General features: G+C 67.9%; 105 protein-coding genes (1 of these 105 only partly in view). 40 read left to right on the plus strand and 65 right to left on the minus strand.

Annotated features, from left to right (window positions below; all coding sequences use genetic code 11):
- Window positions 1–180 precede the first annotated feature (180 nt).
- Complete coding sequence (locus ABB22_RS02630; RefSeq protein WP_082443605.1) at window positions 181–1,797, minus strand: TIGR04141 family sporadically distributed protein; 1,617 nt, start codon at window positions 1,795–1,797, stop codon at window positions 181–183.
- A 1,112-nt stretch (window positions 1,798–2,909) separates the two neighbouring features.
- On the opposite strand from ABB22_RS02630, the gene ABB22_RS02635 reads away from it, so the two are divergent.
- The gene (locus ABB22_RS02635) at window positions 2,910–3,731 is read left to right on the plus strand and encodes a TIR domain-containing protein (RefSeq protein ID WP_152984006.1); all 822 of its coding nucleotides are present in this window, start codon (window positions 2,910–2,912) and stop codon (window positions 3,729–3,731) included.
- A 244-nt stretch (window positions 3,732–3,975) separates the two neighbouring features.
- On the opposite strand, the gene ABB22_RS02640 is transcribed toward ABB22_RS02635, so the two are convergent.
- The gene (locus ABB22_RS02640) at window positions 3,976–5,196 is read right to left on the minus strand and encodes an HNH endonuclease (RefSeq protein WP_055769273.1); all 1,221 of its coding nucleotides are present in this window, start codon (window positions 5,194–5,196) and stop codon (window positions 3,976–3,978) included.
- Between the two features lie 419 nt (window positions 5,197–5,615).
- Between ABB22_RS02640 and ABB22_RS02645 the strand changes: the two genes are divergently transcribed.
- From ABB22_RS02645 to ABB22_RS02675, 7 genes are all read left to right on the plus strand, one after another.
- Window positions 5,616–6,260, plus strand: coding sequence for a trimeric intracellular cation channel family protein (locus tag ABB22_RS02645; protein ID WP_055769275.1), 645 nt, complete (start codon window positions 5,616–5,618; stop codon window positions 6,258–6,260).
- A gap of 61 nt (window positions 6,261–6,321) precedes the next feature.
- Window positions 6,322–6,639, plus strand: a complete 318-nt coding sequence (locus ABB22_RS02650; RefSeq protein ID WP_055769277.1) for a BON domain-containing protein — start codon at window positions 6,322–6,324, stop codon at window positions 6,637–6,639.
- A gap of 50 nt (window positions 6,640–6,689) precedes the next feature.
- Window positions 6,690–8,561 carry an ABC transporter ATP-binding protein gene (locus ABB22_RS02655; RefSeq protein WP_055769279.1) on the plus strand — a complete coding sequence of 624 codons (1,872 nt, stop codon included), beginning with the start codon at window positions 6,690–6,692 and terminating at the stop codon, window positions 8,559–8,561.
- 179 nt (window positions 8,562–8,740) lie between these two features.
- A complete protein-coding gene (locus ABB22_RS02660; RefSeq protein WP_055769280.1) occupies window positions 8,741–9,523 on the plus strand; it encodes a ferredoxin--NADP reductase in 783 nt (260 codons plus the stop codon).
- A gap of 111 nt (window positions 9,524–9,634) precedes the next feature.
- On the plus strand, window positions 9,635–12,046 hold the full coding sequence (locus tag ABB22_RS02665; RefSeq protein WP_055769282.1) for an AAA family ATPase: 2,412 nt from the start codon (window positions 9,635–9,637) through the stop codon (window positions 12,044–12,046).
- Between the two features lie 295 nt (window positions 12,047–12,341).
- On the plus strand, window positions 12,342–12,443 hold the full coding sequence (locus tag ABB22_RS18695; protein WP_235504296.1) for a type II toxin-antitoxin system RelE/ParE family toxin: 102 nt from the start codon (window positions 12,342–12,344) through the stop codon (window positions 12,441–12,443).
- Window positions 12,443–12,733, plus strand: coding sequence for a HigA family addiction module antitoxin (locus ABB22_RS02675; protein ID WP_055769284.1), 291 nt, complete (start codon window positions 12,443–12,445; stop codon window positions 12,731–12,733). The genes ABB22_RS18695 and ABB22_RS02675 overlap by 1 nt, the downstream gene beginning before the upstream one ends.
- Before the next feature lies 1 nt (window position 12,734).
- On the opposite strand, the gene ABB22_RS02680 is transcribed toward ABB22_RS02675, so the two are convergent.
- Window positions 12,735–13,217, minus strand: a complete 483-nt coding sequence (locus ABB22_RS02680; protein ID WP_055769287.1) for a glutathione peroxidase — start codon at window positions 13,215–13,217, stop codon at window positions 12,735–12,737.
- Between the two features lie 154 nt (window positions 13,218–13,371).
- Here ABB22_RS02680 and ABB22_RS02685 point away from each other — a divergent pair, with 154 nt between their 5' ends.
- Window positions 13,372–15,540, plus strand: coding sequence for a M3 family metallopeptidase (locus tag ABB22_RS02685; RefSeq protein WP_055769289.1), 2,169 nt, complete (start codon window positions 13,372–13,374; stop codon window positions 15,538–15,540).
- A gap of 138 nt (window positions 15,541–15,678) precedes the next feature.
- Here ABB22_RS02685 and cfa read toward each other — a convergent pair whose 3' ends face one another.
- From cfa to ABB22_RS02700, 3 genes are read right to left on the minus strand one after another with little or no spacing between them, the layout of a single operon-like run.
- Window positions 15,679–16,794, minus strand: coding sequence for a cyclopropane fatty acyl phospholipid synthase (gene cfa / locus ABB22_RS02690; RefSeq protein ID WP_055769291.1), 1,116 nt, complete (start codon window positions 16,792–16,794; stop codon window positions 15,679–15,681).
- A gap of 16 nt (window positions 16,795–16,810) precedes the next feature.
- A complete protein-coding gene (locus ABB22_RS02695; protein ID WP_055769292.1) occupies window positions 16,811–17,644 on the minus strand; it encodes a DUF3298 and DUF4163 domain-containing protein in 834 nt (277 codons plus the stop codon).
- Window positions 17,645–17,701: 57 nt separating this feature from the next.
- Window positions 17,702–17,995 (minus strand): GNAT family N-acetyltransferase, encoded by a 294-nt coding sequence (locus ABB22_RS02700; protein WP_055769294.1) that lies wholly within the window; start codon window positions 17,993–17,995, stop codon window positions 17,702–17,704.
- 203 nt (window positions 17,996–18,198) lie between these two features.
- On the opposite strand from ABB22_RS02700, the gene ABB22_RS18530 reads away from it, so the two are divergent.
- The gene (locus tag ABB22_RS18530; protein ID WP_162838906.1) at window positions 18,199–18,366 is read left to right on the plus strand and encodes a hypothetical protein; all 168 of its coding nucleotides are present in this window, start codon (window positions 18,199–18,201) and stop codon (window positions 18,364–18,366) included.
- 19 nt (window positions 18,367–18,385) lie between these two features.
- Here ABB22_RS18530 and ABB22_RS02705 read toward each other — a convergent pair whose 3' ends face one another.
- Together ABB22_RS02705 and ABB22_RS02710 are read right to left on the minus strand one after the other, a co-directional pair.
- Entirely contained in the window at window positions 18,386–19,006 is a 621-nt protein-coding gene (locus ABB22_RS02705) for a rhomboid family intramembrane serine protease (RefSeq protein ID WP_055769296.1), read from the minus strand.
- A 2-nt stretch (window positions 19,007–19,008) separates the two neighbouring features.
- Complete coding sequence (locus ABB22_RS02710; RefSeq protein WP_055769298.1) at window positions 19,009–20,604, minus strand: POT-type proton-dependent oligopeptide transporter; 1,596 nt, start codon at window positions 20,602–20,604, stop codon at window positions 19,009–19,011.
- Window positions 20,605–20,752: 148 nt separating this feature from the next.
- On the opposite strand from ABB22_RS02710, the gene ABB22_RS02715 reads away from it, so the two are divergent.
- Window positions 20,753–21,562: an endonuclease/exonuclease/phosphatase family protein gene (locus tag ABB22_RS02715; protein WP_055769299.1), complete on the plus strand. Its 810-nt coding sequence runs from the start codon at window positions 20,753–20,755 to the stop codon at window positions 21,560–21,562.
- A 91-nt stretch (window positions 21,563–21,653) separates the two neighbouring features.
- Here the strand turns inward: ABB22_RS02715 and ABB22_RS02720 are convergent, their stop codons facing one another.
- On the minus strand, window positions 21,654–22,265 hold the full coding sequence (locus ABB22_RS02720; RefSeq protein ID WP_055769301.1) for a superoxide dismutase: 612 nt from the start codon (window positions 22,263–22,265) through the stop codon (window positions 21,654–21,656).
- A 247-nt stretch (window positions 22,266–22,512) separates the two neighbouring features.
- Between ABB22_RS02720 and ABB22_RS02725 the strand changes: the two genes are divergently transcribed.
- Together ABB22_RS02725 and ABB22_RS02730 are read left to right on the plus strand one after the other, a co-directional pair.
- Window positions 22,513–22,971: a guanyl-specific ribonuclease gene (locus ABB22_RS02725; protein WP_055769303.1), complete on the plus strand. Its 459-nt coding sequence runs from the start codon at window positions 22,513–22,515 to the stop codon at window positions 22,969–22,971.
- Window positions 22,968–23,414, plus strand: coding sequence for a barstar family protein (locus ABB22_RS02730; protein WP_055769305.1), 447 nt, complete (start codon window positions 22,968–22,970; stop codon window positions 23,412–23,414). The genes ABB22_RS02725 and ABB22_RS02730 overlap by 4 nt, the downstream gene beginning before the upstream one ends.
- 7 nt (window positions 23,415–23,421) lie before the next feature.
- Here the strand turns inward: ABB22_RS02730 and ABB22_RS02735 are convergent, their stop codons facing one another.
- From ABB22_RS02735 to ABB22_RS02745, 3 genes are all read right to left on the minus strand, one after another.
- The gene (locus ABB22_RS02735) at window positions 23,422–23,847 is read right to left on the minus strand and encodes a VOC family protein (protein WP_235504297.1); all 426 of its coding nucleotides are present in this window, start codon (window positions 23,845–23,847) and stop codon (window positions 23,422–23,424) included.
- Window positions 23,848–24,023: 176 nt separating this feature from the next.
- The gene (locus tag ABB22_RS02740; protein WP_055769310.1) at window positions 24,024–25,919 is read right to left on the minus strand and encodes an ATP-binding cassette domain-containing protein; all 1,896 of its coding nucleotides are present in this window, start codon (window positions 25,917–25,919) and stop codon (window positions 24,024–24,026) included.
- A 24-nt stretch (window positions 25,920–25,943) separates the two neighbouring features.
- Window positions 25,944–26,849, minus strand: coding sequence for a LysR family transcriptional regulator (locus ABB22_RS02745; RefSeq protein WP_055769312.1), 906 nt, complete (start codon window positions 26,847–26,849; stop codon window positions 25,944–25,946).
- Between the two features lie 109 nt (window positions 26,850–26,958).
- On the opposite strand from ABB22_RS02745, the gene ABB22_RS02750 reads away from it, so the two are divergent.
- Window positions 26,959–28,005, plus strand: a complete 1,047-nt coding sequence (locus ABB22_RS02750) for a YeiH family protein (protein WP_055770307.1) — start codon at window positions 26,959–26,961, stop codon at window positions 28,003–28,005.
- A gap of 94 nt (window positions 28,006–28,099) precedes the next feature.
- Window positions 28,100–29,476, plus strand: a complete 1,377-nt coding sequence (gene dbpA / locus ABB22_RS02755; RefSeq protein WP_055769314.1) for an ATP-dependent RNA helicase DbpA — start codon at window positions 28,100–28,102, stop codon at window positions 29,474–29,476.
- 144 nt (window positions 29,477–29,620) lie between these two features.
- Here dbpA and ABB22_RS02760 read toward each other — a convergent pair whose 3' ends face one another.
- The 3 genes from ABB22_RS02760 to ABB22_RS02770 all read right to left on the minus strand — a co-directional run bounded on the left by ABB22_RS02760 (window position 29,621) and on the right by ABB22_RS02770 (window position 32,210).
- Window positions 29,621–30,151, minus strand: a complete 531-nt coding sequence (locus ABB22_RS02760; protein ID WP_055769315.1) for an adenine phosphoribosyltransferase — start codon at window positions 30,149–30,151, stop codon at window positions 29,621–29,623.
- Between the two features lie 23 nt (window positions 30,152–30,174).
- On the minus strand, window positions 30,175–31,734 hold the full coding sequence (locus ABB22_RS02765) for a protein adenylyltransferase SelO (RefSeq protein ID WP_055769317.1): 1,560 nt from the start codon (window positions 31,732–31,734) through the stop codon (window positions 30,175–30,177).
- 266 nt (window positions 31,735–32,000) lie between these two features.
- Window positions 32,001–32,210, minus strand: a complete 210-nt coding sequence (locus tag ABB22_RS02770) for a cold-shock protein (RefSeq protein WP_055769319.1) — start codon at window positions 32,208–32,210, stop codon at window positions 32,001–32,003.
- Between the two features lie 317 nt (window positions 32,211–32,527).
- Here ABB22_RS02770 and ABB22_RS02775 point away from each other — a divergent pair, with 317 nt between their 5' ends.
- The 4 genes from ABB22_RS02775 (at window position 32,528) to ABB22_RS02790 (ending at window position 36,986) form a co-directional block, all read left to right on the plus strand.
- Complete coding sequence (locus ABB22_RS02775; RefSeq protein WP_055769321.1) at window positions 32,528–33,001, plus strand: YaiI/YqxD family protein; 474 nt, start codon at window positions 32,528–32,530, stop codon at window positions 32,999–33,001.
- Between the two features lie 60 nt (window positions 33,002–33,061).
- Window positions 33,062–33,610: a YaeQ family protein gene (locus tag ABB22_RS02780; RefSeq protein ID WP_055769322.1), complete on the plus strand. Its 549-nt coding sequence runs from the start codon at window positions 33,062–33,064 to the stop codon at window positions 33,608–33,610.
- Window positions 33,611–33,623: 13 nt separating this feature from the next.
- Window positions 33,624–34,820 carry a BaiN/RdsA family NAD(P)/FAD-dependent oxidoreductase gene (locus ABB22_RS02785; protein ID WP_055770310.1) on the plus strand — a complete coding sequence of 399 codons (1,197 nt, stop codon included), beginning with the start codon at window positions 33,624–33,626 and terminating at the stop codon, window positions 34,818–34,820.
- A 93-nt stretch (window positions 34,821–34,913) separates the two neighbouring features.
- Window positions 34,914–36,986, plus strand: coding sequence for a GGDEF/EAL domain-containing response regulator (locus ABB22_RS02790; protein WP_055769324.1), 2,073 nt, complete (start codon window positions 34,914–34,916; stop codon window positions 36,984–36,986).
- A gap of 262 nt (window positions 36,987–37,248) precedes the next feature.
- Here ABB22_RS02790 and fabV read toward each other — a convergent pair whose 3' ends face one another.
- From fabV to ABB22_RS02825, 7 genes are all read right to left on the minus strand, one after another.
- A complete protein-coding gene (fabV, locus tag ABB22_RS02795) occupies window positions 37,249–38,511 on the minus strand; it encodes an enoyl-ACP reductase FabV (protein ID WP_055769326.1) in 1,263 nt (420 codons plus the stop codon).
- A gap of 330 nt (window positions 38,512–38,841) precedes the next feature.
- Window positions 38,842–39,810 carry a protein translocase subunit SecF gene (secF, locus tag ABB22_RS02800; RefSeq protein WP_055769329.1) on the minus strand — a complete coding sequence of 323 codons (969 nt, stop codon included), beginning with the start codon at window positions 39,808–39,810 and terminating at the stop codon, window positions 38,842–38,844.
- A gap of 60 nt (window positions 39,811–39,870) precedes the next feature.
- Complete coding sequence (gene secD / locus ABB22_RS02805; protein WP_055769331.1) at window positions 39,871–41,712, minus strand: protein translocase subunit SecD; 1,842 nt, start codon at window positions 41,710–41,712, stop codon at window positions 39,871–39,873.
- Between the two features lie 60 nt (window positions 41,713–41,772).
- Window positions 41,773–42,102: a preprotein translocase subunit YajC gene (yajC, locus tag ABB22_RS02810; protein ID WP_054665275.1), complete on the minus strand. Its 330-nt coding sequence runs from the start codon at window positions 42,100–42,102 to the stop codon at window positions 41,773–41,775.
- A gap of 337 nt (window positions 42,103–42,439) precedes the next feature.
- Entirely contained in the window at window positions 42,440–43,570 is a 1,131-nt protein-coding gene (gene tgt, locus ABB22_RS02815) for a tRNA guanosine(34) transglycosylase Tgt (protein WP_055769333.1), read from the minus strand.
- Window positions 43,571–43,638: 68 nt separating this feature from the next.
- Complete coding sequence (gene queA, locus ABB22_RS02820; RefSeq protein WP_055769335.1) at window positions 43,639–44,673, minus strand: tRNA preQ1(34) S-adenosylmethionine ribosyltransferase-isomerase QueA; 1,035 nt, start codon at window positions 44,671–44,673, stop codon at window positions 43,639–43,641.
- Between the two features lie 111 nt (window positions 44,674–44,784).
- Window positions 44,785–45,216, minus strand: coding sequence for an Lrp/AsnC family transcriptional regulator (locus ABB22_RS02825; RefSeq protein ID WP_055770313.1), 432 nt, complete (start codon window positions 45,214–45,216; stop codon window positions 44,785–44,787).
- 115 nt (window positions 45,217–45,331) lie between these two features.
- Between ABB22_RS02825 and ABB22_RS02830 the strand changes: the two genes are divergently transcribed.
- Window positions 45,332–46,828, plus strand: coding sequence for an aminotransferase class III-fold pyridoxal phosphate-dependent enzyme (locus tag ABB22_RS02830; protein ID WP_055770316.1), 1,497 nt, complete (start codon window positions 45,332–45,334; stop codon window positions 46,826–46,828).
- Window positions 46,829–47,151: 323 nt separating this feature from the next.
- Here ABB22_RS02830 and ABB22_RS02835 read toward each other — a convergent pair whose 3' ends face one another.
- From ABB22_RS02835 to ABB22_RS18050, 5 genes are all read right to left on the minus strand, one after another.
- Window positions 47,152–48,582 (minus strand): efflux transporter outer membrane subunit, encoded by a 1,431-nt coding sequence (locus tag ABB22_RS02835; RefSeq protein WP_055769337.1) that lies wholly within the window; start codon window positions 48,580–48,582, stop codon window positions 47,152–47,154.
- The gene (locus tag ABB22_RS02840; protein WP_055769339.1) at window positions 48,576–49,310 is read right to left on the minus strand and encodes an SDR family oxidoreductase; all 735 of its coding nucleotides are present in this window, start codon (window positions 49,308–49,310) and stop codon (window positions 48,576–48,578) included. Before ABB22_RS02840 ends, ABB22_RS02835 begins: the two co-directional genes overlap by 7 nt.
- 64 nt (window positions 49,311–49,374) lie before the next feature.
- On the minus strand, window positions 49,375–52,545 hold the full coding sequence (locus ABB22_RS02845; RefSeq protein WP_055769341.1) for an efflux RND transporter permease subunit: 3,171 nt from the start codon (window positions 52,543–52,545) through the stop codon (window positions 49,375–49,377).
- Window positions 52,546–52,654: 109 nt separating this feature from the next.
- Window positions 52,655–53,815 (minus strand): efflux RND transporter periplasmic adaptor subunit, encoded by a 1,161-nt coding sequence (locus ABB22_RS02850; protein ID WP_425477779.1) that lies wholly within the window; start codon window positions 53,813–53,815, stop codon window positions 52,655–52,657.
- Window positions 53,816–54,082: 267 nt separating this feature from the next.
- Complete coding sequence (locus ABB22_RS18050) at window positions 54,083–54,310, minus strand: hypothetical protein (protein WP_152984008.1); 228 nt, start codon at window positions 54,308–54,310, stop codon at window positions 54,083–54,085.
- Between the two features lie 125 nt (window positions 54,311–54,435).
- Between ABB22_RS18050 and ABB22_RS02855 the strand changes: the two genes are divergently transcribed.
- Window positions 54,436–55,458, plus strand: coding sequence for a LysR family transcriptional regulator (locus tag ABB22_RS02855; RefSeq protein ID WP_055769344.1), 1,023 nt, complete (start codon window positions 54,436–54,438; stop codon window positions 55,456–55,458).
- A gap of 69 nt (window positions 55,459–55,527) precedes the next feature.
- On the opposite strand, the gene ABB22_RS02860 is transcribed toward ABB22_RS02855, so the two are convergent.
- Window positions 55,528–56,013: a hypothetical protein gene (locus ABB22_RS02860; RefSeq protein ID WP_055769346.1), complete on the minus strand. Its 486-nt coding sequence runs from the start codon at window positions 56,011–56,013 to the stop codon at window positions 55,528–55,530.
- 231 nt (window positions 56,014–56,244) lie between these two features.
- A complete protein-coding gene (locus ABB22_RS02865) occupies window positions 56,245–56,472 on the minus strand; it encodes a hypothetical protein (RefSeq protein WP_055769349.1) in 228 nt (75 codons plus the stop codon).
- Window positions 56,473–56,841: 369 nt separating this feature from the next.
- Between ABB22_RS02865 and upp the strand changes: the two genes are divergently transcribed.
- Together upp and ABB22_RS02875 are read left to right on the plus strand one after the other, a co-directional pair.
- Window positions 56,842–57,474, plus strand: coding sequence for a uracil phosphoribosyltransferase (upp, locus tag ABB22_RS02870; RefSeq protein ID WP_055769351.1), 633 nt, complete (start codon window positions 56,842–56,844; stop codon window positions 57,472–57,474).
- 82 nt (window positions 57,475–57,556) lie between these two features.
- Window positions 57,557–57,859, plus strand: coding sequence for a PsiF family protein (locus ABB22_RS02875; RefSeq protein ID WP_055769353.1), 303 nt, complete (start codon window positions 57,557–57,559; stop codon window positions 57,857–57,859).
- Window positions 57,860–57,919: 60 nt separating this feature from the next.
- Here the strand turns inward: ABB22_RS02875 and ABB22_RS02880 are convergent, their stop codons facing one another.
- From ABB22_RS02880 to ABB22_RS02900, 5 genes are all read right to left on the minus strand, one after another.
- Entirely contained in the window at window positions 57,920–58,828 is a 909-nt protein-coding gene (locus ABB22_RS02880; RefSeq protein ID WP_152984009.1) for an alpha/beta hydrolase family protein, read from the minus strand.
- Between the two features lie 97 nt (window positions 58,829–58,925).
- Window positions 58,926–59,816, minus strand: coding sequence for an MBL fold metallo-hydrolase (locus ABB22_RS02885; protein WP_055769356.1), 891 nt, complete (start codon window positions 59,814–59,816; stop codon window positions 58,926–58,928).
- 96 nt (window positions 59,817–59,912) lie between these two features.
- Window positions 59,913–61,178 carry a serine hydroxymethyltransferase gene (gene glyA / locus ABB22_RS02890; RefSeq protein WP_055769358.1) on the minus strand — a complete coding sequence of 422 codons (1,266 nt, stop codon included), beginning with the start codon at window positions 61,176–61,178 and terminating at the stop codon, window positions 59,913–59,915.
- 72 nt (window positions 61,179–61,250) lie between these two features.
- Window positions 61,251–62,063, minus strand: coding sequence for a YggS family pyridoxal phosphate-dependent enzyme (locus ABB22_RS02895; protein ID WP_057505044.1), 813 nt, complete (start codon window positions 62,061–62,063; stop codon window positions 61,251–61,253).
- A complete protein-coding gene (locus tag ABB22_RS02900) occupies window positions 62,060–63,298 on the minus strand; it encodes a benzoate/H(+) symporter BenE family transporter (RefSeq protein ID WP_055769360.1) in 1,239 nt (412 codons plus the stop codon). Before ABB22_RS02900 ends, ABB22_RS02895 begins: the two co-directional genes overlap by 4 nt.
- A 110-nt stretch (window positions 63,299–63,408) precedes the next feature.
- Between ABB22_RS02900 and pdxR the strand changes: the two genes are divergently transcribed.
- Window positions 63,409–64,890 carry a MocR-like pyridoxine biosynthesis transcription factor PdxR gene (gene pdxR / locus ABB22_RS02905; RefSeq protein ID WP_055769363.1) on the plus strand — a complete coding sequence of 494 codons (1,482 nt, stop codon included), beginning with the start codon at window positions 63,409–63,411 and terminating at the stop codon, window positions 64,888–64,890.
- Between the two features lie 78 nt (window positions 64,891–64,968).
- On the opposite strand, the gene ggt is transcribed toward pdxR, so the two are convergent.
- The 5 genes from ggt to rsmD form a co-directional block, all read right to left on the minus strand.
- The gene (ggt, locus tag ABB22_RS02910; RefSeq protein ID WP_055769365.1) at window positions 64,969–66,714 is read right to left on the minus strand and encodes a gamma-glutamyltransferase; all 1,746 of its coding nucleotides are present in this window, start codon (window positions 66,712–66,714) and stop codon (window positions 64,969–64,971) included.
- A complete protein-coding gene (locus tag ABB22_RS02915; RefSeq protein ID WP_055769366.1) occupies window positions 66,711–66,995 on the minus strand; it encodes a YfhL family 4Fe-4S dicluster ferredoxin in 285 nt (94 codons plus the stop codon). Before ABB22_RS02915 ends, ggt begins: the two co-directional genes overlap by 4 nt.
- Before the next feature lie 126 nt (window positions 66,996–67,121).
- Window positions 67,122–67,613, minus strand: coding sequence for a hypothetical protein (locus tag ABB22_RS02920; protein WP_055769368.1), 492 nt, complete (start codon window positions 67,611–67,613; stop codon window positions 67,122–67,124).
- A 44-nt stretch (window positions 67,614–67,657) separates the two neighbouring features.
- On the minus strand, window positions 67,658–68,164 hold the full coding sequence (coaD, locus tag ABB22_RS02925; RefSeq protein WP_055769370.1) for a pantetheine-phosphate adenylyltransferase: 507 nt from the start codon (window positions 68,162–68,164) through the stop codon (window positions 67,658–67,660).
- Window positions 68,161–68,805 (minus strand): 16S rRNA (guanine(966)-N(2))-methyltransferase RsmD, encoded by a 645-nt coding sequence (rsmD, locus tag ABB22_RS02930; protein ID WP_055769372.1) that lies wholly within the window; start codon window positions 68,803–68,805, stop codon window positions 68,161–68,163. Before rsmD ends, coaD begins: the two co-directional genes overlap by 4 nt.
- A gap of 180 nt (window positions 68,806–68,985) precedes the next feature.
- Between rsmD and htpG the strand changes: the two genes are divergently transcribed.
- Window positions 68,986–70,884: a molecular chaperone HtpG gene (gene htpG / locus ABB22_RS02935; RefSeq protein WP_057505045.1), complete on the plus strand. Its 1,899-nt coding sequence runs from the start codon at window positions 68,986–68,988 to the stop codon at window positions 70,882–70,884.
- Window positions 70,885–71,053: 169 nt separating this feature from the next.
- On the opposite strand, the gene ABB22_RS02940 is transcribed toward htpG, so the two are convergent.
- Window positions 71,054–71,353, minus strand: a complete 300-nt coding sequence (locus ABB22_RS02940) for a hypothetical protein (protein WP_055769375.1) — start codon at window positions 71,351–71,353, stop codon at window positions 71,054–71,056.
- Window positions 71,354–71,463: 110 nt separating this feature from the next.
- Between ABB22_RS02940 and ftsY the strand changes: the two genes are divergently transcribed.
- The 3 genes from ftsY (at window position 71,464) to ABB22_RS02955 (ending at window position 74,150) form a co-directional block, all read left to right on the plus strand.
- Window positions 71,464–72,678, plus strand: coding sequence for a signal recognition particle-docking protein FtsY (ftsY, locus tag ABB22_RS02945; RefSeq protein ID WP_055769377.1), 1,215 nt, complete (start codon window positions 71,464–71,466; stop codon window positions 72,676–72,678).
- A 106-nt stretch (window positions 72,679–72,784) separates the two neighbouring features.
- Entirely contained in the window at window positions 72,785–73,843 is a 1,059-nt protein-coding gene (gene mutY, locus ABB22_RS02950) for an A/G-specific adenine glycosylase (protein WP_152984010.1), read from the plus strand.
- Window positions 73,844–73,874: 31 nt separating this feature from the next.
- Entirely contained in the window at window positions 73,875–74,150 is a 276-nt protein-coding gene (locus ABB22_RS02955) for an oxidative damage protection protein (protein WP_055769381.1), read from the plus strand.
- Between the two features lie 62 nt (window positions 74,151–74,212).
- Here ABB22_RS02955 and ABB22_RS02960 read toward each other — a convergent pair whose 3' ends face one another.
- From ABB22_RS02960 to ABB22_RS17675, 10 genes are all read right to left on the minus strand, one after another.
- Window positions 74,213–74,677 carry a DUF6491 family protein gene (locus tag ABB22_RS02960; RefSeq protein ID WP_055769383.1) on the minus strand — a complete coding sequence of 155 codons (465 nt, stop codon included), beginning with the start codon at window positions 74,675–74,677 and terminating at the stop codon, window positions 74,213–74,215.
- Between the two features lie 131 nt (window positions 74,678–74,808).
- On the minus strand, window positions 74,809–75,690 hold the full coding sequence (locus ABB22_RS02965) for an ATP-binding cassette domain-containing protein (RefSeq protein ID WP_055769385.1): 882 nt from the start codon (window positions 75,688–75,690) through the stop codon (window positions 74,809–74,811).
- On the minus strand, window positions 75,683–76,924 hold the full coding sequence (locus ABB22_RS02970; RefSeq protein WP_055769387.1) for a lipoprotein-releasing ABC transporter permease subunit: 1,242 nt from the start codon (window positions 76,922–76,924) through the stop codon (window positions 75,683–75,685). Before ABB22_RS02970 ends, ABB22_RS02965 begins: the two co-directional genes overlap by 8 nt.
- A 44-nt stretch (window positions 76,925–76,968) precedes the next feature.
- The gene (locus ABB22_RS02975) at window positions 76,969–77,397 is read right to left on the minus strand and encodes a hypothetical protein (protein WP_055769389.1); all 429 of its coding nucleotides are present in this window, start codon (window positions 77,395–77,397) and stop codon (window positions 76,969–76,971) included.
- Entirely contained in the window at window positions 77,348–77,602 is a 255-nt protein-coding gene (locus tag ABB22_RS02980; RefSeq protein WP_055769391.1) for an FAD assembly factor SdhE, read from the minus strand. The genes ABB22_RS02975 and ABB22_RS02980 overlap by 50 nt, the downstream gene beginning before the upstream one ends.
- A gap of 112 nt (window positions 77,603–77,714) precedes the next feature.
- A complete protein-coding gene (locus tag ABB22_RS02985) occupies window positions 77,715–78,500 on the minus strand; it encodes a succinate dehydrogenase iron-sulfur subunit (RefSeq protein ID WP_055769393.1) in 786 nt (261 codons plus the stop codon).
- Between the two features lie 18 nt (window positions 78,501–78,518).
- Complete coding sequence (gene sdhA / locus ABB22_RS02990; RefSeq protein ID WP_055769396.1) at window positions 78,519–80,309, minus strand: succinate dehydrogenase flavoprotein subunit; 1,791 nt, start codon at window positions 80,307–80,309, stop codon at window positions 78,519–78,521.
- 3 nt (window positions 80,310–80,312) lie between these two features.
- The gene (gene sdhD, locus ABB22_RS02995) at window positions 80,313–80,696 is read right to left on the minus strand and encodes a succinate dehydrogenase, hydrophobic membrane anchor protein (protein ID WP_055769397.1); all 384 of its coding nucleotides are present in this window, start codon (window positions 80,694–80,696) and stop codon (window positions 80,313–80,315) included.
- Window positions 80,693–81,088 (minus strand): succinate dehydrogenase, cytochrome b556 subunit, encoded by a 396-nt coding sequence (gene sdhC, locus ABB22_RS03000; RefSeq protein ID WP_055769400.1) that lies wholly within the window; start codon window positions 81,086–81,088, stop codon window positions 80,693–80,695. Before sdhC ends, sdhD begins: the two co-directional genes overlap by 4 nt.
- A gap of 53 nt (window positions 81,089–81,141) precedes the next feature.
- Complete coding sequence (locus ABB22_RS17675; RefSeq protein ID WP_082443607.1) at window positions 81,142–81,315, minus strand: DUF1674 domain-containing protein; 174 nt, start codon at window positions 81,313–81,315, stop codon at window positions 81,142–81,144.
- 39 nt (window positions 81,316–81,354) lie between these two features.
- Here ABB22_RS17675 and ygfZ point away from each other — a divergent pair, with 39 nt between their 5' ends.
- The gene (ygfZ, locus tag ABB22_RS03005) at window positions 81,355–82,215 is read left to right on the plus strand and encodes a CAF17-like 4Fe-4S cluster assembly/insertion protein YgfZ (protein WP_055769401.1); all 861 of its coding nucleotides are present in this window, start codon (window positions 81,355–81,357) and stop codon (window positions 82,213–82,215) included.
- A 64-nt stretch (window positions 82,216–82,279) separates the two neighbouring features.
- On the opposite strand, the gene ABB22_RS03010 is transcribed toward ygfZ, so the two are convergent.
- Window positions 82,280–83,374, minus strand: a complete 1,095-nt coding sequence (locus ABB22_RS03010) for an ABC transporter ATP-binding protein (RefSeq protein WP_055770322.1) — start codon at window positions 83,372–83,374, stop codon at window positions 82,280–82,282.
- Between the two features lie 347 nt (window positions 83,375–83,721).
- Here ABB22_RS03010 and zwf point away from each other — a divergent pair, with 347 nt between their 5' ends.
- From zwf to eda, 5 genes are all read left to right on the plus strand, one after another.
- Window positions 83,722–85,161 (plus strand): glucose-6-phosphate dehydrogenase, encoded by a 1,440-nt coding sequence (gene zwf, locus ABB22_RS03015; RefSeq protein ID WP_055769403.1) that lies wholly within the window; start codon window positions 83,722–83,724, stop codon window positions 85,159–85,161.
- Complete coding sequence (gene glk / locus ABB22_RS03020; RefSeq protein ID WP_055769406.1) at window positions 85,158–86,165, plus strand: glucokinase; 1,008 nt, start codon at window positions 85,158–85,160, stop codon at window positions 86,163–86,165. Before zwf ends, glk begins: the two co-directional genes overlap by 4 nt.
- On the plus strand, window positions 86,162–86,878 hold the full coding sequence (gene pgl / locus ABB22_RS03025; protein WP_055769408.1) for a 6-phosphogluconolactonase: 717 nt from the start codon (window positions 86,162–86,164) through the stop codon (window positions 86,876–86,878). Before glk ends, pgl begins: the two co-directional genes overlap by 4 nt.
- Window positions 86,879–86,972: 94 nt before the next feature.
- The gene (gene edd, locus ABB22_RS03030; RefSeq protein ID WP_055769410.1) at window positions 86,973–88,889 is read left to right on the plus strand and encodes a phosphogluconate dehydratase; all 1,917 of its coding nucleotides are present in this window, start codon (window positions 86,973–86,975) and stop codon (window positions 88,887–88,889) included.
- Between the two features lie 43 nt (window positions 88,890–88,932).
- Window positions 88,933–89,592, plus strand: coding sequence for a bifunctional 4-hydroxy-2-oxoglutarate aldolase/2-dehydro-3-deoxy-phosphogluconate aldolase (gene eda, locus ABB22_RS03035; RefSeq protein WP_055769412.1), 660 nt, complete (start codon window positions 88,933–88,935; stop codon window positions 89,590–89,592).
- Between the two features lie 85 nt (window positions 89,593–89,677).
- On the opposite strand, the gene ABB22_RS03040 is transcribed toward eda, so the two are convergent.
- The 3 genes from ABB22_RS03040 to ABB22_RS03050 form a co-directional block, all read right to left on the minus strand.
- The gene (locus tag ABB22_RS03040) at window positions 89,678–90,160 is read right to left on the minus strand and encodes a GNAT family N-acetyltransferase (protein WP_244481327.1); all 483 of its coding nucleotides are present in this window, start codon (window positions 90,158–90,160) and stop codon (window positions 89,678–89,680) included.
- Between the two features lie 11 nt (window positions 90,161–90,171).
- Window positions 90,172–90,438, minus strand: coding sequence for a type II toxin-antitoxin system TacA family antitoxin (locus ABB22_RS03045; protein WP_055769418.1), 267 nt, complete (start codon window positions 90,436–90,438; stop codon window positions 90,172–90,174).
- 104 nt (window positions 90,439–90,542) lie between these two features.
- Window positions 90,543–91,358, minus strand: coding sequence for a DUF2306 domain-containing protein (locus ABB22_RS03050; RefSeq protein ID WP_161809340.1), 816 nt, complete (start codon window positions 91,356–91,358; stop codon window positions 90,543–90,545).
- Window positions 91,359–91,590: 232 nt separating this feature from the next.
- On the opposite strand from ABB22_RS03050, the gene ABB22_RS03055 reads away from it, so the two are divergent.
- Window positions 91,591–93,603, plus strand: a complete 2,013-nt coding sequence (locus tag ABB22_RS03055) for a winged helix-turn-helix domain-containing protein (RefSeq protein WP_055769422.1) — start codon at window positions 91,591–91,593, stop codon at window positions 93,601–93,603.
- A gap of 198 nt (window positions 93,604–93,801) precedes the next feature.
- On the opposite strand, the gene ABB22_RS03060 is transcribed toward ABB22_RS03055, so the two are convergent.
- The 9 genes from ABB22_RS03060 to ABB22_RS03100 form a co-directional block, all read right to left on the minus strand.
- Window positions 93,802–96,969 (minus strand): discoidin domain-containing protein, encoded by a 3,168-nt coding sequence (locus ABB22_RS03060; RefSeq protein WP_152984012.1) that lies wholly within the window; start codon window positions 96,967–96,969, stop codon window positions 93,802–93,804.
- A 127-nt stretch (window positions 96,970–97,096) separates the two neighbouring features.
- Window positions 97,097–97,933, minus strand: a complete 837-nt coding sequence (locus tag ABB22_RS03065) for a carbohydrate ABC transporter permease (protein WP_055769423.1) — start codon at window positions 97,931–97,933, stop codon at window positions 97,097–97,099.
- Complete coding sequence (locus ABB22_RS03070; protein WP_055769426.1) at window positions 97,930–98,811, minus strand: carbohydrate ABC transporter permease; 882 nt, start codon at window positions 98,809–98,811, stop codon at window positions 97,930–97,932. Before ABB22_RS03070 ends, ABB22_RS03065 begins: the two co-directional genes overlap by 4 nt.
- A complete protein-coding gene (locus ABB22_RS03075; RefSeq protein WP_055769427.1) occupies window positions 98,808–100,079 on the minus strand; it encodes a sugar ABC transporter substrate-binding protein in 1,272 nt (423 codons plus the stop codon). The genes ABB22_RS03070 and ABB22_RS03075 overlap by 4 nt, the downstream gene beginning before the upstream one ends.
- 9 nt (window positions 100,080–100,088) lie before the next feature.
- Entirely contained in the window at window positions 100,089–101,705 is a 1,617-nt protein-coding gene (locus ABB22_RS03080) for a glucoamylase family protein (protein ID WP_425477772.1), read from the minus strand.
- 90 nt (window positions 101,706–101,795) lie between these two features.
- Complete coding sequence (locus ABB22_RS03085; RefSeq protein WP_055770328.1) at window positions 101,796–104,765, minus strand: TonB-dependent receptor domain-containing protein; 2,970 nt, start codon at window positions 104,763–104,765, stop codon at window positions 101,796–101,798.
- Between the two features lie 85 nt (window positions 104,766–104,850).
- Complete coding sequence (locus ABB22_RS03090) at window positions 104,851–105,873, minus strand: LacI family DNA-binding transcriptional regulator (protein WP_055769430.1); 1,023 nt, start codon at window positions 105,871–105,873, stop codon at window positions 104,851–104,853.
- Window positions 105,874–106,043: 170 nt separating this feature from the next.
- On the minus strand, window positions 106,044–106,316 hold the full coding sequence (locus tag ABB22_RS03095; protein WP_055769431.1) for a BolA family protein: 273 nt from the start codon (window positions 106,314–106,316) through the stop codon (window positions 106,044–106,046).
- Complete coding sequence (locus ABB22_RS03100) at window positions 106,313–106,612, minus strand: YciI family protein (RefSeq protein ID WP_055769433.1); 300 nt, start codon at window positions 106,610–106,612, stop codon at window positions 106,313–106,315. Before ABB22_RS03100 ends, ABB22_RS03095 begins: the two co-directional genes overlap by 4 nt.
- Window positions 106,613–106,959: 347 nt before the next feature.
- On the opposite strand from ABB22_RS03100, the gene ABB22_RS03105 reads away from it, so the two are divergent.
- The 5 genes from ABB22_RS03105 (at window position 106,960) to ABB22_RS03125 (ending at window position 111,568) form a co-directional block, all read left to right on the plus strand.
- A complete protein-coding gene (locus ABB22_RS03105) occupies window positions 106,960–107,907 on the plus strand; it encodes a segregation and condensation protein A (protein ID WP_055769435.1) in 948 nt (315 codons plus the stop codon).
- 16 nt (window positions 107,908–107,923) lie between these two features.
- Window positions 107,924–108,772: an SMC-Scp complex subunit ScpB gene (scpB, locus tag ABB22_RS03110; protein ID WP_055769437.1), complete on the plus strand. Its 849-nt coding sequence runs from the start codon at window positions 107,924–107,926 to the stop codon at window positions 108,770–108,772.
- A complete protein-coding gene (locus ABB22_RS03115; RefSeq protein WP_055769440.1) occupies window positions 108,769–110,409 on the plus strand; it encodes a pseudouridine synthase in 1,641 nt (546 codons plus the stop codon). Before scpB ends, ABB22_RS03115 begins: the two co-directional genes overlap by 4 nt.
- 175 nt (window positions 110,410–110,584) lie before the next feature.
- Window positions 110,585–110,926, plus strand: a complete 342-nt coding sequence (locus ABB22_RS03120; protein WP_055769442.1) for a type II toxin-antitoxin system prevent-host-death family antitoxin — start codon at window positions 110,585–110,587, stop codon at window positions 110,924–110,926.
- Window positions 110,927–110,929: 3 nt separating this feature from the next.
- A complete protein-coding gene (locus ABB22_RS03125; RefSeq protein WP_055769445.1) occupies window positions 110,930–111,568 on the plus strand; it encodes an ATPase in 639 nt (212 codons plus the stop codon).
- 41 nt (window positions 111,569–111,609) lie between these two features.
- On the opposite strand, the gene ABB22_RS03130 is transcribed toward ABB22_RS03125, so the two are convergent.
- Window positions 111,610–112,041 carry a hypothetical protein gene (locus tag ABB22_RS03130; protein ID WP_055769447.1) on the minus strand — a complete coding sequence of 144 codons (432 nt, stop codon included), beginning with the start codon at window positions 112,039–112,041 and terminating at the stop codon, window positions 111,610–111,612.
- Window positions 112,042–112,149: 108 nt separating this feature from the next.
- On the minus strand, window positions 112,150–112,633 hold the 3' portion of the coding sequence (locus tag ABB22_RS03135) for an amidohydrolase (protein WP_057505052.1). It continues 314 nt past the right edge of the window; 484 of the gene's 798 nt are visible here — the last part of the coding sequence; its start codon lies off the right edge, out of view; the stop codon is at window positions 112,150–112,152.

Consider the following 112,633-nt stretch of genomic DNA (forward strand, 5'->3'; position numbering starts at 1 on the left):
GGGACGTCGCTCCTGAATAGAGAAGTTTCAAGTACAGAGCAACAGCTTAAAACAAGAGCCTAGAAGCAAGAGCCTAGACGGTAACAGTACACATCGATACGTCAGCCCCAGAGTCCGAGGTCATCGCCTTGGGCTTTTTGCTTTCCAGCACCTAGCAATCGAATGAAGGGCTGCTCCTGGTCAAACAACCAAGCGCGGCGTAGTAGCAACACCAGCTACCGAAATCCGGAACCCACGTTGACTGAGGTTCTCAAACGTCTTCGACAAGTTCACCTTGCTGAAGAATGGCAGGTTCTGCTTCAGCGTTGCACTGTCTTCGCCGAGAATCAAAAACACAATTTCATAGTCCGCGCTCTTGATGTTACCCAAGGGTACAAGGTCACCAGCAGCAGCATCTACTCTGCGCAACACGGTCCGCGCCTTCTTCCGAAACTCTTTGTCGCCAAGCATGATCTCGGCAGCGACGCCTCCCTGAGCAAAGAGGTGGCTAAGTCCGGCTGAGCCGCCCTTGCGATGCTTCACATGGACCAGCTGTTTGGCTGGTGTCAGAAGATCGCAAAGCTCAATAGCTGAAGTGGTGCGGTTTGTCTTAACAAGCTGTTTGTCCATCAGGAAATAGCCATGCGCCTCGGCTGCACGACTGTTGTAGTCACCCTCCGACTCAATTTTTTCCTTCCCACCCTCTTCCCAAACCTCCACTGCTGGAAATGGAAGAGCCGACACCGGAATCGACTTCAAAGTCTCGGTGATTCGCCCGATAAATGAACCGTCGACCTCATACCATTTCCCATCAAAGACGATTTTTGTTTTATCGCCATCGATGATCTCGAAGTAGATGCAACGATACACCGAGTGCTCGGTGATCTCGCCATCAACGTCATGAACAAACAGCTTGTCCCGCTTGAGTCCATCGACAGTTAGAGCGCCGAGATCATGGATGTTGTCGATGTAGTCTGCGGCATCGATGACGGGACGTACACTACCCTTGCCACGCGTAAAGCTAAATCCCAAGATCTCGTCCCACGCACCAATCTCCGGCAGTGTGATCATAAAGCCAGGATCATGCCTGGTGACAGCTTCGACCAACTCCAAGTTCAGCTGATCAATCAACGCTTCGTCCTTGATCTTGCGAACATTGTCTACCCAAGAAAATGATTTTTTGTAATCTTCATTGGCATAGTAGCCTTTGATTCGACGCGCCAACCCAGGAAGATCTGCAACCTCCATTTCGATACCGAACGAGAACGCGGCGTCACCTCCAGATATATGTTCGAGGTCAATACCCTGCTTGGGGACGCCCGTCACAGCACGGAGCACGTCACGCAGGATGTCAATGCCAAAAACGCTCACCTCCGAGTCACGAGCGGCCTGCGACTTCTTCTGAACCGGCTGATCCTCGAGGGTATGCAAGTCAACGCTACGCAGTGACTTTTCGTCGAGCGTATTCAGTGCAGTGCGCAGCCCAAAGTCCTGCACGAATAGCGATTGCTCCAGCAGGTACCGGCCGTATCCAAAGGTGAAAGCGAAGACATCACCATCAACTCGAACCAAGAGCACCGCCGAACTAGAACGGTTCGCCAAGCCAGGCACATCGAGTCCCGCCGCCTCATCGAGAACTCCGCCCCAAGTTGGCCTCTTCTCCGTACTTCGCTTCACGTACAGCGCGCCATCGATACCTACAACGGGTACTGTTGGATACATATCCACTGGGACGTTAGCGAGTAAATTCGCAAATGTCTGTCCATCGATCAACGGCTTAGCCATAAAAACGTTCAGCCGGCGGTATCCCTTCGCCATTCTACATTCCCCTGTTCCAGACCCTATCGACAGCCCAGTGATGCAGGCTGCCACACGGGCGGAGCATATCAAACAAGGAACGCACCGGCACCCCGACAGAAACGCAGTTTATCTTCGAAGGAAACTAGCACACCAACAGCAATGACTCTTACGATCGCCACGCAATCACCAGCCACGGCAAAGCTCTTGGCATCTCAGCTTTTTACAGTCTTACCATGAAGTGATTTCGTCATGATGCGTTACACATACGTCGCCACTGCATGCGTCGATGACACTCTGGATCTAAACCAACGTACCCGTAATGAAGTCGAGCCCAACACCATGCGCGACCAGTGCAATCGACTCGATCCGTCGTTGCATGCTGCATGCAGCTTTGCTCGCGAGCACAGCGCTTTACTTCAGATATCACATGAAAGCACTGCAAACACGAAATCGATGACACAACCCGCATCGGATCCAAACATGAGCCCGCTCCCGCAGCGCCAACTACTCATGCAAAACGCAAGTCAAACGCATGCGCGAACGGCGTAATGTGCGGCATGCAGGCGGCGGTGGCTTGGTAGATTCCTGCAACGGTGCGGATCTGTCGCCATGTATGAAGTGCTGGCGTAGGTTTGGCTTTGCACCTATGGCGAAAATTTTCGTGCGGCCGTTCCGTCTCATCCAGTGCGACAACTTCCACAGAAGATCAGGGTATCAACCAAAAGGAGCAAGACGATGGACCGTTGGACTTGGATGGCAGTACGGATGTACGCACCGGCTTTGGGGCTATTGGCCGCATCGATGCTGGCAACTTTCGCCATCGAAGGCATGCGACAGTCCGTATTGCTTGCAGGCGCGCACCAAACGGCTCAATGGTTACCGATGATTGGCTTCGGCGTGGGAGCACTGTGGATGTTGATCACGACCTACAGGCTATGGCGCTGGAACCGAGGCGAAAGCACCGACGCTTGCGAGTGCGGCGGACTGCTAGGTCGAGAGCGCGGAGGTCGATATGGCGCATATCGAAAGTGCCTGGCTTGCGCTCGAAACATCAACGAACGCTATTGGCGGTGACAATGTTGAAAAGGCTAGCATGCGTTTAGACTCGGGAAAAATCGCTGGAGGTCAGCTTGACAACCTGTTTTGTGATTCAGCCCTTCGACGGGGGCAAATTCGACAAGCGATTCAATGACTGTCTCAAGCCAGCTATTGAGGACGCAGGACTCATTCCATATAGGGTGGATGGTGATCCATCTGCGGAGGTACTGATTTCCTCGATTGAGGATGGGATAAAAAATGCCGCCATATGCCTTGCGGAGATTACGGCAGACAATGCTAACGTATGGTACGAGCTTGGATTCGCTTTTGCGCTCGGCAAGCCTATAGTGATGGTCTGTGCCAGTGACAGACAGAAGTTCCCGTTCGACATTCAACATCGAAGCGTGATTGTGTATCGCACGGAGTCAACGAGCGATTTCAATGAACTTCGCAATCGCATCACAGACACATTGAAGGCGCGGCTGTCAAAGACCGAGATGCTCAAGCAAGCGGCGGAAAATGAGCTGATCTCTGAGGTAAACGGCGTGTCGCATCCCGAGATGGTCCTTATCGCCGCAGTCGCCTCAGAAGCAAGCAAGCCGACGGACGCCACTAACCTATGGTCGGTTAAACAGTCAGTGGAGCGCCAAGGCATCACTCCTTTGGGTTGCCAGTTGGCGCTGCGAAGACTTCTCAATCGAGAATTTGCCGAGATCAGCGCAATCGACGGCGAGTACGAACAATACGACGGGATCCGATTGACCAACCGGGCATGGCAATGGATCGATGCAAATGACGGCTTGTTTGTAACGAGCAAGCCAAAGAACAAGCCTGATGCATCGACTGGTTCGCGGGTGGCCAATCGTCCTGCATCCATTCCAGATGACTTTATGGACGACGACATTCCGTTCTAGGCTGCCCGCATCCCTGCCATCACTTGCCTGCCGGCTTACAGGCCATTTATAGCCCCTGAAAACTGGCCAACTCTTTATTCCACAAGGTGATCTCCAGCCCATCGCTCGCATGACTGATGCGACGCTCTGAGGTTCAAGCGATCAACGAGGCCAGTCCATGCAAATGAGGCTGGTCCTCCTCCCCGACCGCCCTACGCAAAGCGCCCGCATCTTGGTGCGGCATAGATGATGCGTCCCCCGGCTGTCACCAGGCACACATCGCACGGTGTCGCCCAAGCTCAATAGAACTGGGGCGTTGATGTGGGAGCTTGGTATCAATCAGTCTGCGACCTGTAAGAGCCTCGTACTCAGTTCCCTTCAGTGCCGGTGACGTTTCGACGGTCATTGTGTCCGGATTGACTGCGATCAGCTTCAGGTCGAAGAGGGTGTGGATGTCGGCTCTGAGCAGCAGCCCGTTAGAGCACACATTGGTCTGATCGCCCTTGTAGCCAAAAATATGTGCAGCTTCCAGGATGGCCTCAACCTGACATTCCGTGATCGCGCATGTCTTGTTGTATGCATCCAGCAAGGCGTTCCGGAACTTCCGCTGCCCGCGTCGACGGACGATGGTTGCCATAACGCGGTCACGCTCATCCTGCTGGTCAGTGGAATCGAATGCGCCACTATCCTCGGCTTCAGTCTGCGCGGCATCTATTGCATCCGCTATCGGGTCCGACTTCAATCGAACCGAGAGCTGCGTTCTGCTGACCTCTACTGGGGCAAGGTAGATCTCCCACGTGCCGTGTACTGCCTGGTCGTAAAGCTCGTAAGTGGCGCTTGAGCCTTTGCCAACCTTGAACAGTCGATCACAGTCGTGATCGCTATCGGTTGTCCTCGGTGTTTTGTTGTAGCTGTGAGACGTCCGGGATGGGCTGTTGACCGAGAGTAGGTCCAGGTCAGTTCCGGCATTGCTGGGGTTGTAGTCCGGCTTGTGCTTGAGGATGAAGTCACGGACTTCGGATGCGGTTGCGCGCCCATCAAGTCCTGCAACCGCATCCAAGGCGAGTTGGCGCGTCGTTGTGGACTTTGCGGCGGTAGCTCGGACGAGTTGAAACGTAGTAGGGCCGCCACCGGAGTGGCTGACGTACTCGAAGGGGCCTTGATAGACGAAGCCTGCGCCGGGGTACTGGTACTTACGCATCCTGTGGAAAAGGATCAGTTCGTTGCCGTGAGCCTGGTGGTGCAGGATGTAGTGGTCAGTCCGGCCCATCGTCTGTCCCTGCATGGTCAGGGTGTCGCCATCCAGATGGTCGTGGTATTGCGTCCTGTCGGCGGTCTTGTCCTCGGTCACAAAGAGCCAGACCGACTGGTACCCCTTGTGCGGAAAGATGCCGTTGTTGAGCGTGGCGTCAGTGATTCCGAACAGCGCGCGGAGCTGATCACGGGTGTAGACCTTGCCAATTTCAAGCTTTTGAGATGATTTCATGGATCCATCCGCTGATTAATTCCAAAGAGCCTGCTGGCACTCAAGTGCCAGCAGCATGTCGCGCGATGATAATTAATTGATCGGGTAGGGGTTTCGTAGCCTGAGTGGCCAGCTTGCGAACGCGATGCCCTGTTTCCTAGCTGTAAGCCCGGCTTATAGGCCACTTCCCGCCCATGCGACTCGGACCTAACTGATTGTTCCGCAAGGCAGATACGGCCCCTCCTGCTCGCATGAAGTATGCGCACCGCCGAATGCCGTCCCTCTGCCCCTCCGAGCAAGAACCACACCGCTGCAAACGAGGACAATCCACATCCTCGATATCTCAGGGCTATCGACTACCATCAACCCGGTTTAGGTGGCACTTACCCCGCCCCGTCGCAAGACCGGGCCAAGCAGCCGATCAGGCACAATCCCCGCCCATGAACACGCTCGTCCTGATCCTCGACCTCATCGGCACCTTCGTCTTCGCCCTGTCCGGCGCGACGATGGGGGTGCGCCGGCGGCTGGACATCTTCGGCGTGCTGGTGCTGTCTTTTGCCGCCGCACTGGCCGGCGGCATTACCCGCGACCTGCTGATCGGCGCCACGCCGGTGGCCGCGATCAGCGACTGGCGCTATCCGGCCATCACCCTGCTGGCCGGCGTGGTCACCTTCTTCTGGGCGCCGCTGATCGAACGGCTGCAGTACCCGGTGCGCATGTTCGATGCGATGGGCCTGGCGCTGTTCGCCGTGGCCGGCACGCAGAAGGCGCTGGCCTTCGGCATCGCCCCGCCGATGGCCGCCGCGCTGGGCATGCTCACCGGCATCGGCGGCGGCATCGCCCGAGACGTGCTGCTGGCGCAGGTGCCGCTGGTGCTGCAGGCCGAGCTGTATGCGGTGGCCGCGCTGGCCGGCGCGGCGGTGGTGGCCCTGGGCTACTGGCTCCGGCTGCCGGCCCTGCCCTGCGCGCTGGCCGGTGCGGGGCTGTGCTTCGGGCTGCGGATGATGGCCATGCACTACGGCTGGCACCTGCCGGTGGCGCTGCAGTCCTCCGATCCGCCGCCGCCGGAAGGTCCGCGCCGCTGAGGTGACGGGACGCTCACGACGCCTGCGCCATGGTTGGGCTCCTTTCCTGCAGGAGAACGCCATGGCCGCGGAACGTTCCGACACCCTGATCGGCGACGATGTGGTGCGCATGCTCGGTGCGCAGGGCCAGACCTCGCAGGTACTGGCGCAGGTCAAGGACGGCCATGTCACCCTGTCCGGCGACGTGCCGGATGCAGCGGCGAAACAGCAGGTGGAAGCGCAGGTGGCCGCCATCGAGGGCGTGCGCGGCGTGCGCAGCCACCTCAACATCGACAGCGGCCGGCGCTCCTTCGGCCCGCGTGGCCGGGCCGTGCGCGACAACCCGGACGGCACCGACGACGCACGCATGGGCGACATCGACCTGGACGAAAACGGCTGAACCCGGCGGGCAGCAGGTAACCTGATCCGGCCCTGCCGCCCGAGTCCCGCATGCCGCACGCGCCATCGCCCCCCGTTTCCGCCACCGGCAAGCGCCCCAGCTTCCGCGAGCGCATGAACGCCATGCGCAACCTGCCGCCGTTCCTGCGGCAGATATGGCAGACCAGCCCCGCCCTGACCCTGGCCAGCCTGTGCCTGCGCCTGGTGCGTGCGCTGCTGCCGGTGGCGATGCTGTACGTCGGCAAGCTGATCATCGACGAGGCCGTGCGCCTGGCCGGGGCCGGCGCCATGCCGCCGCTGGGCGAGGCATGGGCGAGCGGCCACCTCGATCTGCTGCTGGAGCTGCTGGCGCTGGAACTGGGCATCGCCATCGGCTCGGACCTGCTGGGGCGGGTGGTCAACTACGCCGACACGCTGTTGTCCGAGCTGTTCACCAACGCCACCAGCGTGCGCTTGATGGAGCACGCCGCCGAACTGGACCTGGAGGACTTCGAGGATCCGGAGCTGCAGGACAAGCTCGACCGCGCCCGGCGCCAGACCATGGGCCGCATGAACCTGATGAGCCAGCTGCTCGGACAGGCGCAGGATGCGGTCACCGTGATCAGCTTCGCCGCCGGCCTGGTCGCCTATGCGCCCTGGCTGATCGCCCTGCTGGCGGTGGCGCTGGTGCCGGCCTTCCTCGGCGAGTCGCACTTCAACACGCTGGGCTATTCGCTCAACTACAGCTGGACTCCGGAACGGCGCCAGCTCGACTACCTGCGCCAGGTCGGCGCCAGCGTGGAAACCGCCAAGGAGGTGAAGATCTTCAACCTCCACCGGTTCCTGATCGACCGCTACAAGCTGCTGGCCGAACGGTTCTACCGCGCCAACCGCACGCTGGCGCGCAGGCGTGCGTTCTGGGGCACGCTGCTCGCGGCGCTGGGCACGCTGGGTTATTACACCGCCTATGCCTACATCGCCTGGCGCACGATCCGCGGCGATTTCAGCATCGGCGACCTGACCTTCCTGTCCGGCAGCTTCCTGCGCCTGCGCCAGCTGCTGGAAGGCCTGCTGACCGGCTTCTCGCAGGTCGCCGGGCAGGCCTTGTACCTGGACGACCTGTTCTCCTTCTTCGCCATCGAACCGGAAATCCGTTCGCGCCCGGACGCGCTGCCGGTGCCGCGGCCGATCCGCACCGGCTTCGTGTTCGAGGACGTCGGCTTCCGCTACCCCGACGCCGAGCGCTGGGCCGTGCGCCATCTCGATTTCCAGCTGCGCGCCGGCGAGGTGATCGCCCTGGTCGGCGAGAACGGCGCCGGCAAGACCACCCTGGTCAAACTGCTGGCGCGGCTCTACGACCCGGACGAGGGCCGCATCCTGCTCGACGGCCGCGACCTGCGCGATTACGACCTGGACGACCTGCGCGCCAACATGGGCGTGATCTTCCAGGATTTCGTGCGCTACCACCTGTCGGCCGGCGAGAACATCGGCGTCGGCCAGGTCGAGGCGATGGACGATGCATCGCGCATCCGCGGCGCCGCGCGCCGCGCGCTGGCCGACGAGGTGATCGACGCCCTTCCCGAGGGCTACGCACAGTTGATCGGGCGCCGTTTCAAGAGCGGCGTGGACCTGTCCGGCGGCCAGTGGCAGAAGATCGCCATCGCCCGCGCCTACATGCGCGACGCGCAGGTGATGATCCTCGACGAGCCCACCGCCGCGCTGGACGCACGCGCCGAGTTCGAGGTGTTCCAGCGTTTCAAGGAGCTTTCCGAGCAGCGCACCGCGGTGCTGATCTCGCACCGCTTCTCGTCGGTGCGCATGGCCGACCGCATCCTGGTGCTGGCCGACGGCCGCATCGAGGCCAGCGGCACCCACGAACAGTTGATGGCCGAAGGCGGCCGCTACGCCGAACTTTTCGAGTTGCAGGCGGCCGGCTATCGCTGACCATCCCTGTGCTCGTGGATGAGGGCCTGCCCCGCGTGCGGGCATTCCAGCGAAACGCCATGCGGGCAGGCCCCGCACCTGCAGGAGGAGGTCGCGATGCGCGACAAATCGTCGCATCCCGGCCGGAACGGGCCGGTTTGCTAGAATGCGGGGGTTTATCACACCCCACGAATCCCGGCATGTCTTCCGCTTACGGCACCGAGACGGTGCTTGAAGTCCGTCACTGGACGGACGCCTACTTCAGCTTCTCCACCACCCGCGACAACGGCTTCCGCTTCGAGAACGGCCAGTTCGTGATGATCGGCCTGGAAAACGAGGGCGCCCGCCCGTTGATGCGCGCCTATTCCATCGCCAGCGCCAACTGGGAAGAGCAGCTGCACTTCTTCAGCATCAAGGTGCAGGACGGCCCGCTGACCTCGCGCCTGCAGCACCTGAAGGTGGGCGACACCATTCTGGTCGGCAGGAAGCCCACCGGCACCCTGCTGATCTCCGACCTGCATCCGGGCAGGCACCTGTACCTGCTGGGCACCGGCACCGGCCTGGCGCCGTGGCTGAGCATCGTCAAGGACCCGGAGACCTACGAGCGCTTCGACAAGGTCATCGTCTGCCACGGCGTGCGCTTCGAGCGCGACCTGGCCTACCGCGACTACTTCGAGAAGGAGCTGTTCGAGGACGAGATACTAGGCGACATCGTCCGCGACAAATTGCTGTACTACCCGGCGGTCACCCGCGAACCGTTCCGCAACCAGGGCCGCCTGACCACGCTGATCGAAAGCGGGGAAATGCCCAGGACGCTCGGGCTGCCGGCGTTCGATCCGGCCAACGACCGCTTCATGATCTGCGGCAGCCCGCAGATGCTGGCCGACCTGCGCAGCGTGCTGGACGCGCGCGGTTTCGAGGTCTCGCCGCGCATCGGCTCGCCCGGGCATTACGTGTTCGAGCGCGCATTCGTCGAAAAGTAGAGCCGTAGGGGATTCACCTACAGACGGGCGCCTTTGAAGCGCCATGTCGATCGTTTAACGTACCGGCCGGATCACGAAGATCCGGCCGTTTTCTTTCCAGGAAAAACATTCATGGGTCCAAGTGCTTCACGCAGCAGCTTCATCGACAACCAGCGCACCGTGCTGCTTGAAGAACTGGCCCAGTGCCGGCAACGCCTCGACAGCGCCAAACAGGCGCTTGCCACGGCCTATCCCAATGCCTGCCAGGCGGCGCAGGCCATGCGCCCGGCGTTCGAGCAGGGGCTGGAACAGGCACGCCGCGATGCGATGCAGGCCGCCCGCAAGGGCACGCTGGGAGCGGCGTTGAGCCTGAAGGCGACGCTGGGCACCGGTGGCTTGCGCCTGTTCGCCTGGGCAGCGTTGCTGGGCAGCCTGCTGATGTATGACCGGGTCGGCGGCCTGATCTACCACTTCCGCTACATGCTGCCGTTCCCGCTCGACCTCCTGCTGCTGCCGCTCGCGCTCATACCGCCGGCACTGGTCCTGTATGCCTTCCTGGTCTGGCTGGGCCGGCGCCGGCTGGCGCGGCGCAATGCCGCGCCCATCCTCGCGTCGATCGACGAACTGGGCAGGCGCCAGCTGCAGTTGAACGCCTTCGGCAAGAAGCACGAGGACGGCCGCTCCCATCCCTACCCGGTGGTGCGCGCGCCGGCACCGTCGGCGGATAAGCTCGGCACCAGCTGGCAGCTGTCCGACAAGCGCGACCATTCCAATGCGGCGATGGTCGGCCTGACCACCGACATCCCCGCCGACAAGGACTCGGACATCTTCATCCGCCTGCCCCTCAACGGCCATCCGGGCGGTTTCGTGCGGGTCCGCGCCGAGGTCGACGCGCACCGCGCCACGTGGGAACCGCTGGCCGCCGCGCTGGCGCCGCAGCTGGCGCCGTTCGCCCAGCCCATCATCGAACTGCAGCAACTCAGCGCCCCGTACGAACGCGAACAGCAGATACAGCAGTCGCTGCTCACCCGCCTGGCCTCGCTGGACAAGCTGGAGGCCAACTGGCAGGACGTGGCCATTCCCGAAACAACGCTGGAGCAGGTCATCAAGCTGGTCGACCGCTTCGCCGCCGGCCAGCCGCCGCTGCCCAAGGGCATGCTGCTGTGGGGGCCGCCCGGCACCGGCAAGACCCTGATCGCCCGCAAGCTGGCCCAGCACGTGGACTGCAACTTCGTGGCGGTGACCATCGCCGACCTGAAGGGCGAGCACATCGGCCATACCGGGCCCAAGGTCAAGAAGCTGTGGGAACAGGCGCGCGGCCAGGGCCCGACGATCCTGTTCGTGGACGAATGCGAGAGCGCCTTCGCCCGCCGCGGCAGCCGCGACACCGACAACTTCGGCAACGAGCTGGTGCAGACCTTCATCGCCGAGTGGGACGGCTTCAACCAGGGCGGCGGCAACGTGCTGGTGATCGGCGCGACCAACCGCCGCGAACTGATCGACGATGCGGTGCTGTCGCGCTTCACGGTTTCCATCGAACTGCCGGCGCCGGATGCCGGCGCCCGCGAACGCATCCTTTCGGCCGAGTTCGGCAAGGCCCAGCTGGCGCTGCCCGTGACCGAAGCGCTGGTGCGCGAAACCAGCGGCATGTCCGGGCGCGACCTGTCCACGCTGGTGACCAGCGTGGTCGCCACCCACCCGGCCGGGCGCCCGTCGCTGGAGGACTTCAGCGCCGCCATCGCCCGCCTGCGCGGCAAGAACTCGACCTCGGTGCAGGCGCTGGGCTGGGACGATGTGATCCTGCCGGCATCCACCCGCGCCGAGTTCGAGAGCCTGGGCAAGGAACTGCTGCACGCCGAGGAACTGGCGCGGATGAACATCCCGGTGCCGCGCGGCATCCTGCTCTACGGCCCGCCGGGCACCGGCAAGACCCAGATCGCGCGCGTGCTGGCGAGCCAGTCCGGGCTGTCGTTCATCGCCGCCTCCTCCACCGACGTGAAGGGGCAGTTCATCGGCGACGGCGGCGCACGGGTCAAGCAGCTGTTCGAAAAGGCGCGCGCGCAGGCGCCGTGCATCGTGTTCCTTGATGAGATCGACACCATCGCCCCGCCGCGCGGCAGCGGCAATTCGGACAAACTCAACGCCGAGATCGTCGCCCAGCTGCTGCAGGAGCTGGACGGCATCAGTACCCGCCAGGGGCAGGTCTTCCTGCTGGCCGCCAGCAATCACCCCGACGCCATCGATAGCGCCCTGCTCTCGCGCCTGGAACGCAAGATCCGGATCGGCCTGCCCGACGCCGACGCCCGCGCCGCCATCCTGCGCCTGCAGCTGGCCGGCAAGCCGCTGGATTTCGCGGTCGAGGACGTGCTGGGCGAACTGGCCGCCGCCACCGAAGGCAGGTCCGGCCGCGACCTGCAGTCGCTGGTCACGGCCGCCACCCGCCGCGCCCTGCAGCGGGCGATGGCGCAGGATGGCGACCCGACCCGGGTCAGGCTGCAGCAGCAGGATCTGCTCGAAGAAGCCGGCAACGCGACGCCGGCCTGAAGCGCCATGGCCCGGTGCGCAGGCGCACCGGGCCATCCTCCTGCATCCACACCGGCCAGCCCCATGAGGGAGGCCCAGCATGTTGCGCGACGCGCAACATGCTGTGATCGGATGCATGATCAAGTCGTTCCGGCACAAGGGACTGTGCAGACTCTTTCGAGACAGGAAGCACCGCCGGCGTGCAGGCCGATCGTGCCAAGCGACGGCGCATGCAGTTGGCCGCGCTTGATACCGCGCAGACCATCGAGGACATGGACATTCCGGGTTTCCGCCTGCACCCGCTCTGAAAGGCGGAATGAAAGGGCGCTGGTCCATTGCCGTCAACGGCAACTGGCGCATCACCTTCGAGTTCAAGGACAGCAATGCCTACGTGCTGGACCATGCGGACTACCACTGATGAACATGCACAATCCCCCGCACCCCGGTGAATTCATCACCGGGGTCTACCTCGAACCCAACGACATCAGCGGCCGCGAGCTGGCCAGGAAGCTGGGGGCCGTGGCCTCCACGCTCAGCCGCGTGCTCAACGGCGGCAGCCGGATCAGCCCGGAAATGGCGCTGCGCCTGTCCAAGGCCCTGGGCCGCAGCCCGGAAAGCTGGCTGGCGATGCAGGATGCCCACGAGCTGTGGGTAGCGCGCCAGCATGTCGACCTGAAGAACGTCCGCCGGCTGGAACTGGTGGTCTGATTCAGCCCAGCGCCGCCCGGATATCGTCTTCCAGCGATTCCGGGCGCGCGGTCGGCGCATAACGGGCGATCACCCGCCCGTCGCGGCCGACCAGGAACTTGCTGAAATTCCACTTGATCGCGGCGATCCCGAGCGCGCCGCGCTTCTCGCGCTGCAGCCAGCGCCATAGCGGGTCGGCATCGGCGCCGTTGACCTGCAGCTTGGCCGAGATCGGGAAGCTGACGCCATAGTTGCGGCTGCAGAACGCGCCGATTTCGGCCGCGTCGCCCGGCTCCTGGTGACCAAACTGGTCGCAGGGGCAGCCCAGCACGACCAGTCCACGCGGTCCGAACTCGCGCCACAGCCGTTCCAGCCCCTCGTATTGCGGGGTGAAGCCGCACTTGGAGGCGGTGTTGACGATCAGCAGCGCCTTGCCGGCGAACGCCGCCAACGGCAGCCGCGCGCCATCCAGCGCAGTGAGTTCGAAATCGAAGGCTATGGCCATGGCCGGCTCCCTGAAGCGGGCGTCCAGCCTACGCCATCAGGAGGCCAACGGTTTGCAGCAGACGGCTTTTCGCCGCAACCCTGCCATTCGACACACCCCCCGGCCACTGTCGCCGGGTTAACCTGAGGGTTCAGTATTTTCCGGAGTTTCCGACTTGAACACCCGCCTCGCTCTCGCCCTCGCCGTGTCCCTGGGCGTTGCCCTGCCGGCCTACAGCCTGGCCGCGAATGCCGCCGCCGGCCAGCAGGCCCAGCAGGCCAACCCGTTCTTCGCCGAGAGCCCGCTGCCGCTGCATTACCCGCAGTTCGACAGGATCAAGGACAGCGACTTCGCGCCGGCCTTCGACGCCGGCATGGCGCAGCAGCTCAAGGAAGTGGAGGCGATCGCCAACAATCCGGCCGCCCCGACCTTCGACAACACCCTGATCGCGCTGGAGAAGAGCGGCGCCGTCCTCGACCGCGCCACCACCGTTTTCTTCTCGCTGATCGGCGCCGACACCAACGACGCGCGCAAGAAGCTGCAGGCCGACTATTCGGCCCGCTTCGCCGCCCACAGCGACGCCATCAACCTCAATGGCAAGCTGTTCTCGCGCATCCAGGCGCTCTACGGCAACCGCGCCAAGCTGGGCCTGGACGCCGAAGGCCTGCGCCTGGTCGAGAAGTACCACGACAACTTCGTCCGCGCCGGCGCCAAGCTGTCCGATGCCGACAAGGCCAAGCTCAAGGACATCAACGCCGAACTGGCCAACCTGGGCACGAAGTTCAGCCAGAACGTGCTGGCCGAGGTCAACGCCTCCTACATCGTGGTCGATGACGTGAAGCAGCTGGACGGCCTGTCGGCCGGCCAGATCGCCGCCGCCGCGGAAGCCGCCAAGGCGCGCAAGCTGGACGGCAAGTACGTCATCGCCCTGCTCAACACCACCGGCCAGCCGGCGCTGACCAACCTCACCGACCGCGCGCTGCGCCAGAAGATCCACGAAACTTCGGTCTCGCGCGGCAGCAAGGGCGGCGAGTACGACAACACCGCGCTGGTCTCGCGGATCATGACCCTGCGCGCGCAGAAGGCCGCGCTGATGGGCTTCCCGAACTACGCTGCCTACGGCCTGGGCAACCAGACCGCCAAGACCCCCGAAGCGGTCAACGCCATGCTGGGCCAGCTGGCCCCGGCCGCAGTGGCCAACGCCAGGCGCGAGGCCGCCGACCTGCAGGCCATGATCGACCGCGAGCAGAAGGCCGCCGGCAAGCCGGGCTTCGAGCTGCAGCCGTGGGACTGGGCCTTCTACAGCGAGAAGGTGCGCCAGGCCAAGTACGACTTCGACGAATCGCAGCTCAAGCCGTACTTCGAACTGAAGAACGTGCTGGAGAACGGCGTGTTCTTCGCCGCCGGCAAGGAATACGGCCTGAGCTTCAAGCAGCGCACCGACCTGCCGGTGTACCACGACGACGTCACCGTCTACGACGTGTTCGATGCCGATGGCAGCCAGCTGGCGATCTTCATCTTCGATCCGTATGCGCGCGAGTCCAAGCGGGGTGGCGCGTGGATGAACTCCTACGTGTCGCAGTCGGCGCTGACCGGCAACAAGCCGGTGGTCGCCAACCACCTCAACATCCCCAAGCCGCCGGCCGGCCAGCCGACCCTGCTGACCTGGGACGAGGTCAACACCACGTTCCACGAGTTCGGCCATGCCCTGCACGGCATGTTCTCGAACGTGAAGTACCCCTACTTCTCGGGCACCGCCGTGCCGCGCGACTTCGTCGAGTTCCCCTCGCAGGTCAACGAGATGTGGTCCGACGAGCCGACCATCCTGGCCAACTACGCCAGGCACCACGAGAACGGCTCGGCGATGCCGCAGGCGCTGCTGGACAAGGTGATCGCCGCTTCCAAGTTCAACCAGGGCTTCGCCACCACCGAATACCTGGGCGCGGCGATGCTGGACCAGAACTGGCACCAGATCGGCGTGGACCAGGTCCCCGCGCCGCACGACGTGGTCAAGTTCGAGCATGACGCCCTGGTCAAGGACGGCATCTACTACGCACCGGTGCCTCCGCGTTACCGCACCACTTACTTCAGCCACATCATGGGCGGCTACTCGGCGGGCTATTACGCCTACATCTGGTCCGAAGTGCTCGACGCCAACACCCAGAAGTGGTTCCGCGACCACGGCGGCCTGTCGCGCGCCAATGGCGACCACTTCCGCAAGACCCTGCTGTCGCGCGGCGGCAGCGTCGATGCGATGCAGCTGTTCCGCGACTTCGCCGGCCACGATCCGCAGATCGGGCCGCTGCTGGAGAAGCGTGGCCTGAGCGGCGCCGAAGGCAAGTAAGCCTCCGTATCGCCGCCTGCCTGAAGCCGCCCGGTTCGCCGGGCGGCTTTTTTGTTGCCGCGCCCCATGGCCGTGGCCCTTCGGGCCTCATCCGGACGACGCCGGAACGGTCGCCGGCGCTCTCCCGCCCCGTCCGCACTAGCGTGGCGCGATGTAGCCACCCGCCACGCCGCGCGGCGACAGCACCAGTTGCCAGAGCTGCGCGTGGCGGGTGCGGAAGCTCGCCATCGAGGCGGCCAGGTAGAAACGCCACATGCGCCGGAAACGTTCGTCGTAGCGCGGATCCAGCCGTTCCCAGGCCGCTTCCACGTTGGCCTGCCATGCCTGCAGCGTACGGTCGTAGTCGGTGCCGAAGTTGTGCCAGTCCTCCAGCACGAACAGGCCCTCCATCGCCGCGGTGATCTGCGCGGCCGAGGGCAGCATCGAATTGGGGAAGATGTAACGGGCGATCCATGGGTCGGTGCGGTCGCGGCTGACGTTGCCGCCGATGCTGTGCAGCAGGAACAATCCGTCCTCGCGCAGGCAGCGCCGCGCCACGTCGAAATAGCCGCGGTAGTTCTTGACCCCGACGTGCTCGAACATGCCTACGGACAGGATCGCGTCGAATGGTTCGTCCAGCTCGTGGTAATCCTGCAGGCGGATTTCCACCGGCAGCCCGGCGCACAAGCCACGCGCGAATTCGGCCTGTTCCTGCGAGATGGTGATGCCCACGCCTTCCACGCCGTGGCGTTCGGCGGCGTACTTCAACGCCTCGCCCCAGCCGCAGCCGATGTCCAGCACGCGCATGCCCGGGCGCAGCCCGAGCTTGCGGCAGATCAGGTCGAGCTTGGCTTCCTGCGCGTCGTCCAGGTTGCCGGCCTGGCGCCAGTAGCCGCAGCTGTAGACCAGCCGCTTGCCGAGCATCGCCCGGTACAGGTCGTTGCCAAGGTCGTAATGGCGCCTGCCGACTTCATAACTGCCCTGCCCGGCCTGCAGGTTGAACAGTCTGGCCTTGAGCGCATCCCAGACTTCGCCGCCGCCGTGCACGCGCTCGTCCAGCCGCGCCGCCAGCAGGTGGGTCAGGAAGGCATCGAGCGAACGCACCTGCCACCAGCCATCCATGTAGCTCTCGCCCAGGCCGAGCGAGCCTTCGGCCAGCACCCGCGCATGGAAGCGCGGGTCGAGGATCTCGATGTCCTGCGGGCGCTCACCGCCGGGGGTGATGCCCGCCTCGTGCAGCAGTGCTTCGACACGTCGTTGCAGCCCTGCATCCATCGCTGGCCTCCACGGCTCAAGGGTGTGCGAACAGCTCCCGGTAGTCGGCCGCCACGTATGGCAGCAGCACGGCGGCCGGCACGTCCACGGTCTGCGTTCCGTCCGAATACGGACCGACCTGGTACGGCGGGAAAACGAAACGCAGCGCAGCGATGCGCCCAGCGGCGTCCATCACCGGCTGGAACTGCGCGAAATTGGCGGCCTCCGGCGCCGTGCCCTCGTCGATCATCTTCGACAGGTTGCGCACCTGGGCCTGCTGCTCCTCCGGCGTCATCTCCTCGCCCTGCGCGCGGACCGTCGCCTGCTCCAGCAGCTTGTCGCTGGTGTAGTCGCTGACCGCCTGCCAGCCCTTGGGCGAATCGAGCAGGGACTGCGCGGTCAGCAACTGCGCCTTCTCCGGCAGCCAGACGAAACGCGCCTCCAGCGGCTGGCCATGCGCGCCGCCGGTGTAGCTGCTGCCTTCGGCCGACACCGCCACCACGCGCGGCGTGTCCACGGCCATGTCGAAGGCCAACGACAGTTCATACGGCGCGGTGGGCTTGTCGTTGCCGAGTTCGTCCACCGCCTTGAGCAGTTCGGCCTTGGCATGCTCGGCATAGTCGGACAGGGCCTGGGCCAGGCCGGGGTACTTGTTGGCGGCAGGCGGATAGCCGATGCCCAGCACATAGCGGGCATTGGTCTCGATCACGTCATGCAGTTCCACCGCCGTCGGCGCGGCATCGGCCGGCGCCGCTGCGGCCGGCGCCCCGTCCGTGGCTACCGCCGGCGCCTGCGTGTCGTCCTTCCTGCATCCGGCCATCGCCAGCACGACCAATGCCGCCGCGCAGGCTCCCTGTCCCAACCTTTTCATGTCCTTTCCTTTCTCGATGGATCGCGCGGTTCCACCCGGAACCGCGTCCGGCGCGGATTATCCCAGCAGGTCCGCATATTCTCCATGGCGCTGCATGAAGGCCGACGCATAGCTGCATTCGGGAACCACCTTGAGGCCGCCTGCGCGCGCGTGCGCCAGCGCGGCGCGGGTGAGCAGCGCAGCGATGCCGCGGCCGCCGAGCGCGTCGGGTACGCCGGTGTGGGTGATGACCATCGCGCCGTCGCGCAGCTGGTAGTCGAGTACCGCCTGCTGGCCGTCGACGGCGAGGGTGAAGCGATGCGCGGCCGCGTCGTGCGCGACGGGCGGAAACGCGGAATCGTCGTGGCTCATGGCAGGGCTCCCCGGGCTGGATGCGCCCATTGTGCCGGGGTTGCACGCCGGTGTGACGTGAAAAGCAGGCAGTGTCGCCGCAGGGCGTCACTTTCCGACGCCAACCTGCACACTGCAATGCCTGTCTCCCTTGCTGTCCAAGGGACAGCACACACTGGCATGCGGCTTGCTCCACGGCCCGGACATTTCTTCCTTGCCGCGCCATGCCTGTACCGTTCGACGCTTCGCGCACGCCGCCCTCCGACGACCATGACGCAATCCTGCTGGAAGGGCTGTTCCAGCTTGCCTTCAGCGGCGAAACCCGGGGCTGGGAATTCGAGAAGATCGACGAGGAAGTCCACGCGCGGCTGCTGCAGGCCTATCCGGCCTGAGCGCCCGCCGCGCGCGTCCTCAGCGCCCGAAGCGTGGGTTCATCAGCTGCTCCAGGAACACCTGCATCACCTGCGGTTCCATGAACAGCATGAACATCACGCCGAACGCGGCGCCGGCCAGGTGCGCGCTGTGGTTGACGTTGTCGCCGCCGCGCTTGTCCATCCAGATGCTGTAGCCCACGTAGAACACGCCATAGAGGATGGCCGGGGCCGGGATGAAGAACACGAAGATCAACGACCACGGCGAGATCAGGATGAAGGCGAACAGCACCGCCGACACCGCACCGGATGCCCCCAGGCTCAGGTAATTGGGGTTCTTCTGGTTCTTCAGGTAGCTGGGCAGGATCGAGACCACCAGCGCCGCCAGGTAGAACAGCGGATACGTCCACCAGTTGCCGGTCACGCGCAGCATGATCTGCTCGATCAGCCGCCCGAAGAAGAACAGCGTGACCATGTTGAACAGCAGGTGCGAGAAATCGGCGTGGATGAAGCCGTAGGTCACCAGCCGGTCGTACTGCCGATGCCGGTCGACCGCCGGCGGCCACAGGATCAGCCGGTCGGCCAGCTTGCGGTTGCTGAAGGCCAGCCACGAGACCAGGCTGGTGACGGCGATCAGTAGCAGGGTTATCGGTCCTTGCATGTTCAGGCTGCCCGGTAGTTGTCGACCATCCTGTAGCGACGCGCATACAGGCCGAACGCCAGCGCCGCCACGAAAGCGAAGCCTGCGAAGAAGAACATCAGGAACGCGGCCTCGCTCAGCCCGGTGCCGGCGATGCGCTCGGTCACCGCGCCGTTGCGCACCGCCGCGTTGGACAGCAGCACCCACAGGTTGCCGATGGTGGTGGTCAGGTTCCAGAAACTCATGACCACGCCCTTCATCGACGCCGGGGCCTGGCTGTAGGCGAACTCCAGGCCGGTGGCCGACACCAGCACCTCGCCGAAGGTGAGCAGCGCGTACGGCAGGATCTGCCAGAAGATGGAAAGGGCGTTGCCGCCGTCCATCACCACCTGCAGGCCGCCTACCACTACCCAGGCCAGGCCGCTGAAGGCGATGCCGGCGGTCATGCGCCGCAGCGCGGTCGGCTCGAAGCCGAAGCGGCGCAGCGCCGGGTACAGCACCAGGTTGTTGAAGGGGATCAGGATCATCACCAGCAGCGGATTGATCGCCTGCATCTGCGAGGCGGTGAACCACGTCGGCATCGCCATCTGCTGGCCCTGCAGTACCCAGGTCGAGGCCTTCTGGTCGAACAGCGAGAAGAACGGCGTGGTCAGGGCGAAGATCACCAGCACCTTCAGCACCGAGCGCACGCCTTCCACTGCGGCATCGGGATGCGCGCCGCGGGCGCGCTCCAGCTGCAGCATGGTGCCGCCGCCGATGCCGGCCAGCAGCGCCACCAGCGCCAGGCACAGGTAGATGACCACGCCCAGCCCGCCTTCGCGCAGGCCGGCCAGGGTCATCACCGCCAACGCCAGCGCCCACAGCGCCAGCGCGGCACCTGTCAGCGCCACCAGCAGGCCGGCGTTGCCCTGCCCCGGCGCGCGCGCCAGCAGCGCGGTGCGCACCACATTGGCGAACGAATGCGGGTCCTTCGGCGGCAGCGGCACCAGCACGTAGCGGCGGCGCCCCAGCCAGAACACGAACGTGGCCACGAACATCAGGATGCCGGGAATGCCGAAGGCCCATTGCGGCCCCAGGTTCTTCAGCGCCAGCGGGATCAGCAGCGAGGCGAACAGCGAACCGAAGTTGATGATCCAGTAGAAGGCGTCGAACACGATCTTGGCCAGATGCTTGTTCGACTGGTCGAACTGGTCGCCCATGAACGAAGCCACCAGCGGCTTGATGCCGCCGGCGCCCAGCGCGATCAGGCCCAGGCCGAGGAAGAAGCCCTGGCGGCTGCCCTCGAACAGCGCCAGGCACAGGTGGCCGACGCAGTAGATCAGGCTGAACCACAGGATGGTGCGGTACTTGCCGAAGAAACGGTCGGCCAGCCAGCCGCCGAGCAGCGGGAAGAAATACACGCCGATCATGAAGCTGTGCATGACGTCCTTGGCCTCGCCGGCGCGGCCGCTGGCGGTGACCTCCTGCAGCAGCAGCGAGGTGATCAGGAACTGCACCAGGATGTTGCGCATCCCGTAGAAGCTGAAGCGCTCGCAGGCTTCGTTGCCGATGATGTAGGGAATCTGGCGGGGCATGCCGGCCTTGCCGGCGGGCGCTGCTGCCACGTCGTTGCTCGTCATCTGTGAGGCGGTCCTGCGGATGCAAAGGGGGCAAGCGTAACGCAAGCGGCCCTCAGCGCGCCTGCCGCGCGGCGCCGGTGGAGCGCCTGCACGGCTCCTAGACAGGGCCGCACGCTAGCATGGCGGCAGATCCGTACTGGTCGTCGCAATGAAGCACTGGGGCTGTCTGGCGCTGTTCGCCTTGTCCTTCGCCGTGGCCGCGGAGCCGGCCACGCCGGTGCTGCGGATCGCCAGCCTCCGCCTGCCGCAGGACAGCGCGCAGTGGAACCAGCAGCGCGAACGGATCCAGGCCCTGCTGGCGGACCTGCGCGCGGACGTGATCGCGGTGCAGGACGTACAGCAGTCGCCCGACGCGCCCAATCCCGCGTGCTGGCTGGCCACCCGGCTCAGGTACAGCTGCGACTTCATCACCGCCGACCCGCCCAGCCATGCGCAGCGCCGCGGCAGCGCGGTGCTGGCCGGCCTGGACGTGCTGGAAGACGGCATCACCCTGCTGCATGGCCAGGGCCAGCTGACCGCCGCCGGCATGCAGCGCGCGCGGCTGGACCGCAAGGTGGTCAACATCTACATCGCACGCATCGCGCCGGACGGCAACGACGAGGAGGTGCGCGCGCAGCAGGCGGCGGACCTGCTCGCCTGGATCGGCGCGACCGACGCGGACCAGCCGTCGCTGGTCGTGGGCGAGTTCTCCGCGCCCACCGATGAGCTGGTCAGGCAGCTGCCGGGCTTCCAGCCGGCGCGCAGGAACCCTTCCGCACGGCGAACGGCAGCCAGCGGCGCGGCGGACGTCCGCCCGCACGGGCTGGACGTGCTCTACCAGGTGCGCAGTTTCGCCGACGTCGCCCAGCAGACCGTGGAACTGGCCCCGGCCGGGCAGGAACCGGTGCCGCTGGCGCTGGGCGTGATGACGACCCTGCGCCTGATCGGTGGTGTGGCAGCGGATTCCCCCGCCCCCTGAACGACGAAGCCGGGCGTTTCCGCCCGGCTTCGCTTTCAATCTCCTGCCGGCAGGCGCGTCATGCCGCGCCTGCGCGGGCAGCCATCGCCCTTCAGGCCACGGCTTCCTCGTAACGGCGCTCCACTTCCTTCCAGTTGATCAGGCTGTAGAAGGTCTCGATGAACTCGGCGCGGCGGTTCTGGAACTTCAGGTAATAGGCGTGCTCCCACACGTCGATGGTCAGCACCGGGGTGCGGCCTTCCATCAGCGGGCTTTCCTGGTTGCCGGTCTTCTCGACCAGCAGCTTCCTGTCGGCGGTCACGCTCAGCCACGCCCAGCCGGAGCCGAACTGGGTCAGCGCGGCCTTGGTGAAGGCTTCCTTGAACTTGTCGAAGCCGCCGAGCTGCTCGTCGATGGCCTTGCCCAGCGCGCCGCCCGGGGTGCCGCCGGCGTTCGGGCCGATCACGTCCCAGAACAGCGAGTGGTTGCCGTGGCCGCCGCCCTGGTTGCGCACGCCCTGCTGCAGGTTCTCCGGCAGGGTCTTGACCTTGCGCAGCAGCTCGTCGATCGGCAGGTCGGCGTACTCGGTGCCTTCCACCAGCGCATTGAGGTTGTTGACGTAGGTCTGGTGGTGCTTGCCGTGGTGGATCTCCACCGTGGCCGCATCCATGTACGGTTCCAGCGCGTCGGTGGCGTAAGGCAGCTTGGGCAGGGTAAAGGCCATGAGGGATCTCCTTGGGTTTTATGCCTGGGGGCGTTGTTTCGTTGTCCGGCGCCTGCCGGACGGTGCACCGGCAATGGTAGGCAGGAACAGGCAACTTACCAAGGCCGATGTAAAGGAAACTTCGTCCTGTCGTGAGTACAAACGGCCGCCAGGCTGCGAAAACCCACCGATGCGATGGCCCGCGTTCAAGAAAAATCCCGCGCAGACGCGATAATCGGCCTTTCCACGCGACACAGGCCCACGCCCCATGCGCAAACCGCTGCTCCTGCTCACCGCCGCGATCCTGCTGGTGGCCGGCCTGTGGGCCATGCGCGCGCTGCAGCAGCCACCGCCGCCGCAGTTCGCGCCATCGCTGGACGGCCCCGCCGCGCCGACGGTCACCGAGGAGCCGCGCCAGCCAGGCGCGACCGATCCGCTGCCGGCCTTCCTGCCGCCGGAAGCGCACGACACCATCGCGCTGGTCCTGCGCGGCGGCCCGTTCCCGCACCGCCAGGACGGCAGCGTGTTCGGCAACCGCGAGCGGCGCCTGCCGCAACGCCCGCGCGGCTACTACCGCGAGTACACCGTGCGCACGCCGGACGTGGGCCACCGCGGCGCGCGGCGGATCATCACCGGCGGCGACCCGCCCGAGGCCTGGTACTACACCGACGACCATTACGAGACCTTCCGCGGTTTCGAAGTACCGGCCAACGGAGGCGCACGATGAGCGACAGCGGATTCGACATGGGGCTGGAGGATGTCGGCCAGGCCGGCGTCTATGGCGTGAGCCACGGCGACCTCGGCGGACTGGCCGCCGCCGCGCGCGATGCCGGGCTGAAAGTGCTGCGCGTGGACCTGGAGGCCTGCACCGACAAGCGCACCCTGCTGCTGCGCATCGGCACCCAGCTGGATTTCCCGGCGGGCCGCGGCCGCAACTGGGATGCGCTGTCCGATGCGCTGCGCGACCTGTCCTGGCTGCCAGCCAACGGTTACGCGCTGCTGTTCGGCGATGCCGGCGACCTGCGCCAGGGCAGCCGCGGCGATTTCGACACGCTGCTGGACATCCTCGCCGAAGCCGCGGCCAGCTGGGCCGAGGACAATGTGCCGTTCTGGGCGTTCTTCGAACTGCCCGGCGGCGGCGAGGATGCCGCCGACGCAGGCGACGCCTGAACCGGCCTCAGGCAGCCGCTTCCGCCGGCCCCTTGAGCTCGATCACATTGCCGTCCGGATCGGTGAAATACAGCGAAGGCCCGTCGCCCTCCGCGCCGAAGTTGACCTCCGCCGCGCCCAGCGGGGCAAGTCCATCGCGATGCAGGTGCGCGACGATGCCCGTCTCATCGAAGGGTTCGATGCGCAGGCACAGGTGATCGACATTGCGCGCCCCCTGCCCGGGCGCCTCGCCACCGCGCGCCCCCAGGGGGCCATCCACGCTCACCAGATCGATCATCGACGCACCGGCGCGCAGATGGACCAGGCCCAGATCCCCGCGCTGCCGGACCACTTCGCAGCCGAGCACGGCGCCATAGAAGGCGATGCTGCGCCGCAGGTCGCAGACGCGGAAGACCACGTGGTCGATGCGCTGAACCGAGAACGGCGCTTCCATCGCATGCTCCATGAAGAAACCGGGGGAAGCGCGGCCACTGGCCGGCTCTTCCGTGCCCCGATTGTCACACGGCAATCACCGCGCGCTGGCCCGGCGGCAGGAGGACGGCATTCACCAGCGGGCATGCAGGAGCGCACTTCAGTGCGTTCCTGCGGGTTTCCCCATGGCAGCCAGGATCAGCTGTCCAGCTCTTCCCAGCGTGCGTAGGCCGCGTCCAGTTCGGCCTGCACTTTGGACAACTGCTGCGTGTGCGCGGTGACTTCGGCGCTGGAACGGGTATAGAACGCCGGGTCGTTCATCGCGCCGGTCAGGCCTTCCATGTCCCGTTCCAGCTGCTCGATCTTCGCCGGCAGCTGTTCCAGTTCGCGCGCGTCCTTGAAGCTGAGCTTGCGCCTGGCCGGCGCCGCCTCGGCCACGGGCGCGGCCGCCGGCTGCACGGCGGGCACCGCGGTGGCAGACGCCTTGGCCACGGCCATCGCGCTCTGCGCCGGCGCCGGGCGCTGGCGCAGCGAGTCGGTATAGCCGCCGATGTAGTCGCCCACCCTGCCCTCGCCCTCCAGCACCAGGGTCGAGGTGACCACGTTGTCGAGGAAGTCGCGGTCGTGGCTGACCAGCAGCAGGGTGCCGGTGTAGTCGCCCAGCAGCTCTTCCAGCAGCTCCAGGGTCTCCACGTCCAGGTCGTTGGTCGGTTCGTCCATCACCAGCAGGTTGGACGGCTGCGCGAACAGCTTGGCCAGCAGCAGGCGGTTGCGCTCACCGCCGGACAGGCGGGTGATCGGTGCACGCGCGCGCTCCGGGGTGAACAGGAAGTCCTGCAGATAGGCATGCACATGCTTGCGCTTGCCGTTGAGGTCGATGAAGTCCGCGCCTTCGGCCACGTTCTCGATCGCGCTCCAGTCCTCGCGCAGGGTCGCGCGGTACTGGTCGAAATAGGCGATCTGCAGGTTGGTGCCCTGCCGCACTTCGCCGCTGTCCGGCTGCAGCTCGCCCAGCAGCAGCTTGAGCAGGGTGGTCTTGCCGCTGCCGTTGGGGCCGATCAGGCCGATGCGGTCGCCACGCAGGATGGTGGTTTCGAAATCCTTGACCATCACCCGCTCGCCAAAGGCGAAGGAGATGTTCTTGATATCGATGACCTTCTTGCCGGAGTTCTCGGCGCCGGCCGCTTCCAGCCTGACGTTGCCGCCCAGTTCACGGCGCTGGCTGCGCTCGTTGCGCATGGCCTTGAGCCGGCGCACGCGGCCTTCGTCGCGGGTGCGGCGCGCCTTGATGCCCTGCCGGATCCACACTTCCTCCTGCGCCAGCAGCTTGTCGAAACGGGCGTTCTCCTGCGCTTGCGCGTTGAGGCGCTCCTCGCGGCGGCGCTCGTAGTTCTCCCAGTCCCCCGGCCAGCTGGTGACCTGGCCGCGGTCGATCTCGACGATGCGGGTGGCCAGCGCACGCAGAAAGCGACGGTCGTGGGTGACGAACACCACGCAACCGTTCCAGCCCTTGAGGAAGCCTTCCAGCCAGTCGATGGCCTCGATGTCCAGGTGGTTGGTCGGCTCGTCCAGCAGCAGCACGTCCGGGCCGCCCACCAGTGCGCGCGCCAGCAGCACGCGGCGCTTCATGCCGCCGGACAGGCGCCCGAACTCGGCATCGCCATCCAGTTCCAGCTTGGTCAGGGTCTCGGCCACGCGCTGGTCCAGCGCCCAGCCATCGGCGGCATCGATCCTGGCCTGCACCTTGCCCATGGCATCGCCGTCGAACACTTCGGCATGGCTCAGGCGATGGAACTCGGCCAGCCAGTGGCCCAGCTCGCCCAGCCCGTCGGCGACCACGTCGAACACGCTGCCGGCGGCGCCATGCGGCACTTCCTGTTCCAGGCGGGTGACGCGCACGCCCTGCTGGACGCGCACTTCGCCGTCGTCGGGCTTCAACTCGCCGGCCATCAGCTTCATGAGGGTGGATTTGCCGGCGCCATTGCGGCCGATCAGGGCGATGCGCTCGCCAGTCTCGATCGACAGTTCGGCTTTTTCCAGCAACAACGGGCCGCCGACGCTGTAGTCGACGTTCTGCAGGGTGATCAAAGGCATGTGCGTATTGTACGGGAGCCGGGCTCAGGCGTCGGCGAACGTGCCCTCGTCCAGCGCCAGCAGGCGGCGCAGGCTCGGCGGCACCCGCTTGCCCGGGTGCCGTACCACCCACAGTTGCCGGCGCAGCGGTGGCAAGGGCGTGGACAGCTCATGCAGCCGCCCCAGCGCGACCAGGTCGGCCACCGCGTGCCGCGACAGGCAGGCCAGGCCGAGTCCCGCCACCGCCCCCTGCTTGATCGCTTCGGTGCCCCCGAGCTGCAGCACCTCGGCCAGGCCGTGCAGGTGCGGCAGCAGCGCCTGCTCGGCCGCCTCGCGGGTGCCGGAGCCGGGCTCGCGCAGCAGCCAGCAGGCAGCGCGCAGCTGCGCCATGTCCGCTCCCGCTCGCAGCAAGGCCGCCTGCGGGTGGCGGTCGCCGAAAACGATGACCAGTTCGTCCTCGCGCCAGGTCGCCACCTCCAGGCCCGGTTCGTGGCACGGACCCTCGATCAGGCCGATGTCCACCTCCAGCCGCTGTACCGCACTGGCCACCTCACGGGTATTGCCGATCACCAGGTCGACATGGGCCAGGCCATTGCCGTCGCGCAGGTCGGCGATGCGCGCCGGCATCAGGTAGTTGCCGATGGTGGTGCTGGCCCCGACCCGCCAGCGCACCGGCGCGGCGGCTTCATCGCCCAGGCGGAAGCGGCGTTCGATGTCGTCCATGCCTGCCAGCAATGCGCGTGCCTCCGGCAACAGGGCGCGACCGTGGCCGTTCAGCACCAGCCGCCGTCCGATACGGTCGAACAGCGCCAGTCCGAGAAGATTCTCCAGCTCGCTCAGTGCCGCGCTCACCGCCGACTGCGACAGGCCGATGGCTTCGCCCGCGGCCGTGGTCGTTCCCGCCTCGGCGATGGCCGAGAAGATCTGCAACTGGCGCAGGGAAAGATGCATGATTTACCTACTAGATAGATAATTCATACAAATACTATCTGTTTTACGGATTGAATGACGGGGGTCAGGATGGGCCACCTCCTGATAACCGTCCGTCATGAACACCGCCATGCAAGGGCCGGCCCCGGCCCGTCGCTCCCGCTTCCTCCCCGGCCTGCTGCTGACCCTCGCCATCGCCGGCCTGTCCATCTGGCTCGGCACCCTGCCGTGGCTGCAGGCGCACGGCATCAGTGCGCTGACGCTGGCCATCGTGATCGGCATCGCCCTGGGCAACACCGTCTATGGCGCGCTGGCGCCGCGCGCGGCGGCCGGCGTCGGCTTCTCCAAGGCCACGCTGCTGCGCGCCGGCATCATCCTCTACGGCCTGCGCCTGACCCTGCAGGACATCGGACAGGTCGGCGCCACCGGCGTGGTGATCGACGCGCTGGTGCTGTGTTCCACCTTCGCCCTGGCCTGGTGGCTGGGCTGCCGGGTGCTGGGACTGGAACGCAACACCGCCCTGCTGATCGGCGCCGGCAGCTCCATCTGCGGTGCCGCCGCGGTGATGGCCGCCGAACCGGTGGTCAAGGGCCGCGCCGAACAGGTGGCCGTCGCCGTGGCGACCGTGGTCGTGTTCGGCACGCTGGCGATGTTCCTGTACCCGCTGCTCTACCAGTGGGGCGTGGCCGCCGGCTGGATGCCGCTGGACGAGACCGGCTTCGGCGTGTTCACCGGTTCCACCGTGCACGAGGTGGCGCAGGTGGTGGCCGCCGGACGCGCGGTCAGCCAACCGGCCGCCGATGCCGCGGTCATCGCCAAGATGGTGCGGGTGATGATGCTGGCGCCGTTCCTGGTCGGGCTGTCGACGCTGCTGGCGCGCGGTCGCCCTGCCGGCGACGGCCAGCGCTCGAAGATCACCGTGCCGTGGTTCGCCTTCGGCTTCATCGCCATGGTCGGCTTCAACTCGCTGCAGTTGCTGCCCACGCGCCTGGTCGCCACGCTGGTCGACCTGGACACCGTCCTGCTGGCGATGGCGATGGCGGCCCTGGGCCTGACCACGCATGTCTCGGCCCTGCGCCAGGCCGGCGCCAGGCCGATGCTGCTGGCGGTACTGCTGTTCGCCTGGCTGATGGGCGGCGGGATGCTGATCAACCTCGGCGTGCGCGCCCTCCTGTAGGCGCAGCCTCGGTTGCGAAGGGCTTTCCCGCCAAGCCCCCTTTCGCGACTGAAGCCACTCCTACATTCCGTCGTGGCATCTGCGAAAATGCCGCATGACCGATTTCTCTTCGCTGCCGCTGATCCCGGCCCTCGCTCCCGGCATCGACGCGCTGGGCTATACCGCCATGACCCCGGTGCAGGCACTGAGCCTGCCGCCGATCCTGGAAGGGCGCGACGTGATCGCACAGGCCCCCACCGGCAGCGGCAAGACCGCCGCTTTCGGCCTGGGCCTGCTCAACCGGCTCGACCCGGCCACCATCCGCACCCAGGCGCTGGTGCTGTGCCCCACCCGCGAACTGGCCGACCAGGTCGGCAAGCAACTGCGCAAACTGGCCACCGGCATTCCCAATCTCAAGCTGCTGGTGCTGACCGGTGGCGTGCCGCTGGGCCCGCAGCTGGCCTCGCTGGAAGCGCACGACCCGCAGGTGGTGGTGGGCACGCCCGGCCGCGTGCAGGAGCTGGCGCGCAAGCGCGCGCTCAACCTCGGACAGGTGCGCACCTTCGTGCTCGACGAAGCCGACCGCATGCTCGACATGGGCTTCGAGGAACCCATCCGCGAAATCGCCGGCCGCACCCACAAGGAGCGCCAGAGCCTGCTGTTCTCGGCAACCTTCCCCGATGAAATCCGCGAACTGGCGCGCGCCCTGCTCAACGAACCGGTGGAAGTCACCATCGACGGCCAGCAGGAAGCCCCGGCCATCAAGCACCTGTTCTTTGAGGTCGAATCCGCGCACCGGCAGAAGGCGCTGGCCGGCCTGCTGCTCAAGTACACGCCCGAATCGGCGGTGGTGTTCTGCAATACGCGCAAGGACGTGGACGAGGTGGCCAACTCGCTGCGCCAGTTCGGCTTCTCCGCGCTGGCCCTGCACGGCGACATGGAACAGCGCGACCGCGACGAAGTGCTGCTGCAGTTCTCCAACCGCAGCTGCAACGTGCTGGTCGCCAGCGACGTGGCCGCGCGCGGCCTGGACGTGGAAGACCTCGCCGCGGTGGTCAACTACGAGATGCCCAGCGACCTGGACACTTACCGCCACCGCGTCGGCCGCACCGCCCGCGCCGGCCGCAGCGGCCTGGCGCTGAGCCTGGTCGCCGGCCGCGAGCGCCACCGCGCCGACGCGCTGGAAGCCGACCAGGGCAGCGCCCTGGACTGGCAGAAGACGCCGCTGGCCACCGCGCGTCCGGCACAGCTGCCGCAGGCGGCGATGACCACGCTGCGGATCGACGGCGGCAAGACCGACAAGCTGCGCGCCGGCGACATCCTCGGCGCCCTCACCGGCGATGCCGGGCTCTCGGCCAAGGCCATCGGCAAGATCGACATCTTCCCCACCCGCTCCTACGTCGCCATCGCCCACGAACACGCCGGCAAGGCCGTGGCGCGGCTGGAGGCCGGCAAGATCAAGGGCAAGCGGTTCCGCGTACGCAAGATGTAGCGCCGGAACACAGGCGCGCCGCCCGGAACATTCCGGCTGGCATGAAACCGCAGGTGTGGCGCCCGCTCCGCACCGGACTCTGGCGGTGAAACCCCGGTGCGGGGCAGGCCCGGCACCGGCGATGCGGCGGCGTGCCGACCGTGCTCAATACACAAGCGTGGCCTGCAGCGGCAGGCCATCGGGCCAGCGCGGGCGACCGCCCAGCCCCTCCAGCTCCACCAGCACCGCCGCACCCAGCACCTCGGCCTCGAGCCGACGCGCCAACATCAGCGCCGCGGCGAGCGTGCCGCCGGTCGCCAGCACGTCGTCGACCAGCAGCACCCGCGTCCCCGGCACGACGGCCCCGGCGCAGACTTCGATGCGGTCGCTGCCATATTCCAGCGCGTATTCCTGCATCAGGGTGGCGCCGGGCAGCTTGCCCGGCTTGCGCACCGGCACGAAGCCGGCGTCCAGTTCCAGCGCGAGCGCAGCGCCGAGGATGAAACCGCGCGCTTCGACGCCCAACACCGCCTGCACGCCGGCCGCACGCCATGGATCGGCCATCGCCACGATCGCCGCACGGAAAGCGGCGGCATCGGCCAGCAACGGCGTGATGTCCTTGAAGCCGATGCCGGGCCGGGGGAAATCGGCCACGTCGCGGATCGTACTGGACCAATCAGGATATGCGTTCGTCATGTGAGCCATTGAGCCGTGGGGAATCAGGAACTGCACGACAGCATCGAACAACCCGCGCGCTCGCGCGCCCATTCCGGTCGCCGGCGCGCGAACGCCTCGCGGCCGGGCTGTTCTTCGCAGGGACGCCGCATCACCGCCAGCAGTTCGGCGATGCCGGCCGCATCGCCCTGCTCGGCGCGGTCGATGGCCTCCTGCGCCAGCCAGTTGCGCAGCACGTATTTCGGGTTGGCCGCGCGCATGATGCGACGCCGTTCCCCGGCGGGCAGGCCGGCATCGCGCACGCGCGCGGCATGGCGCTGCAGCCAGTCCAGCAGGTCCGGCATCACCCGTGCTCGGCGCCCGGGCGAATAGAACGCTTCTTCCAGCACGCCCGCATCCGGCTGATGCGGATCGACATCGGCCAACGCACGGAAAGCGAGGGTCATGTCCATCTCGCCTTCGTGCAGCAGTTTCCGGAACTGCGCCATCAGTACCTCGTCGCCCTCGCGATATGCGCCGAGACCAAGCTTGGCGAGCAGATGCCCGCGATCTTCCGCGGCGAAACGCGCCTGGAAGGCATCCAGCCCCGCCTGCAGCGGCGCCGCTTCATCGAACAGCGGCGACACCGCCTGCGCCAGCCGGACCAGGTTCCAGTACGCCACCTGCATCTGCGTGCCGAAGCGGTAGCGGCGGCCCTGCGCGTCGGTGGTGTTCGGCGTCCAGTCCGGGTCGTAGTCCTCGACCCAGCCATACGGACCGTAGTCGATGGTCAGGCCGAGCACGGACATGTTGTCGGTGTTCATCACCCCGTGCACGAAGCCCACCCGCATCCACTGCGCGACCATCGTCGCGGTGCGCATGCAGATCTCGGCGAACCAGTCGGCCCGACGCGAGGGACCGGGCTGCAGGTGCGGGAAATCGCGGTCGATGCAGAAATCCACCAGCCGCTGCAGCAGCGCAAGGTCGCCACGCGCGGCCGGCAGCTCGAAACTGCCGAAGCGGATGAACGAAGGCGCCACCCGGCACACCACCGCGCCCGGCTCGCCGCGCGCATGGCCGTCATAGAACATGTCGCGCACCACGGTTTCGCCGGTGGCGACCAGGCTCAGGGCGCGCGTGGTCGGTACGCCGAGGTGATGCATGGCCTCCGAGCACAGGAACTCGCGGATCGACGAACGCAGCACCGCCCGGCCATCAGCGCCGCGCGAATAGGGCGTTGGCCCTGCCCCCTTGAGCTGCAGTTCCCAGCGCCGGCCGTCGGCCAGCAGTTCGCCGAGCGAAATGGCGCGGCCGTCGCCCAGTTGCCCGGCCCACTGCCCGAACTGGTGCCCACCATAATTGGCCGCCCACGGCTGCATGCCGGCATACAGCGCATTGCCACCGAATACCCGGGCGAAGTCCGGTGCCTGCACGGTTGCCTCGTCGATCCCCAGCATCGTCGCCACTTCGGGCGAATGCGCCAGCAACCGCGGCGCCACCACCGGCGTGGGCATCACCTGCGACCAGGCCGCGCCCAGTACCTCGCGGCGGCGCGATCCGGCTTCAGCATCGCCGGGCAGTTCGTGCAGGAAACGGTTGTCGAAATGCAGCGCGGAAGTATCCATCGGCACAAGATGGGGGCTGGGCACGGTGTCACAAGCGCCGCTGCCGGACGGGCGCGCGCCCGCATCAGGCATCGCAGGGAACGCCTCGTCACTTCGCCCGTCCATGCCCCGAGCCGGAAGATGTCCATAAAAAAGCCGCCCGGAGCGGCTTTTGACATCGCCCCTCGATGGCCCGGAAGGTCGCCGCCTGCAGGGCGGACGCAAACAAAAACGCCGGAAGCTTTCGCTTCCGGCGTTCTGGCTACCTTGCGGTGGCGGGAGGTCGATTAGACCGCCTGCACCTGGTCAGCCTGCATGCCCTTCTGGCCCTGCACGGCGACGAAGGTCACCTTCTGGCCTTCCTGCAGCGACTTGAAGCCGGTGCCCTGGATGGCACGGAAGTGCACGAACAGGTCGGGGCCGCTTTCCGGGGTGATGAAACCAAAACCCTTGGCATCGTTGAACCACTTCACCGTGCCGGTCTGACGCTCAGACATTACAAACTCCTGGAACTATTGATTGGAAATCGCAGCCGCCGGGGATCGGGGCCGAGACTGAGTTGCAGGCGTTGGTAAAACGGAACGATGAGCGGATCGGTGAGGATCAGCTGCATCAGGCCACGATTCACGGTGACCCTTGCAAGCACAGTGGGGCGAAAGATACGCGGCTTTCCGCCAAAAAGCGACAAATACCGTATTCATCGGTCCGGGCGGGCGGCGCCCGGGCAACAATCCCGGCAAATTCATTGACTTGGCGCCTCCCTGCAGGGTCCGCATACCCCGGAGTGGTCACCCTGGCGGCTAGACTGCGCGGCATGGAATACACCGCCATCGCCTCCTCGCCGAGGATCTGGGTAGACGCCGACGCCTGCCCCGCCGTCATCCGCGACATCCTGTACCGCGCCGCCGGGCGCACCCGGATCGAGGTGGTCCTGGTCGCCAACCGCTGGCTGCAGACACCGTCCTCGCGCTTCATCCGCGCCATGCAGGTGGCCGGCGGCCCGGACGTGGCCGACGACGCGATCGTCGAGCGCGTCGCCGCTGGCGACCTGGTGGTGACCCAGGACATCCCGCTGGCCGCCCGGGTACTGGCCAAAGGCGCTGCCGCGCTCGATCCGCGCGGCGAGCCGTTCAGCGCGGACAGCATCGCGCAGCGCCTGTCGATACGCGATTTCATGGCCGAACTGCGCGGCGCCGGCGTGCAGACCGGCGGTCCGCCCAGCCTGCATGCACGCGACCGGCAGGCCTTCGCCGCGCGGCTCGACCAGTGGCTGGCGCGGCAACGCTGAAGCGCAGGCCGCCGGGCGTGCGCCCGCGCAGTAGAATGGCGGTCTTTGCCCCGTGATCCCATGGCCCTCACCGCCACCATCCGCAAGGCCGAGCTGCAGATCAGCGACATGGACCGCGGCTACTACGCGACCCACCACCTGACCCTGGCCCAGCATCCCTCCGAGACCGACGAGCGCCTGATGGCGCGCCTGCTCGCCTTCGCGCTGAACGCCGACGACCGCCTGGAGTTCGGCCGCGGCCTGAGCACCGACGACGAGCCGGACCTGTGGCAGCACGACTACACCGGCGACATCCTGCAGTGGATCGACCTGGGCCACCCGGACGAATCGCGCGTGCGCAAGGCCTGCAACCGCAGCCGCCAGGTACAGGTGATCAACTACGGCGGCAACGCCTCGGACATCTGGTGGCAGAAGCAGGGCAAGAGCCTGGCCCGTTTCGGCAACCTGTCGGTGGTGGACCTGGACGCCGGGTTCGTCGAGCGCTGGGGCCAGCAGATCCAGCGGGCGATGCGCTGGAGCGTGCTGATCCAGGATGGCGAGGTGCAGATCCTCAACGACCAGGTCCAGCTCGACGTCATTCCCGCCTGGCGCAAGCGCGCGACGGCCTGAGCGCGCGGTGGCGATGAATCCAGGCACCGGCACGCACCGCTGCGACGTACTGGTGATCGGCGCCGGCGCCGCCGGGCTGATGTGCGCGCTTACCGCTGGCCAGCGCGGCCGCATCGTGCAGGTGATCGACCATGCCAACAAGGTCGGCAAGAAGATCTTGATGTCCGGCGGCGGCCGCTGCAATTTCACCAATACCGGCACTACCGCCGCCAACTTCCTTTCGGCCAACCCGCATTTCTGCAAGTCGGCGCTGGCCCGCTACACCCCGTCCGATTTCATCGACATGGTCCAGCGGCACCGCATCGCCTACCACGAGAAGGAACTGGGGCAGCTGTTCTGCGATGTCTCCTCCAAGCTGATCGTGCGCATGCTGCTGGACGAATGCCAGCAGGCGGGCGTGCGGATCCGTACCGACTGCGCGGTGGAAGGCATCGAACGCGGCGCCGACGGTTTCCGCGTGCGCACGGCCCATGGGCTGTTCCACTGCGCCTCGCTGGTGATCGCCAGCGGCGGCCTGTCCATTCCCAGCATGGGCGCCAGCGGCTTCGGCTACGAGGTCGCGCGCCAGTTCGGCCACGACGTGCTGCCCACCCGCGCCGGGCTGGTGCCGCTGACCCTCAGCGGCAGACACCAGGAACGTTTCGCCGACCTCAGCGGCGTGGCGCTGCCGGTGGAAGCGCGCTGCAACGGGAAGAGTTTCCGCAACTCCATGCTGCTCACCCACCGCGGCATCAGCGGGCCGGCGATCCTGCAGATCTCCTCGTACTGGCAGCCCGGCGACGACCTGCGCCTGGACCTGCTGCCCGGCCACGACGCACTGGAATGGCTGCGCGCGATGAAGCGCGAACGCGGCGCCTCGGAACTGCGCACGGTGCTGGCCGAGGTCATGCCCAAGCGGATGGCGCAGCGCCTGTGCGAACACTGGCTGCCGGACCGGCCGGTACGCCAGCTCGACGAGCCGCAGCTGAAACAGGCCGCGGCCGTACTGGCGGATTTCCCGCTGGTGGCCAGCGGCACCGAGGGCTATCGCACCGCCGAGGTGACCCTGGGCGGCGTGGATACGCGCCAGGTGTCGTCCTCGACCCTGGAGTCGCGGCAGGTGCCGGGGCTGCATTTCGTCGGCGAGGTGCTGGACGTGACCGGCTGGCTGGGCGGCTACAACTTCCAGTGGGCCTGGGCTTCGGGCCATGCGGCCGGACAGGCGGTCTGAGGCGCGCACAGGAACCGCGTCACAGGCAAGCGATCCGCGCATGGACGGCACCGCACCCATGTTGTATTAAACCCGGTCAGAGGGGAGTCCTGAATGCAGAACGGCAAAGAAACAACCCTGCGCCTGCTGATCGTCGACGACAGCGCCGAGAACGCCGAGACGATCGTCAGCGCCCTGCGCAACAGCGGCATCGCCATCCGTCCGTTCCGGCCGCAGGCGCCGGCCGAACTGGTGGAGATCCTGTCCGGCCAGTCCATCGACCTGGTGCTTTCCACGCCCTCGCAGGTGATCCCGCAGGCCCTGCTCAGCCAGCAGATCGCCGCCAGCGGCAAGGACATCCCGACGATCCTGCTGGCCGAGCAGGTCGACGAGCAGATGCTGGTGGAGTCCGGCGCCAACGGCATCCGCGCCATCGCCCTGCGCCAGCGCCCCGAACACCTGCTGGCGGTGGTCCGCAACGAATGGACCGACCTGCAGGCGCGCCGCGGCCTGCGCCGGATCGAGGCGCAGATGCGCGAGACCGAGCGCCGCTGCGACGCGCTGATCGCCTCCTCGCGCGATCCCATCGCCTATATCCACGAAGGCATGCACATCCGCGCCAACGAGGCGTATCTGGAGATGTTCGGCTACGAATCGTTCGATGACGTGGAAGGCATCTCGCTGCTGGACATGGTCGCGCCGCAGCACGTGGAGGACTTCAAGCAGCTGCTGAAGGCACTGGGCAAGGGCGAGGCGCCGCCGCCGCAGTACGAGGTGCACGCGCGCAACCAGGACGGCGACAGTTTCCCGGCGACGATGGAATTCACCGCCGCCACCTACGAGGGCGAATCCTGCTTCCAGGTGGTGTTCCGCCGCCGCGAGGAGTTCGACCCGGAACTGGCGCGCGAGGTCGAGGAACTGCGCCAGCGCGACCAGGTCACCGGCCTGCTCAACCGCCCCACCTTCATGGTGCACCTGGAAAACGCGGTGGCGCAGGTCAGCCGCAGCGAGGGCCAGTACGGCTTCCTGCTGGTCGAACCGGACCACTATGCGCGGCTGCTGCCCGACATCGGCCTGGACTCGGCCGATGCGCTGGTCGCCGCGCTGGGCCAGCACCTGGCCGCGACGCTCGGCGAGGGGTTGTCGGTCGCGCGCTTCGGCGAACACAGCTTCGCCATCCTCGCCCAGGGCGACTACGCCCACACCGTGCGGCTGGCCGAGCGCGTGCGCGAAGCCTTCGCCTCGCACGTGTTCAGCATCGGCGCGCGCTCGGCGACGGTCACCGTCAGCATCGGCGGTGTGCAGGTCGGCGAGAAGATCGCCAGTGTCGGCCAGGTGCTGGCGCGCGCCAGCGACTGCGCCCGCGCCGCGGCCGAGCTGGGCGGCAACACGGTCAAGGTCTTCGACCCGGGCGCTGCCGACCGCGTCGAGGAAGAGCGCATCCAGCGCTGGGTGGAGCTGATGCGCGGCGCGCTGGAAGGCGACGGCTTCCAGCTGCACTTCCGCCCGGTCATCAACCTCATGGGCGAGGCGATCCAGCTGTACGACGCCTCGCTGCGGCTGCGCAACAACGACGAGATGGTCGGCCCCTCGACCTTCCTGCCGATCGCCGAGGACCAGGGCCTGCTGGCGCCGATCAACCGCTGGCTGGTCGGCCATGCGATCAAGGCGCTGGGCCAGCGCCGCCGCGCCGGCCACCGTACCCACCTGATGGTGCGCATCACCCCGGATTCGTTCTCCGACCCGCAACTGCTGGCGGTGATCCGCGACGGCCTGCAGGCCGAGGGCGTGGCAGGCGACCAGCTGTGGCTGCAGGTTCCCGAAGCCAAGGTATTCACCCACCTGCGCAACGCCCAGCAGTTCCTGGCCGCCGTCTCGGCGCTGGGCTGCAAGGTCGGACTGGAGCAGTTCGGCTCGGGGCTGGATTCGTTCCAGCTGCTGGCCCATTTCCAGCCGGGCTTCCTCAAGCTGGACAGCAGCTTCAGCGCCGATCCGGTACAGGCGCGCGAACAGCTGCCCAAGACCCAGGAGATCACCCGGCGCGCGCAGTCGGAGAACATCCGCACCATCGCCGAGTTCGTTTCCGACGCAGCGACGATGAGCCTGCTCTTCAGTTCCGGCGTGGACTACGTACAGGGCGATTTCGTCGGCCCGGCCGGCCCTGAAATGAACTTCGAGTTCGGCTGATCCGGAGGCGGCGGGGCGCCACGCCTCCCGCGGCGGGCAACGCCGGCGCCATTTCGCGAAGCGCCGGGCTTTGCCCGGCGGGCCTGACCGGTGGAGCCCCAGCGGGGCGTTGCCCCGCTCTACCGGGTCGGCCGCGTCCCGTAGCGCCGGGCGTCGCCCGGCGGGGTCCGGCCGATGAAGCCCCGGCGGCGCGTTGCGCCGCCCTACCGGGAACGAGCCAGTACAAACGAAAGGGCCGGCTTGCGAGCCGGCCCCTTGCGCATCAGGTCAGATCGACCAGGTTCTCGATCTTCACGTCAGGGTCGACGTCGGCTTCGTAATCCACGCCGTCGATGCCGAAGCCGAACAGGCGCAGGAAGTCGGCCTTGTAGCCGGCCAGGTCGCTGATCTCGTACAGGTTCTCGTTGGTCACCTGCGGCCACAGCTCCAGCACCCTGCCCTGCACTTCCGGCGCCATTTCCTTGTAGTCGGCGCGCAGGCGGCCTTCCTCGTCGACCAGCGCGACATCGCGGCCCTTCCCGTCCTGCAGTCCGCGGCGGATGTGGTCGGCCGCATTGGCGCCGCCCTGCGGGCCGTTGTAGAGGATGTCGTACAGGGTATCGAGCTGTTCGATGCAGCCTTCGTGGGTGCCCTCGCTCTTCATCACCTTGAACAGCAGCGACAGGTACAGCGGCATGGTCGGGATCGCCGAACTGGCCTGGGTGACCACCGCCTTGAGCACCGACACGCGCGCGTCGCCGCCGATGCCCTGCAGCTTGCCGCGGATGTCCTTGACCTTGGTGTCCAGGTCCTTCTTGGCGGCGCCGATCGAGCCGTTCCAATAGATGGCCTGGGTGATCTCCTCGCCGACATAGGTGAAGGCGGTGGTGGTGGCGCCAGGGGCGAGCACGCCGGCTTCCAGCAGCGCATCGATCCACATCTGCCAGTCCTCGCCGCCCATCACCTGCACGGTGCCGGAAATTTCCTCGGCGGTGGCCGGCTGCAGGGTGGTCTCGGTCAGCACTTCCTTGTCGGTATCCAGGCCGCGCAGCGTGATCGGCTCACCGATCGGCTTGAGCGTGGAGCTGATGACCTCGCCGGTCCTGGGGTGCCTGCGGCGCGGCGATGCCAGGCTGTAGACCACCTGGTCGACCTGGCCGAGGTCGGCCTTGATGATCTCGATGACCTTGGCCTTGACCTCGTCGGAGAATGCATCGCCGTTGACGCTGCGCGCATACAGGCCGGCCTGGTGCGCATACTTCTCGAACGCGGCCGAGTTGTACCAGCCGGCCGTTCCCGGCTTGCTCTCGCTGCCGGGCCGCTCGAAGAACACGCCCAGCGTGGCGGCATCGCTGCCGAAGGCGGCCTTGATGCGCGCGGCCAGGCCGTAGCCGGTGGAGGCGCCGATCACCAGCACCTTCTTCGGGCCATGGGCGAGCCGGGGCTGCGCCTTGATGTAGTCGATCTGCTCCTTGACCGCCGCGTCGCAGCCGGCCGGATGGGTGGTGACGCAGATGAAGCCGCGCACACGCGGTTTGATGACCATGGAAACCTCGGTTGGATACGGGAAAACAGCGCCGTGGCACATCGCGGGCGGGCGCCGAACCGCGAGGATCGTAGTGTGCGCCTGCGGCGATGACAACCGACGCCACCGCATGGACCGCACAGGAAAATACCAGCGGGACGATGCCGCAGCGGTAATCCGGCCGTGGCAGCGTCGGCCATGCCGGGGACAACGCCGGGCATTGGCCCGCATCATCGGCACTGCGCTTGCCAGCCGACGGCCCGGCACTACCGTACAGGCGGCGCCGGGTAACGGACAAAAAGAAAGAGCCGCGCGATGCGCGGCTCTTTCCCCGGTGGAAACCGGCCGGCCTTACGGACGGCGCGCGAGTTCCTCGACGTCCTTGGCCTTGGGCAGCAGGTCCTGCTTGGAGACCCGGAACGGCCCGATCGTCAGCATCGGCACCGCGACCACCACCGAGGATACGACCACGATCACCGCGCCGATCATGTGGGTTTCGGCCAGGCCTTCCATCGACGTGCCGCCGTACAGGTACAGGGCGAAGGCCGACAGGAAGAACATCACCGCGGTGATGATGGTGCGCGACAGGGTCTGGTTGATCGAGCGGTTCAACACCTCCATCGAATCCACGCGCAGGCTGCGGAAATTCTCGCGCACGCGGTCGAACACCACGATGATGTCGTTGATCGCGAAGCCCATCACCGACAGCAGGCCGGCCAGCACGGTCAGGTCGAAATCGCGGCCGAGCAGCGACATGTAGGCGATGGTCAGGATCAGGTCGAAGAACGCGGTGATGCTGGCCACCATCGCGAACTTCCATTCGAAGCGCGCGGCGATGTAGATCAGGAAGCCGATCAGCATGAACAGCGTGGCGTAGATGCCGTTCATCGCCAGGTCCTTGCCGACCTGCGGGCCGACGAACTCGCCCGGCTGCACGGTGGCCTGGTTGGCGTCGCTGGTGACGGCGGCGCGCACCTGCTCGGCGATCTTCTGCGCGGCGTCGGCGGCATTGTTGTGCTCGTTGTCCGCCTGCAGGCGGATCATCACGTCGTTGCCGCCACCGACGCTCTGCACCTGGGCATGCTCGAAGCCGGCCGTGGCCAGGCGCTCGCGCACGTGCTCGACGTCCACGGGATTCTCGAAATGGGTGCGCACCACGGTGCCGCCGGTGAACTCGAGCGCGTAGTTGAAGCCCCTGAAGCCGATGATGGCGATGGACGCCACCAGCAGCACCACCATCAACGCCAGCACCGGCTTGCGGTGGCGCATGAAGTCGATGGTGGTGTCGTTCGGGATGAGGTGGAGCGGAAACAATTTCATGCAAGGTTTTCCTTTGGAAGCCCGCACGCGGAAGTGCGGGCTCTTGCGATGGGGTTCGCGTCAGATCGCCACGGAGGTCAGCTTCTTGCGGTGGCCGTAGATCAGCACCGCCAGCGAGCGCGACACGGTGATCGCGGTGAACATCGAGGCGAAGATGCCGATGATCATGGTCAGCGCGAAACCCTTCAACGGACCGGTACCGAAGGCGTACAACGCCACGCCCACGATCAGGCCGGTCAGGTTGGCGTCGAGGATGGTGTGCGAAGCCTTCTCGTAGCCGGCGGCGATGGCCGCCTTGGCCGGCATGCCGCCGCGCAGTTCCTCGCGGATGCGCTCGTTGATCAGCACGTTGGCGTCCACCGACAGGCCCACCGACAGCGCCAGGCCGGCGAAGCCCGGCAGGGTCATGGTCGCGCCGAACAGCGACATCACCGACACCACGATCAGCAGGTTGAACAGCAGCGCCACCGAGGTGATCGCGCCGAACATGCGGTAGTACACGGTGAAGAACAGCAGGGTGAACACGAACGAGAACACCACCGCCTTGATGCCGCTGGCCACGTTCTCCGCGCCCAGGCTCGGGCCGATCACGTATTCCTCGACGAAGTCCATCGGCGCGGCCAGCGAACCGGCGCGCAGCAGCTTGGCCAGGCCTTCGGCCTCGGTCTTCTCCAGGCCGGTGGTGATGAAGTTCTTGCCCAGCGGGCTGTTGATGTTGGCCACGGAAATGACTTCTTCCTTGACCCGGAAGCTGCGCACTTCCTTGCCGTCGACCGTGGTCACCTGCGGGATGCGCTCGGTGTAGACCACGGCCATCGGCTTGTTCACGTTGACGCTGGTGACGTCGAACATGCGCTGGCCGCCGACGCTGTTGAGCGTGACCGCGACCGCGGGCAGGCCGTTCTGGTCGGTGGAGACCTCGGCCTTGACCATCTGGTCGCCGGTCACGATGGTGCGCTTGTTCAGCAGCACCGGCATGCCGCGGCGGTCGCGGTACAGGCGCGCTTCCGGCGGGATGCGGCCGCTGGCCGCGGCATCGGCCGCGTTGCCGTCCACCACCAGGCGGTATTCCAGGGTGGCGGTGGCGCCGATCATGCGCTTGGCTTCGGCGGTGTCCTGCACGCCCGGCAGTTCGACCACGATGCGGTCCTCGCCCTGGCGCTGGATGATCGGCTCGGCCACGCCCAGTTCGTTGACGCGGTTGCGCAGCGTGGTCAGGTTCTGCTCGATGGCGCCGGAGGCGATCTGCAGCATTTCGGCCTGCGGCACGCTCACGGTGATGCGTTCGTCGCTGCCCGAGTAGGTCAGGGTCGGCTGCGCCTTGACCAGCGCGGCGCGGGCCTTGTCCGCGTCGGCGGCGTTGGTCAGCGCCACCTGGATGTCGCTCTCGCCGCGGCGCTCGACCGAGCGGTAGCCGACGCGGTTGTCGCGCAGCGTGGTGCGGATGTCCTCGGCGAAGGCCTCGAAACGCTTGTCCACGGCGGCCTTCTTGTCCACCTGCAGGGCGAAGTGCACGCCACCCACCAGGTCCAGGCCCAGCACCATCGGCTTGCCGCCGATGCCGGCCAGCCAGTCCGGCACGGTCGAGGCCAGGTTCAGCGCGACCGTGTAGTTCTCGCCAGTCTTCTCGCGCAGCACGTCGTTGGCGCGGGTCTGGGCATCGAGCGAAGCGAGGCGGACGATCAGGCTCTCGCCTTCCTTCTCCACCGACTTGGGCGTGACGCCGGCCTCGCCCAGTGCGGCGCTGACGCGCTGCTTGAGGGCATCGTCGACCTGGCCGCCGCGGTTGGCGGTGATCTGCACGGACGGATCCTTCTGGTACACGTTGGGCAACGCATACAGTGCGCTGAACACCAGGATGGCCAGGATCAGAAAGTACTTCCAGCGAGGAAATTCAAGCATTGCAGGTTCCTGCGCGACGCCTGTCCCGGCGCCGCGTCATGACGGACGGGAAACTCGGATTCAGGCCGCGGACTTCAGCGTGCCCTTGGGCAGCACATTGCCGATGGCGCCCTTCTGCACGCGGATGCGGACGTTGTCGGCCACTTCGACGGTGATGAAGTTGTCGCCGATATCGGTCACCACGCCGGCGATGCCGCCGTTGGTCAGCACTTCGTCGCCCTTGGAGATCTTCTCCAGCATCGCCTTGTGTTCCTTCTGGCGCTTCATCTGCGGGCGGATCATCAGGAAGTACATCACCGCGATCAGGGCGATCGGCAGCAGGAAAGTGCCCATTCCCGGGGCGGCCGGAGCGGCCTGGGCGACGGGAAGCAGGATAGCCATCGGATTCATCGTGTGTCCTTAACTGTTGGGCGGCGCCCGCCGGAGCCGGCGCCGCGAAACGGATTCAAGCGGGGAAGTATGCCATAGGGGCGGCCAGGCTCCATTGCAAGGCGCGGCCCCCGACAATCGATGGACAGAGCCCCGCTCCCTGCGGGAGAGGGAACCCGGGCGGGATTGCGGGCGAAGCCTTGTGCGGCCTGATGCCAAGAAGGCTTCGCCCATACCCTCGCCCGGCGCTTCGCGCCACCTGCAGCCGGCACATCCATGCGCCCTGCCCTCCGGGCGGCTTCGCCGTGCAGTCCGGCAGGCCTGCCGGACCGTCTCGCGGCGGGAGGAGGGAAAAACCTTACAGCGCAGGCGCGACCGCCCCGCGCGCCGCATAGAAGGACTCGCGGAACGCCAGGAAGGTTCCCGCCTCGATGGCCGCGCGCATGTCGGCCATCAGCTTCTCGTAGTAATACAGGTTGTGCAGGGTGCCAAGCATCGGCGCCAGCATCTCGTTGCAGCGGTCCAGGTGGCGCAGGTAGGCGCGCGTGTAGCCGCTGCTGCAGGCATGGCAGCCGCAGCCGGGCTCGATCGTGTCCATGTCGCGCTCGTAGCGGGCGTTGCGGATGCGCACCGTGCCGAACGAGGTGAAGTAGTGGCCGTTGCGCGCGTTGCGGGTCGGCATGACGCAGTCGAACATGTCCACGCCGCGTGCCACGCCCTCGACCAGGTCCTCCGGGCGGCCCACGCCCATCAGGTAGCGCGGGCGGTCGGCCGGCAGGATCGGGTGCATGTGCTCGAGCATGGCGTTGCGCTCGTGCTCGGGCTCGCCCACCGCCAGCCCGCCGATGGCGTAGCCATCGAAGCCGATCTGCTGCAGGCCGTCGGCCGAACGGCTGCGCAGGTCGGCATGCACCCCGCCCTGGACGATGCCGAACAGCGCCGCATCGTTGCCCAGCGCATCGTGCGCATCGCGCGAGCGCCGCGCCCAGCGCAGGCTCAATTCCATCGAGCGGCGCGCCACGTCCTCGGTGGCCGGATACGGCGTGCATTCGTCGAAGATCATCACGATGTCCGAATCGAGCACCTTCTGGATCTTCATGCTCTCCTCCGGCCCCAGGAACACGCGGGCGCCATCGGTCGGCGAGGCGAAGGTCACGCCCTGCTCGGTGATCTTGCGCCGGTGCGCCAGCGAGAACACCTGGAAACCGCCCGAGTCGGTCAGGATCGGTCCGTTCCAGCGGCAGAAGCCGTGCAGGCCGCCATGGTCGGCGATCACGTCCAGGCCCGGGCGCAGGTACAGGTGGAAGGTGTTGCCGAGGATGATCTCGGCGCCGAGCGCGCGGACCTGCTCGGGCAGCACGCCCTTCACCGAGCCGTAGGTGCCCACCGGCATGAACGCCGGGGTCTGCACGGTGCCGCGCGGGAAGGACAGCTGGCCGCGGCGCGCATTGCCGTCGGTGGTCTGGAGGGTGAACTGCAGTCTGGACATGGGGCTTGCTTCAATCGGTCTGCGGCCATTGTCGCGGATCGGCGACGGCGGCGCAGGTAAAGGCGGGATCAGGCGTCGGGCTGCGGGAACAGCAGCATCGCATCGCCGTAGCTGAAGAACCGGTAGCGCCCGGCGATGGCGTGCGCGTAGGCGTCGAACACCCGCTCCTTGCCGGCGAAGGCCGAGATCATCATCAGCAGGGTGCTTTCCGGCAGGTGGAAGTTGGTGACCATCGCATCGACGCTGCGGATGCGGTAGCCCGGGGTGATGAAGATCTGCGTCTCGCCGGCGAAGGGGTGCAGCTCGCCGTCGCGCATCGCGCTCTCCAGGGCCCGTACCACGGTGGTGCCGACGCCGATCACGCGGCCGCCGGCGGCACGGGTCCGGCGCACCTGCTGCACCAGTTCGGCACCGACATTGAGCCATTCGCGGTGCATCACGTGGTGGGACAGGTCGTCCACCCGCACCGGCTGGAACGTGCCGGCGCCCACATGCAGGGTGATGTGGCCGAACTGCACGCCGCGTTCGCGCAACTGCTGCAGCAAGGCTTCGTCGAAATGCAGGCCCGCGGTCGGCGCGGCCACCGCGCCGACCTGGCGCGCGAACACGGTCTGGTAGCGCTCGCGGTCGTCGGCACCCGGCTCGCGGTGGATGTACGGCGGCAGCGGCAGCCGGCCTTCGTGCACCAGCCAGGATTCCAGCGGCTCGGGGAGGTCGAAGCGCAGCACGTAGAACTCGCCGTCGCGGCCCAGCACCTCGGCCTCGCCACCGGCGTCGAGCTGGATGCGGCTGCCGGGCTTGGGCGACTTGCTGGCGCCGATCTGCGCGCGGGCCTGCTGGCCGCCGAGCAGGCGCTCGATCAGGATCTCGACCCGGCCGCCGGTGGCCTTCTGCCCGAACAGCCGCGCCGGGATCACCCGGGTGTCGTTGAACACCAGCAGGTCGCCGGGCTGCAGCAGGTCCGGCAGGTCGCGGACATGGCGGTCGTCGTAGGCGGCCGGCGCCGGCGGCACCACCAGCAGGCGGCTGGCCGAGCGCTCGGCCAACGGCGCCTGGGCGATCAGCTCCTCGGGCAGGTCGTAATGGAAATCGGACTTCTTCAAGGCCGGATCATCGGGCGGGGGAGCCGGATATTGTACCGGCCCGCGCAAGCGCCCCTGCAGGAGCGGCTTCGGGCTCCTCCGGGAAGCCGCTTCTGCGGCAACGGGAGAGGGTCAGCGCTCGAATTTGGTCGACAGGATGATGGCGCTGGTGGTGCGTTCGACCCCGTCGACCGCACCGATGGCGTCGGTGACCACGTCCATCTCGCCGACCCCGCCCACCACCACCATCGCCACCAGGTCGTGCGCGCCGCTGACCGAGTGCAGGCTGCGCACCTCCGGGATGTCGCGCAGCGCCTTGACCACCGCCGGCATCTTGCGCGGCGACACGGTGATCAGCACGTGCGCGCGCACCTGGCCCTGCTCGTAGTCCTCGTGGGTGCGCACCGTATAGCCGGCGATCACCCCCTGCTGCTCGAGCCGGTCGATGCGGCTCTGCACGGTGGTGCGCGACAACCCGAGCCGGCGCGCAATCTGCGCGGTGGAGGCGCGCGCGTCCTCGCGCAGTACGGAAAGCAGGCGTTCGTCGGCGGGAGAAATCTTCACATCGCGGGCCATGTTCGTCGATTCGACGAAATTAACCCGATTTTCGACGGAATGACAGCTGCCATATGACCAGAATCTCCAGATAATGGCTATACAAACCTTTCTGGAGATGAGCATGACCGTACTCGGCCCCCTCGCCGCGCTCCGCGCGCACGCCGGCGCCCGCCTGACCATGGGGCTGGACGACGCTGCCGTCGAACGCCTGGCCGCTGCCCATCCCGACCTGTCCGGCGCCATCGCGGCGGCGGCCAGCGAATATGCCCGCATCAAGGGCGAGGTCGCCGACCTGCTGGACCTGGACGAGAAGGACCAGATCGCCGCGATGCAGGCCGGCTTCGTCAATTTCTATGCCGACGACGCGGTCGTCCCGTACATCGCCCTGGCCGCCTGCGGCCCGTGGGTGGTTTCGCTCAAGGGCGCGGTGCTGTACGACGCCGGCGGCTACGGCATGCTCGGCTTCGGCCACACGCCGGCCGACGTGCTGGCCGCCGCGGCCAAGCCGCAGGTGATGGCCAACATCATGACCCCGAGCCTGTCCCAGCGCCGCTTCGTGCAGGCGCTGCGCAGCGAGATCGGCCACACCCGCGGCGGCTGTCCGTTCTCGCACTTCATGTGCCTGAACTCCGGCTCCGAGGCGGTCGGCCTGGCCGCGCGCATCGCCGACATCAACGCCAAGTTGCAGACCGATCCGGGCGCCCCGCACGCCGGCGCCACGGTCAAGCGCGTGGTCATCAAGGGCAGCTTCCACGGCCGCACCGACCGTCCGGCGCTGTATTCGGATTCGACCCGCAAGACCTACGACCGCTTCCTGGCCAGCTACCGCGGCGAGGACAGCGTCATCGCCATCGCCCCTTACGACGAGGCCGCGCTGCGCAAGGTGTTCGACGACGCCAAGGCCAACAACTGGTTCGTCGAAGCGGTGTTCCTGGAGCCGGTGATGGGCGAAGGCGACCCGGGCCGCGCGGTTCCGGCCAGCTTCTACAAGCTGGCGCGCGAACTGACCCGCGATCACGGCAGCCTGCTGCTGATCGACTCCATCCAGGCCTCGCTGCGCGCGCACGGCACCGTGTCCTTCGTCGATTACCCGGGCTATGAAACCCTGGACCCGCCGGACATGGAGACCTACTCCAAGGCCCTGAACGGCGCGCAGTTCCCGCTGTCGGTGCTGGCCGTGACCGAACATGCCGCCCAGCTGTACCGCAAGGGCGTGTACGGCAACACCATGACCACCAACCCGCGCGCGCTTGACGTGGCCTGCGCCACCCTCGCCCGCCTCACCCCGGACGTGCGCCAGAACATCCGCGCACGTGGCGAGCAGGCCGTGCAGAAGCTGGAAGCGCTCAAGGCGAAGCTGGGCGGCCTGATCACCAAGGTGCAGGGCACCGGCCTGCTGTTCTCCTGCGAGCTGGCCCCGCAGTTCAAGTGCTATGGCGCCAATTCCACCGAGGAATGGCTGCGCATGCACGGCGTCAACGTGATCCATGGCGGCGAGAATTCGCTGCGCTTCACCCCGCACTTCGGCATGGACGAGGCCGAACTGGACCTGCTGGTGGAGATGGTCGGCCGCGCGCTGGCCGAAGGCCCGCGCCGCGAGCAGGCCGACGCGGCCTGATCCGGCGCCGGCTGCAAGGCTGCGAACGGGAGAGGCGGCCGGAGGCCGCCTCTTTCATGTCGGGAAAGCTCCAGCGGGGCGTTGCCCCGCTCTACAAAGGGCGGATCGTCGCGATCTGTAGCGCCGGGCTGTGCCCGGCAGGGCTTTGCCGGTAGAGCCCCAGCGGGGCGTTGCCCCGCTCTACAAAGGGCGGGTCGTCTCGATCTGTAGCGCCGGGCAACGCCCGGCGAGGCTTTGCCGGTAGAGCCCCAGCGGGGCGTTGCCCCGCTCTACAAAGGACGGATCGTCGCGATCTGTAGCGCCGGGCAGCGCCCGGCGGGGGCTCATTGCGCATCGACCACCGCGACCGGCGGCAACGATGCCGTCGCCTGCCCCCAGCCGCCCAGCGCCTTGTAGACGCCGACCACGCTGACGTTGACCGTGGCCTCGGCGGCGGCCAGCGCGTCGTCGGCCGCCAGCTGGTTGCGCTGCGCATCCAGCAGCGCGAGGAAATCCTCCGATCCTTCCCGATAGCGGATCCGCGCCAGCGATTCGGCGCGCCGCGCCGCCTGCGCCTGTTCGGCGACGATCGCCAGCCGCGCCTGCTGCCTGGCATAGCGCGACAGCGCGTTCTCGGCATCCTCCAGCGCCAGCAGCACCGTCTTCTCGTATTCCGCCGCCACGCCATCGGCCTGTGCGCGGCTGGCGCGCAGCCGCGCGCGCACGCTGCCGAAGTTGAATGCCGCCCAGCTCAGCGATGGCGTCAGCGACCAGGCTTTGTTGGCGCCGTTGACCAGGCCGCCGGCATCGCCACCGAGGAAGCCGACGAAACCGGTCAGCGACAACCGCGGGAACAGGTCGGCCGTGGCTACGCCCACCCGCGCGGTCGCTGCGGCAAGGCGGCGCTCGGCGACGCGCACGTCGGCACGCCGGCGCAGCAGTCCGGTGGTATCGCCCAGCGGCAAGGCCTTGGCGAACGCCGGCACCTCGCGCGGCTGCAGCAGGGCGTCCAGCGTGCCCGGGCGCTGCCCCAGCAGGACCGCAAGCCGGTGCCGCGACTGCGTCTGCGCCATCTCCAGCAGCGGGATGTCGGCCTCGATCGCCTTCAGCCGCGCGCGGCTGCTCTGCACGTCCAGTTCGCTGCCCGCGCCCAGTTCCCAGCGGGTCTCGGTCAGCGCCTGCGTGTCGCGCAGGTTGAGCAGGGTGCGCTCGGCCACGGCAATGCGCTTCTGCGTGCCGCGCAGTTCGAAATAATTGCGCGCGACTTCGGCGGCCACCAGCACCTGCGCATCGACCAGGTTGGCCCACTCCGCATCCAGATCGGCACGCGCCGCTTCGGCGGCACGGCGCTGGCGGCCGAACAGATCCAGTTCCCAGCCGGCGTCGAAGCCGAGCTGCCAGGTCTCGCTGGAGACCCGCTCCCCGCCCTGCGCCGGGTCGGGCTGCCTGCGCCGGTCCTGGCTGCCGGCCACAGTGACGTGCGGCGCCTGGTCCAGCCGGCTTTCGACGAACACCGCCCGCGCCTGCCGCACCCGCGCCAGCGCCACCTTCAGATCGAGGTTGTCCGACAGCGCAGCGTGCATCAGCTGCTCCAGCACCGGATCGTCGAACTGCGCCCACCAGCTGGCCACCGGCGATTGTGCGCTGTACACCGGCGCGGCCACGCCCTGCAGCGCGACGGGCCCCGGCGCCGGCGCCCTGTAATCCGGGCCGACGGTGACGCAGCCGGCCAGCAGCAGGCCGGAAAGTACAGCGGCCAGCGCATGCCTCACCATGGCACCACCTCGCCAAGGTGGGTGAAGCTGCCGCTGGGACCATCGCCGTCGAGCAGCGCCATGCGCACGCTGCCGCTCGCGCCGGTGGCGACGTCCAGTCCGCCATGTTCGTTCATGTCCGTCCTCACCGAGCCTGGATCCACCGCGTTGACCTTGATCGGCGTGTCGCGCAGTTCGTGCGCCAGGTGCACCGTCCAGGCGTTGAGCGCGGTCTTGGACGCGTCGTAGGCCGGAAACTTGAAGTCGTGGAACTCGAACCCGGGGTCGCTGTGCAGCGACAGCGATGCCAGCGCGCTGGACAGGTTGACGATGCGCGCCGCCGCGGACCGGCGCAGCAGCGGCAGGAAGGCCCGCGTCGTCGCCACGACCCCGAACAGGTTGGTGTCGAAGGTTTCGCGCCAGGTTTCCAGCGACTGCGCCGACGGCGTGGCCGCCAGGTCATCGCGGAAGATGCCGGCATTGTTGACCAGGATGTCCAGCCGGCCATGACGCTGCTCGACCTCGCGTACGGCAGCGGCGATGCTGGCCGCGTCGGTCACGTCCAGTTGCAGCGCCTCCACCGGCAGGCCCTCGGCCTGCAGCTTCAGCGCCCGCTCGACCGCCGTCCCGCGGCTGCGCCCGGCCAGCAGCGTATGCACGCCGGCGCCGGCCAGCTGGCGCACGGTCTCGGCGCCGATGCCACGGGTGGCGCCGGTGACCAGCGCGATCTTGTTCTGATGGGTATTCATGGGTTCATGCCTTGGAGAGGGGAAAGCCGACACCGGCGGGAACCGGCATCGGCGCAGTTCCATGTCAGTGGTGAAGGGTCGGCTCGCCGTGCTGCACCAGCTGGCCACCACCGTTGCGGGTGACGAACTTGCGCAGGGCCACGTAGAACACCGGGGTCAGGAACAGGCCGAACAGGGTCACGCCGAGCATGCCGGCGAACACGGTGATGCCGGTGACCGAGCGCACCTCCGCGCCTGCACCATGGGACAGCACCAGCGGCACGGTGCCGGCGATGAAGGCGATGGAGGTCATCACGATCGGGCGCAGCCGCAGGCGGCAGGCTTCCAGCGCGGCTGCGACGATGCCCTTGCCGCCCATTTCCAGTTCGCGGGCGAACTCGACGATCAGGATCGCGTTCTTGCACGCCAGGCCCATCAGCACCACCAGGCCGACCTGCACGAACACGTTATTGTCGCCGCCGGTCAGCCACACGCCGAACAGCGCCGACAGCAGGGTCATCGGCACGATCAGGATCACCGCCAGCGGCAGCGACCAGCTTTCATACAGCGCCGCCAGCACCAGGAAGGCCAGCAGGATCGCCACCGGGAACACGATGAAGGCAGCCTTGCCCTGGGTGGCCTGCTGGTAGCTCAGGTCGGTCCATTCGGTGGTCATGCCCACCGGCAGCACCTTGCCGGCGATTTCGGTCAGCTTGTTCATCGCCTCGGCCGAGGACATCACGCGCGGGTCGGCTTCGCCGGCCAGGTCGGCGGCGGGGTAACCGTTGAAGCGCAGCACCGGATCCGGGCCGAAGGTCTGCTTGATCGTCACCATCGAGCCGATCGGCACCATCTCGCCACGGTCGTTGCGGGTGCGCAGCTTGGCGATGTCCTCGACGCTCTCGCGGAACGGACCGTCGGCCTGGGCGATCACCTGCCAGGTGCGGCCGAACTGGTTGAAGTCGTTGACGTAAGCCGAACCCAGGTAGGTCTGCAGGGTGTCGAACAGTTCGGTCAGCTGCACGCCCTGCGCCTTGGCCTTGACCCGGTCCACCTCTGCATCCAGCTGCGGCACGTTGGCCTGGTAGCTGCTGATCGGGAAGGCCATACCCGGGGTCTGCGCGACCGCGCCCTGCATCGCCTGCACCGCGTTCTGCAGCGCGCCGTAACCCAGGTTTCCACGGTCCTCGATGAACATCTGGTAGCCGTTGCCATTGCCCAGGCCGAGGATCGGCGGCGGCATCATCGCGAACGCAAAGCCTTCCTGCAGGCCGGCGATCTTCTGGTTGATCTCGGCGTTGATCTGCGCGGCGGTGCGGCCATGGCGCTCGTTGAACGGCTTGAGCGGAATGAACGCCACGCCGGTGTTGGGCGTGTTGGTGAACTGCAGCGCGTTCAGGCCGGGGAACGAGATGGTGTGCGCGACGCCATCGGTCTCCTGGGCGATCTTCGCCACCTTGCGCAACATTTCATCGGTACGCGCGATCGACGAACCTTCCGGCAGCTTGACGCCGGCGATCAGGTACAGCTTGTCCTGGGTGGGGATGAAGCCCGGCGGCACCAGCTTGAAGATCACCCCGGTACCGACCAGCAGCACCGCATAGACCAGGAACACCGCGCCGCGGCGGCCGAGGATGCGCGCCACGCCGCGCTCGTACTTCTCCGAGCTGGACCTGAAGAAGCGGTTGAACGGACGGAACACCCAGCCGAACAGGCGGTCGATGATGCGCGTGGGCGCATCCTTGGCAGCGTCATGCGGCTTCAGCAGGCGTGCGGCCAGGGCCGGCGACAGGGTCAGCGAATTGATCGCCGAGATCACCGTGGAGATGGCGATGGTCACCGCGAACTGCTTGTAGAACTGGCCGGTGACGCCGGACAGGAAGGCCATCGGCACGAACACCGCGCACAGCACCAGGGCGATGGCGATGATCGGCCCGGACACTTCCTTCATCGCCTGGTGCGCGGCCGCGGTCGGCGACAACCCTTCTTCGATGTTGCGCTCGACGTTCTCCACCACCACGATCGCATCGTCGACCACGATGCCGATCGCCAGCACCAGGCCGAACAGGCTCAGGGTGTTGATCGAGAAGCCCAGCAGGTACAGCGCGGCGAAGGTACCCACCACCGATACCGGCACCGCGATCAGCGGGATGATCGAGGCGCGCCAGGTCTGCAGGAACAGGATCACCACCAGCACCACCAGCGCGATGGCCTCCAGCAAGGTCGACACCACCGCCTTGATCGAGTCGCGCACGAAGATGGTGGTGTCGTACACCGCCTCGTACTTCACGTCGGCCGGGAAGGCCTTCTGCATTTCATCCATCGTGCCGATGACCGCATCGCGGATCTCCAGCGCGTTGGCGCCGGGCGCCTGGAAGATGCCGATGCCCACCGCGTTCTTGCCGTCCAGCTGCGAGCGCAGGGTGTAGTCGCCGGCGCCCAGCTCCAGGCGGGCGACGTCGGACAGGCGCACGATCTCGCCATCGGCGCCGCTCTTGAGCACGATGTCGCCGAACTCCTGTTCGCTCTTCAGCCGGCCCTGGGCGTTGATCAGGGTCAGGAACCGGCTGTCGGGCAGCGGTTCGGCGCCGAGCTGGCCGGCGGAGACCTGCACGTTCTGCTCGCGCATGGCGCGCACCACGTCGCTGGCGGTCAGGCCGCGCGAGGCGACTTTGTCCGGGTCCAGCCAGGCGCGCATGGCGTAGTCGCCGCCGCCGAAGATCTGCGCGTCGCCCACGCCGGGGATGCGCGCCAGCGCGTCCTTGACGTGCAGGCGCGCGTAGTTGCGCAGGTACAGGGTGTCGTACTTGCCGCCCGGCGAGGTCAGGTGCACCACCATCAGGAAGGTCGGCGACTGCTTCTGCGTGGTCACGCCCTGCCGGCGCACGTCCTCGGGCAGGCGCGCCTGCGCCTGCGCCACGCGGTTCTGCACCTTCACCGCCGCCGCATCCGGATCGGTGCCGGGGCGGAAGGTGACGGTCATCTGCAGCACGCCGTCGGAGCCGGCCACCGATTTGAGGTACATCATGCCTTCGACGCCGTTGATCGCCTCTTCCAGCGGCGTGGCGACGGTCTCGGCGATGACCTTGGGGTTGGCGCCCGGATACACGGTACGCACCACCACCGACGGCGGCACCACCTCCGGGTATTCGCCGATGGGCAGGATCGGGATCGAGATCAGGCCGGCGGCGAAGATCACGATCGACAGCACCGCCGCGAAGATCGGCCTGTCGATGAAGAAACGGGAAAAATCCATCAGGGAAGTCCTTGGAATGGCCGGCGCCGGCATGCAGCCGCCCTGCCCTCGTCCATGCGGGCGAAGGCAACGCGACCGGCCGGAGGCCGGCTTCAGGCGGAAACGTGGCTCAGTTCAACGCGGTGGCATCGCGGCCGGCGCCGGCGGGCGGCGTGCGTTGCATCGCCACCGCCCTGGCCTGCACCGGCATGCCCGGCATGAACACCTTCTGCACGCCGTCGACGATCACCTTGTCGCCCGGCGCCAGCCCGGCCTCGACGATGCGCAGGCCCTCGGCGCTGCGGCCCAGGCCGACGTCGCGGCGCTGCGCCTTGCCGTCCTTGTCGACCACGTAGACGTACTTGCGGTCCTGGTCGGTCAACACCGCCCTGTCGTCGATCAGCAGGGCGTCGAACTCGCCGCTGCCGAGCAGGCGTACGCGCGCGAACAGGCCCGGCGTGAACTGGCGGTCGCGGTTGTCCAGCAGCGCGCGCACGCGGATGGTGCCGGTGCTGCGCGCGACCTGGTTGTCGAGGAAATCGACCCTGCCTTCGTGCGGAAAGCCTTCCTCGCCGCTCAATGCCACCTTCACCGGCAGCGCCTCGTCGCGCTCGCTCGGGCGCTCGCCGGTGCGCGCCATCCGCGCATAGCGCAGGAAGGTGCCTTCGTCGGCGTCGAAGTACACGTGCACCGTGTCCAGCGACACCAGCGTGGTCAGCACGCTGGCGCTGTCGCCGCCGGTGACCAGGTTGCCGGCGGTGACCATCGCGCGGCCGGCGCGGCCATCGATGGGCGCGCGTACCCGGGTGAATTCCAGATTGAGGCGGGCCGCATCCAGTGCGGCCTGCGCCGCCTGCACCGCCGCACCGGACTGCTCGGCGGCGGCGCGGCGCTGCTCGGCGGTCTCGGCGGCGATGGCCTGCTGCTCGGCCAGGCGGCGCGCACGCTCGGATTCGCTGTGCGCCAACGCGGCCTGGGTACGGGCGCGCGCCAGTTCGGCACGGGCGCGGTCGTATTCGGCCTGGTAGCTGCGCGCGTCGATGGTGAACAGGACGTCGCCCTTCTTCACTTCCTGGCCTTCGACATAGTTGACCTTGTCGATGTAGCCGGACACGCGCGGGCGCAGTTCCACGCTCTGTACTGCTTCGACGCGGCCGCTGAACTCGTCCCACTGGCTGACCTGCCTGACCAGCACCGGCGCGGCACTGACTTCCGGTGCCGGCGGCGCCACGGCCTCCTGCGCATGGCCGCCGCTGCACGCGGCGAGGATGGCGATGGCCAGCGCCGACATGCCCGCCAGGGCAAGGCGTCGCGCGGTTCGGGAGGGGTTGGAGATACCGTTCATGTCATGCATCCAGGAGGGGGGAAAGGTGTGGCGTGGCGATCGCGTTCCGGCCAGGCGTCGGGTGCGTCCGGAAGTGTGCGCAGGGGCTGCTGACAGCCGCTGTCAGCAGCCGGAGGAAACGGACGCCGGAGCCGGGCGATGGCACGCGCATCCGCGCAGATATCGGAAAAGCGCATCCGCAGGCGGACCGCTCCGATGGATTCACTGTCCCGCTCACGGAAATTTTTCTCCCGCAGGCGGGACAAACGCCGCGCCGAGACAGGCCGCCAGCCGCGGGAAGGCGGCGAGGAGGCCGGTCGTCGCCGCTGGCGTGCGCGTCTCGCGCAACGCGGCGAAGTGCAGTGGATTCAAGCCGTTGTCCCGCCATGGGCGGTGCTCGGCCTTGGAAAAAGCCGGCGCGCGGCGCGTCGGCAGGAAAGCGGGAAGGTGGCGCAGGCGCATGGCTGCAGTTCCGTTCTGTGCGGAGGCGGCCAAGTTACGCCCCAAATCCATACTTGATTAGTACGGATTGAGGGGAATAATCGTCCCGTCGCCGGCACAATCCCGCTGCCGCAGGAGCCCATTCCATGGCCAACGATCTCAACGACACCCTGATCTTCGTCAAGGTGGTCGAACAGGGCAGCTTCACCGCCGCCGCGCGCCTGCTCGGGCAGCCCAAGACCACCGTCAGCCGCAAGGTGCAGGAGCTGGAGGAACGGCTCGGCGCGCGCCTGCTGCACCGGACCACGCGCCGGCTGGGACTGACCGAGGCCGGCACCGTCTATTACGAACACTGCCAGCGCATCGCCCGCGAACTCGAACAGGCCGAGAGCGCGGTCAGCCAGCTGCAGTCCGGGCCGCGCGGCTGGCTGCGCTTCACCGTGCCGTACTCGGTGGGCATCAACTGGATCGCGCCGCTGCTGGGACAGTTCCAGGCGCAGTACCCGGAGATCCGCGTGGACATGCACCTGGGCAACGAGATGCTGGACCTGATCTCCGGCGAGACCGACCTGGCGCTGCGCATCGGCACCCTGCCCGACTCCAACCTGATCGCGCGCAAGCTCGGCAGCCTGCGCACCCAGGTCTTCGCCAGCCCCGCCTACATCCAGCGCCACGGCGAGCCGCGCCATCCGGACGAACTGCAGTACCACCGCACGCTGGCGGTGCGCAAACAACACCAGAGCCAGAACAACCGCTTCGTCTGGTCGCTGGCCGAGGACGGCGGGCAGATGCAGGAATTCGCGGTCAATCCGCTGCTGGTCGCCAACGACACCGCCGCCCTGAACTCGATGCTGGTGGCCGGCGAAGGGCTGATGCTCAGCAGCGACGTGATGGCCAAGCCCTTCATCGAATCGGGCATGCTGCGCCGCGTGCTGGCTGGCTGGACCGGACCGGACTACGACTTCAGCGCGGTGTTCGCCGGCGGCGGCATGGTCTCGCCCAAGGTGCGCGCCTTCGTCGATTTCCTGGTGGAGAAACTCAACCTGGACGCCAACTACATGCTGCTGCAGTGCCCCAACGCCAAGCATCTGGCCGACCACGAACCGTCGTACTGCCAGCGCGGCCTGGAGGTGCCCGAACTGCGGGTGCTCGAGGCGCTCAGCGCCTGACCGCTCCGGGGGGGAAACGGAAACGGCGGCCAGCGGCCGCCGTTCCTTCATTGCCGCGGACGATCGCGGTCAGTAGCCGCGGCCGTACGGCCACAGCGGCACCACCTGCACTTCCTTGCAGCCGTCGTAGCGGCTGCAGCTGCCGAAATAGCCCGGCCCCGAATAGCGCTGGCGCGCATCGCGGTTGTACGGGCTGTTGTAGAAATCCGGGCGGTAAAGACGCCCCTGGCCGTAATAGCGCATCGGCGTCTGCGACGGCGCGGCGAACGGCAGCGGGCCGGCCGTGGCGACGGCGCCGTCGCCGCTCCCGGTCACATAGCCTTCCTGCGGGTCGTAGCGGACCATGCGGTAGTAAATGGTTTCGCCATCCTGCTGGCGCGTGCGCAGCGCCTGCATCGCCCCGTCGGCATGCATATACGGGCGACCGTTCTCGAACACGACTTCGGAAGGATTGACCTGCTCCTCCTCCAGCGGCGGCTGCGCCAGGGCGCCCCCCGCCATGGCGGCCAACAGCAGCGCCGCCCCTGCCACGATCCGGATCCTGCCTGCGCGCATGACGTTCCTCCCTGGTGGTTTCCGACATCGCCTGCAATACCGGCCCGGCGCCTCCGCCCATCGATGGCAGCAGCCATCCAGATCCATGGGCGACAGGCCATGTCGGTGCGCACCCAGCCGGTGCGCGGTCGCGGCGAGTATAGGCGGCCATGCCATGGCCCGCATCCCTGGATGCGCGGAAGGTTGATGGCCATCGCTGCGGCCACCGGCCCTCACGCGCAATCCAGCCGGTCATTCCCAGCAGCGCTCATTGCAGCCCTCGGGAGATGCCGGGTGCCGGCAAACGCGCAACGGGATGCGGCCATCCTCCGGTTCGCGCGGCTGTCTGCCCGCACCGTCCCGGACCGGGTCGATCGCATCGCACGGACCGCCCATCGCAGTGCGCGCGCGGTAGCGCAGGCGCCGGCCATCGATGCGCAGCATCTGGAACAGCCGCATGTCCGTGGCCGCCAGCACCATGCGCGCGCCAGGCCTGCACCTGTCGTCCGCGCTTGATCCGGTCCTTTCGACGCGGGCTCGCCGGAGCCGTGCATCTACCGGGCCGGCCGCGGCTTTCCGGCCAGCGGCGCCATCACCGCCCACCGGCGCCTGTCCCCCGGGGTCAACACCATCCACCCCACCCGCCAGGTCCGCCTCCAGGGCAAGCGCAGCCGGGTGCTTTAGATGGAAAGTTTCGGCCGCTCGCGGCTGGTCGGCGTCCGCTACGAGTTCCGATGCGATGGCCCGATGGCTGCCGGTGCGGCGCGCCGGCAGGCGGCGCAGCCGCGGCGGCGGGCCCAGGACGGCGTACCTTAAACTGTCCGCCATTCCCCTTTCCGAGCCGCCCCCATGTCTGTCGTCGAAGTCCGCCACCCCCTCGTCCAGCACAAGATCGGCCTGATGCGGCAGGCCTCGCTCAGCACCAAGGATTTCCGCGAACTCACCGACGAGCTGGGCGGGCTGCTCGCCTACGAGGCCACCGCCGACCTGGAAACCGAGCCCTGCACGATGGAAGGCTGGGCCGGCCCGGTCACCGTGCAGCGCATCGCCGGCGCCAAGATCACCCTCGTGCCAATCCTGCGTGCCGGGCTGGGCATGCTCAACGGCGTGCTGGCGCTGATCCCGGCCGCGCGCGTGAGCGTGGTCGGCCTGCAGCGCGACGAGGAAACCCTGCAGCCGGTGCCCTATTTCGAGCGCCTGACCGGCCGCCTGGAAGAACGCGACGCCCTGATCCTGGACCCCATGCTGGCCACCGGCGGCACCCTGATCGCCACCATCGACATGCTCAAGCGCGCCGGCGCGCGCCGCATCAAGGGCATCTTCCTGGTCGCCGCCCCCGAGGGCCTGCGCGCGGTCGAAGCGGCGCATCCGGACGTGGAGATCTATACCGCGGCCATCGACGAGCGCCTCAATGACAAGGGCTACATCCTGCCCGGCCTGGGCGATGCGGGCGACCGCATCTTCGGCACCCGCATGCATTAAAAAAACTACATCGCGGCTTCACGGCGGCTTGCTCCCGGGCGAAGCGATGCTTGCGCCCGTCATCCACGTAAGGAGCCGCGCCATGTACCGTCCCGCCCTGCTTGCCTGCCTGCTGCTCGCCACCGCCCTGCCGTTCGCTGCCAGCGCCGGCACGCCCACCCCGCAACAACAGCGCATGGCCGAGTGCTCGGCCAAGAACAAGGGCCTCAAGGGCGACGCCTACAGGGAGGCCCAGCGCACCTGCCTCAGCAGCCATCCCGCTGCCGCCACCGCGGCGACCACGCCGCAGCAGCGCATGACCCAGTGCAATGCCGATGCCTCGGCCAAGCACCTGAACGGCGACGCCCGCAAGACCTTCATGAGCAGTTGCCTGCGCACGCACTGACGATGGAAACGCCATGGAGCGGATCGCATGCGATCCGCTCCACAGCGGCGACGGATCCCGTCACCGGCGCAGCCAGTGTTCACCCGCCGCTGCTGGCGCATCCAGTAGTTGCCGCGCCTGCTCATCGCCGAGCAGCTCGGCCTGCAGGAATGCGGTGCCCAGCTGCCTGGCGCGTTCGAACAGCGGTTCCGGTTCCCCGCCGACCAGGTTGTGCCCGCCGCCGGCCAGCACCACGGCGCGCGCGTCGCCGGCCGGCGCGGTCTGCACCGGGTAAAGATGGTCCGCCGGATCGGTGACGAAGCCCGGCACCCGGTCCTCGTCGCCGGTCACCAGCAGCAACGGCACGGCCAGCGAGGCATAGGAGTCCGGCCCGATCAACCCCGGTATCCGGCCCGGCGAGGAGAAGCCCAGCACCGCGGCCACGCCGGGATCCCGCAGCGGGCCAAGGCCGGCCAATGCCCCGCCCTGTACCGCAGAGATCAGAGTGCCCAGGCTGTGCCCGGCCGCCGCCAGCGGCAGGCGCGGCCAACGCGCGTGCGCATAGGCGCTGGTCGCACGCATGTCCGCAAGGCGTTCGCCCAGGCTCTGCTGCAGCGAGAACTTCTCCCGCTCCGGGTACCGGACCGAATCCACGTGCAGCGGTGCCAGCACGACGAAACCGGCATCCGCCCAGGCCTGCAGCAGGCGGTCGTAGCGCTCCGGCCAGGCGCCATGCCCGGTGGAAAACAGCACTACGCCGCGCGCCTGCACCGGCTCCCAGATGGCCAGCGTGGTGGCGCGTCCGGGCGATACCTGCAGCGGTACCGTGGCGCTGGGCGCGGCGAAGGCGTGCTGGGCCACGGCCAGCCAGGCAAACGCGAAGGCCAGCAGCCCGCGCAGGAAAGAGCGTTTTTTCTTGGCGCGCGCCCCTGCGCGCAATCCTTCGGACGGCTGCGCCGCGAAGAAAGGCTGCCCTGCTGTTTTTTTCATGACCGGTCCCGCATCGGAAGACACGACCAGTTTCCGCAATGCGGCCATGCCCGGCAGGAGCCGGCGGTCACCCGCACGGGGTGCCGGAAGTCACTATTCAGGCCGCCAGGGAGCGCGCGCGCAGTTCGGCGACCTCGTGGGCGACACCGAACCGGCCCTTGTCATCGCGCGTCACCTGCGCCATCGCGTACTGCGGGTCGTGGGTGAAGAACAGATGCACGTTGCGGGCGAGCTTGTCCTCGAGGAAGGCGCGCTTCTCGTCGATCAGCAGTTCCGCGTTGCGGTCATAGCCCATGGTGATCGGTACATGCACCCAGGACCGGCCGGGGATCAGGTCGGCGCAGAACACCAGGCCGCCATGCGGCTGGCCGTCGATGCGCTCGGGGCCGACGATCTCGGCCAGCATCAGCCCCGGCGTATGCCCGTCGCTGAAGCTGAAGCGCACCGATTCGCCCAGCACCTGCGAATGCTCGCCCGACACGATCTCCAGGCGGCCGCTGGCTTCGAGCAGGCCCGGCAGTTCCGGGATGAAGCTGGCGCGGTCACGCGGATGCGGATGGCGCGCACGCTCCCAGTGCGCGGCGCCGACCACGAAGGTCGCGTTCGGGAACAGCAGCTCCGGCGCGCGCCCCTCCGACCAGGGCGCCAGCAGGCCGCCGGCGTGGTCGAAATGCAGGTGGCTGAGCACCACCACGTCGATGTCCTCGTGCTCGAAGCCGGCCTCGCGCAGCGAATCGATCAGGATGTGGCGCGGCTCCTGCACGCCATAACGCTCGCGCAGCTTCGGCTCGAAGAAGGCGCCGATGCCGGTTTCGAACAGCACCGTCTTGCCGCCGAGCGGGCTGGCCAGCAGCGCCCGGCAGGCCAGCTCGATGCGGTTCAGGTCATCGGCCGGCGTCCATTTTTCCCACACGGCCTTGGGCGCGTTGCCGAACATCGCCCCACCGTCCAGCTTCTGGCTGTTGCCACGGATCGACCATAGTTTCATATGAAAAATTCTACCGCCGCCGCGTTAAATATTCGCAAGGCGGTCGAACCTGCGACGCCCCCGCCGCCTGGCCACGACCTGCCGCAACGACCCCGGTCAGCGGTACACCGGATGCTCCCGGCACAACGCCACGACCCGCTCATGGATCCGCGCCGCCACCTGCGCGTGGGTGCCGTCGCCAAGGGCGTCGAGCACATCGCACAGCCAGCCGGCGAGCCGTTCGCACTCGGCCACGCCGAAGCCGCGCGTGGTCACCGCCGGCGTACCGATGCGCAGCCCGGACGTCACGAAGGGCGAGCGCGGATCGTTCGGCACGGTGTTCTTGTTGGTGGTGATGCCGGCATCGCTCAATGCCGCATCGGCATCCCTGCCGGTGTAGGGACGGTCGGAGAGATCGATCAGCATCAGGTGGTTGTCGGTGCCGCCGGAAACGATCCGGTAGCCGCGTCGCTGGATCAGCGCCGCCATGGCGCGGGCGTTGGCCAGCACCTGCCGCTGGTAGGTCCTGAAGCCGGGTTGCAGCGCTTCCTTGAACGCCACCGCCTTGGCCGCGATCACATGCATCAGCGGGCCGCCCTGGACGCCGGGGAATACAGCCGAATCCAGCTTCCTGCAGAACTCCGCGCCCTGCCCGCTGGCCAGGATGATGCCGCCGCGCGGGCCGCGCAGGGTCTTGTGCGTGGTGCTGGTGACCACATGCGCGTGCGGCAGCGGATCGGGGTACTCGCCGGCGGCGACCAGCCCGGCCACATGCGCCATGTCCACCCAGAAGATCGCGCCGGCCTTGTCGGCGATGGCCCGCATGCGTGCCCAGTCCTTGTGCCGCGAATAGGCAGAAAACCCGCCGATCAGCAGGCGCGGCCGGGTCGCCAGCGCGATGCGCTCCATCTCGTCGTAGTCGATCAGGCCGGTCGCCGGATCCAGCCCGTACGGCACGATGCGGTAGTGCCTGCCGGAGAAATTGGAAGGGTTGCCATGGGTCAGGTGCCCGCCCTGGGCCAGGTCCATGCCCATCACCGTATCGCCCGGGCTGGCCAGGGCCAGGAACACCGCCGCATTGGCCTGCGCGCCCGCATGCGGCTGCACGTTGGCGTAGTCGCAGCCGAACAGTTGTTTGGCGCGCTCGATGGCCAGGCGTTCGGCCACGTCCACGTTGCCGCAGCCGCTGTAGTAGCGGCGGCCGGGATAGCCCTCGGCATATTTGTTGGTGAACACCGAGTCCTGCACGGCGCGCACCAGGGGGCTGGCGTAGTTCTCCGAGGCGATCAGCTCGACATGGTCCTCCTGGCGTCCCTCCTCGGCATGGATGGCGCGCGCCAGTTCGGGATCGAAATCGGCAAGGGTCGTGGACGGGTCGTACATGCGGGCAACTCCTGGGGAGGAAATCGGCGGACCGGGGCGCAATGCCCGGTGCCGCGGGGAAATGGCACGGCTTCAGGGAGCGGAGACCGCGTCCCCGGCATCCGGCCAGTAATGGCTGTCGGGGGTGTCGCGCGCGCCGAAGATGGCCTGGCCGACGCGCACCACGGTGGCGCCTTCCTCGATGGCGATCTCGAAATCGCCGGACATGCCCATCGACAGCTCCTCCAGGCCGATGCCGTCCGGCGCGTCCTGGCGCAGCCGGTCGCGCAGCCCGCGCAGGCGCACGAAGCAGGCGCGCACCCGTTCGGTGTCGTCGGAGAACAGCGCCAGGGTCATCAGCCCGCGCACGCGCAGGGCCGGAAACCGCGGCAGTTCGCGGATAAAGGCCGCCACGTCATCCGGCGCCAAGCCGTACTTGCTGGCTTCCTCGGACGTGTTGACCTGCACGAACACGTCCAGCGTGCGGCCCTCCAGCTGCAGGCGGCGGTCCAGGGTCTCGGCCAGGCGCAGGCTGTCCAGCGCCTGGAACTCGCTGGCGAAGCGCGCCACCAGCTTGGCCTTGTTGGTCTGCAGGTGGCCGATCACCGACCAGCGCAGGTCGCCCAAGTCCTGCATCGCCTCCCACTTGTGGTGCGCCTCCTGCACCTTGTTCTCGCCCAGCAGCCGGCACCCTGCCGCATGCGCCAGGCGCAGGCTCGCCTCCGGCTTGGTCTTGCTCACCGGCAACAGGCGCACGCCGGCCGGGTCGCGCCCGACGCGCCGGCAGGCCGCGTCGATGCGCGCCTGCACCGCCGCCAGGTTGCGGCGGAAATCCTCCACCGTGAGCGCCTGCGGGTAACGGCCATGCCGTTCGTGGGAAGTGCCGGTAACGGACGTCGCGCTCATGGGCCCGGCACTCCCGCGCCCGCTACCGCTGCCTGCCGCTTCGGCCGCGCCGGCATCCGGCCATTGAGCAGCAGGTGCGCCAGCAGCCCGATCAGCAGCCCCCAGAACGCACCGCCGATGCCGAACAGGGTGATGTTGGCGGCCGCGGCGAGGAACGTGATCAACGCCGCCTCGCGGCTGCGCGCATCGGCCACTGCGGCAGCCAGGCTGCCGCCAAGGGTGCCGAGCAGGGCCAGCCCCGCCAGCGTGGTGATGAAGACCGCCGGCAAGGCCATGAACAACGCGGCCAGCGTCACCCCGAACACGCCGACGAGAAGGTAGAACACGCCGGCGGCGACACCGGCGATCCAGCGCCTGGAAGGGTCTTCGTGCGCTTCCGGCCCGGTGCAGATCGCCGCGGTGATCGCGGAGATGTTGAAGGCATGCGAGCCGAACGGCGCCATCAGCAGCGAACCGAATCCGGTCGCGGTGACGATGGGATCGGCGCTGGTCCTGAAACCGTCGTTGCGCAGCACCAGCATGCCCGGCATGTACTGCCCGGTCAGGGTGATCAGGAACAGCGGCAACGCCACGCCCAGCAGCGCATTGAGGGTGAACACCGGCAGGGTGAACACCGGCGCGGCCAGGCGCAGCTCCAGCCCCGACAGATCAAGCCGCCCCTGTACCAGCAGCACCGCCAGCCCCGTCAACAGGATGCCGACCACGGCATAGCGCGCGGTGAACCGCCGGAGCACCGCATAAGCCAGGATCAACGCCCCGGCCAGCAGCGGATCGACATCCAGCCCGGCGAATGCCCTGGTCCCGAACTGCAGCAGGATGCCCGCCAGCAGGCCGGCGGCCACGCCCGGCGGTACCAGCCGGATCACCCGCTCGAACCAGCCCGACAGGCCAAGCGCGACGAAGGCCGCCGCCGAGACCATGAAAGCGCCCACCGCTTCGGCCCACGGCGTGGTCGCCAGCACGGTGACCAGGAACGCGGCGGCCGGCGTGGACCATGCGGTGATGATCGGCTCGCGGTAGCGCCAGCTCAGCAGCAGCCCGGTCACCCCGACCCCGATGGAAATGGACCATACCCAGGAAGCGGTCAGCGCCGGCCCCAGGCCGGCCGCTTTCGCGGCCTGGAACACCAGGATGAAGGTTCCGCCGTAGTTGACGATCACCGACACCAGCCCGGCCATGACCGGGTGCGGCAGGTCGCGCAGGCGCAGAGGAACAAGGGGCTGTGGTGACGACATGGACGGAACCGGACTCCTGGCGGCGGTTGACGGAATGGATCGCGAGGCTGTTTTATAGCCGCGCAATGGACTGATTTACCCATCCATTCAAGACAAGGAGTACCAGCCAATTGTTCAGGCATGCGCAGCTCGAATCGGTGAAGGCATGGATCGGCGATCCGGCGCATGCCGCCCTGCCGCTGCACGCCCGCATCCAGCGCGCCATCCGCCAGCTGATCCTCGATGGCGCGATCAACGTGGGCCGTCCCTTGCCGGCCTCGCGCGCGCTGGCCCGGTCGCTGGCGGTTTCCCGCGATACCGTCGAGGCGGCCTACGGCCAGCTGCATGCCGAGGGCTTCATCGAACGGCGCGTGGGCAGCGGCAGCTTCGTTTCCGAGCGCGTGCGCCAACGCCGTGCCGGGGCCAGGCGCACGCCCGCGTACGCAACGCCCTCCCCCGGCCTGAGCCGGCGCGGCGCCATGCTGTTCCACAACGGCGGCGTGCGCGATTTCCTCGCGCCGCGCGCCTTCGCGCCCGGCCTGCCCGAGACCCGGCACTTCCCGCTGCAGACCTGGGAACGCCTGCAGCGCCAGGTACTGAAGGAACACGGCACCCGCGCCCTGCTGCACAGCCCGCCGCAGGGCGTGGAAACGCTGCGCAGCGCCATCGCCGACTACGTCAACCTCGAGCGCGGCGCCCGCGCCACGGCCGACCGCGTGCTGGTACTGACCAGTTCGCAGCAAGCGCTGGCCCTGTGCGCCCATGTACTGCTCGATGCCGGCGACCGCGTCCTCATCGAGGATCCGGCCTACCACGGCGCGCGCCGCGCCTTCGATGCCGCCGGCCTGGAGTGCGTCCCCATTCCGGTGGACGCCGACGGCATGTGCGTGCAGCGGCTGCACGATGCGGCGCCGGACGCGCGGGCCGTGTTCCTTACTCCCTCGCACCAGTTCCCGACCGGCGCCACGCTGGCGCTGGACCGGCGCCTGGCCGTCATCGAATGGGCCCACCGGCACGACGCCTGGATCATCGAGGACGACTACGACAGCGAGTTCCACTACGCCGGCAAGCCCACCGCCTGCGTGCAGGGGCTCGATCCGCACGAGCGGACGATCTACGTCGGCACCTTCACCAAGTCGCTGTTCCCCGGCCTGCGCATCGGCTACATGGTCCTGCCGCCGGCGCTGGTGGAACCGATGACCGTGGCCCGCACCCTGCTGGACGGCCACAGCGCGCCGGTCCCGCAGCTGACCCTGGCGCGTTTCATCGAGGGCGGCCATTTCGGCGCCCATGTACGCGCCATGCGCACGCTCTACGGCGAGCGCCGCGACCTGCTGGCGCGGCTCGTCCACCAGCATCTCGGCCACCACCTGCAGCCGCGCGTGCCGGCCGGCGGCATGCAGATGCCGTGCATCCTCACCTGCGGCCTGTCCGAGGCCAGGGCGGTGCACGCCGCACGCCACGCCGGCATCGACCTGCTGGGACTGGGCGGCCTGCATGCCGCTTCCGCCAGCGAGGCCGGCTTCCTGATGGGCTTCGCCGCGCATGCGCCGGACGAACTGGAAGCCGCCGTACGCGGGCTGGCCGGGGTGCTCCGCGCCCTGCAGCGCTGAGCGCCTGCCCCCCCTGGAACGCGAAACCCCGCCAGGCGGCGGGGTTTCGCGCATGCATCGCGGTGCGGGAGAAACGGCTCAGTCGCCCTTGCCCATCTTGCGCACTTCGGCGCTGCCCACCGGGTTGCGCGGGTCGCTGCCGCCGCTGAGGGTATTGCTGCGACGGTCCCATTCCACCGTCTGCAGGTTGCCCCAGACGTGGCTGGAACCGCGCCCGCCCTCGGCGCTGTCGCCCGGCAGGTCGACCTTGTGGCCCATCGCCTGCAGCTGCCTGGCAACCTCCGGCGTGAACGCGCCGCTCTCGGCCGAGATCTCGTCCGGCAGCCACTGGTGGTGGTAACGCGGCAACGCGGCGACCTGCTGCGCGTCCAGCCCGGCGTCGTAGCCGAGGATGCCCAGCAGCACCATGGTGATGATTCGGCTGCCGCCCGGGGTACCGATCACGATGACCTTGTCGGCGTTCTCCATGAAGGTCGGCGTCATCGAGCTGAGCATGCGCTTGCCCGGCTTCGGCGCGTTGGCCTCGTAGCCCATCACGCCGAACGCGTTGGGCGTGCCCGGCTTGAGCGCGAAATCGTCCATCTCGTTGTTGAGCAGCACGCCGGTGCCGGCCGGGATGAAGCCCGAGCCGTACAGCAGGTTCACCGTCTGCGTGCCGCCGACGCGGTTGCCTTCGTTGTCGATGATCGAGAAATGCGTGGTCTCGTCGTCTTCCAGCGGCGTCGGGTTGCCCGACAGCAGGTCGCTCGGGGTCGCCTTCTCCGGGTGGATGGTGGCGCGCAGGCCCTGCGCGTAGTCGCGGCTGGTCAGCACCTTCTGCGGAATGTGCACGAAATCCGGATCGCCGAGGAAGAAGGTGCGGTCGCGGTAGGCGCGGCGCATCGCTTCCACCACCAGGTGGGTGCGGTGCGCGTCGTCCAGCCTGGCCAGGTCCCAGCCTTCCAGGATCTGCAGCATGGACGCCAGCGCGATGCCGCCGGAGGACGGCGGCGGCGCGGTGGTGATCTTCCAGCCGCGATAGTCGAACACGATCGGCTCGCGCGCCTTGACCGTGTAGCCGGCCAGTTCCTCGGCGGTCCACTGGCCGCCGGCCTTCTTGACGCCGGCCAGCAGTTTCTTGGCGGTCTCGCCGCGGTAGAAGCCGTCGAAGCCCTTGTCGGCCAGCAGCCGCAGGGTATGCGCCAGCTCGGGCTGCCTGAAGATGTCGCCCTCGGCGATGGGACGGCCGTTGCGCAGGTAGACCTCGCGCGTGCCGGGGTAGCGCTCCATCACCTCGCGGCGCGACGCGTAGCCGCGCGCCATGCGCGCGTATACCGGGAAGCCATCGGTGGCGATGCGGATCGCCGGCGCCAGCGATTCGGACAGCGGCAGGCGGCCGTGCTCGCGCGCGACCTGCACCAGCATCGCCGGCAGGCCCGGGATGCCGGCCGACCACGGGCCGTTGACCGAGCGGTCGCGGTCCAGGTCGCCGTTCTTGTCGAGGAAGCGCTCGGGCGTGGCCGATGCCGGCGAGGTCTCGCGCGCGTCGAGCATCACGTCCTTGCCGGTGCGCGCGTCGTGCAGCATGAACAGGCCGCCGCCGCCCAGGCCGGAGCTGATCGGCTCGACCACGGCCAGCGTGGAAGACACCGCGACCGCGGCATCGAACGCGTTGCCGCCCTTGGCCAGGATTTCCATGCCGGCCCGGGTCGCCAGCTCATGGCCGCTGGCGATCGCCGCGCCATCGGGGTGCGCGGCCAGCGCCTGCGGCGCTGTCTGCGCCGCCCACGCCGCCGGTGCCAGCACCAGCGCAAACAACAGGAAGGGACGCGCGAAACGTTTCATTCCGAGGGGGTCTCCGGTTCGTACAGTTCGGGGTGGTCGCGCTGCAGCGCATGCAGCTTGGCCAGCAGCTGGTCGTGGGTCTCGGGGATGTCCGGATCCGGATCGATGCACTCGACCGGGCACACCACCACGCATTGCGGCTCGTCGAAATGACCGACGCATTCGGTGCAAAGGGCCGGATCGATCACGTAGATCGTCTCGCCCATCGAGATTGCCTTGTTCGGGCAGGCGGGCTCGCAGACGTCGCAGTTGACGCAGAGCTCATTGATTTTCAGAGACATGGAACGGCTCCATGCCCGCGCTCGCCGACGACAGGCCGGCGGCGCATGGCACCGCCGGCTGCATGCGGCCCGTTTCCGGGCCGGCAGCGGCCGGGCATGCGTCGCGCATGCCCGGCCAGACACGGGTCACTTGGCTTCAACGAAGATGTAGTCGGCGCCGGTCGGCTGCACGATGGTCTGCACGCGGGCGTTGTCGGCGGCATCGCCGATGAACACCACGCGCACGCCCTTCATCGAATCGGCTTCCACGCCCTTGAACGCGGTCTCGATCAGGTCGGCCATCTTCGACGAGGCCGAGGAACCGAAGGCCAGCATGTTGCCCGGCGACACGCCGCGGCCGATGGCGGCGGTGGCGCTTTCGACCTGGCGCGTGTACTTGTCGGCGAATTCCGGATCCGACTCCGGCACCAGGTAATACAGGAACGGGCTGTTGGTGATGTTGCCCATGTTCTGCACGGCCACGGCCTGCAGATACTTGCGCCAGCCGGCGTCGTCGTCCTTGGCCGGCGCGACCAGCGCCTGCTGCGCTTCGGCGACCGGGGCGGCCTCTTCCTTCTTGCAGGCGGTGAAGCCCAGCACCAGCGAAGCGGCAAGCATCACGCGCATCGTGTTCTTCATGGATCGTCTCCCTCTATTGGATTCGTTACAGCTGTTGGGATGGGTCAGGCGCCCGCGCGGGATTCGCGGGCCTTGCGCAGCGCTTCCAGCACCGTGGCCGGCACGAAGCCGGACACGTCGCCCCCGAGCCGGGCGATTTCGCGCACCAGCGAGGAGGAAATGAAGCTGTGCTGTTCGGACGGGGTCAGGAACAGGGTCTCGACCTCCGGGATCAGGTGGCGGTTCATGCTCGCCATCTGGAATTCGTACTCGAAATCGGACACCGCGCGCAGGCCGCGCAGCAGTACGCCGGCATGCACCGAGCGCACGAAATGCGCCAGCAGGGTGTCGAAACCAACCACCTCGACGTTGCCATGGCGCGCCAGCGCCTCGCGCGCCAGATCAACGCGCAGCTCCAGCGGCAGCGTCGGTCCCTTGGACGGGCTCTGCGCCACGCCGACCACGATCTTCTCGAACAGCGGCGCGGCCCGGTGCACCAGGTCGATATGACCATTGGTGATCGGGTCGAACGTGCCCGGATAGACGGCGATGCGCGGGTTGGACGGGGTCATGCGGACGGGGTCGCGTTCAGGTCATCGCGGAGTGTAGCAGCGGCGCGACGGTACAGGGCATAGCCCACATCGCGGGTGCCGCCCTCGCGGTGCAGGCTCCAGCCGGCGGGCACACGCGGCACCGCGCCCGACGGCGCCTCCACGTACAACCATGCATCGGCGGCCAGGTGCCGCGGCAACCGTTCGAACACCTGCGCCCACATGCCGTCGGCGAATGGCGGATCGACGAACACGATGTCGGCCTGCTGCGCCGGAGCGGTTTCCAGCCAGCGCAATGCGTCGCCGGCGGCGACCTGCACCTGCGCAGCGGCATCCAGGCGCACGACCACATCGCGCAGGGCAGCCACCAGCGCCGGATCGCGCTCGACCAGCTGCGCCGACGCCGCGCCGCGCGAGACCGCCTCCAGCCCCAGCGCGCCGCTGCCGGCGAACAGGTCCAGCACGCGCGCGCCCGGCAACTTCGGCATCAGCCAGTTGAACAGGGTCTCGCGCACGCGGTCGCTGGTCGGACGCAGCCCTTCGGCGTACGGCACCGGCAGCCGCGTATTGCGCCAGCGCCCGCCGATGATGCGCACCTGCCCTTCCCCGCCATGTGCGTGACGACGGGGAGCAGGGGCTGGAGATCGGGGCGGACGGGGCATGGGGCAAGCGCGGGAAACGGGCCGGCATGATAATGCCGAATCGACCACCGCGCCCCGCTGCGCCCGGGCGGCGCGGACGCCCCGAGCGGCCGTCGATCTTGAAATCCGCCATCGGGCCCACATCCGTGAAGCCATCGGCCGCCGCGCGCGGCCCAGGCAACCCATGGAGCGAACCCGACGATGAGCGCCGAAGCCCACAAGGAAACCCGCGGTTTCCAGACCGAGGTGAAGCAGCTGCTGCACCTGATGATCCACTCACTGTACTCGAACAAGGAAATCTTCCTGCGCGAGCTGGTCTCCAACGCCGCCGACGCCGCCGACAAGCTGCGCTTCGAGGCGCTGACCCGGCCGGAGCTGCTGGAAGGCGACGGCGCGCTGCGCATCCGCATCGAGGCCGACCCGGCTGCGCGCACCCTGACCATCGATGACAACGGCATCGGCCTGAGCCGCGACGAGGCCGTCGCGCACCTGGGCACCATCGCCAAATCCGGCACCGCCGATTTCCTGAAGAACCTGTCTGGCGACCAGAAGAAGGACGCCAACCTGATCGGCCAGTTCGGCGTGGGCTTCTATTCGGCCTTCATCGTCGCCGACCAGGTCGACGTCTACAGCCGCCGCGCCGGCCTGCCGGCCAGCGAGGGCGTGCACTGGTCCTCGCGCGGCGAAGGCGAGTTCGAGGTGGCGACCATCGACAAGCCCGGGTGCGGCACCCGCATCGTGCTGCACCTGAAGGAAGGCGAGGAAGGCTACGCCGACGGCTGGAAGCTGCGCAGCCTGGTCAAGAAGTATTCCGACCACATCGGCCTGCCGATCGAACTGCTCAAGGAAGCGCAGGGCGAAGAAGCGCCGGCCGCAGCGGAGTGGGAGGCGGTCAACAAGGCCAACGCGCTGTGGACCCGCCCCCGCGCCGAAGTCAGCGACGCCGAATACAACGAGTTCTACAAGCACATCGCCCACGACTTCAGCGACCCGCTGGCGTGGAGCCACAACAAGGTCGAGGGCAAGCTGGAATACACCTCGCTGCTGTACACGCCCGGCCGCGCGCCGTTCGACCTGTACCACCGCGACGCCGCCAAGGGCCTGAAGCTGTACGTGCAGCGCGTTTTCATCATGGACCAGGCCGAGCAGTTCCTGCCGCTGTACCTGCGTTTCATCAAGGGCGTGGTCGATTCATCCGACCTGCCGCTGAACGTCTCGCGCGAGATCCTGCAGTCCGGCCCGGTGGTCGACTCGATGAAGTCGGCGCTGACCAAGCGCGCGCTGGACATGCTGGAAAAGCTGGCCAAGGACAGGCCCGCGGACTACGCGCGGTTCTGGAAGGAGTTCGGCCAGGTACTGAAGGAAGGCCCCGCCGAGGACTTCAACAACCGCGAGAAGATCGCCGGCCTGCTGCGCTTCGCCTCCACCCACGGCGGCGACGGCGAGCAGGACGTGGCGCTGGCCGATTACGTGGGCCGCATGGTCGAAGGCCAGGACAAGATCTACTACCTCACCGGCGAGAGCCACCTGCAGGTCAAGGACAGCCCGCACCTGGAAGTGTTCCGCAAGAAGGGCATCGAAGTGCTGCTGATGACCGACCGCATCGACGAGTGGCTGATGAACTACCTGCACGAGTTCGACGGCAGGTCGTTCGTGGACGTGGCCGGCGGCGACCTGGACCTGGGCACGCTGGATTCGGAGGAAGAGAAGAAGGCGCAGGAGGAAACCGCCAAGGCCAAGGAAGGGCTGGCCGCGCGCATCAAGACCGCGCTGGGCGAGGACGTGGCCGAAGCGCGCGTGTCCCACCGCCTGACCGATTCGCCGGCGATCCTGGCCATCGGCGAGCAGGACCTCGGCCTGCAGATGCGGCAGATCCTGGAAGCCAGCGGCCAGAAGGTGCCCGAAGCCAAGCCGGTGTTCGAGTTCAACCCGGGCCACCCGCTGATCGGCAAGCTCGACGACGAGCCGGACATGGACCGCTTCAACGACCTGGCCCGCGTGCTGTTCGACCAGGCCGCGCTGGCCGCCGGCGACGGCCTGAAGGATCCGGCCGCCTACGTGCGCCGGCTCAACAGGCTGCTGCTGGAACTGTCGGCCTGAGAGCAGCCTCCTTCCACGGGAGGAGGCTTCTCGTAGGAGCGGCTTCAGCCGCGATGGGGGTTCATGCGAATGCCCCTCGCGGCTGAAGCCGCTCCTACGTGGTTGCACGTCGGATACGGGCGGCCGGAGGCTTGCCCGGGCTGGATTCCGCCGCGCCGGTGGCGACCGGTCACGCGAACGCGTCGAACAGCGTCCCCAGCATCTCGTCGTTGCGCCGGATCACCACGGCATTGGCGGCAAAGGCCATTTCATAGGTCCTGGCCGCCAGCAGGTCGGCGACCATGTCCGGAGCTTCCCCGCCCGTCGTCACCTGTGCGCTGGCGCCGCCGCCGGGAAGGGCCTGCACGGCCAGCACCTGCCGCGGCCCCACCGGCGGTACCGGCTGCACGGCGATGTTCTGCGCGGCCACGCGCACGCCCATGACGGCTGTGCGCATGCCGGAGGCGGCAATGGAGGAAATCGCGTTCATGCCACTACATCGGCCGGCAATGCGCCGACTTTAGCTGTTTCACGGCCCTGCGGACCGGCCGGCCCCGACGCCGGTGGTAGCATGTGCCCCTGCCCCGGTTTTTCTCATCCATGCTCAGTTTTTTCCGTCGCAAGAAGCCCCAGGACACCCCTGCGGCCGGCAAGCCCCCGCAGTTCAGCGCCGAGGAGCTGACCTCCGCCATCCCCTCGCCCGCCGAACAGCAGGCGCCGTCCACGGAAGTCATCGATACGGCCCCCGCCGACAGCGCGGAGCCGGCGGAAGCGCCCGCAGCTCCCGAGCCCGCTTTCGAGCCTGCCCCAGCCGCCGCCCAGGCGGAAGCCGCGGCGGCCGTACCGGAAAGCGATGCCGGCCTGATCCCCGCCAATGCCGCACCGGCGGCTCCGGCCGGCAAGACCGGCTGGCGCGACCGCCTGCGCAACAGCGCCTTCGCCCGTAGTTTCGGCGGCCTGTTCTCGCGCAACCCACGGCTGGACGACGACCTGCTCGACGAGATCGAGACCGCGCTGTTGACCGCCGACGTAGGCGTCCCCGCCACCACCGCGCTGGTCGAAGACCTGCGCAGGCGCATGAAATCGCGCGAATTCGCCGACGCCAACGCGCTGCTGGCCGCGCTGCGCGCCGACCTGATCGCGCTGCTGCAGCCGGTGGCCAAGCCGCTGGTGATCGACGCCAACGCCAAACCCTTCGTGATCCTCACCGTCGGCGTCAACGGCGTCGGCAAGACCACCACCATCGGCAAGCTGGCCAAGCGCTTCAAGGACCAGGGCCACAGCCTGATGCTGGCCGCCGGTGACACCTTCCGTGCCGCCGCCGTCGCCCAGTTGCAGATCTGGGGCGAGCGCAACGGCGTGGCCGTGGTCGCCCAGGGCCAGAATGCCGACGCGGCCTCGGTCGCATTCGACGCATTGCAGGCTGGCAAGGCGCGCGGCACCAGCGTGCTGATCGCCGATACCGCCGGCCGTCTGCATACCCAGACCGGGCTGATGAACGAGCTGAGCAAGATCCGTCGCGTGCTCGGCAAGATCGACGACACCGCACCGCACGAGGTGCTGATGGTGATCGACGGCACCACCGGCCAGAACGCATTGAACCAGTTGCGCCAGTTCCATGCCGCCGCCGGCGTCACCGGCCTGGTCGTGACCAAGCTGGACGGCACGGCCAAGGGCGGCGTGGTGTTCGCGCTGGCGCGCGAGTTCGGCATCCCGATCCGCTTCGCCGGCATCGGCGAACGCCCGGAGGACCTGCGCGTGTTCGATCCGGAAGCCTTCGTCGACGCGCTGCTGCCGGAGGCGCTGGGCGCCTGAACACCGCTCGCTTCCGTAGAGCGGCTTCAATCGCGAAGGAGCTTCCCCGGTAGGGCCCCCTCGCGGCTGAAGCCGCTCCTGCGACGCTACCGCCACGATGCCCGCCATGCGCCAGCCTCTCGACACTTTCGCCACCCGCCTGCTCGCCTGGTTCGAACACCACGGCCGCCACGACCTGCCCTGGCAGCATCCGCGCACGCCATACCGGGTGTGGCTGTCGGAGATCATGCTGCAGCAGACCCAGGTCGCCACGGTCATTCCCTACTTCCTGCGCTTCGTGCAGTCGTTCCCGACCCTGCCCGACCTGGCGGCGGCCGACAACGACACGCTGATGGCGCACTGGGCCGGACTGGGCTACTACGCCCGTGCGCGCAACCTGCATGCCGCGGCCCGGCGCTGCGTCGAACTGCATGGCGGCGACCTGCCGCGCGACCTGGACGCCCTGCTGGCGCTGCCCGGCATCGGCCGCAGCACCGCCGGCGCCATCCTCAGCCAGGCCTGGAACGACCCGTTCCCGATCCTCGACGGCAACGTCAAACGCGTGTTGACCCGCTACCACGGCATCGCCGGCCATCCGGGCCTGCCCGCCGTGGAGAAGCCGCTGTGGGCGCTGGCCGCGCAGCATGTGGCCGATGTGCCTCAAGGGCGCATGGCCGACTGGACCCAGGCGCAGATGGATTTCGGCGCCACGCTGTGCACCCGCGCCAACCCGGCCTGCATCCTGTGCCCGTTGCAGGAAAGCTGCGCGGCGCATGCGCAGGGACGGGTGGATTCGCTGCCCACGCCCAAGCCCGGCAAGGTGTTGCCCGAGCGCGAGGCCAGCGCCCTGCTGCTGGAAGACGCGCAAGGCCGCATCCTGTTGTGCCGGCGGCCGCCCACCGGCATCTGGGCCTCGCTGTGGACGCTGCCGCAGGCCGATACCGATGCCGACCTGCGCACGTGGTTTGCCGGCAACATCGAGGGCGACTACGACGGCGCCAGCGAACTGCCGCCGATCGTCCACACCTTCAGCCACTACCGCCTGCACCTGCAGCCGCTGCACCTGCGCAAGGTCGCCCTGCGCGCGCGGGTGGGCGACAATGACGGCCTGCGCTGGGTCGCCCGCGCCGACCTGGCTTCGCTGGGCCTGCCGGCACCGATCCGCAAGCTGCTCGACCGCCACTGACGGCGGCCCGCTTCATCGACAGGAACACCGCATGTCCCGCTCCGTCTTCTGCCAGTACCAACAACGCGAAACCGAAGGCCTGGATTTCGTGCCTTACCCCGGCGAACTGGGCCAGCGCATCTTCGCCAACGTCGGCAAGCAGGCCTGGGCGGCATGGCTGGCGCACCAGACCATGCTGATCAACGAGAACCGGCTCTCGCCGCGCGACCCGAAGCACCGCGCGTTCCTGGAGGAAGAACTGGTCAAGTTCCTGTTCGGCGGCGGCGCGGAAAAGCCGGCCGGCTACGTCGCGCCCGAAGCCCCCTGAACGACAAGGGCGGGCGCTGTCTCCAGCCGCCCGCCCTCTGCGCACTACCGACCACGGCGACGTCAGTTGCCGCCGCTGCCCTGGTCCTCGGCACGCGCCTCGACCTTGGCGTCGCGCAGTTCCTTTTCCGAAGCGCGCAACGCCTTCACGTCCAGCGGCTGGATGCTGTCGATCCGGCACGGGATCGGCGCCATGCCGGGACTTCCGCTGCGCACGATCACCCGGTCGAACTTCGCCGATACCCGGCCCATCATGCTGGTCACGCCGATCGCCGGCGCATAGGAAAGATCCATGCACGGGCCGCTCAGGCTCAGCAGCCAGGCTTCGCTGGGCTTGGTCCAGACCGCCAGCGCGCTGTCGCCGAGTTCGGTCCAGCCGTTGAGCGAACCGAAGTACTGGAAATCCCTGACCGGCGCCCCGGCATGGGCGCGGTACAGTTCCAGCCGCTCGCTGCTGGACAGCTTGCCGGTGGTGGCGCAGCCGGCCAGGGCAGCCGCGGCGAATAGAGCAATTGCCAGACGTTTCACGACACACCTCCTGTTGGGGAATACGCCGTCATCTTGCACCCCGCCCCGTGAGGCGCAAGCGACAGTCCGGCGCCTGTTCAGCCTGCGTGCCGGATCGGAATCGGCCCGCCCACGCAGGATGCGGGACCCCATCAAACCTCGGCAGGGTCCAGCGGATGCAGGCGCGCCCCGCGCAGCTCCAGCACCCGGTCCAGCTTGCGGGCCAGGCTGCGGTCGTGGGTCACCAGCACCAGGCTGGTGCGATGCCTGCGGTTCAATTCCAGCATCAGTTCGAACACCGTCGCCGCGGTCTTGTCATCGAGGTTGCCGGTGGGTTCGTCGCCCAGAACGCAGGCCGGATTGTTGACCAGCGCACGCGCCACGGCGGCGCGCTGGCGCTCGCCGCCGGACAGTTCGCCGGGCTTGTGCTGCAGGCGATGCCCCAGCCCCACGGCCTCCAGCATCTCGGTCGCCCGTCGACGGGCGGAGGCGACCTTCCTTCGCCCGATCAAGTACGCGACGAGCCCCTTCCCCAGCAGCCCGGCCAGCAACAGGCCCAGGGCAAGCCACAGGAAAATCCAGTGCCCGCTCCTGACCGACGCCAGCGTGGCGAAGCAGACGAGCGCCACGCAGGATGCCACCCAGCCGCGGCTGTAATCACGGCCGCCCTCCTCGCCCAGCAACAGCGGCATCATCACGTTTTCCAGCGCGGTGAATTCCGGCAGCAGGTGGTGGAACTGGTAGACGAAGCCCAGCGAACTGTTGCGCAGGCGCCCGCGCTCGGCATCGGACAGGGCAGACATCTTCTGCCCCGCCACATAGACCTCGCCCGCGCTGGGCGTATCCAACCCCCCGAGCAGGTGCAGCAGCGTGCTTTTGCCGGCACCCGAAGCGCCGACGATCGCCACGGTCTCGCCCGCCCGGATGTCCAGCTCCAGCCCGTCGAACACCGGCGTCTGCATGCGCCCTTCGGCGTAGGTCTTGGCCAGCCCTTCGGCGCGGATCACCGATTCCATGCTTGCGTTCTCACTCATAGCGCAGCGCCTCCGCCGGCTGGGTGCGCGCCGCGCGCCAGGCCGGATACAGCGTTGCCAGGAAACTCATCAGCAGCGCCACCGCGGTGATCACCACGATATCGCCGGTCTGCATGTCGGTCGGCAGGCCGGTGATGTAGTACACGTCCTCCGGCAGCAGCTTTATGTCGAAGGCCGACTCGATCAGGCCGAGGATGCGCTCGAGGTTGAGCGTCAGGCTGATGCCGCCGATCACGCCGGCCACCGTGCCCATCAGCCCGATCAGGCTGCCCTGCACCATGAACACCTGCATCACTCCGCCCGGCGTCAACCCGAGCGTGCGCAGGATGGCGATGTCGGCCTGCTTGTCGGTGACCAGCATCACCTGCGAGGACACCAGGTTGAACGCGCCCATGGCCACGATCAGCGACAGCAGGATGCCCATCACCGTCTTTTCCATGCGCAGCGAGTGGTAAAGGTTGGCGTTCTCCTGGGTCCAGTCGCTGACCCGGTAATAGCCTTCCAGGTTCAGTGCCAGGTCGCGCGCCACGGTATAGGCCTGGTCCATGTCGTGCAGCTTCAGGCGCACGCCGGTCACCCCGTCCACCCGCAGCACCCGCTCCAGGTCCTGCATGTTGACGAAGGCCACGCCACGATCGACTTCGTTGGAGCCGGCCTCGAAGATGCCGCTGACCTTGAAGCGCTTGGTCCGCGCCATCGCGCCGACCGGGGTGCCCTGGATCTCGGCCAGCGTCGCCACCACGCTGTCGCCCACGTCCACGCCCAGCCATACCGCCAGTTCCTTGCCGAGAAGGATGTTGAATTCACCCGGTTGCAGGCTGTCCAGCGAGCCCTTCTGCATCTTCTCGCCCAGCACCGACACTTTCGGCTCCAGCGCCGGATCGACGCCCTGCACGATCGCTCCCTGCACGCGCGGCCCCGCCAGCATGCCCTGGATCTCGATGTAGGGCGCGGCGCCGGCCACGCGCGGATCGCGCATCGCCACGTCCACCGCGTGCTGCCAGTTGCCCATCGGCTCCCCATCGGCGCTGACGGTCGCGTGGGCCGACATCTGCAGCAGGCGGTCGCGGATTTCCTTCTGGAAACCGCTCATCACCGCCAGCGTGGTGATCAGCACCGTCACCCCGAGCGCGATGCCGAGGATCGAGGCCATGGAAATGAAGGAGATGAAACCGTTGCGGCGCTTGGCCCGCAGGTAACGCAATCCGATTGCGACGGGTAAGGGTCTGAACATGCGCGTGTGCCGGTGGAGTGGCGCCATGTTGCCATTCCCGCCCGCTAACGGGAAACGGCGCCGGCGCGCACGGCCAGTCGCAGTTCACGTCGCCGTGCGCGTGGCAGCGTGTCCGGCCAGAACAGCAGTTGCCCGCGCCGCTTCCCCTTGCGCCAGCGCAGCACCAGCAGCGGGCCGCGTTCCAGCAGCTCCAGCGCGTCGACCGCCATGCCATCGAGGCTGGCCGGGGCCGGCGCCGGCGGAACCAGCAGCTGCCGGGCCGGTTGGCCCAATCCATGCCGCGCCGCGCGCAGCCCCCAGCAGGAGACCAGCAGCGCGGCCGGCCAGGCGATCGTATCTTCCAGCTCGCAGTTCAGCAGCGCGACGGCGGCCAGCAGGCCGAGCAGCAGCAGGGCGCTGGCCTGCCAGCGCGAAGGCCGGCACTCACAGCGGAAGGGAGCGGATGTACTCCAGCAGGGTGGCCTGCTGCGCATCGGGACAGGCCTCGTAGCCCATGGACCAGCGCCACAGCTTGTCGTCTTCGGTTTCCAGAAGCTGCAGGAAAACCGCGCGTTCGACCGTCGGCGCCTGCCCCCAGCGCTGGTCGAGATAACGGCCGAACAGCTGATCCAGTTCGCGCATTCCGCGCCGGCAGCGCCAGCGCAGTTTCTTCAGTTCGATTTCGTCTTCGGGGCTCATCGCTCACCTGCCGATGCCACGACCTCGTCGTGGCGGAAACGAAAACGGCACCGGCCCGAAGGACCGGTGCCGCCATGGCCGCGATGCGCGGGGCATCGCAGAAACCGGCGCATCAGGCGCGGCGCGCCATCATCAGCTTCTTGATCTCGGCGATCGCCAGCGCCGGGTTCAGTCCCTTCGGGCAGGTCCGGGCGCAGTTCATGATGGTGTGGCAACGGTACAGCTTGAACGGATCTTCCAGATCGTCCAGGCGCGCACCGGTGTCCTCGTCACGCGAGTCGATGATCCAGCGGTAGGCCTGCAGCAGGATCGCCGGGCCCAGGTAACGCTCGCCGTTCCACCAGTAGCTCGGGCAGCTGGTCGAGCAGCAGGCGCACAGGATGCACTCGTACAGGCCGTCGAGCTTCTTGCGGTCTTCCGGCGACTGCAGGCGCTCGCGGTCCGGCGGCGCCGGGGTCTGGGTGCGGATCCACGGCTTGATCGAGGCGTACTGCGCGTAGAAGTGGGTCAGGTCCGGCACCAGGTCCTTGACCACTTCCATGTGCGGCAGCGGGTAGATCGGCACTTCGGCCTTGGCGCAGTCGCTGATGGCGCGGGTGCAGGCCAGCGTGTTGGTGCCGTCGATGTTCATCGCGCACGAACCGCAGATGCCTTCGCGGCAGGAACGGCGGAAGGTCAGGGTCGGATCGATCTCGTTCTTGATCTTGATCAGCGCGTCCAGGACCATCGGGCCGCACGCATCGAGATCGACCTCGTAGGTGTCGGTACGCGGGTTCTGGTCGTCGTCCGGGCTCCAGCGGTAGATCTTGAAGGTGCGCACGTTCTTGCCGCCGCCCTTGACGGGGAAGTGCTTGCCCTGGGTGACCCGGGAGTTCTTCGGGAGTGCAAATTCAGCCATGTTCGTAGGTTCCCCGGATCAGTAGACGCGCGGCTTCGGCGGCACGACGGCGACATCGTCGGTGAGCGTGTACATGTGCACCGGACGGTAGTCGAAGCTGCACTTGCCCTTGTCGTCGACGGTGACCAGCGTGTGCTTCATCCAGTTGGCGTCGTCGCGCTCCGGATAGTCCTCGTGGGCGTGCGCGCCACGGCTTTCCTTGCGCTGCTCGGCCGAGTTGATGGTGGCCACGGCGTTGAGCAGCAGGTTGTTCAGCTCGTAGGTCTCGATCAGGTCCGAGTTCCAGACCAGTGAACGGTCAGAGACCTTCACGTCCTGGAACGAATCGAACACTTCGGCCATCTTCCCGCAGCCCTCGGCCAGCGACTTGCTGGTGCGGAACACGGCGGCGTCGGCCTGCATCGTGCGCTGCATGCGGTCGCGGATGACCGCGGTCGGGGTGTCGCCGTTGGCGTGGCGCAGCTTGTCCAGCAGGCCCAGCGCCTTGTCGCAGACGTCGGAGGCCAGGGTCTTGTGCGGCGCGCCCGGCTTGATCGTCTCGGCGCAGCGGTTGGCCACGGCGCGGCCGAACACCACCAGGTCGAGCAGCGAGTTGGAGCCCAGGCGGTTGGCGCCGTGCACCGACACGCAGGCCGCTTCGCCGATGGCGTACAGGCCCGGCACCACCGCATCGGGGTTGTCGCCGACCTTGCGCACGACTTCGCCGTGGTAGTTGGTCGGGATGCCGCCCATGTTGTAGTGCACGGTCGGAATGACCGGGATCGGCTGCTTGTGCACGTCGACGCCGGCGAAGATGCGGGCGCTCTCGGCGATGCCCGGCAGCTTCTCGTCGATCACGCCCGGGCCCAGGTGGGTCAGGTCGAGCAGGATGTGGTCCTTGTGCTCGCCGACGCCGCGGCCTTCGCGGATCTCGATGGTCATCGAGCGCGACACCACGTCGCGCGAGGCCAGGTCCTTGTAGTGCGGCGCGTAGCGCTCCATGAAGCGCTCGCCGCTGCTGTTGCGCAGGATGCCGCCTTCGCCGCGCACGCCCTCGGTGATCAGGCAGCCGGCGCCGTAGATGCCGGTCGGGTGGAACTGCACGAACTCCATGTCCTGCAGCGGCAGGCCGGCGCGGGCCACGAGGCCGCCGCCGTCGCCGGTGCAGGTGTGCGCCGAGGTGGCGCTGAAGTAGGCGCGCCCGTAGCCGCCGGTGGCCAGCACCACGCCATGGGCGCGGAACAGGTGCAGGGTGCCCTCGGCCATGTCCAGCGCCAGCACGCCGCGGCAGACGCCCTCTTCGTCGAAGATCAGGTCGAGCGCGAAGTACTCGATCATGAACTGCGCGTTGTGCGCCAGCGACTGCTGGTACAGCGTGTGCAGCATGGCGTGGCCGGTACGGTCGGCCGCGGCGCAGGTGCGCTGCGCGGACGGGCCTTCGCCGTACTTGGTGGTCATGCCGCCGAACGGGCGCTGGTAGATCTTGCCGTCCTCGGTGCGGCTGAACGGCACGCCGTAGTGTTCCAGCTCGATGATGGCCGGGATCGCCTCGCGCACCATGTACTCGATGGCGTCCTGGTCGCCCAGCCAGTCCGAGCCCTTGATGGTGTCGTAGAAGTGGTAGCGCCAGTCGTCCTCGCCCATGTTGCCCAGCGCGGCGGAGATGCCGCCCTGCGCCGCCACGGTGTGCGAGCGGGTCGGGAAAACCTTGGTGATGCAGACGGTCTGCAGGCCCTTCTGGGCCAGGCCGAAGGTCGCGCGCAGGCCGGCGCCGCCGGCGCCGACGACCACCATGTCGACCTTGTGTTCAGTGATGTTGTAAGCGGACATGTATCAGTTCCCAAGCGCGACGCGGGCGACCGCGAAGATGCTGACGATCGCGCCGAGCACGGCGACGAACTTGACCGTGGTCTGCAGGGCCAGCGCCATCAGCGAATTGTGGATGTAGTCCTCGAGCACGACCTGCAGGCCAAGCTGCGCGTGCCAGAACATGGCGACCAGGAAGCCGACCAGCGCGATCGCGTTCCACGGCTTGGCCACGGCGGTGACGGCGGTGACGTAGTCGGCGCCGATCAGGCTCAGCACGAAGCACAGGAACCACAGGGTCAGCGCGACCAGCGCGGTGGCGGTCAGGCGCTGGTGGATGAAGTGGATGGTGCCGGACTTGGCACTGCCCAGGCCGCGCGCGTTCTTCAGGGGGGTGCGGAAATTGCTCATGCGGCGCCTCCGAAGCAGCAGACGTAGGCCCAGACCAGCGCAGTGATGACCAGCGAGCCGATCACCGACAGCCAGCTGCTGCGGATGAAGGCCGGCTTGCTGTAGCCGATGGCGAAGTCCTGGACGATGTGGCGGATGCCGTTGCACAGGTGGTAGGCGAAGCACCAGGTCCAGCCGAACAGGATCACCTTGCCGTACCACGCGCCGGCGTGGGTGGTGAAGCAGTTCCAGGACTCGGGGCCCATCATCAGGGCGAGCAGGCCGCCGGCAATGATCAGGGCTCCGACGGACAGAACGATGCCGCTGGCTCGATGCAGGATCGAGGTGGCCATCTGGATCTGCCAGCGATACACCTGCAGGTGCGGAGAAAGGGGGCGGGGTCTGTTCGCCATTCGCTGACTCGTTATCTCGGCTGGGCGGCGGTTGCCGCGTTGGCTGACGCTGCTCAGAAATCGATGCAGCGACCGTTTTTCTCCCAATCGCCGTAGCGCACCGGATCGAGTCCGCCGCGTCCGCCGATTTCCTGCGGGACCGATCCGGCATCGGGAAGCGGCTGCTTCTCCGGTTCCGGCAGGGTTTCGGTTCCGTCCTCGGGAGTGGGGGTTGTTTGGCCTATCATGATCGGTCTCGCAACGCACAAATTTTAGTCCCCGTTCACGTGTCTGACAACCTCGCCCCTCTTTTCAGCGGTTTGCGCACACTGCGCCAGCCCCAGGTGCTGGGCCTTTCCGGCCCGGACGCGGTCGCTTTCGCCCAGGCCCAGTTCGCCAACGACGTGGCGTCGCTGGCCGATGGCCATTGGCAATGGAATGCCTGGCTGACCGCCAAGGGGCGCGTGCTGGCGGTATTCCAGCTGCTGCGCATGGACCCGGAGCATCTGCTGCTGGTCTGCCACGATGGCGGCGCCGAGGCGATGACCGAACAACTGCGGCGCTTCGTATTCAGGCGCAAGCTGAACCTGGCGCCTGCCGGCACGCTCGCCGTCGAGGCCGCCTTCGATACCCCCGCCCTCGCCCGCGGCGCGGCGCTCGCCCGCCTGGAGGACGGCGCCATCGAGCTGGACGTCGGCAGTGCGGCGCGCCCGCGCATGCTGCGCCTGGCAGAGGCCGGCAACGCGCGGTACGAGGAGATGGCGGAGCTTGCCTGGCGCCAGTCGGACCTGCGCTTCGGGCTGCCGCGGCTGGACGACTCGCAGCGCGAACAATGGACGGCGCAACAGCTCGGACTGGATCGCCTGTCGGCCTACAGCGTGAAGAAGGGCTGCTACCCCGGCCAGGAAATCGTGGCGCGCACCCATTTCCTGGGCAAGGCCAAGCGCTCGCTGGTGTTGCTGCATACGGCCATCGCCAGTACGGCCGGCGACGCGGTGACCCAGGCCGGCACCAGCGTCGGTACCGTCGCCAGCAGCGCCGGCAGGCTGGCGCTGGCCGTGCTGCCACTGGAGCTGGCCGATGGCGTGCTGGAAATCGGTAGTGGAGAGGCCCAGCGCCTGGACCTGCTCGACGGACTGGCGCGCTGATGAAGCTGCCCACCAGCGGCAGCCTCCCGCCTGAACGGCTTTCCGGCATCGCGTAGCGGATCCGCTACGCGCCGGGCTCCAGGCGCAGGCCGCTGGCCGCGTCGAAGAAGTGCAGGGCCGCGGGCACGACCGCCACGCCGATCCCCTCGCCTGCCGCCGGCAGCGCCTGCGGCGGCACCCGCATCACCAGCGGCCGCGCGCCATGGCGCAGGTTGACGAACATCTCGTTGCCGACCGGCTCGATGCTCTCGATGAGCGCCTCGAACGCCGCCTCGCCGCCCCCCGGCTGCAGGTGCTCCGGGCGAATGCCGACCACCACCTCGCGCCCCAGCCAGTCCGGCGCCATCGAGGGACGGCCAAGCGGGATCCGCTGGCCCTCGCCCATGTCCAGCTCGAACCGCCCGTCGGTCGCAGCCTGCAACCTTCCCCGGAGCGTGTTCATGGCCGGGCTGCCGAGGAAGCCGGCGACGAACAGGTTGGCCGGCCGCTCGTACAGCGCCATCGGCGTGTCGATCTGCTGGATCACCCCGTCGTTGAGCACCACGATGCGCTGCCCCAGGGTCATCGCCTCGACCTGGTCATGGGTGACGTAGATCATCGTCGTACCCAGCTTGCGGTGCAGCTGCGCGATCTCGGTGCGCACCGAGTGGCGCAGCTTGGCATCGAGGTTGGACAAGGGCTCGTCCAGCAGGAACACCGCCGGCTCGCGCACCAGCGCGCGCCCCAGCGCCACGCGCTGGCGTTGGCCGCCGGACATCGCCCGCGGCAGCTTGTCGAGCATCCCGTCCAGCCCCAGCATGTCAGCGGCGGCCTGCACGCGGCGCGCGATTTCGGCCTTGTCGTGCCCGCGCAGCTTCAGCCCGAAGGCCAGGTTCTCGGCCACGGTCATGTGCGGGTAGAGCGCGTAGTTCTGGAACACCATGGCGATGTCGCGGTCTTTCGGCGCCACGTCGTTGACCACGCGCCCGCCGATGGACAATGTGCCGGCGCTTATTTCCTCCAGCCCGGCCACCATCCGCAGCAGGGTGGACTTGCCGCAGCCCGACGGCCCCACCAGGACCATCAACTCGCCGTCGGCGATATCGAAACTGGCCCCGTGCACGGCGACCTGGCCGTTGTCGTAGACCTTGCGCACCCCGTCGAACCGCACGTCCGCCATCGCCTGCCTCATTCATTCCGATCGCACCGCGGCAACCGGCGAAGTGGATGGCGACGCCTGCCGCCAACGCCCCGGGATGGTCGCTCCCGAATACGAATACAGTGGAAACATTCTGCCACGCAAACGTTTTCCCATGGCACCATCAACGGTTCGCGGCAGCGCCCGTGGAAGCCCATGCCGGCCCGCCTCCATGCGCCCGGGACGCACTCCCTTCGAGCCTGCCCCGCCCCGTTCCTCCAGAGCCGGCACGAGCGCGGCCGAAGGCCGCGGAACCCTCACCGGAACAGCAACCAGAACATAGCGAAGGGCGATTGACAACGATGTCATCAGACCACGAAACTCGGACCATGCACGACACCCTCCTCCTGTTCGGTGCCACAGGCGATCTGGCCCAGCGCTATCTCTTCCCCTCCCTGCTGCGCCTGCTGGGCGACGGCCTGCTCCCCGAGGACTTCCGGGTGCGCGCGATGGCCCTGTCGCCGCACGACACCGAAAAATTCCACGACATCCTGCGGCCGCGGCTGGAACAGGCGCTGCCGCAGGCCAGCCAGGACGACATCAACAACCTGCTGCGGCGCATCGACTACCGTTCGGTGGACCTGCGCGCACCCGCCTCGATCGCCGACGCGGTGCGCGAGTTCAACGGCCGCCGCTGCGTGAGCTACCTGTCGATCCCGCCGGGCCTGTACATCTCCACCTGCGAGGGCCTGGCCCTGGGCGGGGCGCTGAGCGCGCCGCACCGGCTGATGCTGGAAAAGCCGATCGGCTCGGACAGCACCAGCGCCGAGGAAATCCTGCAGTCGATCGGCGCGCTGATCGACGAGGACCGCGTATTCCGCATCGACCACTACCTGGGCAAGGCGGCAGTGCAGAACCTGATGGCGCTGCGCTTCGGCAATACCCTGCTGGAAGCGGTGTGGAACCGCAATTACATCGAGTCGGTGCACATCATGGTGGCCGAGAGCGACGGCGTGGACGGCCGCGACTCCTATTATTCGCGTTCCGGCGCGATGCGCGACATGGTGCAGAGCCACATCCTGCAGCTGCTGTGCCTGGTGGCGATGGAGCCGCCGGCCTCGCTGGAGGCCGATCGCATCCGCGACGAGAAGGTCAAGGTACTGCGCGCGCTGCGCCCGCTCGACGCCCGCCATGCCGCCAAGGACAGCGTGCGCGGCCGCTATACCGCCGGCACCATCAACGGCCAGCCGGCACAGGCCTACCAGCCGCCGGAAGGCAGCGAGGCCGAAACCTTCGTCGGCGTCACCGCGCACATCGACAACTGGCGCTGGGCCGGCGTGCCGTTCCATCTGGTCACCGGCAAGCGCCTGCCCGAGCGCACCACCCGCATCGAGGTCAACCTCAAGCCGGTCACGCACTGGCTGTTCGAACGTCCCGACCGCCGCCATGCCCAGCCCAACCGCCTGACCTTCCAGTTGCAGCCGCAGGAGAACATCCAGCTGGGGCTGATGAGCTCGCTGGCCGGCCCGGAATGGGGCGCGCTGGAACTGCAGCCGCTGGAACTGGAGCTGTCGGTGCCGACCGGCCTGCACCGCCGCATCGCCTACGAACGCCTGTTCCTGGACGCCTTCAACGGCAACCACGCGCTGTTCGTGCGCGACGACGAGGTGCGCGCGGCCTGGGCCTGGATCGACAGCGTCAGCGATGCCTGGAAGGCCGCCAACCTGCCGATGGAACCCTACCCGGCCGGCAGCTGGGGCCCGGACCAGGCGCACCTGTTCCTGCCAGCGGCCATCGTCGCCGACAACCGCGTGGACAACGAGCTGTGAGCAGTCCCGCGGAACACGTACTGGTTGCCGACATAGGCGGCACCAATGCGCGCTTCGCGCTGGCCGACACCTCGGCCGCCACGCCGCTGGACCCGGGCAGCATCGGTGAATACCCAGTGGCGCGCTTCCCGTCGCTGGCCGATGCCGCCGCTTGCTATCTGCAGGAACGCGGCGCCACCGCGCGCAGCGGCGTGTTCGCCGTCGCCGGACGCGTGGATGGCGACGAGGCGCGCATCACCAACCATCCCTGGGTGATCTCGCGCTCGCGTACCGCCGCGCAGCTGGGCATGTCCCGGCTGCACCTGATCAACGACTTCGTCGCCCAGGCGATGTCGGTGGCCCTGCTGCGGCCGGCCGACGTGGTCCAGATCGGCGGCGCCACCTGGCAGCCGGCCGCGCCGTCGGCACCACGCAACTACTGCGTGATCGGCCCGGGCACCGGGCTCGGCGTGGGCGGCCTGCTGGTCCGCGATGGCCGCTGCTATCCGCTGGCGACCGAAGGCGGGCATGCCAGTTTCGCACCGACCACGCCCGAGCAGATCCGCATCCTGGAGATCCTCACCCAGCAGTTCGGCCGCGTCTCCAACGAGCGCCTGATCTGCGGCCCCGGCCTGGTCAACCTGCACCGCACGCTGAGCGAGATCGCAGACCTGGATCCGGGGCAGCTGCAGCCTCCGCAGGTCAGCGAACGCGCCGCGGCCGGCGATCCGGTCGCCCTGCGCGCAATCGAAGTGTTCATGGACATCTTCGGCGCCGTCGCCGGCGATGCCGTGCTGGTGCAGGGCGCCTGGGATGGCGTATTCCTGACCGGCGGGCTGGTGCCGCGCCTGCTCGGGCCACTGCAGCATTCCGGGTTCCGCAGCCACTTCGAGAACAAGGGCCGCTTCACCGCGACGCTGTCGCAGGTGCCCTCGCTGGCCATCGTCCACCCCTGCCCCGGCCTGCTCGGCGCGGCCGCGTACGCGCTGGACCTGGAGCAGGCCCCCACTGGAGCATCCGCATGAGCACCCTTTCCGAACGCCTCACCCTGGTCCGCCATTCCGGCGAGGATGAGTGGACCGAAAGCGTGGCCCGCGAAATGGCGACGATCCTCGGCCACGAGATCGCCCAGCGCGGCCGCGCGCGCATGCTGCTGTCCGGCGGCACCACCCCGGCGCCGGTGTACGAGATGCTGGCCGAGCAGCCGCTGGAGTGGGCGCGCGTGGAAGTCGGCCTGGCCGACGAACGCTGGCTGTCGCCGCAGGACCGCGACAGCAATGCCTGGCTGGTGCGCCACAGCTTCCTCAACCAGGCCGAGGGGGCGCATTTCGACCCGCTGGTGCGCGTGGGCAAATCGCTGGCCGAATGCGTGCATGACGCCAACCTGCAGGCCGAGCATTCGCAACCGGCCTGCCTGGTGGTGCTGGGCATGGGCAACGACGGCCACACCGCCTCGCTGTTCCCCGGTTCGCGCGACCTTGAACGCGCCCTGCAGGGCAGCAAGCCGTATGCGGCGCTGGACGCCAGCGGCTGCCCGGTCGCCAGGGACTGGCACCTGCGCATCACCCTGACCCCGCGCGGCCTGGCTTCCATCGGCACCCGCCTGCTGCTGCTGCGCGGCAAGCAGAAGCTCGAAGTGCTCGAGGCCGCGCTCGCTTCCGGCGACGTGCGCCGCTACCCGATCCTGGCCGCCATCGACGCGCCCGGCACGAAACTGCGCGTGCACTGGTGCGCGTGAGCGAGGCCGGTCCCACGCAATGCCCGCTGTCCCGGACGCGGGAATTCAGACAAAGGGCGGCATCCGCCCGCCCATCCTCCATCGCTGGTAGCCCATGAGCCTGCATCCGAAAATCCACGCCATCACCGAACGCATCGTCCAGCGCAGCGCCCCGTCGCGCGCGGCCTACCTGGCGGGCATCGATGCCGCGCTGCGCGAAGGTCCGTTCCGTTCGCGCCTGAGCTGCGGCAACCTGGCCCACGCCTTCGCCGCCTGCGGCCCGACCGACAAGGGCCGGCTGCGCGGCGACGTGACGCCCAACCTGGGCATCATCACCGCCTACAACGACATGCTCTCGGCGCACCAGCCGTTCGAGCACTACCCGCAGCTGATCCGCGACGCCGCGCGCGACCTCGGCGCCACCGCACAGGTCGCCGGCGGCGTACCGGCGATGTGCGACGGCGTCACCCAGGGCCGCGGCGGCATGGAACTGTCGCTGTTCTCGCGCGACATCATCGCCCAGGCCACCGCCATCGGGCTGAGCCACGACATGTTCGACGCCACCATCCACCTGGGCGTGTGCGACAAGATCGTGCCGGGCCTGCTGATCGGCGCGCTGGCGTTCGGCCACCTGCCGGCGGTGTTCGTGCCGGCCGGGCCGATGACCCCGGGCATTCCCAACAAGAAGAAGGCCGAGGTGCGCGAGCGCTACGCCGCCGGCGAAGCGACCCGCGAGGAACTGCTGCAGGCCGAGTCCGACTCCTACCATGCGCCGGGCACCTGCACCTTCTACGGCACCGCCAACTCCAACCAGGTGCTGCTGGAGGCGATGGGCGTGCAGTTGCCGGGGTCTTCCTTCGTCAACCCGGAACTGCCGCTGCGCGACGCGCTGACCCGCGCCGCCACCGCGCGCGCGCTGGAGATCTGCGCACTGGGCGACGACTTCCGGCCGCTGGGCCGGCTGATCGACGAGCGCGCCATCGTCAATGCCGTCGTCGCGCTGATGGCCACCGGCGGCTCGACCAACCACACCATCCACTGGATCGCGGTGGCGCGCGCAGCCGGCATCGTGCTGACCTGGGACGACATGGACCAGCTCTCGCAGACCGTGCCGCTGCTGGCGCGCGTCTATCCCAATGGCGAGGCCGACGTGAACCGCTTCGCCGCCGCCGGCGGTCCGGGTTTCGTGTTCCGCGAGCTGATGGACGCCGGGCTGATGCATGACGACCTGCAGACCATCGCCGAGGGCGGCATGCGCGCCTACGCGCAGGAACCGCGGCTGATCGACGGCAAGGTCGTCTATGCGCCGGCCGTCGCGCAGAGCGCGGATGCCGAGGTGGTGCGCCCGGCCGCCGAGCCGTTCGAGGCCCAGGGCGGCCTGCGCCTGCTCAAGGGCAACATCGGCAGTTCGCTGATCAAGCTGTCGGCGGTGAAGCCGCAGTACCGCACGATCGAAGCGCCGGCCGTGGTCGTGGATGCGCCGCAGGCGCTGAACAAGCTGCATGCCGCCGGCGCCCTGCCGCAGGACTTCGTCGCCGTGGTCCGCTACCAGGGCCCGCGGGCGAACGGCATGCCGGAACTGCACTCGCTGGCGCCGCTGCTGGGCCTGCTGCAGAACCAGGGGCGGCGCGTGGCGCTGGTCACCGACGGCCGCCTGTCCGGTGCCTCGGGCAAGATCCCGGCCGCCATCCACGTCACCCCCGAGGCCGCGCGCGGCGGCCCCATCGCCCGCGTCCGCGAGGGCGACATCGTCCGCCTGGACGGCGAGGCCGGCACGCTGGAAGTGCTGGTGGACGCCACCGAATGGGCGGCGCGCGGCATCGCCGCCAACACCGCACCGGCCGGCAACGACCTGGGCCGCAACCTGTTCGCGATGAACCGCCGCATCGTCGGCCCGGCCGACCAGGGCGCCATCTCGATCTCCTGCGGACCGGCGCGGCCCGATGGCGGCGTCTGGGAATACGATGCCGAGTACGAGCTCGGCCACGATGCGGCCGCCGCTGCGGCCCCGCACGAAGCCAAGGACGCCTGACCTCCACGGGCCGCACGGCGGCCCGCTCCACCGGAACAACGCCATGACCATTGCCCAGCACCAGGACCGCGCCGAACACCTGCTCACCGCCGCCGGCATCCTGCCCGTCGTCACCGTCCATACCCTAGACCAGGCGCGCGCGGTCAGCGCCGCGTTGCTGGAAGGCGGCCTGCCGGCCATCGAACTGACCCTGCGCACGCCGGTGGCGATGGAAGCGCTGTCCATGCTCAAGCGCGAGCTTCCCGACGTGGTGGTCGGCGCCGGCACGGTGCTGACCGTCGAGCAGATGCGCCAGGCCATCGACGTCGGCGCCGACTTCCTGGTGACCCCGGGCACGCCGGCGCACATGGCCGACGCACTGGCCAAGGCGCCGTTGCCGGTGGTGCCGGGCGCTGCATCGCCCACCGAACTGCTGGCGCTGCTGGCGCGCGGCTTCCGCGTCTGCAAGCTGTTTCCGGCCACCGCCGTGGGCGGGCTGGCGATGATCAAGGGCGTGGCCGGGCCGATTCCCGAACTGAAGCTGTGCCCCACCGGCGGCATCACCGAAGCCACCGCGGCCGACTACCTCGGGCAGAAGAACGTGGTCTGCATCGGCGGTTCGTGGATGGTGTCCGACGCCTGGATCCGCAACGGCCAGTGGGACGAGGTCAGGAAATCCGCCGCCGCCGCAGCTGCCATCGTGCGCTCGGTGCGCGCCGGCTGAAGGAAAAACCGGAGTCAGGGTGCAGTTTCCCGGGCAACTGCACCCTGAGCCCGGTTTTCCCGAAAGAACGGCGGTCCTGCCGTTTTCAACGGCTGCCGGCATCCAGCCGCAGCATCAGCACCAACGGCTGCAATGGCGAAGGCTGGAAGCCGTGGTGCATGTAGAACTGCTGCGCGCGTTCATGCAGCGCGTGCACCAGCAGGGCGCGCACGCCGGCCTGCGCGGAGACACCCACGACACGCCGCACCGCATCCATCAGCAGGTCGCCTCCCAGGCCGAGCCCGTGCGCCGGCCTGTCCACCGCCAGACGTCCCAGCACGATGGCCGGCACCGGGTCAGGCATGTTGCGCTTGATGCGGCCCAGCGCCAGCTCATGTGAAATCGCCCCGGCCGCCAGCACGTAATAGCCGCGCACGACGTTGTCCGCATCCGCCACGACGAAGGTACGGCTGGCCCCACCCAACTGATTGACCAGCGCGCGCTTTTTCAACCAGTCGTCAAGCCCGCTTTCACCACAGCCGAAATCATCCAACCGATGCGCGCTGGTCAGCGCCACCGGTTCGGCCAAGGGCAGACGCATCAGCTCTTTTCCCAGATCGGCCTGCGTGCCAGCAACCGCTCCAGACCAGGATTCGGCTTGGGCGGCGCATCCAGCATCGCCTTGAACTGCTCGAACTTCTCCGCGTCCAGGGTGAAGAACACCTGGTCCAGCACCACTTCCTGCGCACGCCGGCAGGCGGTTTCCAGCATGAAATCGGAGCGGCTCTTGCCCAGCAGGCTGGCCGCCTGGTCGATCAGGTCACGTTGTTCGGGCAAGGCCCGCAGATTGATGGCAGCGGCACGCATGGCCCATGCCCTCCGATACACAAAAGATGTACAGATACTGGACCTACGTATATCTATTGTCAACACAATGCCGGTAGTGCCGTGGCGGGGCCGGGTGCATCCCTTCAACCGGTCACAAGCTGCAGCAGGTGCCTGCCATATTTGCCGGTGCCGGTAGCGCTCACCACGACCACCGCATAGACGAAGACCGCGGCGACCGCGGCCAATCCTGCCAGCGCTGGCCAGCGCCATGCAGGCGGCAAGACGATCCGTCTGTGCTTGTTGCGGATGAAGAACTCGGCGACCAGCAGGTTGGGGACGAAGAACAGGTAGAGCAGCGCATAATCGAAAAAGCCGCTGGCCTCGCCCGGCCCGATACCGGCGCCGCCGGTAAGGTCTTTCCAGGCGCGGAATTCGATATCGAACAGCCACGAGCCGAGCACCATGGCGAACAGCCGGATGACCCACGCCCGGTGCAGGTCGAACCGCCGCCCCCGCGCATGGACATAGGCCATGACCGCGCTGAGCATCATCACCCCGCCCCAGATGCCGAACGCGACCGACGCCGCTGGCTCATAGGCGCCGTGGGCGAAGATGAAGGACAGCCCGCCGCAGCCGGCCAGGAACCCGGCGCTCACATAGACCCGCCCGGTCCAGCGATGCACGGCCCGGTGACGCGCGCGGATCGTGGCCGAGAACAGGATCGGCCAGGCGAACAGCAGGATCGCCCCCATCGCGAAGTGCATCCCGATGCCGATGTTGGCGACCCAGTCCGACAGGGCAGGCATCGGCTGGCCTTCGAGCAGGGGCCGCCACTGCGCGAAATTCCGGAACGTCGCGCCGCTGGCGCGGAGCAGGATGTAGCTGCCGAAAACCGCCATGCCGGCCAGCGCCACCAGACGGAACAGGCGACCGCTCCAGCGCAGCAGGCGCTCGTCCATCGCGTGCGCCGCCGGCCGGCGTTGTCCCGCGGCCACCCTGGCGTGTTCATTCATGGCACTCTCTCCCGGCGCTGATGGCGTGTTGCGCAAGCGTCCCTCCCCGGCTTCGGCAGGTCTTTCGGAACGGCTCAGGCCATGCGCAGGTTCGTGAGGAAAAGCTTAGGAAGCGCCTGACCGCCGCAGGCCGCAGGCAGATTGTTGACAAGAATGGCTTTCACCCTCCGGAGCCGATATGCCGCAATTCCCCCCGCAACGGTTCGCCTTCGACGATGTGGTCATCGACCTTGCCGGGCGCCGGCTGTGGCGGGCCGGGCGGGAGCAGGCGCTGGAGCCCAAGGCATTCGCCGTGCTGGCGCTGCTGGCCGGCGCGCCCGGCCGCGCGTTCACCCGGGACGAGATCCTCGATGCCGTCTGGGGCCACCGCCACGTCACCCAGAGCGTGCTCAACCGGATCATGAGCCTGTTGCGCCAGGCGCTGGGCGAGGATGCGGCGCACCCGCGGCGGCTGCATACGGTGCATGGCATCGGTTACCGCTTCGACCTGCCGGTCGCGGCGGCCGGCACCGAAGCCGAAGTCCCGGCGCCTCCCGGCGACGACGGAGCCGGCACCGTCCCGGCGGCGCCCGCGCCATCCGGTGGGCACCGGCACCGGCCAGCCATCGCCGTGATCGTCATGGCCGTAGTGCTGTCGATGCTCGCTGCACTCGCATGGCTGTTGCCGTCAGGACCGTGGCGGACGGCCACGGACCGGCCTGCCGCCGAGGTGTCGCTGGCCGTGCTCCCGTTCGAGGACCTGTCCCGGGCCGGCGACCAGGGCTATCTGGCCGACGGCCTGGCCGAGCAAATCCTCGACCAGCTGGCGCAGGCGCCTGCGCTGCGCGTGGTTGGGCGCACGTCGAGCTTCTCGTTCAAGGGCAGGCACGAAACGCCGCGGGCGATAGGCAGGAAGCTCGGCGTCGACCATCTGCTGCAAGGCAGCGTCCGCCGCGAGGGCGACCGCCTGCGGGTCACCGCCCAGCTGCTCCGCGCTGCGGACGGCCGCTATCTCTGGTCGAAGACCTACGCGCGCGAGCTGCGCGACGTATTCGCGGTACAGGACGAAATCTCCCGCGACGTGGCGCTCGCCCTGAGCGTGAAACTGAACGTGGCCCGGTTCAACCGCGGACAGGGCGGCACCACCCAGGTCGAGGTCTACGAACGCTACCTGCGCTGGCGCGGCATCGTCATGGCCGAACACTTCGACCTGGAACACGACCGCGAACGCCTGCGCCTGGCGCGGGAAATGGTCGCCATGGACCCGCAGTGCGTGCTGTGCCGCGATGCGCTGGCTGCGTCGTTGAACGCCATGGCGCAGGAGCTTGGCGGTGCGCAGGCGCGACAGCTCAGGGCCGAAGCGCAGCAGGTGCGTGCGCAGATCGCGCGCATCGCGCCGGACAGCTGGATGGCCAGGCGCGAGCGCGCCAATGCGCTGTGGCGCGAAGGCAGCCGGGCCGAGGCCATCGTACTGGCCAGGCAGATCGCGGAGTCCGGCCCGCCAAGCAAGGAGCGCGTCTGGGACTACGTGTTCATGCGCTATGCCATGGGCCACCTGGACGACACCATCGCCCTGGTGGAGCAGGCGCGCGCCGTCGAGCCGATGGCGCTCTACCTTTCGCGCGACCTGCAGTACGACTACACCGCCGCGCGCCGCTATGCCGATGCCGAATCCGAATACCTGCGCGGCAGGACGCTGGAGGGCAGCCAGCTGGAACCGGATGCCGTGGCCTTCTTCCGCCAGCTCGCCGGCAGGCGTCCGGGCGGGATCGAGGAACTGCGCGGGCTCCACCAGCGCCTGCTCGGCAAGGGCCGGGATTTCGATACGCCGTTCTTCGCCGCGCTCGGCGGCGCGCTGGACGACCGCGCGGCCATGCTCGCCCTGGTCCGCAAGGCACTGGCCGACCCCAGCTATGGCGGCGGCAGCGAACGCGCCTACGTCTGGACCAGCGTGGCCGATGCACTGGGCGATGCCGGGCTGGCGGTGGCGACGCTGCGTGCGGGCCTGGAAGCACAGGAGGGCTTCGCCGAAGGGGCGATGGCACCGGCAGCCTACGTCGCCCTGTGGAACGCCCCCTACTCCGACCTGCGCGCCCATCCCGATTTCAAGAAGCTGCTGGTCCAAACCGGCGTCGCCGGCTACTGGCGGCAGACCGGCCATTGGGGTGACGGCTGCCAGCCGTTGGGAACGCAGGACTTCCAGTGCCGGTAAGCCCCGCGCGGTGCGCCGCGCCCACGGGAAAGATTCACATCCCGTCCGCACGCCGCGCGCAAACCCGATCCACGCGCAGGCCAGGACTGCGCCCCCGCGGCTCGGCGATACGGACGCCCGCGTCGGCAGCGCAGCCTTGAGCCGCCCTGCCAGCGCGAAGACGGCCGCTAGCCGCAGAAGCGGTGGCGGACTCGGCTCTCAGCGGCGGCCGCGCTCGCCGCGCCGCAGCTCGGCCGGGATCTCGATCTCGACCTTCGCCGGCAGCGCCATGATCCGCAGTTCGTTGCCCGACCACGGCGCCGGTTCACCATTGACGCTGGCCTGGCCGGGCGCGCCTTCGTAGGGCCACGGCAACACCAGCCCGCCGGCGGGAAGGCGCAGGCCATCGCCGACCTTCAGGGTCAGCTGCCGGTCGCTGCGCACCAGCGAGTACTGCAGGCGGCCATGCGCGGTGCGCAGGCCTGCGACGGCGACGCCCTTGCCCGCCAGCCAGGTTGCCGGCACGCCGGCGGCAAGCACGATGGCGTCGTCGATCTCGCGCTCGTAAGCGAACATGTCCAGCGCCGAACGCACGAAGTCCGAGGCCACCCAGGCATGCGGCAGGTCGCCGACGAAGAACGGCGTGCGCGGCGTCGAGGACACCACTTCGGCCCACTGGTTCCAGGCCGGCGGCGCGCGATCCTTGAAAAAGAACTCGCTGGCTTCCCATGCGCGTTCGCGCCAGCCCAGGCGCACGAACGCACCGACGTTGCGCCACTCGTAGGGGGTGTAGTCCTTCCACTGCCGCTTGCCGTCGCGGCGCTCGACGAACTGCCGCCAATAACGTTCGAAGGTGTTGTCCAGCGCCGGTTGCGGCAGGCGGCCCTGCTCGCCTCCAGGCGCCAGCGCGATGGTGGTCGAGGTCGCGTCGAAATCGCCCAGTTCCACCGAGCCTGGCAGGTAGTCGATCCGGTGCGCGGCCATGGTCGCGCGCAGCGAGTCGTCCAGGTCCTGGCGGAACTGGTCGCGCGAACCGGCCATCGCTTCGGCCTCGGTTTCCAGCCCCAGCGCCACGGCCATGTCGGCCGCGTCCTTGTAGCCGCGCAGCGCCCAGAAATCGTCCCAGTACGAATGCACCGGCTTGGCCGAGTAGCCCTCGTGGCTGATCGAGGCCGGCATCATTCCGTAGAAGCCCGGGTTGCGCGCGCGGTTTTCCTCCGTGCGCTCGCCCAGCCGCAGGTCTTCCATGTAGCCCCAGGCCGCCAGCACGTGCGGCCACATGCGCTGCAGGAAAACCGTGTCGCCGGTGTGCCGCCAGTACTCGGCGATGGCGTGGATCAGCTCGCCATGGCTGTCGTTCTCCGGCACCGGATCGCTGCCGCGCGCATCCACGCAGCACGGCACCATGCCACTGTCGAACTGGTAGGGCGCATACCAGTCCAGATACTGTCGCACCGCATCCTCGCGGCCCAGGCGCAGCAGGCCTTCGGAAATCATCGCGCCGTCGCGAATCCAGCTGCGCGCATACGAGCGCGTGCCCGGCTGCAGGCTCGGCCCCACCCGCGAGATCAGCATGTGCGCCAGCGCGGTGCGCAGCGTGTCGGCCAGCGGCTGGCCGGCGTCGGGCAGTTGCAGCCGTACCTGGTCCAGCTTCTGCCGCCACATCGCCGCGACCTGCTGCTGCGCCTTGTCGGCATCGAAGCCGGCCGGCATCGCCCAGGCGCCGGTCTGCGGCAGCACCAGCGCGACCTCGCGGCTCTGCCCCGGCTCCAGCTTCCACGTGTAAAGCATCGCACCGGACGCCAGCCCGGTCGGATCCCTCACCTCGCGCGTTCCCGGCAGAGTCTTGTCGGCCAGGTGGGCGACGTCGAGCTTGCTGTCGAACGCGCTGGCGAAGCCGGCGTCGGGCGGCGTCGCGGCGAACACCTGCGGCTTGCCGTTGACCGCTACCTGCCCGCCCTGGATCGCCAGCCGTTCGATCCGGCTGACGCCGCCAACGGTGTTGAGGAACTGGCTCGGCGGGTTGACCTGGAACGGGCGTACCGCCAGCGCCAGCCGGTACTCGTGCGCCACCTTGTCAGGGTTGTGCAGGCGGTAACGCGCCACCAGCTGCGCCTGTTCGGGGCGGCCCTGCACGAAGCCGGTCACCTGCAGGTCGAACTTGTCGTGCTTCCAGTCGACCGAGGGAACCGGCAGGTAGCCGTCCTGCAGGCGCTGGCCGGTCGTCACGTCGGCCCAGCCCAGCACCTTGCCGTCCAGCACCACGAACGGCTCGATGCTGAAGCCGGCCCGCACCGCTTCCAGCGTGCCGTCCTCGCCCATCAGGGCCTGCTCGCGGCCGCCGTCCAGGCCGAGCAGGGTCCAGTACGCTTGTTCGCCGCTGAAACCACGCGGCAGCGCGCCGCGTGGCAGGTCGCGCGCCACCGAGCGCACGAAATCGTTCGGCGTGTCGGCGAAATCCAGCGGCTTCAGGCTGATGTCACGGATGCCATAGCGCCAGCTGGGACCGTCGATCAGGTCGAAGCGCAGGTAGCGCGCCTCGGTCTCGGGCAGCGCCAGCCAATCGCGTCCACCACCGCCGGCGGTGACCTCGCGCAGCTTGCGCCAGTCGCGCCCGTCGCTGGAGGCCTGCACCGTGTAGCGCGATGCCTCCAGTCCCGGCACCCACTGGATCACCGCGCCGCCGAACTCGCGCACCTTGCCCAGGTCCAGGCTGACGGTCTGCTGCTTGACCCCGCCGCTGATCCACACCGTGTCCGGCTTGCCGTCGGCGATGCGCTGCTGCAGCGCGGTCGCGGTGTCGGCGATGACGGAGGCAGTCAGCGCCGAGGTGTCTTCCCTGGGCAACGGCTGCAGCGTCAGCTGGTCGAAACAGACCGTGCCCTTGCCGCCCACCTTGCTGTAGATGGTGAACTCCACCGCGGCACTGCGGCGCAGGATCTTGTCCTGGCCCGGCCCCCAGGCCTTCTCGATGTGGCGCTTGCGGTAGCTCACCCGCGTCCAGTTCTTCGGGAAGGTATAGCCGCCGCGGTTGACCCACCACACGTTGTCGCCGCTGGCATCGATCAGCTTGAACTGCAGGTCGTTGGCCGGCGAATCGCCGCGCAGCCCGAACGACACCTGGTAGTTTTCCGGCCAGGTGACATCCAGCCGGCGACGGATGCCCGCATAGCCGGAAACCTCGTGGAAGTCGTAGTCCAGGCACAGTGCGCGGCCGACATTGCCGCTCACCGGCCGCAGCGAGCCGCTGACCTGCGGCGAGGTGACCAGCTGCCAGGCGCCGATGTCGTCGAACTTCGCCAGCACCCGGCTTCCGCCCTCGGCCGCCAGCCCGTTGCCGGCCAGTGCGGCGATGGAAAACAGCAGGAGGGCGAGGTGCTTTTTCATCACGACGGATCTGGAGTTGTCGGCGGCCGGTGCTGGATTTTCGCAGATTGCGGGAGCACCGCGACGGTGCTTGCGGGGGAAAGCATCTGCAGGATGCGCACCTCTGTGCGCCCCTGCAGGGGGCCGGTCAGCCTTTGACGCTGCCCAGCAGCAGGCCCTGGATGTAGTAGCGCTGCAGCAGCAGGAACAGCAGCAGTACCGGCAGCACCGTGATCACCGCGCCGGCCATCATCATCTCCACGTCCATGATGTGTTCGCGCGAGAGCGAGGCCAGCGCCACCGGCAGGGTGTAGTGCTCCTGGTCGGTCAGTACGATCAGCGGCCACATGAAGTCGTTCCATGCGCCCATGAAGGTGAAGATCGCCAGCGTCACCAGCACCGGCTTGAGCATGGGCAGCACGATCTGGAAGAAGATGCGCGCCTCGCTGGCACCATCGATGCGCGCGGCCTCCAGCAGTTCGTCGGGGATCGAGCGCGCGTACTGGCGTACCAGGAAGATGCCGAACACGCTGGCCAGCGCCGGCACCACCACCCCGCCCCAGGTGTTGACCAGCCCCAGCTGCTTCATCAGCAGGAACAGCGGCAGCATCGCCACCTGTGCCGGGATCACCAGCGCCGCCAGCAGTCCCTGGAACACCCGCTCGCGGCCGGCGAAGCGCAGTTTGGCGAAGGCATAGCCGGCCAGCGTATTGAACAGCAGCGAGCCCAGGGTGATGGCCACCGACATGCCCAGGCTGTTGAGGAAGTTGCCGGCCATGCCGGTGCGTGCGAACAGTTCGCGGTAGTTGCCGGCGGTGGCCTGCGCCGGCAGCAGCGGCGGTGGGAACTGCGAGGCCTGCCCGCTGGGCATGAACGACACCGACACCATCCACGCCAGCGGCGCCAGGCTGACCAGGGCCAGCAACAACAGGGCGCCGTTTACCCACCAGCCCCAGCTACGTGACTGGCCGATCTCGCGGCTCATACCAACTCCCTCCGTTTGCCGAAGCGCAGCATCAGCGTGGTCACGCCGAGGATGATCAGGAACAGCAGGAACGCCACCGCCGAGGCGCGGCCCAGGTTCCACCACTTGAAGCCTTCCTCGAACATGAAATACAGCACGCTCACCGTGCTCTGCAGCGGATCGCCGCGGGTCATCACGTAGGGCTCGGCGAACAACTGGAAATAGCCGGACACGGTGATCACCCCGACCACCAGCAGCACCGGCCCGAGCATCGGCAGGGTGATGTGCAGGAACTGCATCCAGCGCGAGGCGCCGTCGATGCGCGCGGCCTCGTACAGGTCCCTGGGGATGGCCTGCAGCCCGGCCAGGAAGATCACCATGTTGTAGCCGAAGTTCTTCCACACCGCGAACAGGATGATGGTCGGCATCGCCCAGTGCGGGTCGCCCAGCCAGTCCACTGGATGGATGCCGGCGTGCCCCAGCGCCCAGTTCACCAGCCCGTAGCGGGTGTGGAACAGGTAGCGCCAGATCACCGCCACCGCCACCAGCGTGGTCACCACCGGTGCGAACAGCGCGGTGCGGAACAGGGCCTTGAAGCGCGCCGCCGGCGCGTTGAGCAGCATCGCCGCGCCCAGCGACAGGGCGATGGACAGCGGCACGCCCAGCACCACGAAATACGCGGTGTTGCCCAGCGACTTCCAGAACATCGGCGTGCGCAGCAGGTCCAGGTAGTTGTGCAGGCCGACGAAGCGCAGGTTGTGCGGGTCGGCCAGCGCATACAGGTCGAAGTCGGTCAGGCTCAGCGCCAGCGCCGACAGCACCGGCAGGCCGAAGAACACGCCGATGACGATCAGCGCGGGTGCGGCGAACACCCAGCCGGCAAGCGGTCGCCGCTTCATCGCGCCGCCTCCGCGCCTTGCTGTTCGACGATCCAGCGCCGCTTGGCCAGGATGTCGTCCACCTGCCTGTCCAGTTGTTGCACTGCCTTGTCCTGCGGCAGGCTGCCGCGCACGACCTGCTCGGTCACCACCCGCATCTGCTGGGCGATGCGCTCCCACTCCAGCACCTTGGGCGTGGGCTTGACCCGCTCCAGCTGCTCGCCGAAGGCCGCCGCCAGCGGGTCGTCGCGCAATGCCGCGCTCTGCCACACGCTGCGGCGTGGCGGCAGGTCGCCGATGAGGGCGTGGAAACGCTGCTGCATGGCCGGTCGCGACAGGAACTCGATCAGCTTCCACGCCGCCTGCTTGTGCTGCGAGGACTGGAAGATCACCAGGCTGGTGCCGCCGGCGATGCCGGCCCCGGGCCCGTGCGGCCCCGGCAGCGGCGCGGTGCCCCACTCGCCCTCCAGCGACGCCGGTTGGCGCTGCCGGAACTCGCGGATGTTCCAGGGCCCGGACAGGTAGAACACGGTGAAGCCGCGGAAGAACTCGTCCCAGACATTGGATATCTGGGTTTCGGACATCTTCGGCGCCCAGCCCTGCTCGAACATATTGGCGTAGAAGCCCAGCGCGCGGCGGAAACCGGGGCTTTCGAAATTGCCGCGGGTGTCGTGGTCGCGCAGCAGCGCATCGTCCTGCTGCAGGGCCAGCGACAGCTGCGGCTCGAATTCGTTGAGCGGCATCAGCACCGGGTAGCGGTTCGCGCCGATCACCTGCTTCAACGCCGCGTTCATCCGCTCCCACTCGGCCCAGTCGCGCGGCGGATGGTCGTAGCCGGCCTGCCGCAACAGGTCCTTGCGGTAGAACAGCAGCCGCGTATCCACGTACCAGGGAATGCCGACCAGCTGCCCCTCGACCACGTTGGTATCCCAGATGCCTGGGAAATAGTCCTCGGGCACGACCTCGCGCGAGGCGGCCACATAGGGCTGCAGCGGCGTGAGCGAGCGCAGGGTGGCGAACTCGGGAATCCAGGTATTACCAAGCTGGCAGATGTCCGGCAGGCCCTCGGCCGCGTAGGCGGTCAGCAGTTTCTCGTGCGCTGCCGTCCACGGGATGTTCTGCACGTCGACGCGGATGCCCGGATTCTCGGCCTCGAACTCGCGCACCAGTTCGCCGACCACCTCGGCCTCGCGCCCCATCGCCCAGAAGCGCAGGGTGATGCCGTCCGGCGGCCGCGCACAGCCGGCCAGCAGGAGCAGGCACAACAATGCGGACACGCGCAGCGCCATCGCCCCGGCCTACTGCGGCCGCGCCGCAGGCTTGTCCGCCGCTTTCTGCTCCTGCGCAGCGGCGGCGCGCGATTCGGCGATGCCCACCGCGCGCGCGGCGGCGGCCTTGTCGTCCTTCTGCAGCGGCTGCCACTCCTCCCCTTCCGGCAACAGCCAGCCGCCGGTGAAGCCGGCGCGCTCCAGGCCCTTGCGGACATAGGGATTCTTCTTCATCACGCTCCAGACAAACTCGTCACGGTAGTTGGCAATGCCGGCCAGGATCGGCCCCTGGTCGATGGCGATGTAGTCGCTGGCCACCCAGCCGCGGTCCGGGATCAGGCGCCCGGTCTTGAGCGGGATGTCGTAGTTGAAACTGGGATTGAACGAATCCAGGAAGCCGTAGCTGGAATACAGGTAATCGCCATAGCGCCTGTGCATTTCCTGCGTGGCGGGGATCACCACTTCGGGTGCAAACGGCAGCGAGGAAATCGCCGCCGACGGCACGATGGTGCCGTCGTCGAAGTTCTCGCGCAGGCCCGCGCCGCGCGCGGAGTAGTGGCGGAACTGGCGCTGCTCGCCCTTGTATTCCTGGGTGGTGTTCTGCGGACCGTCGCCGGCGGTCAGGCCCCAGACGTTCTCGCCGTAGTCCTTCCACTGCATCGGGTTGGCGATGGCGTATTCGCGCTGGGCCAGCGTGGCGCGGCGGCTGTTGAGGAAGTAGTCGATGCCGCGCTCGCGCATGTAGGCGTCCTGGATGTCGCGGAAGTCGATCCAGACATGGCTGTACTGGTGGCCGAACAACGGGCCGAACGACAGGTACTCCTGCCCCTGGAACACGCCCCAGTCGTTGTCGTAGGTGCGCGTCCACACCGTCCACGCATCGGGCTGGACCGGATGCGTCGGCGAGCCCAGCGCCAGCACGTAGAGCATCATCGCTTCGTTGTAGCCCATCCAGTCGTGCTGGATGAAGCCGCTTTCCGGGAACCAGCCCATCGACACCAGCGGCTTGTTGCGCTGCAGCCACTGCCAGTCCACGCGCCGGTAGAGCGTGTCGGCGATCTGCCGGATCTCCTTCTCGCGCGCATCGTTGCCGTCGTAATAGGACTGCGCGAACAGCACGCCCATCAGCAGCAGCGCCGTATCCACGCTGGACAGCTCCACCCAGCTGTCGTAGCGGCGCCCATCCTGCATGTCGAGGAAGTGGTAGTAGAAGCCCTTGTAGCCGGCCTTGCCGGTGCGCTGCGGGCCGGTGGGCACGTCGCGCAGGAAGCGGAGCGTGGTGAGCGTGCGGTCCACCGCCTGGGTACGGCTGACCCAGCCGTTCTCGATGCCGATCGGATAGGCGGTCAGGGCGAAACCGACCGAGGCGATGCTGGCGAACGGCCGCGACGGATAGCGGTCCGGCGTCAACCCGTTCTGCTCGTTGGTGGTGTCCCAGAAGAACTGGAAGGTGCGCCGCTCGATGTCGTCGAACAGCGGCGGCAGTTCGGGCTTCATCGGCCGCGGCGGCAGGTCCGGTTCGATCAGGATCACCTGGGGCAGCACCTTCGGTGTCGGCTCGGGCGCCTTGCCGCACCCGCCCAGCAGGCCCAGCGCGAGGCCGGCGGCGGTGCACAGCAACAGCTTGGTGGTACGCGGGATGCTCAAGACGCTTTCCGTTGGATGGAACCGTGGAACGACGGGGATGCCTGCGGACAGGCGGCCCGGCCGCCGTTGCCGGCGGCCGGGAGCGGGGCCTTACCAGTCCAGGCCGAAGGACAGCTTGAAGGTGCGGGTCGGCAACGCGATCGAAATGGGCTTGCCCCAGGCAGGATTCTGCGGCTCACCGGCTCCGCCCCTCCAGTCCTCGTAGCCGTCGTAATTCGACCAGTTGAACACGTTCAACACATCGCCGCGGATGCGCAAGCGGATGTTGCTGCCGGTATCCCACACCTTTTCCATCGCCAGGTCGATCTGCTTGAAATCCTCGCCTGGCGTATAGCTTTCGAAATGGCAGTAGGCCCAGGCGGAAACGTTGCAGTTCTGGTAATAGCGCGGGGTCGCATCGGCCCAGGTTCCCTTGCCCGAGAACGTAGTGCCCCAGGGACCATCCCAGATGCCCGTCATCACGATCCTGTTTTCGGGCACCTTGCCGGGGAACCAGCCATAGTCCCGGACCGTCTCGGCATTGAACGCCCCCGGCCATCCGTCGATCGGGCTGTTCTGTTCCGAATCGGTGTAGGTGTAGGCCAGGGTCACTCCCCAGCGCGATTCGCTCGTGTAAGGTTTTTCGAGCTTCACGTAGACCGACTTGCTCTTCGTCTCCAGGGCATTCTGGGCAAGAATCAGGTTCGAGAACGGTGCGAACCCGGCGCCCCACGGCGGCGGATCGGTCGCGCCAGCCGGATCCGTCGGGAAGAAACTGCCATCCGCGCGGCGGTTGCCCAGCAGGAAGGCGATGCCGTCATGGCTGCGCACATACGAGTAGGCCACCTCGGTATTCCAGTCGTTGCCCAGCACCTCGAAGGTATTGCGCATTCCCAGGCTGAACTGGTCCGAATAAGGCACCACCAGCTTGTTGTTGTTCAGGAATACTTCCCGCGAACCGGCCACCGACGACGCACGCAGGAATTCCGGATCCAGATAGCGCGGATCCCAGTCGCGGCAAGTGGCCGCGGTAGCGGTGTCGCATGGATGCAGCGGCGTGTTGAAGTCGTAGGTGTAGGTTCCCCAGCTCGCCTTGGATACTTCGTTCTGCAGGTAATCGAACAGGTTTCGGTCATACGAGCGCCCTGCACCGCCGAATATCACGTGCCGCTGGTCGCCATGGATGTCGTAGGAGAAGCCGAACCGCGGCGCCCAGTTGTTCTTGTCCGACGAACGATTGCCGCCGGTGCTGATGTAGTCGTTGATGTTCACGCCCGAATTGGGCAGGTTCGCATTGGATGCCTGCAATGCGGACACGACCTGGGCAGGCGTGACGTAATCGTCATAGCTCGGCGTGCGTTCGTAATCCCAACGCACGCCCAGATTCAGGGTCAGGTGCTCATTGACCTCCCAGTCGTCCTGGATGTAGAGGCCGAACTGTTTGTTGTTCGACTTGACCGTGCCGTTGCCGAACCCCGACACCGGCGCACCGAACTCCACGTGGGTCGGTATCGCCAGGCTTTCATGGATGTCGTAATAGAACTGCGGGTTGTACTTGTTCTGCTCCAGGGTCTGCAGATCCACCTGCTTGTACTTGACCCCCATCTTCACGGTGTGGCCGTCCCAACCGTTGAAAGTCAGGTCGTCCTGCACCGACCAGCCCTTCTGTCCCTTGTCCTGGTAGTTGTCGCCACCACCGCTGCGGACGATGGTGTCCCACCAGTTGCCGTCACTCAGGTAATAGCCGGGAATGAAGTTGGCCGGCCGGGGGCTCCAGAACGCATCCTCGTAGGTGATGTGCGCATCATTGAGCCAGTTGTAGCTGCTGAACTGGTAGCGCAGATCGACGCGCTTCTCGTTGTTCTCGTTCAGGGTCGCCGCCAGCGGCAGGCGCTGATCCTGTACCTGGATCGTCTCGCTCTCGTCGCGATACTTTGCCGTCAACTCGAAATAGTGGTTCTCGCCGAACAGCCAGTCGATCTTGCCGAAGTACAGGTCTTCCTTGAACGGCGACGTGCTGGTCCCGTTGCCGTACTGGGCCTGCAGGTCCGCCGGCAGCTCCGCCGGACTGTAGCCACGGCCAAGATTGAAGGTCCGCGGGGTCAGGTATTCCTTTGCTTCGTACGCAACGAAGAAATGCGCGACGTCCTTGATGAGGGGACCACCGAAGGAGACGCCATACTGCTCCTGCTTGCTCTGGGCCTTGGCCGCTCCATCGCGATTTTCGAAGCGGCTGCGCGAACGCCAATCGGTACTGGTGTGATCCCAGAAAAAGCTGCCGTCGAACTCGTTGCTTCCCGAGCGCGTGGCCGCCACGATCGCCGCGCTGCTCAACTGGTCGTATTCGGCCTTGTAATTCTGGGTGATGACCTTGTACTCGCCGATCGCCGATTGCGGGAACGGATTTCCGCGGCTGGTGTCCTGTCCGCTGATACCGCCCGTGGTGACGTAGTTCTTCTGGCCTACGCCATCAATGAAGACGTTGACCGCATTCGCGCTCTGCGCTCCCGAGCGCACGCGCGTATTGCCGCTGGCATCGGTAATGAATTGCACGCCGGGCGCGGTGTCGGCGAAAGCAAGGAAATTACGGGTGTTCTGCGGCAACGCATCGATCTGCTTGGAAGTCACGTAAGTGGCGATTTCCGAAGTCTTGGTCTCGACAGGCGCCTGTGCCGTCACCTGCACGGCTTCCAGGGTAGTGGCCGCGCCGCTCGCGGTTTCGGCCACCCCGCCGACGCCCAGGTTCACGGTGGCGGTCTGCCCGACCTGCACGGTGATGTTCTGGCTGCTGCTCTTGCCGCCGGCACTGACGTCCACGCGATAGGTGCCCGGCGGCAGGCCGGCCAGCGAGTAGCCGCCGTTGGCCGTGCTCTGCACGCTGCGGCTCAGGCCGGTGGCGAGGTTGGTCGCGGTTACCTGCGCCTGTGCGGCCGGTGCCGAATCGGCCATCACCTGGCCACGGATGGTGGCGCCGGTGCTCTGCGCGAACGCCGGGGCAGCGCCGAGCACGAGGCAACTGGCCAGCGCGCAGCTGAGCAGCCTGCGGGCCGGGTGCGTCTTGCGGGTAGCGGAATGATTCATCTTGCTCTCCGGGTGCGGCAGCGCGGCTGCCATTCGGTTCGTTCCGGTGCGTTGTCGCCGGGGGCTCCAGCGCAGGGACAACGGGTCAGGACGTTTCTCGTCGGGATGTCGAGTCGCGCACGATCAAGCTGGGTACCAGGATCGCGCCGCCGACGCCTCCCGATGCGTCATCGCGGTCGATCATGTGCAGCAGATGCGAGGTCGCCCGCCCACCGAGGTCGGCGATGCTGACCTGCATCGTGGTCAACGAGGGGTGAACGAAACGTGCCAGCGGGATATCGTCGAAGCCGGCCAGCGCCACCTGCTGCGGCACGCGCACGCTGGCCTGGTTGAAGGCGTACAGGCAGCCCAGCGCCATCATGTCGTTGGCGGCGAACACAGCGTCGGGCAGCCGCGCCTCGCGCAGCAGCGCCTGTCCGGCCGCGTACCCGGACGCCTCGTCGAAGCCACCGGACAGGACGATGCCCTGGGCGGCTGCGGCGGATCCGGCCATCGCTTCCTCGAAGCCGCGCAGGCGCTCGCGCGCGTCATGGTTTGCTTCGGGACCGGCGATGAAGGCGATGCGGCGACGCCCGGTTTCCAGCAGGTGCCGGGTCATGGCCATCGCGCCGGCATGGTCGTCGATCCCGAAGGCCGGGTACTGGCCGTCCACCAGCGGCGTATTGATCAGCACGGTGGGCAGCGCCGGCGGCAGGTTGTCCTTCAGGAACCCGGGATCGGCCGCATAGGGCGACATCACCAGCAGGCCATCCACGCGGCCGCGCATCGCCTGCAGGGCCACGCCCTGCTGCTCCTGGTCCCCGTGATAGCTGGACACCAGCAGGTGCCAGCGGTGCGTGCGCGCCACGCCATCGATGCCGCGCATCAGTTCGGAAAAGAATTCGCCGTGCAGGTCCGGCAGCACCAGACCGATGGTCTGCGTGCTGCGGCTGCTCAGGCTGCGCGCGGCCGCATGCGGGGTGTAGCGGAGCCGGCGGGCGACTTCCAGCACCTGCTGGCGCACCGGCTCGGCGACGTTCTCGTGGCCGTTGAGGGCGCGCGACACGGTGGCGACGGAGACCTTCGCCTCACGGGCAACATCCTTGATGGTGATTGCCGGTTTCGCCACCGCTATGCCCTCCGCAGGCAGGGGTCGCGGCGACTGTAAGCGTTTTCACGCCAATTTGTAAACAATTTGTTACAGGCGATGTCGTCGACGGGACAGATCCTGTCCGCCCTGCGGCTCGCCCGGGCGGAGCCTGCCGCGGGCCGAACGTGGCCCCGGCCTCATGCCATGGATCAGCCGCCGGCTTCAGCCGGCGTCTGCGCCTTGATCGACAACGCATGGATATCGGTCTGCATCATGTCGCCAAGTGCCGCGTACACCGCCCGGTGGCGAGCCAAGGGCGCCATTCCGGCGAAGGCCTCGCTGACGATGACCACATTGAAATGCCCCCGCCCGTCGCGCGCGCCGGCATGACCGGCATGGCGGTGGCTGTCGTCCTCCACCTCCAGATGCAGGGGCGAGAATGCGGCCTGCAGGGCCGCCCCGATCCGCTCCGGCCGGCTCACGGCAGCACCTTGCGGAACGGGCGCACGTCCACGCGCTGGTAGACGCCGGCGGCCACGTAGGGGTCCTCGCCGGCCCAGGCGCGGGCGGCGGCGAGGTCGTCGAAACTGGCGATCACCACGCTGCCGCTGAAGCCGGCGACGCCGGGGTCCTCGGCGTCGATCGCCGGACAGGGGCCGGCCAGCAGCAACCGCCCCTGCTCCTGCAGCGCCTGCAGCCGCGCCAGATGCGCCGCCCGCGCCGCCTGGCGCGCGGCCAGCACGCCCTGCCCGTCGTAGCCTTCTATCACGTACCACACGGCTCGCCGCTCCTTGTCCGCTGAATGATGGCCGGCAAGTCTAGCGCCTCGGCGCTGGACACCGCCCGGCCGGGGCGATTACTCTTTACGCCATTGCACGCAGCCGGCCTGTAACGGCCCGGTGCGGCGGCAGGCAAGGCCACCGCCGTCCGACCGATCCACGATTCCTTCCCGGACTGTGTAGACGACCTCCCTGTGATGACGTTGCCGCATGAAAGCGCGGCATGTCGCGTTGTTGATGTGCACGCACGCCGGACAGGCGCGCATGGCTTGCAATCCAGAAGACAGGACCCTGTCCCGGGCGGGAACCCGGAACGTAAAGGCTCGCAACACCCGATGTCGCCCTGATGACTTCAGAACTCGCGCCCGCCGCGAACCCGCCAGCGCCGCCCACCTTTCCGCAGCAGCAGGAAATGCCGCTGGCGGTGGTGCATGGCCAGCCGGTGCTGCAGATCCCGCAGGACCTGTACATCCCGCCGGATGCGCTGGAAGTCATCCTCGACGCCTTCGAGGGCCCGCTGGACCTGCTGCTGTACCTGATCCGCCGGCAGAACCTGGACATCCTGGACATCCCGGTCGCCGAGATCACCCGCCAGTACGTCGAGTACATCAACGTCATGCAGGAGCTGCGCTTCGAGCTGGCGGCCGAGTACCTGGTGATGGCCGCGATGCTGGCCGAGATCAAGTCGCGCATGCTGCTGCCGCGCCCGCCCAGCGAGGAAGGCGACGAGGCCGACCCGCGCGCCGAGCTGGTGCGCCGGCTGCAGGAGTACGAACGCTTCAAGCAGGCCGCCGAGGACATCGATGCCCTGCCCCGCCAGGACCGCGACACCACCCCGGCGCACGCCTTCGTGCCGGACCGGACCACGGTGAAGGTGCCGCCGCCGGTGGACCTGAAGGAAATGCTGCTGGCCCTGCACGACGTGCTCAAGCGCGCCGAACTGTTCAGCGGCCACGCGATCAAGCGCGAGGCGCTGAGCGTGCGCCAGCGCATGGGCGACGTGCTGGAGCAGCTCGAGGACGGCAGGTTCCACCGCTTCGAGAGCCTGTTCACCGCCGAGGAAGGCAAGCTCGGCGTGCTGGTCACCTTCCTGGCCCTGCTGGAACTGGCCAAGGAACAGCTGCTGGACATCGTGCAGGAACATCATGTCGCTGAGGCAAGCCAGGGCGAACGCCCGCCACTGGCGCCGATCTACGTGAAGTCGCTGGCCGCCGGCAACACCAACGCGCCGTTGCAGTTCTCCAGCGAATTCGACGATGGCGAATTCGACGACGCCACCCCCGACCCCGCCTGAGCCACATTCCCGACACATGGATCAACCGCTGATCAACCGCATCGTCGAAGGCGCGCTGCTGGCCTCCAGCCAGCCGCTGACCCTGGCGCAGCTGCAGGAGCTGTTCCCCGAGGATCAGCCGGCGCCACCGGGCAGTGTCGAACGCGCGCTGGAACTGCTGCGCGAAGGTTGCCAGGACCGCGGCGTGGAGCTGGTCGAGGTCGCCTCCGGCTTCCGCTACCAGATCACCCGCGAAGTGCACGGCTGGGTCTCGCGGCTGTGGACCGAACGCAAGACCCGCTATACCCGCGCCACCCTGGAAACCCTGGCGCTGATCGCCTACCGCCAGCCGATCACCCGCGGCGAGATCGAGCAGGTGCGCGGCGTGGCGGTCAGCAGCAACATCATCCAGGCGCTGGAAGAGCGCGAATGGATCCGCGTGGTCGGCCACCGCGACGTGCCCGGCAAGCCGGCGCTGTTCGGCACCACCCGCGGCTTCCTGGACTACTTCGGCCTCAAGCGGCTGGACGAACTGCCGCCATTGTCCGAACTACGCGACATCGGCGAACTGGAGCCGCAGCTGCCGCTGGGCGACGACGGCCAGCTGGCCGCCCCGCTCGCCGCCGGCGCGGCCACGCCTGAAACCGCCGCAGCCGACGATGATGCCGGCCACGGCGATACCGACACCGCGGCAGCCCCCGACGACGGGGATGCCGCACCCGACACCGCCCCCACGGGCGAACCCGACGCCGCGCCGGGAGAGCGCGCGGCGGAAGTGGAAGACACCGGAAACAACGCCGTCGCGATGACGACCGTGGCTGTTGACGAAGCCGATCCCGAACCTGAGGCCGACGAAGAAAACGCCGGCCGGAGCGAAACAGAATGAGTGACACCCCCCGCAAGCCGTCGTTGAACAAGCTCTCGCTCAAGCGCGAAGCCACGGTCGAACAGCCCAAGCTCGAAGAGCGCCTGCACAAGGTCCTGGCACAGGCCGGCCTCGGCTCGCGCCGCGCGCTGGAACAGCGCATCGCCGACGGCCTGGTCAAGGTCAACGGCGAGACCGCGCAGACCGGCATGTCGGTCAAGAGCGGCGACAAGATCGACCTGGACGGCCGCAGCTTCGTCGCCAGCGCCCTGACCGATCCCTCGCGCGTGCTGGTCTACAACAAGCCCGAAGGCGAAGTGACCACCCGCGAGGACCCCGAGGGCCGCCCGACCGTGTTCGAGTCGCTGCCGCCGCTCAAGGGCGCGCGCTGGATCGCCATCGGCCGCCTGGACATCAACACCACCGGCCTGCTGCTGCTCACCACCGACGGCGAACTGGCCAATGCCATGATGCATCCGTCCTTCGAGGTCGAGCGCGAATACGTGGTGCGCGTGCGCGCCCCGGAAGGCCAGGAGAAGGTGCCGGACAACGTCGTCGACCGCCTCGCCCGTGGCGTGGCGCTGGAAGACGGCCCGGCCAAGTTCGACGAGATCGAACGCATCGGCGGCACCGACTCGCACGACTGGTTCCGCGTGGTGGTCAAGGAAGGCCGCAACCGCGAAGTGCGCCGCCTGTGGGAATCGCAGGGCTGCCAGGTCAGCCGCCTCAAGCGCACCCGCTACGGCAAGATCGGCCTGCCGCAACCGCTGCTGCGCGGCCACTCGCAGGAGCTGCCGGCCGCCCAGGTCGAGGCGCTGCGTGCCGAACTGAAGCTGGAGGAAGGCACGCCGTCGGCGCTGACCCTGCAGCCGGTGATCGGCCAGCGCAAGGCCGCCAAGACCACCGTGCGCGTGCGCGAGGGCGGCCGCGGCAATGCCTACGTCAACGGCCACAACACCGCCGACGAAGGCCGCGAACTGCGCCGCTTCGACACCCTGCGCGAAGACCGCGGCCGTGGCCGCGGCGGCAAGGGCGGCGGTTTCAAGGGCGGCCTGACCGTCAGCGGCGAAGCGGCGGCCAAGCAGTCGCAGAAGCCGTTCAAGCAGCGCAAGCCCAAGGGCGACCGAAGCCTGCCGGAAGGCAATCCCGCCGCGTTCCGCACCTGGTACGTGCCTGAAGGCGTGAGCACCGGCCCCAGCGGCCACCGCAACGCCGGCCCCGGCGGCAATCGCGGCCCCGGCCGTGGACCGGCCGGTGAAGGCCAGGCCCGTCCGTACGGCAAGCCGCGCCCGGGCGCCGGCGGCGCCGGTCGTGGCGGTCCCGGCCAGGGCCGTGCGCCGGGCGCTGGCCAGGGTGCAGGACAGGGTCGTGCGCAGGGTGGCGGCCAGGCCGCCGGCCAGGGCCAGCGCAAGCATCCGTATGGCCATCCGGGCAATGCCCCGAGCTTCCCGTCCGACCACGCCACTCCGGGCTTCAGCCCGTATGGCAGCCCCAAGCCGGCCCAAGGCGCCCGTCCGGGTGGTCGTGGTCCGAATGGCAACCGTGGCCCGGGCGGCAATCGCGGCCCCGGCGGTCCGGGTGGCAACCGTGGCCCGGGAGGGGCCGGCGGCAACCGTGGTCCGGGTGGCCCGCGCCGCAGCGGCCCGCGCGGCGGCTGATCTGCTGCTGGAGCGGCAGCGTCCTGCCCTCCACACGCCCCAGAACGCCCGGCCCAGCGCCGGGCGTTCCATTTTCCGGATCACATCGTCTGTGGCCTGAATCAATTCCGGCAAATTTACCCAAAATGGGAAATTTGGGATATTTTCCCCCTACCCCTTCCGCCGGACAGCCGCCATGGACCTCACCCTGAATCTGCCTGATCTGGAAAAGACGCCCGCCAGCGACATCAAGGCCAAGGGCTGGCCGGAGCTGATGCGCAAGGTACTCAGGAGCGGCGCGGTGGTGGTCACCAACCACAACCATCCGCAGGCGGTGGTGGTGTCGGCCGAGGAATACCAGCGCCTGGTCGACCAAGCCAGCGGTCATTCCGCTGCGGCACAGCGCGCGCAATCGCTGCAGGCCCTGCAGGCCGAGTTCGACGCCCACCTGTCGGCGCTGCAGGATGGCCGCCTGGCGAAGGCCATGGCCCGCCCGGCCCGGCGCGGACGCAAGATCGCCCTGGGCGAGCCGCGATAAGCGATGGCGAAGATCCTGGTCCTTGCCGGCGTCAATGGCGCCGGCAAGAGTTCACTGCTGGGCACGATGCTGGCCGAGGATGGCGCCACCTGGTTCAACCCGGATGCATTCACCCGGCGACTGGTCGAGGGCGGCTGGCCACTGGAGGAAGCCAATGCCAGCGCCTGGCAGGAAGGTACCCGGCGGCTGCGCTCGGCCCTGGCTGGCGACCTCGATTACGCCTTCGAAACCACGCTGGGCGCGAACACCATCCCCGCCCTGCTGCGCGAAGCCTGCACCCGGCACGAAGTCGGCATCTGGTTCTGCGGGCTGGAGAGCGTCGAACTGCACCTGCAGCGCGTCGCCGCCCGTGTTGCCAGGGGCGGCCATGACATTCCCGAAGGCAAGATCCGCCAGCGCTTCGACAGTTCGCGCTTGAACCTGATCGAACTGCTGCCGCATCTGGCCACGCTGCACGTCTATGACAACAGCCTGCCTGCCGACGCCGACGCCGACGGCAGGGCCGAACCCCTGCTCGTACTGGAAGTGGAACGCGGGCGGATCCTCTGCCCCGCCACGCAGGAGGAGTTCGCGCAGGTACCCGAATGGGCCAAGCCGATCGTGTGGGCGGCGCTGAAGGCGTTCCCGGTGGCGGAGGAGTGATCCCGATACCCGGCCGGTGGCCGGGCATCAGGCCGCGAAACTCAACGGCGCTCGATCACGAACTTGCCGAAACCCACGCCCAGGTCCCAGCCGCGGCCGGTGCCGGCCAGGGCCAGCGAGATATCGCCCTTGGTCACCACCTGTGCATTGCTGGAACGGGAAGCGCCAGCATGCACCTCGGCACCGCCGTAGGTACCGATCAGGTCGTTGAGGCTGTAGGCGCCGGTGAACTTGCCGCGGCCATCGCTGACCGTGGACTTGCCGACCGTCAGGCCGCCGCCCTTGGCGCTGATCTTCACCGGGATGCTGGCGCCGTTGTCGCAGGTGATGGTGCCGTTGCCGGTGGCGGTCTTGTAGAAGATCGACCAGCCGGACAGATTGAAACGCAGCTCGCAGTCGATGTTGCCGGCCGCATGCGCGGACGGCGCAAAAACGACAGCCGCCAGCAGCAGGGCTCCCGCCAGGATCTTCATGGTTTGCTCTCCATAACAAGGTGACGGGCCGAGCCTAGCAGCGTCGACGCATCCGGCAGGTGGCGGCCGGCGACATCATCCGGCCGGCGTTCAGCGTCGTTTCCCGGGTCACCCCAGGGTGAAGGCGTCGGCATCCAGCATCGCCGGGAAACGTTCGCGGTGGGCCGCCAGCGCCTGCGCCGAGACGGTGGTGGTCACCACCTGCTCGCGCTCGCGGATTTCCACCTGCGGCTGGCCGAGGAAGTCGATCACCGCGCTGTCGCCCGAATAATGCAGGCCGTTGCCGTCCACGCCGACGCGGTTGACCACGGCCACGTAGCACAGGTTCTCGATCGCCCGCGCGCGCGCCAGCGTCCGCCAGGCGTATGCGCGCGCAGAGGGCCAGTTGGCGACGAAGATCTGCAGGTCGAAATCCATCTGCCCGGCGCGTTCCACGTCGAAGCGGTTGCGGCAGAACACCGGGAAGCGCAGGTCGTAGCAGATCTGCGGGTTGATCCGCCAACCCTTCAACTCCACGCACAGGCGTTCGCGCCCGGCTGCGTAGCGCTCGTGCTCGCCGCCGTAACGGAACAGGTGGCGCTTGTCGTAGTGC

The sequence above is a fragment of the Stenotrophomonas nitritireducens genome, assembly GCF_001431425.1.
In the GTDB taxonomy this organism is placed as follows: Bacteria; Pseudomonadota; Gammaproteobacteria; order Xanthomonadales; family Xanthomonadaceae; genus Stenotrophomonas; species Stenotrophomonas nitritireducens.

Bases quoted from the DNA above. Each gene is read 5' to 3' on its own strand.
- ABB22_RS02630 (WP_082443605.1), bottom strand. From the start codon at position 1,797: ATGGCGAAGGGATACCGCCGGCTGAACGTTTTTATGGCTAAGCCGTTG.
- ABB22_RS02640 (WP_055769273.1), bottom strand. From the start codon at position 5,196: ATGAAATCATCTCAAAAGCTTGAAATTGGCAAGGTCTACACCCGTGAT.
- ABB22_RS02645 (WP_055769275.1), top strand. From the start codon at position 5,616: ATGAACACGCTCGTCCTGATCCTCGACCTCATCGGCACCTTCGTCTTC.
- ABB22_RS02650 (WP_055769277.1), top strand. From the start codon at position 6,322: ATGGCCGCGGAACGTTCCGACACCCTGATCGGCGACGATGTGGTGCGC.
- ABB22_RS02655 (WP_055769279.1), top strand. From the start codon at position 6,690: ATGCCGCACGCGCCATCGCCCCCCGTTTCCGCCACCGGCAAGCGCCCC.
- ABB22_RS02660 (WP_055769280.1), top strand. From the start codon at position 8,741: ATGTCTTCCGCTTACGGCACCGAGACGGTGCTTGAAGTCCGTCACTGG.
- ABB22_RS02665 (WP_055769282.1), top strand. From the start codon at position 9,635: ATGGGTCCAAGTGCTTCACGCAGCAGCTTCATCGACAACCAGCGCACC.
- ABB22_RS18695 (WP_235504296.1), top strand. From the start codon at position 12,342: ATGAAAGGGCGCTGGTCCATTGCCGTCAACGGCAACTGGCGCATCACC.
- ABB22_RS02675 (WP_055769284.1), top strand. From the start codon at position 12,443: ATGAACATGCACAATCCCCCGCACCCCGGTGAATTCATCACCGGGGTC.
- ABB22_RS02680 (WP_055769287.1), bottom strand. From the start codon at position 13,217: ATGGCCATAGCCTTCGATTTCGAACTCACTGCGCTGGATGGCGCGCGG.
- cfa (WP_055769291.1), bottom strand. From the start codon at position 16,794: ATGGATGCAGGGCTGCAACGACGTGTCGAAGCACTGCTGCACGAGGCG.
- ABB22_RS02695 (WP_055769292.1), bottom strand. From the start codon at position 17,644: ATGAAAAGGTTGGGACAGGGAGCCTGCGCGGCGGCATTGGTCGTGCTG.
- ABB22_RS02700 (WP_055769294.1), bottom strand. From the start codon at position 17,995: ATGAGCCACGACGATTCCGCGTTTCCGCCCGTCGCGCACGACGCGGCC.
- ABB22_RS18530 (WP_162838906.1), top strand. From the start codon at position 18,199: ATGCCTGTACCGTTCGACGCTTCGCGCACGCCGCCCTCCGACGACCAT.
- ABB22_RS02705 (WP_055769296.1), bottom strand. From the start codon at position 19,006: ATGCAAGGACCGATAACCCTGCTACTGATCGCCGTCACCAGCCTGGTC.
- ABB22_RS02710 (WP_055769298.1), bottom strand. From the start codon at position 20,604: ATGACGAGCAACGACGTGGCAGCAGCGCCCGCCGGCAAGGCCGGCATG.
- ABB22_RS02715 (WP_055769299.1), top strand. From the start codon at position 20,753: ATGAAGCACTGGGGCTGTCTGGCGCTGTTCGCCTTGTCCTTCGCCGTG.
- ABB22_RS02720 (WP_055769301.1), bottom strand. From the start codon at position 22,265: ATGGCCTTTACCCTGCCCAAGCTGCCTTACGCCACCGACGCGCTGGAA.
- ABB22_RS02725 (WP_055769303.1), top strand. From the start codon at position 22,513: ATGCGCAAACCGCTGCTCCTGCTCACCGCCGCGATCCTGCTGGTGGCC.
- ABB22_RS02730 (WP_055769305.1), top strand. From the start codon at position 22,968: ATGAGCGACAGCGGATTCGACATGGGGCTGGAGGATGTCGGCCAGGCC.
- ABB22_RS02735 (WP_235504297.1), bottom strand. From the start codon at position 23,847: ATGGAAGCGCCGTTCTCGGTTCAGCGCATCGACCACGTGGTCTTCCGC.
- ABB22_RS02740 (WP_055769310.1), bottom strand. From the start codon at position 25,919: ATGCCTTTGATCACCCTGCAGAACGTCGACTACAGCGTCGGCGGCCCG.
- ABB22_RS02745 (WP_055769312.1), bottom strand. From the start codon at position 26,849: ATGCATCTTTCCCTGCGCCAGTTGCAGATCTTCTCGGCCATCGCCGAG.
- ABB22_RS02750 (WP_055770307.1), top strand. From the start codon at position 26,959: ATGCAAGGGCCGGCCCCGGCCCGTCGCTCCCGCTTCCTCCCCGGCCTG.
- dbpA (WP_055769314.1), top strand. From the start codon at position 28,100: ATGACCGATTTCTCTTCGCTGCCGCTGATCCCGGCCCTCGCTCCCGGC.
- ABB22_RS02760 (WP_055769315.1), bottom strand. From the start codon at position 30,151: ATGACGAACGCATATCCTGATTGGTCCAGTACGATCCGCGACGTGGCC.
- ABB22_RS02765 (WP_055769317.1), bottom strand. From the start codon at position 31,734: ATGGATACTTCCGCGCTGCATTTCGACAACCGTTTCCTGCACGAACTG.
- ABB22_RS02770 (WP_055769319.1), bottom strand. From the start codon at position 32,210: ATGTCTGAGCGTCAGACCGGCACGGTGAAGTGGTTCAACGATGCCAAG.
- ABB22_RS02775 (WP_055769321.1), top strand. From the start codon at position 32,528: ATGGAATACACCGCCATCGCCTCCTCGCCGAGGATCTGGGTAGACGCC.
- ABB22_RS02780 (WP_055769322.1), top strand. From the start codon at position 33,062: ATGGCCCTCACCGCCACCATCCGCAAGGCCGAGCTGCAGATCAGCGAC.
- ABB22_RS02785 (WP_055770310.1), top strand. From the start codon at position 33,624: ATGAATCCAGGCACCGGCACGCACCGCTGCGACGTACTGGTGATCGGC.
- ABB22_RS02790 (WP_055769324.1), top strand. From the start codon at position 34,914: ATGCAGAACGGCAAAGAAACAACCCTGCGCCTGCTGATCGTCGACGAC.
- fabV (WP_055769326.1), bottom strand. From the start codon at position 38,511: ATGGTCATCAAACCGCGTGTGCGCGGCTTCATCTGCGTCACCACCCAT.
- secF (WP_055769329.1), bottom strand. From the start codon at position 39,810: ATGAAATTGTTTCCGCTCCACCTCATCCCGAACGACACCACCATCGAC.
- secD (WP_055769331.1), bottom strand. From the start codon at position 41,712: ATGCTTGAATTTCCTCGCTGGAAGTACTTTCTGATCCTGGCCATCCTG.
- yajC (WP_054665275.1), bottom strand. From the start codon at position 42,102: ATGAATCCGATGGCTATCCTGCTTCCCGTCGCCCAGGCCGCTCCGGCC.
- tgt (WP_055769333.1), bottom strand. From the start codon at position 43,570: ATGTCCAGACTGCAGTTCACCCTCCAGACCACCGACGGCAATGCGCGC.
- ABB22_RS02830 (WP_055770316.1), top strand. From the start codon at position 45,332: ATGACCGTACTCGGCCCCCTCGCCGCGCTCCGCGCGCACGCCGGCGCC.
- ABB22_RS02835 (WP_055769337.1), bottom strand. From the start codon at position 48,582: ATGGTGAGGCATGCGCTGGCCGCTGTACTTTCCGGCCTGCTGCTGGCC.
- ABB22_RS02840 (WP_055769339.1), bottom strand. From the start codon at position 49,310: ATGAATACCCATCAGAACAAGATCGCGCTGGTCACCGGCGCCACCCGT.
- ABB22_RS02845 (WP_055769341.1), bottom strand. From the start codon at position 52,545: ATGGATTTTTCCCGTTTCTTCATCGACAGGCCGATCTTCGCGGCGGTG.
- ABB22_RS02850 (WP_425477779.1), bottom strand. From the start codon at position 53,815: ATGTCGGCGCTGGCCATCGCCATCCTCGCCGCGTGCAGCGGCGGCCAT.
- ABB22_RS18050 (WP_152984008.1), bottom strand. From the start codon at position 54,310: ATGCGCCTGCGCCACCTTCCCGCTTTCCTGCCGACGCGCCGCGCGCCG.
- ABB22_RS02855 (WP_055769344.1), top strand. From the start codon at position 54,436: ATGGCCAACGATCTCAACGACACCCTGATCTTCGTCAAGGTGGTCGAA.
- ABB22_RS02860 (WP_055769346.1), bottom strand. From the start codon at position 56,013: ATGCGCGCAGGCAGGATCCGGATCGTGGCAGGGGCGGCGCTGCTGTTG.
- ABB22_RS02865 (WP_055769349.1), bottom strand. From the start codon at position 56,472: ATGGTGCTGGCGGCCACGGACATGCGGCTGTTCCAGATGCTGCGCATC.
- upp (WP_055769351.1), top strand. From the start codon at position 56,842: ATGTCTGTCGTCGAAGTCCGCCACCCCCTCGTCCAGCACAAGATCGGC.
- ABB22_RS02875 (WP_055769353.1), top strand. From the start codon at position 57,557: ATGTACCGTCCCGCCCTGCTTGCCTGCCTGCTGCTCGCCACCGCCCTG.
- ABB22_RS02880 (WP_152984009.1), bottom strand. From the start codon at position 58,828: ATGAAAAAAACAGCAGGGCAGCCTTTCTTCGCGGCGCAGCCGTCCGAA.
- ABB22_RS02885 (WP_055769356.1), bottom strand. From the start codon at position 59,816: ATGAAACTATGGTCGATCCGTGGCAACAGCCAGAAGCTGGACGGTGGG.
- glyA (WP_055769358.1), bottom strand. From the start codon at position 61,178: ATGTACGACCCGTCCACGACCCTTGCCGATTTCGATCCCGAACTGGCG.
- ABB22_RS02895 (WP_057505044.1), bottom strand. From the start codon at position 62,063: ATGAGCGCGACGTCCGTTACCGGCACTTCCCACGAACGGCATGGCCGT.
- ABB22_RS02900 (WP_055769360.1), bottom strand. From the start codon at position 63,298: ATGTCGTCACCACAGCCCCTTGTTCCTCTGCGCCTGCGCGACCTGCCG.
- ggt (WP_055769365.1), bottom strand. From the start codon at position 66,714: ATGAAACGTTTCGCGCGTCCCTTCCTGTTGTTTGCGCTGGTGCTGGCA.
- ABB22_RS02915 (WP_055769366.1), bottom strand. From the start codon at position 66,995: ATGTCTCTGAAAATCAATGAGCTCTGCGTCAACTGCGACGTCTGCGAG.
- ABB22_RS02920 (WP_055769368.1), bottom strand. From the start codon at position 67,613: ATGAAGAACACGATGCGCGTGATGCTTGCCGCTTCGCTGGTGCTGGGC.
- coaD (WP_055769370.1), bottom strand. From the start codon at position 68,164: ATGACCCCGTCCAACCCGCGCATCGCCGTCTATCCGGGCACGTTCGAC.
- rsmD (WP_055769372.1), bottom strand. From the start codon at position 68,805: ATGCCCCGTCCGCCCCGATCTCCAGCCCCTGCTCCCCGTCGTCACGCA.
- htpG (WP_057505045.1), top strand. From the start codon at position 68,986: ATGAGCGCCGAAGCCCACAAGGAAACCCGCGGTTTCCAGACCGAGGTG.
- ABB22_RS02940 (WP_055769375.1), bottom strand. From the start codon at position 71,353: ATGAACGCGATTTCCTCCATTGCCGCCTCCGGCATGCGCACAGCCGTC.
- ftsY (WP_055769377.1), top strand. From the start codon at position 71,464: ATGCTCAGTTTTTTCCGTCGCAAGAAGCCCCAGGACACCCCTGCGGCC.
- mutY (WP_152984010.1), top strand. From the start codon at position 72,785: ATGCGCCAGCCTCTCGACACTTTCGCCACCCGCCTGCTCGCCTGGTTC.
- ABB22_RS02955 (WP_055769381.1), top strand. From the start codon at position 73,875: ATGTCCCGCTCCGTCTTCTGCCAGTACCAACAACGCGAAACCGAAGGC.
- ABB22_RS02965 (WP_055769385.1), bottom strand. From the start codon at position 75,690: ATGAGTGAGAACGCAAGCATGGAATCGGTGATCCGCGCCGAAGGGCTG.
- ABB22_RS02970 (WP_055769387.1), bottom strand. From the start codon at position 76,924: ATGTTCAGACCCTTACCCGTCGCAATCGGATTGCGTTACCTGCGGGCC.
- ABB22_RS02975 (WP_055769389.1), bottom strand. From the start codon at position 77,397: ATGCGCAGCAGGCCACCCTGCTGGAGTACATCCGCTCCCTTCCGCTGT.
- ABB22_RS02980 (WP_055769391.1), bottom strand. From the start codon at position 77,602: ATGAGCCCCGAAGACGAAATCGAACTGAAGAAACTGCGCTGGCGCTGC.
- ABB22_RS02985 (WP_055769393.1), bottom strand. From the start codon at position 78,500: ATGGCTGAATTTGCACTCCCGAAGAACTCCCGGGTCACCCAGGGCAAG.
- sdhA (WP_055769396.1), bottom strand. From the start codon at position 80,309: ATGTCCGCTTACAACATCACTGAACACAAGGTCGACATGGTGGTCGTC.
- sdhD (WP_055769397.1), bottom strand. From the start codon at position 80,696: ATGAGCAATTTCCGCACCCCCCTGAAGAACGCGCGCGGCCTGGGCAGT.
- sdhC (WP_055769400.1), bottom strand. From the start codon at position 81,088: ATGGCGAACAGACCCCGCCCCCTTTCTCCGCACCTGCAGGTGTATCGC.
- ABB22_RS17675 (WP_082443607.1), bottom strand. From the start codon at position 81,315: ATGATAGGCCAAACAACCCCCACTCCCGAGGACGGAACCGAAACCCTG.
- ABB22_RS03010 (WP_055770322.1), bottom strand. From the start codon at position 83,374: ATGGCGGACGTGCGGTTCGACGGGGTGCGCAAGGTCTACGACAACGGC.
- zwf (WP_055769403.1), top strand. From the start codon at position 83,722: ATGCACGACACCCTCCTCCTGTTCGGTGCCACAGGCGATCTGGCCCAG.
- pgl (WP_055769408.1), top strand. From the start codon at position 86,162: ATGAGCACCCTTTCCGAACGCCTCACCCTGGTCCGCCATTCCGGCGAG.
- edd (WP_055769410.1), top strand. From the start codon at position 86,973: ATGAGCCTGCATCCGAAAATCCACGCCATCACCGAACGCATCGTCCAG.
- eda (WP_055769412.1), top strand. From the start codon at position 88,933: ATGACCATTGCCCAGCACCAGGACCGCGCCGAACACCTGCTCACCGCC.
- ABB22_RS03045 (WP_055769418.1), bottom strand. From the start codon at position 90,438: ATGCGTGCCGCTGCCATCAATCTGCGGGCCTTGCCCGAACAACGTGAC.
- ABB22_RS03050 (WP_161809340.1), bottom strand. From the start codon at position 91,358: ATGGACGAGCGCCTGCTGCGCTGGAGCGGTCGCCTGTTCCGTCTGGTG.
- ABB22_RS03055 (WP_055769422.1), top strand. From the start codon at position 91,591: ATGCCGCAATTCCCCCCGCAACGGTTCGCCTTCGACGATGTGGTCATC.
- ABB22_RS03060 (WP_152984012.1), bottom strand. From the start codon at position 96,969: ATGAAAAAGCACCTCGCCCTCCTGCTGTTTTCCATCGCCGCACTGGCC.
- ABB22_RS03065 (WP_055769423.1), bottom strand. From the start codon at position 97,933: ATGAGCCGCGAGATCGGCCAGTCACGTAGCTGGGGCTGGTGGGTAAAC.
- ABB22_RS03070 (WP_055769426.1), bottom strand. From the start codon at position 98,811: ATGAAGCGGCGACCGCTTGCCGGCTGGGTGTTCGCCGCACCCGCGCTG.
- ABB22_RS03075 (WP_055769427.1), bottom strand. From the start codon at position 100,079: ATGGCGCTGCGCGTGTCCGCATTGTTGTGCCTGCTCCTGCTGGCCGGC.
- ABB22_RS03085 (WP_055770328.1), bottom strand. From the start codon at position 104,765: ATGAATCATTCCGCTACCCGCAAGACGCACCCGGCCCGCAGGCTGCTC.
- ABB22_RS03105 (WP_055769435.1), top strand. From the start codon at position 106,960: ATGACTTCAGAACTCGCGCCCGCCGCGAACCCGCCAGCGCCGCCCACC.
- scpB (WP_055769437.1), top strand. From the start codon at position 107,924: ATGGATCAACCGCTGATCAACCGCATCGTCGAAGGCGCGCTGCTGGCC.
- ABB22_RS03115 (WP_055769440.1), top strand. From the start codon at position 108,769: ATGAGTGACACCCCCCGCAAGCCGTCGTTGAACAAGCTCTCGCTCAAG.
- ABB22_RS03120 (WP_055769442.1), top strand. From the start codon at position 110,585: ATGGACCTCACCCTGAATCTGCCTGATCTGGAAAAGACGCCCGCCAGC.
- ABB22_RS03125 (WP_055769445.1), top strand. From the start codon at position 110,930: ATGGCGAAGATCCTGGTCCTTGCCGGCGTCAATGGCGCCGGCAAGAGT.
- ABB22_RS03130 (WP_055769447.1), bottom strand. From the start codon at position 112,041: ATGAAGATCCTGGCGGGAGCCCTGCTGCTGGCGGCTGTCGTTTTTGCG.